Genomic DNA, 111,132 nt, shown 5'->3' with positions numbered 1-111,132 from the left:
AGCGGGCGCCATGCACATGCGCCCATTCGACGAAGGCGCCGGCCAGCACCATCCTGTCGAACTCCTCGTTGGAGGCGAAGAAATATTCCCGCCCGTGCTTTTCCTGGCCACGCGGCGGCCGTGTCGTGTGCGAGACCGAAGGCAGGACGTGCGAATCGAGCTCGAGCAGCGCCTTGACCAGGCTGGATTTGCCCGCCCCGCTCGGGGCTGCGACGACGAAGAGGTTGCCCGGGTAGTCCATGCTCGATTATCGCTTTGTCGCCCGGACTGCTATTCGATGTTCTGCACCTGCTCGCGCATCTGCTCGATCAGCACCTTCATGTCCACCGAGATGCGCGTGAGTTCCAGCGCCGCCGATTTCGATCCGAGCGTGTTGGCCTCGCGGTGCAGCTCCTGGATCAGGAAATCCAGCCGCTTGCCGATCTCGCCGCCCTTTTTCACCAGCGCCTCGATTTCGTCGATGTGGGACGCCAGGCGCGTGAGCTCCTCGGCGACGTCGATGCGGATGGCGAAGGCCGTCGCTTCGGCAAGCGCGCGGTCCTGCGCCGATTCGGGCACGGCCGCGCCTTCGGCGAGCGACATCGCATCCTTCCAGCGCTCGAGAAAGCGCTGGCGCTGCTGCTCGACCAGCTGCGGCACCATGGGCTGTGCCTGTTTGGCCAGCTCGCGCAGCTGCTTCAGGTGGCCGAGCAACATGGCCGCCAGGCGCGCGCCCTCGCGTTCTCGCGCCGACGCGAGGTCCTGCAGGGCCCGCTGCGCCAATTCGGTGACTTGAGGCCCCCAATCGGTGCCGGCCGTCGCCTCGCCGGCGGACAGGCGCACCGCATCGGCGACCGACAGCGCCGGCGCATCCGGCAGCCAGGCACGCACGTTGTCCTGCAAGGTCGCGAGCCGCTGCAGCATGCGCGGCGTCGGCTCGCGCAATCCCTCGCCGCCGCCCGACTCGAGCTGCGCGCGCACTTCCACCTTCCCGCGCTTGAGGCGCGCGGCGATCATCTCGCGCAGCTGCGGCTCGTGCTGGCGCAGCTCCTCGGAGAGGCGGAACGTGATGTCGAGGAATCGGCTGTTCACCGACCGGACCTCGATCCCGAGCCGGCTTGTTGCGCCGGCGCCCGTTTCGCCCGCGGCGCCGCTCGTTTGCGCGCTGGCGTAACCGGTCATGCTGTAAACTGGCATCGAGAGTGCTCTTCGTGGGTGTTGTATTGGGCGACGGTCTCGTGAAGTATGCGCCGCTGCGGGATAACGAGAATCACCGGGTCGCCCGGTCTGACCCTACATTCTGAATCATGTCCAAGGTCAAGCCCGCGCCGCTGCCGCCGGACACCGTCATCGGTGGTTACCGGATCGTGCGCAAGCTCTCGTCGGGCGGCTTCGGCGTGGTGTACCTCGCCGTGGACAACGAGGGGCAGCAGGTCGCGATCAAGGAATACCTCCCCGCATCGCTGGCCACCCGCGCCCCCGGCGAGCTGCTGCCGCAGGTCGCGCCGGAAAAGCTTTCCCTTTATCGCCTCGGCCTGAAAAGCTTCTTCGAGGAAGGCCGCTCGCTCGCGCAGATCTCGCACGCCTCGGTCGTGAGCGTGCTCAATTTCTTCCGCGAGAACGAAACCGTCTACATGGTGATGAATTACCTGGAGGGCGCCACCCTGCAGGATTTCATCATCACCGCCCGCGAGCTGAAGAAGCAGAAGGTGTTCCGCGAATCGACCATCCGGTCGCTGTTCGACGAGATCCTGCGCGGCCTGCGCATCGTGCACCAGCACAAGATGCTGCACCTGGACATCAAGCCCGCCAACATCTTCATCACCGACGACAACAAGGCGGTGATGATCGATTTCGGCGCCGCGCGCGAGGTGCTGTCCAAGGAAGGCAACTTCATCCGCCCGATGTACACGCCGGGTTTCGCCGCGCCGGAGATGTACCGGCGCGATTCGTCGATGGGCCCGTGGACGGACATCTACGCCATCGGCGCGTGCATCTACGCCTGCATGCAGGGCTACCCGCCCAACGACGCACCGCAGCGCCTGGAGAAGGACCGGCTGGCGCTGGCCCTGTCACGCCTGCGCGGAGTCTATTCGGACAACCTGATCGAAGTTGTAGAGTGGTGCATGTCGCTCGATCCGCTGTCGCGCCCGCAATCCGTCTTCGCGCTGCAGAAGGAGCTTTCGCGCGAGGGCGAGCGCCGCTACACGAAGCTGTCCGTCGGGGAGAAGATGCGCCTGCAGTTCGACAACATGGTGTCCGACACCAAGAAGAGCGTGGCGCGGGCGACCAAGTTCGGCGCCAAGGCCAAGTGAAATGAAATTCTCCGTTTTCCAGATCAGCCGCAAGGGCGGTCGCGAGAAGAACGAGGACCGCATGGGCTATTGCTACACGCGGGAATCGGGCCTGTTCGTGCTGGCCGACGGCATGGGCGGCCACCCGGAGGGCGAGGTCGCCGCGCAGCTCGCACTGCAGACCATCTCGGCGCTCTTCCAGAAGGAAGCGCGTCCCGTCGTGCAGGATGTGCCGGAGTTCCTCTCCACCGCACTGATGACGGCCCACCACCAGATCATCCGGTATGCGAGCGAGAAGGGCATGCTCGACACCCCGCGCACCACGCTGGTTGCCTGCATCGTGCAAGGCACGACGGCCACCTGGGTGCATTGCGGCGATTCGCGCCTGTACGTCACGCGCGACGGCGAGTTGCTGACGCGCACGCGCGACCATTCGTACATCGAGCAGCAGAACGCGGGCGTGATCAAGCTGGACCGCATCAACCGCAACATCCTCTTCACGTGCCTGGGCTCGCCCACCAAACCGGTCTTCGACGTGACCGGGCCGGTGACCCTGCAGCAGGGCGACAAGATCCTGCTGTGCTCGGACGGCCTGTGGAGCAGCGTGCAGGACGACGAGATCGTCGCGCAGCTGTCGACCAAGGCGGTGGCCGATGCCGTGCCCGACCTCGTCGAATCGGCGCTGCGCACCGGCGGCGACCACAGCGACAACGTGACCGTGATCGCGTTCGAATGGGAGACGCCCGACGCGTTCGAATCCACGCACGGCGTCTCCACCGACAGCATCAGCGAAGGCGTGTTCGCCTCCACCATCCAGTCGGGCGTGCTCGACACCCTGGTGGATGACCTCGACGATGCCGCGATCGAACGCTCGATCGCGGAGATCAACGAGGCGATCCGGCGCTCCGCGGCCCGAAAGTCCTAAGCTCCCGTCCCATGACCTACATCCGAAGCGGCGGTCGCGCCGCCGACCAGCTGCGTCCCGTGCGCATCACGCGCGGCTACACCATCCATGCCGAAGGCTCGGTGCTGATCGAATTCGGCAACACGCGCGTGCTGTGCACGGCCTCGGTCGAAGAGAAGGTGCCGCCGCACAAGCGCGGCAGCGGCGAGGGCTGGGTCACCGCCGAATACGGCATGCTGCCGCGTTCGACCCACACGCGCTCCGATCGCGAGGCGGCCAGGGGCAAGCAAAGCGGCCGCACGCAGGAAATCCAGCGCCTGATCGGCCGCTCCATGCGCAACGTGTTCGACCTCAAGCTGCTGGGCGAACGCACCCTCCAGCTCGATTGCGACGTGCTGCAGGCCGACGGCGGTACGCGCACGGCGGCGATCACGGGCGCATTCGTCGCGGCGCAGGATGCGGTGACGAAACTCATGGCGGAAGGCAAGCTCGCCGCGTCGCCGATCCTCGCGCCGGTGGCCGCGATTTCGGTCGGCATCGTCGAGGGCACGCCGCTGCTGGACCTCGAATACATCGAGGACGTGAACTGCGACACCGACATGAACGTGGTGATGACCGGCAAGGGCCATTACGTCGAGGTGCAAGGCACGGCCGAAGGCGCGGCGTTCACGCGCGCCGAGATGGACGAGTTGCTGCGGCTCGCCGAGAAGGGCATCGGCGAATTGATCGAGCTGCAAACCAAGGCATTGAAGGCGTGATCCACCGGATCATTCTGGCGTCCAACAATCCCGGCAAGCTCAGGGAGCTGCAGGCCATGTTCGCGCCGCTGGGCATCGAGCTGGTGGCGCAGAAGGACCTGGGCATCGGCGAAGCCGAGGAGCCGCATCGCACTTTCGTCGAGAACGCGCTGGCCAAGGCCCGCCACGCGTCGCGCGAAGGCAAGTTGCCCGCCATCGCCGACGACGCCGGCCTGTGCGTCGATGCGTTCGGCGGTCTGCCGGGCGTCGACACCGCGTTTTACGCCACGCGGTTCGGCTACGCGAAGGGCGACGCGAACAACGTGCGTGCGCTGCTCGATCAGATGAAGGACGTGACGAACCGGCGCGCGGCGCTGGTGAGCACCCTGGTGGCCATGCGCAGCCCCGAGGACCCCGAGCCGCTCATCGCCGTCGGGCGCGCGATCGGCGAGATCACGCGCGAACCGGTCGGCAGCCACGGGTTCGGGTTCGATCCGGTGATGTTCATCCCCGAATTCGGCAAGACCTTCGCGCAGCTGCCGGTCGAGGTGAAGAACGCCAACAGCCATCGCGGGAAGGCGGCCCGGCAGATGGTGGAGCTCATCCGTCAGGCATGGTTGGCCCCCACGTGACGCGGCAGAGCCGTGTCACTGCCCCCCGAGGGGGCGCAATTCTCCTTGGGGCGGCCCGGCGGAGAATTGGGCTGTGACTTCCACGGCCGACCTCGTCCAGACCTACCTGCGCCCCGGCACATTGCACCTCGGCGCGCAGCCACCGCTGTCGCTCTACGTGCACCTGCCGTGGTGCCTGCGCAAGTGCCCGTATTGCGATTTCAACTCGCACGAGATCGTTTCGGGCGAGATGCCGGAGCAGCGCTACCTCGACGCGCTCGTCGCCGACCTGGAAGCCTCGCTGCCGCTGGTGTGGGGCCGCGAGGTGCACAGCATCTTCATCGGCGGCGGCACGCCCAGCCTGTTCTCGCCCAAGGGCATCGACCGGCTGCTGTCGGACATCCGCGCTCGCCTGAAGCTCGCGCCCGACTGCGAGATCACGCTGGAAGCGAATCCCGGAACGTTCGAGAAGGACCGCTTCCGCGCGTTCCGCTCCGCCGGTGTCACGCGCCTGTCGGTGGGCGTGCAAAGCTTCAACGACACGCACCTGAAGGCGCTGGGCCGCGTGCACGATCGCGCCCAGGCGATCGCCGCGGTGGAGGAGGCGCAGCTCGCGTTCGACACCTTCAACATCGACCTGATGTACGCGTTGCCGGGCCAGGCGATGGAGCAGCTCGAAGACGACCTCACGCAGGCGATCGCGCTCATGCCGCCGCACCTGTCGGTCTATCACCTGACCATCGAGCCGAACACGTATTTCGCCAAGTTCCCGCCGAAGGTGCCCGAGGACGACCTCGCCTATTCGATGCTCGACCGCATCACGGAGATGACCAGCGGTGCGGGATTCGAACGCTACGAAGTCTCGGCCTACGCCAAACCAGGTCACCGTTGCTGGCACAACGTGAACTACTGGCAATTCGGCGATTACCTGGGCATAGGCGCGGGCGCGCACGGCAAATTGAGTTTCCCGCACCGCATCGTGCGGCAGGTGCGCAACCGCGAGCCGAGGCTGTACATGGAGAACGCGCTCGCCGGCAACGCCGTCGCGCAATCCGATGAGGTGCCGCGCGACCAGTTGCCCTTCGAGTTCATGCTCAATGCGCTGCGCCTGCGCGAGGGTTTTGCGCTGTCGCTCTTCACCGAGCGCACGGGCCTCCCGATCACGGCGATCGGGAAGCCCCTGCAGGAGGCCGAGCGCCGCGGCCTGATCGAGCGCGACCTCGCGCATGTGAAGCCGACCCAGCGCGGCTTCGATTTCCTGTCGGACCTGCAGCAGCTGTTCCTCTGATTCCCCGCCTTGCGGCGTCCTAATGCATCTTTTGCATAGGGGTCGTCCCAACCGGCATTTGCCCCGGCGGGCGGCGAAGCCTAGAGTTCGGCCACGCGGCGGGGATGTCACGAGCGTCCGCGGCCGTCGGAGACAACACGAAGGGGAAAACAGCCCATGAACGCCGCCACACCGGTCCTGCACAACCGCGTCGATGCCGTGCTCTCGCTCGCCGCATCGAAACTCGACGCCGCGCGCCTGAAGAAGGTGCAGGCGATCGCCCCCGACTACTTCCGCCGCCTGGCGCCCGAGGACATCGGCGACCGCATGCCCGAGGACCTGCTGGGAGCGCTGCTCTCGCACCTGGAACTTGGCGAAACGCGCAAGCGCGGGGAACTCCGGTTGCGGATCTTCAGCCCGACGCCGGGCGAGAACGGCTGGACGTCGAAGCACTCGATCATCCAGGTCGTCAACGACGACATGCCGTTCCTGGTCGACTCCACGACGCTGGAAACCAACCGGCAGGGCCTGACGCTGCACCTGATCGTGCACCCGATTTTCGCGGTGGAGCGCGACGCACAAGGACGCCTGCAGGACATCATGCCGCGCGCGCAATCGCCGCAGGCGCCGCGCGAGTCGTGGATGCACATCGAGGTCGACCGCCTGATCGACGCCGAGGAGCGCGAGGCGCTCGAAGCGGGCCTGCAGCGCGTCCTGGGCGACGTGCGCAGCGCCGTGCACGACTGGAAACCGATGCTCGCGCGCCTGGGCGTGGCGATCGCGGAACTCGCGAACCCGCCGTCCACCGTGCCCGATGCCGCCGTGGAGGAGGCGCGTGCCTTCCTGCAGTGGCTCGCCGATGGCCACATGACCTTGCTCGGGTACCGCCAGAACGAGCTGATCCGGCAAGGCGGCGACGTCGTCCTGAAACCGGTGGCGGGCAGCGGGCTGGGCCTGTTGCGCGAGAGTGCGCAGGAGAAAACCTCGGCCACCTTCTCTGCCTTGCCGCCGCAGGCGCGTGCCGTGGCGGCCTCGACGCTGCCGCTGCTGGTCGTGACGAAGTCGAACACGCGCTCGACGGTGCATCGGTCCGGCTACACCGATTACGTGGGCATCAAGCGCTACAACGACGCAGGCGAGGTGATCGGCGAGCACCGCTTCATCGGGCTCTTCACTTCCACGGCCTACAGCTCGCGCGTCTCGGAGATTCCGCTGCTGCGCGGCAAGGTGCAGCAGGCGATCGACCGCGCCGGCTTCCCGCCCGGCGGTCACCTTTCCAAGGCGCTGGCCCACGTGCTCGAGACGTATCCGCGCGACGACCTGTTCCAGATCCCGGACGATGACCTGTACGAGACGGCGCTGGGCATCGTCTCGCTCGGCGAGCGGCAGCGGCTGCGCCTGTTCGCGTGGACCGACCCGTTCGAGCGCTTCATCTCCTGCCTGGTGTTCGTTCCGCGCGACGCGTATTCGACGGACCTGCGCATCAAGTTCCAGCGCATCCTCCTGCGCGCCTTCAACGCGAGCAGCGCCGAGTTCGACGTCACGCTGACCGAGCAGGTGCTCGCGCGCATCCACTTCACCGTGCGTACGACGCCGGGCAGGCTGCCGGCGGTCGACGTCAAGGACGTGGAGCGCCAGCTCGCCGCGGCGGCGCGACGCTGGGACGACGACCTGCGGGATGCGCTGGTGCGCCTGGAAGGCGAGGGCGCAGGCATCGGGCTCTACAAACGCTGGTCGTCCGCGTTCCCCGCCGGCTACCGCGAGCGCTTCGCGGCCGCGCAAGCCGTGCCCGACGTGCGCAAGCTCGCGTCGCTGTCCAGCGAGCAGCCGTTCGCGCTGGCGCTGTACCACCGTGACGGGGAGGCCGATGCAGGCGCGCTGGGCCTGAAGGTCTATCGCCTGGGCGCCCCGCTCGTCCTGTCCGACAGCCTGCCCATGCTCGAGCACATGGGCCTGCGCGTGCTGGGCGAGTCGAGCTGGCGCATCGACGGCCTGGCGGGCAGTGAAGGCATCGCGCTGCACGATTTCGAGCTGCAAGCGCGCCTGACGGGTGAGATCGAACCCGAAACGCTGGCGCGACTCTTCGAGGAGGCGCTGGCACGCGTGATGCGCGGCGAGGTCGAGAGCGACGACTTCAACCGGCTCGTGCTGCTCGCGGGACTCTCGGCCGAAGAGGTCGTGATCCTGCGCGCCTACGCGAAGTACCTCAAGCAGATCGGTTTCGCGCAATCGCAAGGCACGATCGCCGCGACGCTGGGCACGCATCCGCGCATCGCCCGCATGCTGGTGGGCCTGTTCAAGCTGCGCTTCGATCCCGCCAAGCGCGACGAGGAAGGGGCAGCGTCCCAGGTGCGTGCGATCGAGCAGGCGCTGGAGAAGGTGAGCAACCTCACCGACGATCGCGTGCTGCGCCAGTTGCTCGCGCTGGTGCAGACCACGCTGCGCACGAACTACTGGCGCACGGGCATCGGGCATTCCGGCGCGCCGGGCCCGCGCCGGCAGTTCCTCAGCTTCAAGTTCGATTCGGCGGCCGTTCCCGGCATGCCGCAGCCCCGGCCGCTGTACGAGATCTTCGTGTACTCGCCTCGCTTCGAGGGCGTGCACCTGCGCGGCGGCAAGGTGGCCCGCGGCGGCCTGCGCTGGTCCGACCGGCCGGACGATTTCCGCACCGAGGTGCTGGGGCTGGTGAAGGCCCAGATGGTGAAGAACACCGTCATCGTGCCGGTGGGCTCCAAGGGCGGCTTCGTGCTGAAGAAGGCGCCGCCGGCCAGCGACCGCGATGCGTTCATGAAGGAAGGCATCGCGTGCTATCAGGAGTACCTGCGCGGGTTGCTCGATCTCACCGACAACCTGGTGGGCGGCAAGGTGGTGCCACCGCCGCAAGTCGTGCGCATCGACGGCGACGATCCCTACCTCGTCGTGGCGGCCGACAAGGGCACCGCGACATTCTCCGATTACGCGAACCAGATCAGTGCCGAATACGGCCACTGGCTGGGCGATGCGTTCGCCTCGGGCGGCAGCATCGGCTACGACCACAAGGTCATGGGCATCACGGCGCGCGGCGCCTGGGAATCGGTGAAGCGCCACTTCCGCGAACTCGGCCTGGACACACAGTCGGCGGACTTCACCGTCGTGGGCATCGGCGACATGTCGGGCGACGTGTTCGGCAACGGCATGCTTCTGTCCAGGCACATCAAGCTGGTGGCCGCGTTCGACCACCGCCACATCTTCATCGACCCGGACCCGGACACGGCGAAGTCCTTCGCCGAGCGCGAGCGCATGTTCAAGCTGCCGCGCTCGTCCTGGGCGGATTACGACACGTCGCTCATCTCCGAAGGCGGTGGCGTGTGGGCGCGATCGGAGAAATCGATTCCCGTGTCGCCGCAGGCCCGTGCCGTGCTGGGCATCGAGGCCCAGTCGCTGAACCCGACGGAGCTGATCTCCGCGATCCTGAAGGCGCCGGTCGACCTGCTCTACAACGGCGGCATCGGCACCTACGTGAAGAGCAGCCACGAGTCGAACAGCGACGTCGGCGATCGGGCCAACGACGCGCTGCGCGTGAACGGCAACCAGTTGCGCTGCAAGGTCGTGGGCGAAGGCGGCAACCTCGGGTTCACGCAGCGCGGGCGCGTCGAGGCGGCGCTGGCCGGCGTGCGGCTGTACACAGACGCGATCGACAACTCCGCCGGCGTCGACACCTCGGACCACGAGGTCAACATCAAGATCCTGCTGGGCCTGGTCGAAGCCGGTGGGAAGCTCACGCCCGAAGAGCGCAACGCGTTCCTGCCCACCATGACCGATGAGGTCGCCGCGCTCGTGCTGCGCGACAACTACTTCCAGACGCAGGCGCTGTCGCTGGGCAGGCGTATCGCGCCGGCAATGCTCGAGGAGCACACGCGCTTCATGCGATTCCTGGAGAAGGAGGGCAAGCTGGATCGCGGCATCGAGTTCCTTCCCGCGGACGACGAGATCGCGCAGCGCCGCCTGAAGGGCCTGGGCCTCACGACGCCGGAGCAGGCCGTGCTGCTCGCATACAGCAAGATGTGGCTGTACGAGGAGGTGCTGGCCTCCGACCTGCCCGAGGACGCCTGGGTGGCCACGGCGCTGCACCGCTACTTCCCGGGGGCGCTGTCGAAGAAATTCGGTGCCTACGTCGACAAGCACCCGTTGCGCCGCGAGATCATTTCGACGCACGTGATCAACAGCATGATCAACCGCGTCGGGCCGACATTCGTGGCCCAGCTCGCCGAGCAGACCGGGGCCGCGCCGGCCCAGGTCGTGCGGGCCTACCTGCTCGCACGCGAATCCTTCGGCAGCGTCGAGCTGTGGCAGCGCATCGAGGCCCTGGACAACCAGGTGCCCGACGAGATGCAAGGGGACATGATCCTCGAGTGGCGGCGCCTCCTCGCGCGGGCGACGACATGGTTCCTGCGCTCACGGCGACTGGCCGAGCCGATGGAGAAAGTCATGCAGCGCCTGGCCCCGGCCGTGCAGGCCTTGCGCGCACGGCTGGAGCCGGAAGCCGCGCAGCACCCGCGCGTCGCCGCGTGGACGACCGCCGGCGTGCCCGCGCCGCTCGCGCAGCAGGTCGGCAGTGCCGAGCGGCTGTTCAGCGCGCTCGACGTGGCGGAGATCGCCGAGGGCGCAGGCAGCACGCTGGCCGTCACGGCGGAGGTGCACTTCGGCGTCGGCGAGCGCCTGGGACTGGAGAAGCTGCGCCAGCAGATCGAGCTGCTGCCCGCCGACAGCCACTGGCAGGCGCTCGCGAAGATCGCGCTGGCGGACGACCTCGCGGCCCTGCATCGCTCGATCGCGCTCGACGCCGTCAAGGGCGGCGACGGCACGGCGGCCGACAAGCTGCAAGGCTGGGAGCAGCGCAACCCGATGGCGTTCGCGCGTGCCAGGCGCCTCGTGGGCGAACTGGCCGAACTCACCGCGCCGGACCTGGCGATGCTGTCGGTGGCACTGCGCGAGCTGCGGAACCTGGTCGACTGACTAGAATCGGCAGGCCAGGAGAGTTGGCAGAGCGGTTGAATGCACCGGTCTTGAAAACCGGCGATGTCGAAAGACATCCGTGAGTTCGAATCTCACACTCTCCGCCATCCGCGCACCGCATTCGCCCGCGCCTTCCACGTGATGCGCCCTTGCGCATCCGTGTCCTCGTCGCAGCGCCGGCGCAGCCTGTCCTTCAGCCGGGCCTGCACTTCGGCGGGCTGGGGCAGCACGCGCTGCCGGATGCTCGAGGCGAGGAGGGTGGTCTCCCAGAGGTCCTCGTAGCTGTCGTAGGTGCCGGTCACCTCGATCACCGTCGTCGCGATGTCGACCAGGCCCGCGGCCGACCACAGGCTGCGCATGTTCTCGATAGTCGCGGATTCGACACTGGGCGGATACAGCACGTCGATGCCGAGGGCGCGCATCTCGTCCTGCATCTTCGCGAGGGGAAAGCCGCCGCCGAGGATGTCCCAGGCGTACGCGCTCACGAGGCCGCCCGGCCGCACCACGCGCGCCATCTCGCCGACGCCGCGCGCGGGCTCGGGGACGAAGAACAGCACGAGCGCCATCACGGCCGCATCGAAACCGGCGTCGCCCACGGGAAGCGCCATCGCGTCGCCCTGCAGGTAGGCGGCGCCGCTCGCGCCGGGTCGCGAGCGCGCGTAATCGAGCTGCCCCGCCGACGGATCGACGCCCGTCACGGCCGCGGGCGCGCAGCGCTCCGCCAGCAGTTGGGTGAACGCGCCGTTGCCGCAGCCCACGTCGACCCAGCGCCAGCCGTGCGGCGCGGCGAGCCAGTCGAGGAAACGTGCGCCGGCCCTGCGGCTCCAGATGCCCATCACGCGTTCGTAGCCCGCGCCGTCCTCGAAGCGGATCGTGTCGGCCATGCCATGCTCCTCACGCGACAGGTCGCGTGCTGCGACTATAGGCAGGCGACGCGTCAGCCGCCAGTCGCCGTGCGCCGGCCGTCCGGGTCCGGTGGCGCGACGATCGCCAGCGCCTGGGCCGCATTGGCGAGGTACAGCGGCACCGGCTCCTTCTCGTCCATCGTCGGCTGCGGCTTCGCGAACGCCGCGTTGCTGTCGGCGATCTCGTCGGCCTGCGCGAGCAGCTCGGCGATGCTGCCCGTGACGGCGTCCCATGAACTGCCAGCGGCGATCTCCTTGAGCAGGCGCGCATGCTCGTCCTGCTGCGCCGGCGTGCGGGCCATCAGCATCTCGATGTCGGCGATGAAGCCTTCCGGCGTGTCGGCCACGCGCACGACGTGGCCGTAGGGTTCGACGATGTCGCGGATCGACGTGCTCACCGACGGACGCCCGCAGGCCATGTACTCGAGCGTCTTGGCCGGGCTGATGTACCGGGTGGAGTCGCCCAGCGAGTATGGCAGCAGGCACACGTCCCACCCGCAGATGAGGCGCGGCAGGTCCTCGTAGCCTTGCTGCCCCAGCCAGTGGATGTTGTCGCGGCGGGGCAGGCGCGCCGCATCGACGTTCACCACCGGGCCGACCATCACGAGGTTCCACTCGGGCCGGGCCCTGGCGATCGCATCGAGCAGCTCGAGGTTGATGCGCTCGTCGATCACCCCGCTGTAGCCCAGTCGGGGACGCGGGATGCCGGCGTGAAGCGGATGGTCCGCGCGCGCGCCCGCGAAGTGCTGCGCATCGACGCCGCTCGGGAAACAGTGCACGTCCGGATGGCGCAGGCGCTTGGCGTGGTACAGGCTGCGCCCGGCCGTGAAGACCAGGTCCGCCCTCTTGAACAAGGCGTTCTCGCGTTGCAGGAGCTGCCGTGGCGCGCCCGGTAGGTGCGCGAGTTCGTCCAGGCAGTCGTACGCGATGCCGCGTGGCTGCAGGCACGACGCGAGCGGCACGGCCATCGGCGTGTAGAACCACACCCAGTAGTCGCGCACGTCGTGCTCGCGGATGCCGGTGGCCAGCAGCTGCTGCAGCACCGGAAGGTGGTCGTCGTGGAAGCCGGGGGCATCGCCCGTCACCCGCGGCTGCCATACCTGCACGCCCGGGGCGGCCTCGAACACTTGGAGTTCGTTGCGCCCCGCGCCGGCCATGGGCTCCTCGACGAAGACCACTCGCCAATGCCGCGCGAGCCGGGTGAGCAGGTGCTGGGGCCGCTGGTAGAGGGAATTCCAGCGCAGGTGCGAGAAGACGACGATCGCCTGCATGCGAGTCCTTCAGGTGCGCGTGCGTGCATGCCGGCTGCGCGGGCGCGACAGCAGGTAGCTGCAAGCCAGCAGCGCGCCGGCGCCCGCCACGATGGCGCCCGATCCCATCGAGCGCGCCATGCTGCCGGCGATCTCGCCGGTGCGCGGTGCGGCCAGTTGCAGGCGGCGCTTGGTCATGCGCGCACCCAGCTCGCCGAGCTGGTCGGCCAGTACGCGTTCCGCCGCCGGCAGGAGCAGCGTCTCCTCATCGGCGACGTGATGCATCACGTTGTTCATCAATTGGTAGAAGGTCTCGTCGAAGCCGGCGGCGGTGGGCTCGAGCTTGCGCAGCTGGTTGATGAGGCGCCGCATCTCGTCGTGCTCCGGCACGCTCTTGCGCACGAACTCCGTGTCGGCGACGGCGCGCAATGCCGGGTAGAAGATTTCCTCTTCGAGCTGCGCGTGGATCTCGAGCGCCACGCATACCTGGTCCGCCAGGCCCTTCTTCACGCGCGGCGAGGCGTCGGCCTCGTACTGGTGGAAGGTCGTGAGCACATGGCTGTGGTCCATGCGGATCATGTTGGTGACGCTGGGGGAGATTCGGCTGAGCAACGAGTCCATGGCGGTCCTTGGCAGCAAGTCCGAACGCCATTGGAAAGCCTCAGCGCTCGGGGCCGTGTCGGACGCGGGCTCGTTCGAAATGCGCTGCGCGGCTGTAGGCAGGTGCCTACCGCGCTTCGTGGCGGCGGCGCTCAGGCTGCGGCGGGAGCGCCGCCTAGCCTGAGAAGCATCGACAACTCATGGGAGATCCGAAATGCCTGTCATCCTCTGGCTTCTGGGCGTGCCGCTCGTCGTCGTCATCCTGCTGATGCTGCTGCACGTGATCTGACGACCCCACCCGCAGCGGACGCGGTCAGGGCTTGCGCCTGGCCTCGTCCAGCTGTTCCTGGTTGCGGCCGGACATGTCGCCGCGATTGCCTTCGGGCACTTCATGGTTGTCCGATTCGGTCGTTTCCTGCGCGCCCTGGTTGGCGTAGGGCTGGCGACCCGAACCGCCCTCCCAGTTGACCTCGCTGCGCGGCCCATGCCGCGCGTGGCCCGCTTCCGGGCCCCGACCCGCGCCTTTGCCCGTCCCTTGACTGCTCATGACGGTCTCCTTGCCGTGTAGCCTTGCGGCAGCACGTACGCCACGCTCGGTTGCGTGCGCAGGGCCGCCAGGCGTTCCAACCAGAATCCGGGATCGACCTGCAGGGATGTGCTGTCGGCGGCCGGCGCGCGGTCGCTGGTCACGGAGCGCACCGCGAGCTGGGTGCTGGCGTTCGCCCACACGATGGCGCCGGTGCGTGCGGACGCGAGCGGGTCGGCGACGAGCCGGCCGGAGGCGAGCACGTCCGGGCCGGCCTGCAATGCGCCGTTGCCCGTGGGATGCCCCTGCGGATCGAAAGCGAAGATGCGCGACTGCACCTTGTCGACGACGACGAAGGGCAGGCCCGCAGCATCCTGCGTGGCCACTGCCCACCGCGCGATGCGCCGCACTTCGGGCGACGCAGCTTCGCGGGCCAGCGCGGTGTCGATTGCCGCGCCCTGCTGCTGCTGCGCGGCCAGCGACGACGCGGCCTGGTCGAAGTACAGACCGAACCCCACCATGGCCATCGCGAGGATGGCGGGAAAGGAGCGGGCGGCGAGCGTGTCGCGGATGTTGCGGGTGGACACGGCGTCCTAGCGTATCGGCCGAGACCGGCCCGTCTGTAGGACGGGGCCGATTTCGGATCAGCTGGTCAGTAGCCGAAGTTCACCTGGGCACTGCTGGTCGAGCTCACGTCCGCCGGCTTCGTCAGCGTGGACCGGCCCGGCGCGGAAGCTTCGATCGTGTATTTGCCAGCCACGGTGGAATCGGGCGTCAGCGTGAGCGTGGTCGTGCCGGCCGCATAAGCGCCCTTGACCGGGGCGGCCATGGGCAGGCGGAAGTGGTAGCTGCCGGCGGTCGCGTCGACGGGCTGGCTCGCCACTTCGATCTGCGGTCCGCCCGTGAGCGCCTGCAGCGCGCGCATCGTGGCATCGGTCACCGCGGTGGTCACGGTGCTGCCGTTGGCCAGCGTGCTGGCCGTCACGGTGCCTGTCACGTCGGCCATCGACGAGGTCGGCAGCACGATCGGCGCCGCAGCCGTGCTCACGACGGTGGTCGTGGTGCCCGCGGGCACGCTGGTGACGACGCCGGTGGCGCGCCCATCCGATGTGATGACCAGCGTGTACGTGCCGGCCGACAGGAACGGGATCGAGAAGTTGCCGCTCGAATCGGGCGTGGTCGCCCGGACTACCGCGCCGTTCTGCTGGGCCGAGATCGTCGTGCTGCTGAGCGCGAGCGTGCTCGTCACGACACCCTGGATGCCCGAGACGATGCGCGGCACGACCGAGATCACGGGCTTGAGCTGGTACTGGCCGGAGCTGCCGGATTTCACGACGGAGCGGCAGGCGTCGAAGTCGAGCACGAGGTCGGCCATCTGGCCGGGGGCGACGTCCGTGTGGACCTGCAGCTTCAGGCCGCTTTGCTGGCCGCTGGGCGTGGACAGGGCGACGACCGACCCGCCCGTGGGCTGCACGGCGTTGGCCGGCGGGTTCGCGTTGCCCGTGTTGGACGCCAGCACGAGACGCACTTGCGAGTAATGGCCGGCCGCGAGCGGCACCGTGCCCAGTTCCTCGAGCACGCCGTTGGTGAGCGAGAGGAGGTCGATGCGGCGCGCCGGCGACAGCGTGAGGTCGGTCCAGCCCGCGTCGGTGTCGGAAGCGGTCGCGCTGGTGTGCACGCTGACCTTTTCCACCGTGACCCAGACGTGGTCCCAGCCGCAGGCGGGCGCGTCGGTCAGGGCGAAACGCATCGAGCCCTGCGCCGCACCGCCATCGCCGCCACCGCCGCAGGCGACCACGCCCGCTGCCACGATGCCGCTCCACACGGCCAGTCCGATCCACTGCAGGTTGCTGCTCTTCTTCATGCGTAATGCCTGGCTGAAGTTGTTGGGGTGGGGCGATGCTCAAGGCTGTGGCTGCGCGCGACGTGAGCAAACGTGACGAGGCGGCTCGATTGACACTGTTTGCAACAGAAGACGCAACGAAATCGCGGAAAAGACAACGGTCCAGGGTGCCAAAAAAAGCGGGCCGCGTGGGCCCGCTGTCTCCCTGGCGAAGACTTCCTTCGCGTTCTATTTCTGCGCCGGCACCGGGGCGGCCGGGTCCGAAGTCTTCGGTGCCGCCGTTACGGATCCCTCGCCCGGCGGCGTGACGACGGTCTCGACTTCGCGCAGCAGCCCGCCACCGGCAACGCTGCCCGATACCGTCCCGTATCCCATCATTCGCGCCTCGCACGCCGACTTGTCCTCGCCGGTCAGCACATTGCAGCGCGCGCGGGCGTTGGCTTCGAACTGGCCGTTCGAGTTGTCGAGCACGCCGCGCTTCTTGTCGGCTTGCGCGTTGCGTGCCTCCTTCATGCAGGTTGCCTGGTCCTCGGCGGTCTTGCCGGCCTTGCATGCCTGGATTTCGGCCTGGTAGCTGCCGCTCTTGTCCAGGGGCGCGCCCTCGGGGAACTGGTTGCCGGCCACCTGCGCCGCCATGGCGGTGACCGCGAACACGGTCATGGCGCCGAAGGAAGCCAGGCTCTTGCGTGACAGCGTCTTGTCGAGTGATCTCATCTTGAAAACTCCTGCGGTGACTCGCCTCGATGCATGCAGTCTAGGGAGCCGGCCAGCGCCTCCATGCCGGAAGAAGCAGCGCGTGGACGGCGGAGCACGGCGAAGCGCCAAGTAGGACGTCCGCCTGCGCGCCCTGTCCCTGCGCACAAGCCCAGCCGTGGGTAGGGAGCGTCCGACGCCGCCATGCGGCTTGCCCGCACGATGAGGCTCCAATGGCGACTACGCCCCGGCCACGGGGTGCGGCCGATATTGCCAATCACCGGCCGTCCCATGCGCGGGTGGCAGGTGGTCGGCAACCCAGAGGGCCGGCCAGCTTCAACAACACGCCGTTCGCGGCAAGGAGTCACTGTATGAACTTCATCATCTGGTTGATCGTGGGTGGTATCGTCGGCTGGATCGCCAGCCTCATCATGCGCACCGACGCGCAGCAGGGCATCCTGCTGAACGTCATCGTCGGGATCGTGGGCGCCTTCCTGGGCGGCTGGCTGATCTCCCCGCTGGTGGGCACCGGCACCATCAACGAAGGTTTCTCGATCGGCTCGTTCATCGTCTCGCTGCTCGGCGCGGTGATCCTGCTGGCGATCGTGAACCTGTTCCGCCGCGGCCGCGTGCGCTGAGCGGCGACGACGCACAAGGATTCCGGCCCTCCGGGGCCGCATGCCCATTTCCGCGTCTGGCCTGACAGGCGCGCCGGCCCTCGGCCCTGCGATGCTTCAGCCTCGCAGGGTTTTCCTTTTTTCTACATAAGCAAATCGAAGAGGGCGCGCGCCACGACCTTCGTCGCCCGGCGCAGATCGTCCAGATCGAGGCGCTCGTCGGCGCGCTTGGCGTTGGACTCGAGCACCGTGCGGGGGCCGGCGCCATAGATCACGCCGGGGATGCCGCGCTCGGCATAGAGGCGCACGTCGGTGTACAGGGGGGTGCCCATCGCCGGGATCGGCTCGCCGAAGACCTGGCTGCCGTGTTTCTGCAGGGCTTCGACCAGCGGTGCGTTGCCCGGCGACGGCTTCATCGAGTGCGCGAGCAGCAGGCGCCTGATGTCGACCCGGATGCCCGGCACGAGCGCGGCCGCATCCTCGATCACGCGCCGGATCGTCGTCTCGACGTTCTCCGGCTTCTCTTCGGGAATCATGCGGCGATCGAGCTTGAACACCACCTTGCCGGGCACGACGTTGGTGTTGGTGCCGCCCTCGATGCGCCCGACGTTCAGGTAGGGATGCGTGATGCCGGGCACGTTCGAATTCACGCGCTTGTAGGCCTCGTTCTGCGCGTACAGCGCGTGCAGGATTCGCACCGCGCCCTGCAGCGCGTCCACGCCGGTGTGCGGCACCGCGGCATGGGCCATGCGCCCGTGCACGGTCACTTCCAGCTGCAGGCAGCCGTTGTGCGCGGTGATCACCTCGTAGCTGAAGCCCGCCGCGATCAGCAGGTCCGGGTTCGTCAGGCCGTGGCGCAACAGCCAGCCCGGCCCGAGCTCGCCGCCGAATTCCTCGTCATAGGTGAAATGCAGTTCGACGACGCCGTTCAGCGTGGCCTTGAGCGACTCCAGCGCGCGCACGGCGAAGGTGAAGGTCGCGAAGTCGCTCTTGCTGACGGCCGCGGCGCGCCCATACAGCTTGCCGTCCACGATCTCGCCGCCGTACGGGTCGTGCGTCCAGCCTTCGCCGGGCGGCACGACGTCGCCATGCGCGTTCAGGGCGATGGTCCGGCCCTCGCCGTAACGCCTGCGCACGATCAGGTTCGTGATCGATTGCATGCCCTGCGCGCGGACCTGGGCCTCGGGCACCGGGTGCTTCTCGACCGCGAAGCCGAGATCGCGCAGCAATTGCGCCGTGCGGTTGGCGTGGGGGGCGTTGTTGCCCGGCGGCGTGTCGGTGGGCACGCGCACCAGTTCCTGAAGGAAGCGCACCTCCTCGTCGAAGTGCGCGTCGACCCAGGCGTCGATCCGCTCGTAGTCGTCGTTCATTGTCGTTCTTGCGCGAGGTCCTCGAGCAGCTGGGCGAAGGCTTCGACGGCAAGCTGCATGTCGTGCGCCGTCGTCGATTCCAGCGGGTTGTGGCTGACGCCCGAGTTCTGGCCGCGCACGAACAGCATCGCCTGCGGCATGACCTCGTGCAGTTTCATCGCGTCGTGGCCGGCGCCGCTGGGCATGCGATGCAGCGGCACGCCCAGGACATCGACGGCGCGCTCCCAGCGCGCCTGCCATGCGGGATCGCTCGGTGCGGCGGCCGCGCGCATCGTTTCTTCCCCATCGAAGCGCACGCCGCGGCGCTCGCCGATGGCCTTCATGCGCGCGAGCACGTCGGCCACCAGCGCGTCGCGCTGCGGGTCGGTGGGCGCGCGCAGATCCAGACTGAACCGGCAGCGGCCGGGCACGACGTTGATCGAGCCACCCGGCACGTCGAGCATGCCGATCGTGCCGACCGAATCGCCATCGCGCGCCGCCCGCTGCTCGATAAAGAGCGCGAGTTCCGCCACCGCGACGGCCGCATCGCGCCGGCGGTCCATCGGCGTGGTGCCCGCGTGGCTGGCCATGCCCGTCGCCTCGCACTGGTAACGCACGCCGCCGTTGATGGACGTGACGATGCCCAGCGGCAGGTCGATTTCGTTCAGCACGGGGCCTTGCTCGATGTGCACCTCGACGAAGCCGAGGTACTGCTTCGCGTCGCGCTTCAATGCCGCGATGGCCGCCATCGTCGCCGGCAGGCCGGCATGGCGCATCGCGTCGCGCATCGTGATGCCGTCGGCGTCCTTCTGGTCCAGCCACGCCGGGTTGAACTGGCCGATCAGCGAGCCGGAGCCGAGGAAGGTGGCCTTGTAGCGCTGGCCTTCCTCCTCGGAAAATCCGATGACCTCGATGCCGAAGGGCAGTCGCCTGCGTGCGCGCGCGAGCTCGCGCACGCAGGCGATCGGCACATAGATGCCCAGGCGGCCGTCGTACTTGCCGCCATTGCGCACCGTGTCGTAGTGCGAGCCGGTGAGGAGTCTGCGACTCCTCACCGTGCCGGTGTCATTGTGGCCCGACCCCACCCCGACCCTCCCCTCTCCAGGGGAGGGCTCCACTGCATGGTAGACGCCGACGACATTGCCCACCGCATCGATGCCCACTTCGTCGAAACCGCATTCCTGCATGTCGGCGACGATGCGTGCGGCCGCGGCGCGATGTGCGTCCGTCAGGTACGTGACCGTGAGCTGGCCTTTTTCCTTGAAGCCCGGATCGCTGAACCCGGCCAGCGCTTCGAGCTTGTCCCAGACGAAGTCGCCCAGCGCGGATTCGATGCCCAACTTGTCGGCGAGGCGCAGTTCCGCGATCCGATGCACGTTGCGCAGGGCCTCGGCCAGCTCGAAATCGACCGGGTTGGCCAGGCGCCGCTCGAAGGTCTCGATGATCTCCTGTCGCGTCAGGCCCGTGCCGCGCGGCCCACGCACGGCCAGGATGAACGGGAAGCCGAACTTCGCGTTGTAATCGGCGTTGAGCTGCTGCAGCTTCGCGAATTCCCCGGGCGTGCAGTGCGACAGGCCCGCGCGGCCCTGCTCATTGACCGATTCGGTCGTCATGGTGCCCGCGACCATCGCCTTGCCTGCAAGCTCCGGGTGCGCGCGCAGCAGCTCGAGCTGCTTCTCGCGACCGGCGTCGCGCACCACCTGCGCCAGTGCGTGCTTCAAATGCGCAAGCGAGCGGAACGGGCCGCGCGCCATGGCTGCCTGCGCCACCCAGGGCGAGTGCTCGTAGATGCCTTCCAGCTGGTCCAGCGTGATCGCCATCTCAATCCTTGAACGGGTGCACGGCTTTCCAGTGCCTGGCGATCTCGATGCGGCGGCACACCCAGACACGGTCGTGCTTCGCGACGTGATCGAGGAAGCGTTGCAGCGCGAGGAAGCGCCCGGGCCGGCCGGCCAGCCGGCAGTGCAGGCCGACGCTCATCATCTTCGGCGCCTGCGCCCCTTCCGCGTACAGCGCGTCGAACGTGTCGCGCAGGTAGGTGAAGAAATCGTCGCCCTGCGCGAAGCCCTGCGGCAGCGAAAACCGCATGTCGTTCGCATCGAGCGTGTACGGCACGACCAGGTGCGGCACGACCGTGCCGTCACTCTTGCGCACCTTCATCCAGAACGGCAGGTCGTCGCCGTAGTAATCGCTGTCGTATTCGAAGCCGCCTTCGTCGGCCACCAGGCGGCGCGTGTTCGGGCTGTCGCGCCCGGTGTACCAGCCGAGCGGCCGCGCGCCGGTCGCGCGCGTGATCGCTTCGATCGCCAGGCGCATGTGTTCGCGCTCCGTCGCCTCGTCCACCTGCTGGTAGTGGATCCAGCGCCAGCCGTGCGCCGCCACCTCGTGGCCCAGGTCGCTGAACGCGGCGGCCACCTCCGAGTGGCGCTGCAGGGCCATGCCGATGCCGAAGACCGTGAGCGGCAAGCCGCGCCTTTCGAACTCCCGCAGGATGCGCCAGACGCCCACGCGCGAACCGTACTCGTAGATGCTCTCCATCGACAGGTGGCGGTCCGGGTAGCTCGCCGGGCTGGACATTTCCGAGAGGAACTGCTCGGAGCCGGCGTCGCCGTGCAGCACGCAGTTCTCGCCGCCTTCCTCGTAATTGAGCACGAACTGCACCGCGAGGCGGGCCTGCCCCGGCCAGCGCGGGTCGGGCGGCGTGCGGCCGTAGCCCGCGAGGTCACGCGGGTAGGGCGCGGTGCTGTCATAAGCCATACACTGTTTCCTTCTGAGCGAAGGATGTTACATGGGCCTGAGCACGCACGTCCTCGACACGATGCACGGCTGTCCCGCGGCGGGCATGGCCGTGGAACTCTATTCGACGTCAGGGGCGAACACGGCGCTGGTCAAGCGCTTCGTGCTCGACGCCGACGGCCGCCACGCGGGCGGTCCGGTACTGGAGGGGGCCAACCTGAAGAAGGGCACGTACCGGCTGGTGTTCGATGTCGCCGGTTACTTCCGCTCGCGCGGGGTCGCGCTGCCCGAGCCGAGCTTCCTCGGCAAGGTGAGCGTCGATTTCGGTATCGCCCAGCCGGCGCAGCACTATCACGTGCCGCTGCTCGTGAGCCCTTTCAGTTATTCGACCTACCGGGGCTCGTGAGGCCGACCGATGAGGCCGACTACATCAGAGCTGGCCTTCGCTCAGCGTGTCCAGCTGGAAACGGCCGCTCTTGTGCCACAGCCAGGTGTCGGTGTAGACCACGTGGCCCATGCGCGTCGGTGCCGGGAAAGGTGCGGCGGCGCGGACGGTGCGTTCGATCTCGGCGACCACTTCGGGGGCGTGCGAGGGCGCGCGCATCCAGGTCAGCGAGCGCACGTTGCCGCGGGCATCGACTTCCACCTGCAGCACGCCGACGGCATAGAGCAGCGGCGGCAACTTGCCCTTGTAGATGCGATCGTGGTTCTTGCTGTACAGGTGCGTGGCCGCGTCCGTGCGGTAGGCGCGCGGCGTCGTCGCCTGCGAGATGTGGGCGGGGGGCGGCAGGGGCGCTTCGGCCGCCTTGGGCGCCTGCACCGGGGCGGGCGCCTTCGCGACGGGCGCGGGCGGAGGCGGCGAAGAGCAGGCAGCCAGCAGGGCGGCCACGACGGCAGCGGGGGCGCCGAGGCGCAGGTGGCGAACGAAGTGCATCGATGTCTCCTTCATCAACAAGCGCGCTCGAATTGGCGCATCCATCATGCGGAATCGATTGAACGGGATATTGATCAGCAAGACGACTGCCGTTACCTTTTGAAATCGAGTTTTGTCGCTCAAGCAGCACACCGCGTACTTCCGCATGAAATTCACGAGCAGGCTCGAACATGAGGACGCGGTGCTGGTCACCGTCTTGTCCACACAGGGCTCGGCGCCGCGCGAAGCGGGCGCCTGGATGCTGGTTTTCCCCGATGCGATCGACGGGACGATCGGCGGCGGGCATGTCGAGCTCGAAGCGATCGCCAAGGCGCGCGCCTTGCTGGCCAGTGGGGGCGTGCCGTTCGAGCGCGGGTACACGCTGGGCCCGAGCCTGGGGCAATGCTGCGGCGGCGCGATGCAGTTGCGCTTCGAGCGCGTGACGCGCGCCGATGCCGCGCCGCTTGCGCAGCGGCTCGCCCCCCGGCGCGAACCCCTGGCGCTGTTCGGCGGCGGCCATGTCGGCCGCGCGATCGTGCAGGCGCTCGCGCCGCTGCCCTTCGCCGTGACCTGGATCGACAGCCGCGACGAAGTCTTTCCGCAGGAAGTGCCCGGCAACGTCGAATGCGAGCACTCCGACCCGGTGCAGGCGGCCGTGCCGCTGCTCGTGCCTGGATCGCGCGTGCTCGTCATGAGTTTCAGCCACGCGGAGGACCTCGACGTCATCGCCGCGTGCCTCAAGCGCCTGCGCGAGCGCGACGACCTGCCTTATGTCGGCCTGATCGGCAGCAAGACCAAGTGGGCGACCTTCCGCCATCGCCTGGAGCAGCGCGGCTTCTCGGGCGGCGAACTCGCGCGCATCACCTGCCCGATCGGCATTCCCGGCATCGCCGGCAAGCAACCCGAAGTGATCGCCGCGAGCGTCGTGGCGCAGATCCTGCAACTCCAAGGCTGATGGAAACCTACCTTCTCGACTGGGCCAACCTGCTGCTGCGATGGGCGCACGTGATCACCGCGATCGCGTGGGTCGGCTCCTCGTTCTATTTCGTCTTCCTCGACTCCAGCCTCGTGCCGCCGGCCGACGAACCCATGCGCAGGGAGGGCGCCACCGGCGAGCTGTGGGCCGTGCACGGCGGCGGCTTCTACCACCCGGTGAAGTACGCCGTGGCCCCGCCGAAGCTGCCGGACCACCTGCACTGGTTCTACTGGGAGAGCTACTCGACCTGGCTCACCGGCTTCGGCCTGTTCACGGTGCTGTACCTGTGGAATGCGGGCACGTTCCTGGTCGACAGGAACCTGTTCGACTGGCCGCCATTCCTCGCCGGCGTCCTGGCCGTCGCGTCGCTGTACGTCTTCTGGTCGGCCTACAACCAGGTGTGCAAGCTGTTCGGCGAACGCGAAAGAGGCGACGCGATCGTCGGTGCCATCGTGCTCGTGCTGGTGGGGGCCGCGGCGTGGCTCGCGTGCCGCGTGTTCCCGGGTCGCGCCGCCTTCCTGCTGGTCGGCGCGATGCTCGCCACGGCGATGAGCGCCAACGTCTTTTTCTGGATCATCCCCGGACAGAAGAAGGTGGTGGCCGCGATCCGGGCGGGCGAGCCGGTGGACCCGATCCACGGCTTTCGCGGCAAGCAGCGCAGCGTGCACAACACGTATTTCACGCTGCCGGTGCTGTTCGCGATGCTGAGCAATCACTACAGCTTCACGTGGTCGCATCCGCACAACTGGCTCGTGCTCCTCGCGATGATGGTCGCGGGGGCGGCGATCCGCCAGTTCTTCGTGCTGCGCCACGGCTTCAAGCTCGGCCGCAACGCGAACCCGCTGCCTTACGCGCTGGCGGGCATCGCCGTGATCGCCGGCGTGCTTGTGTGGCTGCGGCCCGCCACGACGACGCCGGCCGCCGCGCCGCAGTCCGTCACGTACGCCGTCGTGCAGAAGGTCATCGCCCAGCGCTGCTACCAGTGCCATGGCGAGCAGCTGCAGATGAAGAACATCCGCCTGGATTCGCCGGAAGCGCTGAAGGCGCTCGCGGCTCAGGTCTACCAGCAGGCCGTGCTGGCCAAGACCATGCCGCTGAACAACGCGACCGGCATCACCGACGCGGAGCGGGCGGTGATCGGCCGCTGGTTCGAGGCGGGCGCCCCGGCGCCCTGATCCCGGTGCCTCAGTTCCTCAGCGCCGAGTAATTGAGCGGCTCGAAGGCATAACCGCCGCCTTCGGCGCGGATGTGCCCCAGCCCCGGGAACGACAGGTGCGCGGCGCCGACCATCCAGCGCTTGCCCGCCGCTTCGGCGAAAGCCTTCTCGCGCTCGACGATCGCGCGCGGGCTGTCGGAATCGAAGCTGATCGCGATCTTCGGGTTCTCGAACTGCACCGCGGCGACATGCATGAGGTCGCCCCAAAGGATCAGTACCTGGTCACGGCTTTCGATGCGGTAGACCGCGTGCCCCGGCGTGTGGCCGTGCGCGGGGATGGCTGTCACGCCCGGCACGAGCTGCGTCACGCCTTCGAAGGGCTTGAACTTGCCTGCCGCGATGTAGGGACCCACCATGGCCTTCGCCGTGGCGAAGCTGTCACGCTGGTCCTGGGGCGCCTTGTCCACCTCGCTGTCGCTCAGCCAGTAATCCGTGTCGGCCTTGTCGATGCGCAGCACGGCGTTCGGAAAGGTGCGCTTGTTGCCCGCGGCAAGGCCGCCGATGTGATCGCCGTGCATGTGGGTGATGTAGACCTCGTCGACCTGCTCGGGGCGATAGCCGGCGGCGCGCAGGTTGCGCAGCAGCATCGGGCTCGAGCCCATGCCGGTGCCCAGGCCGGTGTCGATCAGCACCAGCTTATTGCCGGTGTTGACGAGGAAGGCGTTGACCGACAGCTCGGGGTGGTCGTCGAGGAAATGCTTCGACAGGGCGGCCGAGAGCTGTTCCTTCGGCGCGCCGGTGAGGAACTGCGTCATCGGCAATTTCGCCGTCGTGTCCAGCAGCGCCGTGACTTCGATATCGCCCACCTTCGTGCGATACCAGCCTGGCGCCTGCCTCTTGGCGGCCGGCGCTTCGGCGTGCGCGGTGAACGTGGCGGACAGCGGGACGGCGAAGGCGATGGCCAGCAGCAGCGATCGGATCATGGGTCAGCTCCTCATGGGCGATTTACAGATCGTCGCACATCTGCGAGTCCCGCCATCGGCCATGGAGAAATTCACGAAAACACGGCGCGGGAAGTGGCATGGCCGAGCCGCGGGCCGCTTCAGCGTGACCATGTTCGCGGTCAGGCGACTCGCCAGCCTGCGCGCGAATGGCTGAGCTTCGTAACGCCTGCCTACACTAACACTCTCGAGCTTACCGGGCTCAGCCATTGCGCCAACCACAATCTCAGCCTTTCCACGGATGTAGGACTGGGATTACATGAACAGGCGAAAGGCTCTAGCATTTCTCGGGGTCGGCGCACTCGCAGGGTGTGGTGGTGGCGGCGGCGGTGCAGGCGCCGGCGCTTCGGACAGCGGCGCCGCGGCGTCCGTTCCCCAGGCCACCGGAGTCCAGCAGACCTCGGCGGCAACAGCGGCAGCGGACCCCGCAACGGCGACCACCGTCGCGGCGACCCCTGCCGTCGCTGCGAGCCCGGCGGCCAACAGGAACATCGCGTGCTGGGGCGACTCGATCACCAACCTGTACGCGTCGCACCTGCAGCAGGTCTTCCCGGACCGGCAGGTCTACAACGGGGGCGTGGTCGGACAGACTTCGGCGCAGATCGACGCGCGGGTGCAGGCCGACACCGACCACAAGGACTGGGTCAGCATCTTCTGGTACGGGCACAACGACTGGTACAAGGACCAGGTTGCAGCCAACCTCGCGGCGTCCATCGCGGCGCTCAAGCCGGGCACGAAATTCATCGTGATGTCCATGCTGACGTGGAGCACCGACCTGCCGGGCTCGACCCAGTACAACGGCGCGGTGCAGGCCGACCTGGCACTCTCTCAGAAGTACCCGGACAACTTCCTCGACATCCGCAGCTACCTCGTGAGCCGGTTCGATCCCAACAACCCGCAGGACGTCATCGACCACGCGAACGACCAGACGCCGTCGTCGCTTCGCTTCGACACGATTCACCTGAACGATGCCGGGTGCGACGTCGTCGCGGCCAAGTTGCGCGAGTTCATTTCGGCAAAGGGCTGGTGACGCCCAGGGAGGCCCCGAGTGCCGCCGCCACACCCACTTCCGCCGGGGCCGGCGAAGTCGCAGGGCTCGTGTCGGGCAGTCGCGAGAAGAGGCTCTTGAAGCGCAGCACCGGGCGCTCGAACAGGAAGTAGCTCGCCGTCGCCGCGGCGATGACGATCGGCACCGTGAGCACGAAGATGTCGGTGCCGAAGTCGTGGCCGAGCACCTTCCTCGACACGTTGGCCGCCAGCATGTGCATCAGGTAGATGCCATAGCTGATGGTGCCGACGTAGACGAGCGGGCGATAGCGCAGGACCGTGTGCAGGTACGTGTCCTCCCTCAGGCAGACGCAGGCCACGAGCACGGCCATGCAGAAACTTCCGACGTGCCACGGCGCATCCATCGCGAGGCACGCGAGCATGCCGAGGGCCGCGATCACCGCGGCCCAGCGATTTCCGAGCAAGCGGTAGATGCCGGCGAAGGTGGACTCGTCGTCCATCAGCACCGCGAACAGCACGCCGAACAGGATCGCCGTCTCGATGCTGCCCATCACCGTTCCGGCGAAACTGCTTCGGCCCATCGCGGCCCCTGCCATTTGCACCAGGAGCAGGGCCGTGACCGGTGCGACCAGCGCCAGCGGGCGAGGCGCGTGCTGCAGCACCAGCACCATGATCACTGGCCAGAGCAGGTAGAACTGTTCCTCGGCGGCCAGGGACCATGCGAAGTAGAAGGTGACCCCTTCGCCGCTGGCGCGCTCGCTTTCCACGAACCAGTTGGCCGTGTAACTGAGGAAGGCGGGCAGGTTCCCCCAGAACTCTTCTCCCTTCGGCGTGCCTCGCAACAGCAAGTAGGCCAGCGTGCAGTAGAGGGCGAGCACCGCGTAGTACAGCGGGAAGATGCGCAGCGTGCGCCTGAGATAGAAGTCCCGCAGCGAGATCGAGCCGCGGCGGCGATATTCGCGCAGCAGCAGCGTGGTCACGAGAAATCCGCTGATCGCGAAGAACAGGTCCACGCCGCGGCGGCCCTGATTCAGGAGGCCGATCGTGTGCTGCGGCGTGGTGTGTACCCAGATCACCGCGATGACACTGAAGGCGCGCAAGGCATCGAGGCCGCCGAAATACCGGCCCGTCCGGAACGCCCGGTACGCGCGCGCTGCTTCGGCCGCGCGGTCCGAAGGCAGCATGCTTCCTGCACGCCGCAACAGCGTCACGCTCGCTGCAGTCAATGCGACCAGCAGGCTTTCCGCAACGATGCTCATGGGGCACTCCTTCGGCTGTCCCGGCAGTATGGGTGGATGTCGTCGTCCACGACCGCCGTATGGCTCGACTGAGTAGGCAGAGCAGTTGCGAACCCGCAACTCGCCAAATGTCTTCCGTTTTTCCTTGAGGCCTCCTCGGATTACGCCGCGGCACAAGTTAACAAGTCGGCTTACGCACGACACGGTAATCCGTCACAGAGGAACCCATGGAGCAGGGTATGCGGCTCGACTGTAAGAAGGCACTTTCCATTCTTACGTTTGTAGGAAACAAACTCAGCCGTTTGTAGTCCACGTCCTACTAACATCGCGCGCTGCTGAGCTCGCCATGTCGGCGGCACGAGTTCCGCTCAGCTCGAGAGGCAGTACGCATGAAACGACGTGAGTTTTCCAAGTTCGCCGCGGCTGGTGCGGTGGTGTCCGGTGCCGCATACGCGGGCCGACGCATCAGGTCCACGCCCGCTCCCACGCCGGTGCCTACTCCGGCACCCGCTCCCGCGCCGGCTCCTGCGCCTGCGCCCGCTCCTACTCCTGCACCCGCGCCTGCGCCCGCGCCTGCGCCCGCACCGGCGCCGGCGCCGGCGCCCGCCGCCGGCGGTCTCGGCTACCCCTTTGGTGCGCGCCTGACGGCCTACGTCGCCGGTGCGCGGCCCAGCCAGGCGAATACCACCATGGACGCGCTGCTGACGAAGCAGTACGACGCGTGGAAGGCCGCTCGCGTGGTCAGCACGCCGAACATCGTGTACGGCGGGTACGTGATCCGCTTTTCCGACCCGAACTACATCACTGTGTCCGAGGGCATGGGCTACGGCATGCTGCTGGCTGTCCTGTTCGCGGGCCATGACCCGAACGCGCAGGCGCTGTTCGACGGCCTGCTCGCCGTCGTGCGCGCGCGTCCGGCCTACGGCGAAGCGGCCTACGTGCCGGAAGGCAAGTACCTGATGGACTGGCGCCTGGCCGCCGACGGCAGTTCCGCCGGGCAAGGCTGGAGCGCGTGCGACGGCGACCTGGACATCGCGATGGCGCTCCTGATGGCCGACAAGCAGTGGGGCAGCAGCGGCAAATGGAACTACCACCAGGAAGCGCTGAACCACATCTCCGGCCTGAAGGCCTGGAACATGGATGCGGCCACGGCGTCGGTGGGCGGCCGTGGCGTGTCGCATGCGGGCTCCGCGCGCATCTCCGACTACATGCTGGGGCACTTCCGCGCGTTCAAGGCCGCGACGGGCGACACGTTCTGGGACCAGGCCATCACCAAGAACCAGGCCACGCTGAACTACCTGCAACAGACCTACTCGCCATCGGCGGGCCTGCTGCCCGACTGGGCCGTGAACGTGACGGGGCCGACGCCTTCGCCTTCGCCCGGCTACATCGGCGACGGCATCGCCCAGGAGGGCGACTACTGGTGGAACTCGTGCCGCGACCCGTGGCGCCTGGCCTCCGATTACCTGCTCTCGGGCGACGCCACGACGAAGACCATCTGCGCGCGCATCGTCAACTTCTTCCAGTCGCAGACCAATGCGGCCGGCGGCGACGTGACCGTCATCGGCACCGGTTACGACCTGTCCGGCAACAAGCTCACCGGCGGCAACAGCGCGGCCTATCACGGGCCCATCATGCTGGGCGCCTGCATCGACAAGACATACCAAGGCTTCCTCGATGCCCTGTGGACCTGGAACGCCAACCACCTCACGACGGGCTATTACGACAGCGAGATCCAGCTGCTGACGATGGTGGCTGCCGCGGGGAACTGGTGGGCGCCCGCCGCCACGGCCGGCACTTCGACCGGCACGACGACGGGCAACACCACCACGCCGGCGCCGACCACGGCCAACGTGCTCACCAACGGCGACTTCGCCAGCGGCATGACGGGCTGGGTGGACTGGGGTAACACGGCCATCGTCGGTGGCGCGCTGCAGGTGGGCACCAACGCGGGCGGCTGCGGCCAGGACATCGCGGCGCGGGTCGTCGCGGGCAAGACCTACAGCCTCACGGGCACGGCCAGCATCACGGCAGCGGCCGAGGGCGTCTTCGTCGGCGTGAAACTGATGGACGCGAGCGGCGCGGCGCTGGTCAGCCAGTCGCAACTGGTGAGCGCCACGGCTCCGACCGCGATCGCGATCACCTTCACGGTGCCTGCGGGTGTGACGAGCGGCAACGTGTTCGTCTGGAAGAACGCGAACAGCGCCTGGGGCGTGGTCGACAACCTGTCGCTGGTCGCGGTCGGTTGATCGTCTGTGGGGTGCGTTGCATGCGCGTGCGCGGCATGTGCATGTAACGCACATTGCTTTCGGGCCGGGCGCTGACACAATCGCCGCGATGGTGACCGATCCCGTGGCGTTGGCGTTTGCAAGATGGGTCGAGGCGCACAAGAAGCACGTGGAGGCGCAGAAGCGCCTGGCCATGGCTCAAAAGCTTGCCCGGTCCATGGGCACGCTGCCGCCCCAGGGGCTCTTCGACGAAGTGAAGGCGATCAAGGCCGAAGCCGATCGCCTGCTCGCGCAGGCGGAGCAGGCGATGCGTGACGGCGGGCGCACCGGGCCCTAGTGTCCCAGCGCCGCGCCCAGCATCAGCATCCCCGCCCCCAGCATCACGGCATCCATCAGGTAGCGGAAGCGCGCCGGGTCCAGCTGGCGGACGTAGCGCTTCGCGATGAAGGCGCCGGCCAGCAACGTGCTGCCCACGATCAGCCCCTGCAGGAAGGTCTCCGTCGGCAGCGCGCCGAAGCTGCGGAAGGCCGCCGCCTTGGCGACGTAGACCCCGATCGAGCTCATGGCTTCCGTGCCGAGGAAGGCGCCTTTCACGAGGCCGTGCATCAGGAAGAAGGGCGTGTTCAGCGGGCCCGTGCTCACGACGATGCCCGTGATGTAGCCGATCACGGCGCCGACGCCGGCGAGCTGCGCCCGCGACAGGCGCCATTGCTGCGCCAGCATCCAGCGGCGCGCCGGCACCATCGCGATGAAGAAGGCGCCGAGCACCGCTTCGACCACGCCCGCGGGCAGCACGAGCAAGGTGCGCGCGCCGAGCGCGGCGGCGGGCATGGCGGTGGCCGAATAGGCGAGGGTGGTGCGCCAGTCCACGTCGCGCCACCAGGCGGCCACGCGCGACGCGTTGGCCAGGATCGAGCCCACGGCCATGATGGGTACGGCCTGTTTCGGCCCGTACACCAGGACCAGCGCGGGCATCAGCATGATCGACGTGCCGAAGCCGACGATGCCGCCCAGCGTGCCGGCCACGAGGCCGAGGATCAGGACGAGCGCGTATTCCATTCGCGCCGCTGAACGGGCATGAATCTGTCAGCAGTGACCACGAGCGGCATTATGGTCGCGCGAAGCTCGCATAGCATCGCGGCCCATGAACGACATCCGCCTCACCCGCCGTGCCCTCAATGCCGGACTGGCCACGAGCCTGCTGCTGCCCGCCGCCCTGTCGCGTGCCGCTTCGCCGTCGGCTCCCGCCACCCGCATCGCCCGGCTCGCCGAGTCCTATCTCGACTCGTACTGCCGCCTGTTCCCGGTCGATGCCACGGAGAACACCGGCGACGAGCGATACGAAGGCCTCTTCACGATCGACATCGCTCCCGCCGCGCGGGAGCGCGAGCGCGCCTTGTACGAGCGCACCCTGGCGCAACTGAAGGCCATCCCGCGCGAGCAGCTCGAGGGACAGGCGGCCCTGACGTACGACCTGCTGGAGTACGAGAACAAGGACAGGCTCGCGCGCCTGGCCTATCCCGCACACCTGGCGCCGGTCGGCCACGTCGACGCCATGCCCGTCAAGCTGTCGCAATGGGCCGGCGGCGAAGCGGCGCAGCCGCTGAAGACCGTCGCCAACTACGACCACTTCCTCACCCGCCTGGCCGGCCTGCCGGCCTGGATCGACCAGGCGATCGCGAACATGAAGCAGGGCATGGCCCAGGGCTTCACGCTGCCACGCGCGCTGGTGGAGCGCACCTTGCCGCAGCTCGATGCGGTGCTGCCCGCCAACGTGGCGGCCAGCCCCTACCTGGCGGGCACGAAAAAATTTCCGGACGCCATCCCCGCGCAGCAGCAGGCGCGCATCGCGGCCGCCTACCGGCGCGTGGTCGAGCGTGAGGTCGTGCCCGCCGTCGCCCGGCTGCGCGAGTTCATGACCCGGACCTACCTGCCGGCCGCACGCACGACGGCGGGCCTGGCCAACGTTCCCGGCGGGCGGGAGTGGTATCCGATGCTGGTGCGCTCCAGCACCACCACGTCCATGACGCCTGCCCAGGTCCACGAGCTTGGCCTGCGCGAGGTGGAGCGCATCCGCGGCGAGATGGGCGCGCTGCGTTCGCGCTTCGGTTTCCAGGGCGATGTCGACGCCTTCATCCAGTGGTTCAACCAGCAGCCGGGTCTGCGGCCGTTCAAGAGCGAAGACGAGGTCATCGCCGCCTACCGTGCGATCAACGAGCGCGTGAAGGCGCAGTTGCCGCGCCTGTTCGAGCGCGCGCCGAAGACGGCGCTGCAGATCCGCGCCATCGAGCCGATCCGCCGCGCCACCGCGTCGGACAATTACGTGCCGCCCGCGTCCGACGGCTCGCGTCCCGGTGTCTTCTACGTGGTGGTGCAAGACCCTGCGGAGTACAAGAAGTCGGGCATGACCGCGCTCTTCCTGCACGAAGGCCAGCCGGGCCACCACTACCAGATGGCGCTGCAGCGCGAGACCGCCCAGACGAAGTACCTGCAGTCGACCTGGTACGACGCGTACGGCGAAGGCTGGGCCCTGTATGCGGAAAGCCTGGGCTACGACCTCGGCGTGTACGACGATCCGCTGGCGCTGATGGGGCGGCTGTTCGCCGAGCTGCACCGCGCGCTGCGCCTGGTCGTGGACACCGGCCTGCACGACAAGGGCTGGTCGCGCGAGCAGACCATCGCCTACCTGCGGGCCAAGGAAGGCTCGACCGAGGAGAGTGCGCGCCGCGCCACCGAACGCTACATGGCCTGGGCCGGCCAGGCGCTCGCGTACAAGGTGGGCGAGCTCAAGATCATCGAGCTGCGCGAACGCGCCCGCCAGGCGCTGGGCGAGCGCTTCGACATCCGGCACTTCCACACGCAGGTGCTCGCCGACGGCTGCCTGCCGCTGGCGCTGCTCGAAGCGAAGATCGACCGCTGGATCGCCGTGCAAAAGGGCTGAGTGACACAATGCGCGGATGGTCACCGACCCCCGCGCCTTCCTCGAGCATCTCTATCGCACCGCCGTGCAGCGCGCCCTGCCGCTGCACAACACCGCACCTTATCTCCCGGCGCCGCCGAAGGGCCGCACCCTCGTGCTCGGCGCCGGCAAGGCGGCCGGGGCGATGGCCCACGCCGTCGAGGCGCTGTGGCCCCGGGACGCGCCGCTCGAGGGGCTCGTCGTCACGCGCTACCACCACACGCCCCCGCGCCCGGAAGGCCTGAAGCAACGCATCGAGATCGTCGAGGCCGCCCACCCGGTGCCCGATGCCGCGGGCCTGCAGGCGGCGCAGCGAATCCTGTCGATGGCGCACGGCCTCACGCCCGATGACCTCGTGCTGTGCCTGATCTCGGGCGGCGGCTCGGCGCTGCTCACGCTGCCCGCCGAAGGCCTGACGCTCGAGGACAAGCAGCGCATCAACCGCGAGCTGCTCGAATCGGGCGCCAGCATCGGAGAGATGAACTGCGTGCGCAAGCACCTGTCGCGCATCAAGGGCGGACGGCTCGCGGCAGCCTGCGCGCCCGCGCGGGTCGTCACGCTCACGATCAGCGACGTGCCGGGCGATGATCCCTCGGTGATCGCGAGCGGTCCGACCGTGCCCGATGCGACGACCTGCGCGGAGGCGGTCGCGATCCTGCAGCGCTACGGCATCGGGGTGCCCGGCGCCGTGATGAGCCTGCTGGAGCAAGGCGCTATGGAAACACCCAAGCCCGGCGACGCCGTGTTCGCGAACAACGAAGTGCACCTGATCGCCACGCCCCGCCAATCGCTGCAGGCGGCGGCGCAGGCGGCGCGCGAGGCGGGCATCGCCGCGCACATCCTGTCGGACGAGATGGAAGGGGAATCGCGCGAAGTCGGCAAGGTGCATGCCGCGTTGGCACGCGCCTGCGCCAATACGGGCGAGCCCTTCGTCGCGCCTTGCGTCATCCTCTCCGGCGGCGAGACCACGGTGACCGTGAAGAAGCTGCCCGAAGGCGTCGCCCGCGGGCGCGGCGGGCGTGCCGGCGAGTTCTGCATGGGCCTGGCGCAGGCACTGCAGGGCCAGGGCGGTGTGTGGGGCCTGGCGGCGGACACGGACGGCATCGACGGTGTCGAGGACAACGCGGGCGCATTCGTCGCGCCCGACACGCTGGCGCGCGCCCGGGCGGCAGGCTGCAAGCTCGACGAGCACCAGGCGCGCAACGATGCCTACGGCTATTTCGGCGCGATCGGCGACCTCGTCTTCACCGGGCCGACCCACACCAACGTGAACGACTTCCGCGCGCTGCTCGTGCTGGGCAACTCGGTCCCGCCGCGCTGAGCCGGCACTTCCTACACCGGAAGACCTCGGGGTCCGACCCCGCGCGAACTGCAGCCTGCGACAGTGCAGTCATGCGCTGGCTGGTGCTCGTCCTGGGCGCCTTGCTCGCGGCCCCGCCGGCCTGGTCCGCGCCCGGGCCGCAGGTCGGCAAGGCATCGATCTATGCGAAGAAGTTCGCCCATCGGAAGATGGCCGACGGCCAGCCCATGAATCCCGACAGGGACAACGCCGCGCACAGGACGCTGCCGCTGGGCACCCGGGCGCTGGTGCGCAACCTCGAGACGGGCAAGAGCGCCGTCGTGACCATCCAGGATCGCGGTCCCTACGTGCGCGGGCGCATCGTCGACCTGTCGCCTGCCACCGCCGAGAAGATCGGTCTCGAGAAGAAGGATGGGCTCGCCGTCGTCGAGCTGACGCCGCTGGACGGCCCAGAAGGGAAGTGAGCGGGCAGCGAATCGGCTCTCTCCTACAACGCGCGGCCCTGCTGTCCGACTTGACCCGGCGGCTGGCTCTGCTGTGATGGACCGATGGGCCGACCCACGACTTCCGACCACGCGGTGACCGCCGCCGCGGCGGTCACCTTGCCGACGCCGCGCCGCCGCTGGTCCGACGGTCCCAATTACGCGTGGTCGCCGGGCACCGAGGATGACTGGGCTGTCGATTCCCAATGGCCCGCCCTCGTCGCGGCGATCTGCGAGGAAGTCGCCGGCGGCACCCACGACCTCACGTGCGAGATCGACCGGCTGCGCATGGAAGGCAAGCTCGCGCACCCGGACGTGCTGGCGCTGCGACGCGCGATCGTCTCGATGCGCGCCACGGGCATGGCCCTGCAGCAGATCGTGCGGCTCGGCGGCGGCCTGTTCAACCTTTCGCCCGATCGCATCGACCTGGGCAGCCTCGTGCGCGCCATGGTGCATGAGCGCCATCGCGAACTGCTGCGCCGCCAGGTGGACGCGAGCCTGGACCTGCGGCCGGCCGAGGTCTGGGTGGATGGCGCCATTGCCGCAGGGCTCGTCCAGACGGGCCTCGAATGGGCACTGAGTTTCAGCCGCAAGGTCCGCCTGAAGGTCGTGCCGGGCGAAGGTGGCGAGCCCGCGCGCCTCGTCATCCGCGGCGCGCTGCCGCACCCGGGCGAGGTGCACGGCAACCGGCGCATGAACGACAACCTGCACTGGGTGCTGCTGCGCCAGCTCGCGGTGTGCGCACGGCTGCCGATCAGCCGCTCGTCGTCGGCTGCGACCGAGTCGGCCGTGATCGAGTTCCCCGCGTCGATTGCGAGCGGCGCGCGGCTTGCCTGAGGCTGTCCTCGAGCTCGCCCTCCAGCGTGCGCGACAGGCGATTTTCGAGCAGGGCCAGCACGGCGGCTTCTTCCGGGCGCAGCGACGCGAGGTTCCCGCTCAGCTCCGCATCGACCTCGCGCTTCACTTGCAGCAGGAGCTGGCCCTGCGCGTACGAATCGAGGATCTCCGGGTGCACGTAGCATTTGCGGCAGATCGTCGGCGTGTTGCCCAGGCGCGCGGCCACGCGCTCGATGGCAGCCTTCACGTTCTTCTTCACCGTGGCCTGTGAATCGATCGCTTCGAACTCCTGCAGGGCGAGCGCGGCCATCACCGTGCCGGCCCAGGTGCGGAAGTCCTTCGCGGTCACGTCCTCGCCGCTGATTTCGCGCAGGTACGCGTTGACGTCGGCGGACGTCACTTCGCGCAGCTCGCCCGCTTCGTCGACGTACTGGAAGAGGCGCTGGCCCGGCAGCTCCTGGCAGGCGCGCACGATCTTCGCCACGCGCCGGTCGCGCAGCTGCAAGCTCCAGCTCTTGCCGCTCTTGCCCTTGAAGCGGAACTTCAGCTGCGCGCCCTCGACGCTCACGTGCGGGTCGCGCAGCGTCGTGAGGCCGTAGCTGCGGTTCTCCCGGGTGTATTCGTCGTTGCCCACGCGGATGAGGGTGGTCTCCAGCAGATGGACAACCGTGGCCAGCACCTTCTCGCGCGGCAGGCCCCTGAGGGCCATGTGCCCGGCGATCCGCTGCCGGATCATCGGCAGCCGCCGCGCGAACTCCAGCATGTGTTCGTACTTCGTGCTCTCGCGCACTTCGCGGAACCGGGGGTGGTAGCGGTACTGCTTGCGGCCCCGGGCGTCGCGGCCCGTGGCCTGCAGATGGCCATTGGCCTTCGGGCAGATCCAGACGTCCGTCCACGCCGGCGGGATCGCCAGCTTGCGGATGCGTTCGAGCGTGCGCTCGTCCTCGACGCGTTCGCCGCTGGGCTTGAGATAGACGAAACCCTCGCCGCGCGCCTGGCGCGTCAACCCCGGGTCGTCGTCGTTGACATGGATGAGGCCGGCCTCCTCGGCGGCTTCCTTGGGATCGTCCACCCGGCCGATGGTGGGGCGCCCGCGCGGCCCGGCCTGTAGGACGTCAACGCCGCCAGGTCGGCGCGCGGGGCGCGAAGTTGTCGTTGAACCAGCGATCGAGCAGGCGCCGCTCGTAATAGAAGCCGCCCGCCGCGCCGGGGTTGGCGTAAGCGCGGTCCAGCGTGCCGAGGTCGCTCAACTGGTCTTCGCCGCTGCCCATGCCCTGGCCCCGCGCTTCCAGCGCCCAACGCAGCTTGATCATCGGCGGCTCGCCGCGCCCGCGGATCACGCGCACCGGGATGCCGCGGCTGTCGGGGCGCAGCGAACCCGCGAGATCGACGTCGAGCACGTCGACATGCAGCACCACGTCGGGCGGCAAGCGCTGCGCGAGACGGCCGAGCTCGTCGTTGATGGCCCGGATCGCCGCGCTCTGCTCCACCATGTCCGAGGAAAAGTCGGTGAAGCGATCGAGCTCGATGAAGCGGACGTCGGCCGTGCCGGCGAAAGCGGCACTGCCGGCGAGCGCCAGCGCGGCCACCAGGGTGCGCGGTCCTTGCACGTCCAGCCCTCGTCAGCGGGCGTAGGCCTGCAAGCCGCCGGCGAAGCGATCGCGGAACCAGCGGCTGAGCATGCGCTGCTCGAAGTACAGCGGTTCGGAGTTGCGCGAGGCGTACAGGTTGCCGGCGAAGTCCATGTCCTTGATGCGCTCTTCGCCAGTGGCCACCGGCCGGCCGTCCACCGCGAGCGTATAGCGCAGCTGCATCTGCGGCCAATCGAAGTCCGCGCGCGCGATCCGGATCCATCCCGTGGCCGTGCGGCGCGACGGCCGGGGCCGCCCGGCGAGGTCCACGTCGGTGACCTGGATGCTGAGCTGCTGGTTCGGCGCCAGCCAGCGCTGGCCGAGATTCTCCAGATGGCGCGCGAGCACGGCCAGGTTGGCCTGCCGCTCGCCCGCCGTGACGCCGGCGTCGGTGAAATGGTCCGGTGCCACGAACTGGACCTGGACCGTCCCCGCGAACGCGGCGGAAGCGGCGAAGGCCAAGATGGCGATCAGGATGCGGGATGCTTTCATGAGAGGGCACCTCCTGCCTTCTAGGATAGCTGCGCCCGGCCGCTGGTTCTCAGCTTTACCTCACAGAAGCAATCCGGCGGCGAGATTGATGCTCAACGCCAGCAGTGTCGCGTTGAAGAGGAACGCCACGATGCAGTGCAGCGTTCCGACCGGTCGCAGCGCCGAGCCGTGGAAGCTGATGTCGGCCGTCTGCGCGGCCGTGCCGATGACGCAGGCGAAGTGGAAGAAGTCTCCATAGCCGGGGTCGCGCGTGCCGGGAAAGAGCAGCGGGTCTTCCGCCCCGACCGCGCGCGCCATGTAGAAGTCATGCGCATAGTGCAGCGCGAACAGCACCTGCGTGAACAGCCACGAGGTGAGGACCGTGAGCGCGGCAAGCCCGACGTGCACGGCCTTCGCGGTGCCATGCAAATCCTTCACCCGCGCGAGCTGCGTGCCGACCGCGAGCAGCACCGCGAGCGTCGACAGCACCACCAGCAGCAGGATCGCGATACGTCCTTCGTCCATGCCCGCGGCTCTTTGGCGGATGCCTTGCACGGGTGTCGTCGCCATGGTCCGCCACGCGAGCAGCAGGTACAGCAGCGCCCCCGCGTTCCAGGCGACGAGCGCCATGACCGGCCGTGACCCGGCGAACAACTCGCGGCCGGCGGCATAGACCAGCGCGCCCAGCACCGCGCAGCCGACCAGCCGCGGGCGGGCGCGCAGCGCACGCAGGAGCGAGACGGGATGCATGGACCGGGCGCGGGGCGCGGCCACGATTCACTCGCACAGGCGCCGGATCTCCGGCGGGATGGCCAGGGCGCGGATGCCGCCGTCCTCGCGGCGGCCGGCGAAGATGCGCACCTCCTCGCATTCCATGAGGGTGTCGCCTTCCCTGGCCACGCGGTAGCGCTGCACGAAACTCTTCGTGCGCCATTCGCCGATCGACGTGTGGAAATAGAGCAGGTCGCCGTAGGTGGCCGTGGCGATGAATTTCGCCCGGGTGTCCACCAGGGGCGTTCCGATCACGCCCATCGTCTTCTCGGTCTCGCTCCAGGGCGGCACGCCGCACTGGATGAAGAAGTTGCGCGAGGCCGCGTCGATCCAGCGGAAGAAGTTCGGGAACCACACGATGCGCGCGGGGTCGCAGTCGCCGAACTCGACCTGCACCGTGTAGACGACTTCCTTCATGCGCTACTTGGCAGGCTGCGGCTCGGCCGGCGTCACGGCCGCATCGGACAGGACGCGCGACGTGCCGCTCCAGTCCATCGTGGCGAGCGCGAGCAGCACCATGCCGCCCGCCAGCGGCGCGGCATACAGCAGCACCGTCGCGAGCGCGTGCAGCGCGTCGGGCAGCTTGTCGATCCAGTAGCGGCCGTACATCGCGAGCAGGAAGGGCGCGACCCACAGGGCCGCGCGCCGGCACACGCCGGCCGCCTCGCCCAGCACCTCGCGCCCGGCCAGCAGGAACAGCGCCGCTGCGACCAGCACCAGCGTGTAGAAGGTGCCCATGATCGGCTGGCCCGACCCGAAGACCTGGCGATTGGGCCAGTACAGCAGGAACGAGAGCACCGCGACACCGAGCACGCCGGCGGTGGTGCGCGCGCGCCAGTCGGCGTGCGCGTCGGTGAAGCTCGCCGGCTGCTTCATCGCGGGCAGCAGCAGCACGCACAGCGGGCCGGCGATCGCGTCGATGAGCAGCGTGGTCTGGTACCCCCAGGCCTCGATCGCCACGCCCTGCCAGCTCGCGGCGAAGGCGATCGCGAGGTTCATCATCGCCATGTAGGCGGTGAACTGCGTGGCCGCGACGCGCGGGTTGGTGACGTCCATCATGATCGCCGAACGGGTGCCGTACATGAGGCCCTGGAACACGGCGTAGGCGAGCACGGCGTACCAGAGCTGCGTGATGAGCTCGGCATCGGGTGCGCCGCCCGGCGGGCGCGGCATCACGTAGCCGTGCTGGTGCAGGATCCACATCAGGTACAGCACCGGCAGGCTCATGAGGGCGAGGTACCACGCCAGCGTGATGCGCCGACCCAGCTTGTCCGACAGCCAGCCGCCCACCACCATGCAGGCCGCCGAGATGATCGAGGTCCAGAGGTTCATCGCGCCGACCTGGTCGTCGTTCATGCCCAGTTCCACGGCGAGGTTCGACTGCAGCGCGAGCCCGAGCGACATCGCGCCGGCCGGCAGCAGCGAGAAGAACACGCCGCGGAAGGCGCCGCTGGTGCCGACGAAGGACTGGAACGACTGCACGGCGAAGGTCCGCATCTCGGCCACGGCCGCGCGCCAGGGACTCACGCCCTCGGGCAATGCGAGGCGGTCGGCCAGCTTCTCCTTCATGGGCAGCACGATGAAGCCGGTGACCATCGCGATCGACCCGGCCACGAAGATGAAGCTGGACTGGAAAGGCACGTAGGCCATCAGGAACAGCACGCCGCTGCCGCCGACGGCCTGGCCGACCGACGCGCCCGCGAACATCAGGCCGTTGGCCAGCCCGCGCTCGTCCTCGGTCAGGGTGTTGACGGCCAGCGAGTCGATCGCGACGTCCTGGATGGCGCCGAAGGTGTTGTGGACCAGCAGGATGGCGGTGAAGATGCCCAGGCCGGCGGGCAGCGGCACCACGATGAGTGCGAGCAGGGTGGCGGCCATCATCACCTGCGTGAACAGGATCCAGCCGCGCCGGTGGCCGAAGCGCCGGGAGCGGAACACGTCCACGAACGGCCCGAACGCCCACTTGAAGGCCCAGGGCAGGTAGAACGAGGCGACGAAGGCCCCGATCTCCGCCGGCCCTACACCCTGGCGGCGCAGCTGGGTGGCGACCGCGGTCGCCGCGAATCCCAGCGGGATGCCTTCCGTGATGTACAGGAGGAAGAACGCGGCCAGGCGGCCGCGGCGGGTGGCGAGGAGGTTTGGCAGGCCCATGGGGCCGCATGTTAATCGGAGGCGGCTAGTAGGCCCCGGCCAGCTCCCGCCGCCAGCGGTCGCGCGGCTCGAGCGGGTAGTGCTTGCGCCCGATGGCATAGGGCGAGGGCGACGGACGGTGCGATGCCCGCACGAATCGCAGCTTGTGGGCCGGCGGCGCATGGCGCACGACCTTGCGAGGCTTGGCCTTCGCGCCGGGCGGTGCGGGGGGGTGCGGCGCCGGCTCGCGCACCGCGGGTTCGCGCAGCGCGATGCGGATGCGCACCGGGGCTTCCTGGGCCTCGGGCATGTCGGCGGGTGCGGGCTCCGCCTGCAAGGGCGTCGGCGCGCTCGCGGCGGGAAGCGGCGTCGGCGCGGTCACCATCGGCAGCGCGGGCGCGGTGGGAGAGGCGACGGGATGGGCGGCGGTCGGCTGGGGCTCCTGTCGCGCAACGAACCAGACACCGCAGAACAGCAGCACGAGCACGCCGAACGCGAACTTCCAGACGAGCGCTTCATCCGACATGCGCTCAAGTGTGGCGGTGCGGCCTGCGGTGCGCCAGTCGGTGGGACCTGCGCGCGCGTGTAGGCTGCGACCCCGCCAGAGCTAGCCCCTCGCCACGCGATCCAGCTTACGATCGGGCCTGCATGGACCACGTCATCCCCTTCCTCATCCACTGGGCGATCACGGCGGTGTCGCTGTGGCTGGCGAGCAAGATCTTCAAGGGCCTGAAGTTCGATGGCGCCGGATCGCTCGTCATCTCGGCGCTGCTGCTCGGATTCGCGAACGCCATCGTGCGGCCGCTGCTCATCTTCTTCACCTTGCCGCTCACGCTGGTCACGTTCGGGCTGTTCCTGCTCGTGATCAACGCGCTCATGCTGCTGCTCGTCGCCTGGATGGTGAAGGGCTTCCGCGTGTCCGGCTTCTGGACCGCCTTCTTCGCCAGCATCTTCGTCTCGCTGCTGTCGCTGGTGATCGGCGCGATCGTGAGCACGCACGACCCGGGGGCGGAGATCCAGATGCCCGACCAGGGGACGGTGTGGCTCTGAACCAGGGCCTGTTAACAGGCCCTAATTCAAGTACTCCGCCGCCGGCATCTGGTTCGGGTCGTTGTTGCCCGGCGCCGGCGCGCAAACGAAGTTCTCGGCGCTGTTCGGGTCGCCGCTGCCCGAGTACTTCGCGACTTGCGGGTAGACGCAGATCGGCCGCGTCATCTGCACGCCGGAGTCCGGCAGGTCGTTGACGTACTTCGTCGCGACGATGCGGCTGGGCGCCACGCCCCTTTCCACCCAGTCCTGCAGGGCGATGAAGATGTCGTGCGCAGCGTCCTGCTGGACCGGCGGGGCGGCGTACACCAGGCCGCTGAAGCGGTTGCCGAAGGCGTTCGGCCCCGGGCCGAAGGCGCAGTGGTACATGCCGGGCACCATGAACAGGCGATAGAAACCCTGCGTCTTGTTCACGGCCGCGCTGCCGTTGTTGCCTTGGGCCGCCACCAGGCGCTGGTAGTAATTGAGCGACTCCTGCGGCGAGATCAGCGGATCCGCCCAACCGTGGTACATGATGAATTTGCCGCCGCGCCCGGCGAACTTCGACAGGTCGGTGCTGTTCGCGTTCAGGTTGGGCGCCAGGATCGAATCGAGCGTGGCCATGTCGCTGTCGAAATTGAAGTTCAGGTAGGTGAAAGCCGGCCCGAACACCCACTTGAAGAGCGAGCCGAAGGGCGTTTCGGCCTGCGTGCCTATGCCCACCCAGCCGAACTGGCCGTCGGCCTCGCTGCCGCGCACCGAGCCAGGGAAGATCAGGTGGCCGGTGACCGGATCGCGCGCACCGGCGTACATCGCGCGTGCCGCGGTGACCTGGTCGGGGGTGAGGCAGGTGCCGTCGGGCGCACCGGGGCATTGCATGACGGCCGGGTCCCAGTGGCAGGTGCGCGGGTCGGTGAGGAAAGGGTCGCTGGCCAGCCCGCCGCTTTGCACGGCGCAGGCCGCGAGGATGGACTTCACCATCGCCTGCGTCTGCCCCGTCGAGGTGTAGAGCGATTGCGGCGTCTTGTGCATGGCCGCGTAGTTCCACAGCACTGCCGTGTGGGTGTGCGTGCGGTTGCCGGCCGGGTCGCCGCCGAGGATGCCGTCGTAGTCGTCGGGGAAGCGCTGCGCCTCCATCAGTGCCTGCTCGCCGCCGGTGGAGCAGCCGTGGAAGTACGACCAGCGCGGGTTCTGGCCGTAGTACATCTGGATCAGCTGCTTGGACACCGTGGTCATCAGGTGGGTCGCGCGCCAGCCCCAGTCGATCCATTTCTGCGGATGGCCGATCAGCGCGTCGCCGTCGCTGTTGCCCGAGGGCGCCGTGCCCATGTCGGTGGTCGCCACCGCGAAGCCGGATTGCAGCGCGGCGACCATCGCCGGCACGCCCAGCGCGATGGTGCCGGCGTAGCCGCCGTTGCCGAAACCCGCGAACCGGTTGTTCCAGGTCGAGGTGGGCATCCACAGCTCGACGTTGATGAAGGAATCGGATGTCGGCGTGAGCACCGCGCTCACTTTGCAGAACGACGGCACGTTGGTGTACGTCACGCCGTCCGGCGCGGTGAACGATGGGCCCGGCACGGTGGTGGCCGCAGTGACCGTGGCGCCGGTCAGCGCGAGGTTGACGACGAGGTTTTCGCAGGTGGCGGCGGCAGCCGGCCACGCCATGGCCAGCGATGCGGCCAGCGCAATGACCCAACGCACGAGCATGCTTGTCTCCCTGTTTTCAGGCTGGAAACCCAAGTCTCCAGGAAGGAGCGATGCGGACGGCGTAGTACCAGCGAGGCTTGTGTTACTCGCTGCAACCGCCGAGAAGCCCCTTGCGCTCGATGAACGCGACCACCTCATCCAGCCCCTGCAGCGTGCGCAGGTTCGTCATCACGTACGGCTTGTCGCGGCGCATGCGCTTCGTGTCCTGCTCCATCACCTCGAGGCTGGCGCCCACGTGCGGCGCGAGGTCGGTCTTGTTGATGACGAACAGGTCGCTCTTGGTGATGCCCGGCCCGCCCTTGCGCGGGATCTTCTCGCCGGCCGCCACGTCGATCACGTAGATCGTCAGGTCCGACAGCTCGGGGCTGAAGGTGGCCGCGAGGTTGTCGCCGCCGCTTTCGACGAAGACGATGTCGGCCTGGGGAAACTGCTCGAGCATGCGGTCGATCGCCTCGAGGTTGATCGACGCGTCCTCGCGAATGGCCGTATGCGGGCAACCGCCCGTTTCCACGCCCATGATGCGCTCGGCCGGCAGCGCGCCGCTGACGGTGAGCAGGCGCTGGTCTTCCTTGGTGTAGATGTCGTTGGTGATGGCGACCAGGTCGTATCTGTCGCGCATGGCCTTGCACAGCTTTTCGAGCAGCGTGGTCTTGCCGGAGCCGACGGGGCCGCCGATGCCGACGCGCAGCGGTGGGAGCTTCTTGGTGCGATTCATGAGCGGAAGAGGCGTGAGTACTGGTTTTCGTGGCGCGAAGACAGGATCGCGAGCATCGGCGTGAAGGTTTGCGGCTCGTCCTGCGCCATGGCGTGCGCCACCGCCTCGGGGATCTCCTGCGCCAGCCGCGCGAGGACGCGCTGCCCGGCGCCCTGGCCGAGCGGCACGACGCGCACCGCCGCCTGCACCATGTTCTCGGCCCAGCCGAAGGCGAAGGCGGCGAGCGCGCTGCCCAGTTCGGCGCCGAACGACGCAGCGGCGATCGCCCACGCGACGGGATAGCAGACAGAGACATGGTCCTTGGGCCCGCCGGGTCTCACGTTCCTCAGCCATTCCATCAACGACTTGCCCATCTGCACCGTCTGCTGCCGCAACTCCGAGGTCTCGCGCGTGCGCAGCATCCAGTCGTTCATCGCATCGATCTGCGCCGGATCCGCGATCACTCGCCTGACCACCACCAGGTCCGCGCGCGCGAGCGCCAGCTGCAGTTGCTGCGCGAGCCATTCGGCCGCCTGTCCCTCGTTCGTGACCCAACCTTCTTCCACCGCGGCCTCGAGTCCTTCGGAATACGAGAAGCCGCCCACCGGCAGCGCGGGCGACGCCAGCCACAGCAGCGGCAGCAGCCCGTCAATGGGGGTGGTCGTGGCCGTGATCGTGCGAGTGTCCATGACCGCCGGCGCCGTACGCGCCGCCTTCGGGTTCGAACGGCGCTTCGGTCTGCGCCACGTCGAGATGCATGTGGCGCAGCATCTGCGCGAGCACGTGGTCGGGTTCGATCTTGAGGTGATCGGGCCTGAGTTCGATCGGCACGTGCCGGTTGCCCAGGTGGTACGCCGCGCGAGTCAGGTCGAAGGGCGAGCCGTGCTCCTTGCACGCCGTGATCATGAGCACCGGTTGGTGGGCCGCGATCACACGGATGAACGAGCCGTCCTCGGCCACCAGCACGTCGCCGCCGCGCACCACGGCGCCGCGCGGCAGGAACGCGCCAACGTGCCGGCCGCTGCTGTCGGTGAAATCGAAGCGGCTCTTCTGGCGCGTGTCCCAGTCGAGCGTGACCGTGGGCGCGCGCTGGATCAGGGCCGGCGCGAGGCCTGCGCCCCGCTGAAGGAGTTTGGTCGCCTGCAGCATTCCTGCATTGTCGTCAAAACAGGAAATACCGCTGCGTCATCGGCAACACCTTCGCCGGCTCGCAGGTGAGCAGTTGCCCGTCGGCGCGCACGGCGTAGGTCTGCGGGTCGATCTCCATCTTCGGCGTGACGCCGTTGTGGACCATGTCGCGCTTGGCGACGCGGCGCTGGTTCCTGGACACGCCGATGGTCTTCGCCAGCCCGTACTTGCTCGCCACGCCCGCATCGAAGGCAGCCTGCGACACGAAGGTGAACGAGCCCTTGGCCACCGCACCGCCGAAGCTGCCGAACATCGGCCGGTAATGCACGGGTTGCGGCGTGGGGATCGACGCGTTCGGGTCGCCCATCGCGGCCATCGCGATGAAGCCGCCCTTGAGCACCAGCGAGGGCTTCACGCCGAAGAAGGCCGGCTTCCAGATCACCAGGTCGGCCCACTTGCCCGGCTCGATGCTGCCGACCTCGTGCGAGATGCCGTGCGCGATCGCCGGGTTGATCGTGTACTTCGCGACGTAGCGCTTGATGCGGAAGTTGTCGTGGCGCGCGCCGTCGCCGGGGAGCTGGCCGCGCTGGACCTTCATCTTGTGCGCCGTCTGCCAGCAGCGCAGGATCACTTCGCCCACACGGCCCATCGCCTGCGAGTCGGAGGAGAACATGCTGATCGCGCCGAGGTCGTGCAGGATGTCCTCGGCGGCGATCGTCTCCTTGCGGATGCGGCTTTCGGCGAAGGCCAGGTCTTCCGCGATCGCGGCATCCAGATGGTGGCACACCATCAGCATGTCGACGTGCTCGTCGAGCGTGTTGACGGTGTAGGGCATGGTCGGGTTGGTCGACGACGGCAGGAAGTTCGCTTCGCCCACCACGCGCAGGATGTCCGGCGCATGGCCGCCGCCCGCGCCTTCGGTGTGGAAGGCGCACAGCGTGCGGCCTTTCGTCGCCGCGATCGTGTTCTCCACGAAGCCCGATTCGTTCAAGGTGTCGCTGTGGATCGCCACCTGCGTGTCGGTGTCCTCGGCGACCGAGAGGCATTGGTCGATGGCCGAGGGCGTCGTGCCCCAGTCCTCGTGCAGCTTCAGGCCGATCGCGCCGGCCTCGATCTGTTCGCGCAATGCGGCCGGCCGGCTCGCGTTGCCCTTGCCGAGGAAGCCCAGGTTCATGGCGAAGCCGTCGGCGGCCTGCAGCATGCGCTCGATGTTCCACGCGCCCGGCGTGCAGGTCGTGGCCAGCGTGCCGGTGGCCGGACCGGTGCCGCCGCCGAACATGGTGGTCACGCCGGAGGCCAGCGCTTCCTCGATCTGCTGCGGGCAGATGAAGTGGATGTGCGCGTCGATACCGCCGGCCGTGACGATCGAGCCTTCGCAGGAAATGATTTCGGTGCCGGGGCCGATGATGATGTCGATGCCCGGCTGCGTGTCGGGGTTGCCCGCCTTGCCGATCGCGGCGATGCGGCCGTCCTTCACGCCGATGTCCGCCTTGACGATGCCCCAGTGGTCGACGATCAGCGCGTTGGTCAGCACGCAATCCATCGCGCCTTCGCTTCGCGCACGCTGGCTCTGCGCCATGCCGTCGCGGATCGTCTTGCCGCCGCCGAACTTCACTTCCTCGCCGTAGCCGCCGGCGCGCAAGGTGTAGTCGTCCTCCACTTCGAGCAGGAGCTCGGTGTCGGCGAGGCGCACGCGGTCACCCTTCGTCGGGCCGAACATCTCGGCGTAGGCGCGCCGTCCAATGGTGGCCATGTTCAGAGTTTCCCTTGCACGAGGCCGCGAAAGCCGTAGATCACGCGGTCGCCCGCGAGATCGACCAGCTCCACCGTGCGCTGCTGGCCGGGCTCGAAGCGCACGGCGGTGCCCGACGCGATGTTCAATCGCATGCCGCGCGCCGCGTCGCGGTCGAACTGCAACGCGCCGTTGGTTTCGAAGAAGTGGTAGTGCGAGCCGACCTGGATCGGCCGGTCGGCGCCGTTCTGCACGACCAGCGTCACGGTGCGGCGGCCCGGGTTGAGCGCGTGGTCCGCGCCGTCGACGAAGATTTCGCCGGGGATCATGCGTGCCTCCTCAGGGAATGGGCTGGTGGACCGTGACGAGCTTCGTGCCGTCGGGGAAGGTGGCCTCGACCTGGATGTCCCCGATCATTTCGGCCACGCCTTCCATCACGTCGTCGCGCGTGAGCACGCTGCGGCCCTCGGCCATCAGCTGCGCGACGGTCCTGCCGTCGCGCGCGCCCTCCATCACGGCCGCGGTGATCAGCGCCACGGCTTCCGGGTAATTGAGCTTCAGGCCGCGGGCCTTGCGGCGTTCCGCGAGCAGCGCCGCGGTGAAGATGAGGAGCTTGTCTCGCTCGCGCGGCGTGAGTTCCATGGGACGTTCCTTGCGGGCCATCTTAGTGCAAACCCCGAGCGCGGCCATACGCCCAACGGCGCATGGACAGGCACGGAAGCTGCAACTCCGCGCCGTGAGCTCGGTCATCCCCATCGTCCCCGGCCCCGACGCGCCGCAGCGCGTGGTGAAGGTGCGGCGCGACTACAACAGCTGGGTGGCGCGCGAGACCATGGAGGACTGGGCGCTGCGCTACACCCCGCAGCGCTTTCGCAGGTGGTCGACCTGGCGCGTGGCGAACACCGCGTTCGGCGCGGCCTCGTTCCTGATCCTGGAGGCGGTGGGCGCGACGCTGCTGGTCCAGTACGGCTTCGTCAACGCGCTGTGGGCGATCGTCGCCACCGGCCTGATCATCTTCCTGGCGGGCTTGCCCATCAGCATCTATGCCGCGCGCTACGGCGTGGACATGGACCTGCTGACGCGCGGCGCCGGCTTCGGCTACATCGGCTCCACGCTCACGTCGCTGATCTACGCCTCCTTCACCTTCATCTTCTTCGCGCTCGAGGCGGCCGTGATGGCCTATGCGCTGGAGCTGGCCACCGGCATCCCGGCGGCCTGGGGCTACCTCGTTTGCGCGTTGGTCGTGATCCCGCTGGTGACGCACGGCGTGTCGGCCATCAGCCGGCTGCAGGTCTGGACCCAGCCGCTCTGGCTGGTGATGCTGGTCGTGCCTTTCGGGTACGTGCTGTCGCGCGATCCCGGTGCGTTCGCCGGGGTCGTGCACTACGCCGGTGAAAAGGGCACGCATCCGGGATTCGACCTGCACTTGTTCGGTGCGGCGCTCACGGTGGGCATCGCGCTGATCACGCAGATGGGCGAGCAGGCGGACTACCTGCGCTTCATGCCGGCGCCGACTGCGACCAACCGCAGGGCGTGGTGGGCGGGCGTGCTCGCGGGCGGGCCGGGCTGGGTGATGGTCGGCGTGGCGAAGATGCTGGGCGGCGCGTTGCTCGCCTATCTCGCGATCACGCACATGGTCCCGGTCGAGCGCGCGGTGGACCCGAGCCAGATGTACCTCGCGGCCTACGAGTACGTCTTCCCGAAATACGGCTGGGCCGTGATCGCGACGGCCGTCTTCGTCGTCGTCTCGCAGCTGAAGATCAACGTGACCAACGCGTACGCGGGATCGCTCGCCTGGTCGAACTTCTTCTCGCGCGTGACGCACAGCCATCCCGGCCGCGTGGTCTGGGTGCTGTTCAACACGCTGATCGCCTTCATGCTGATGGAGATGGACGTCTTCCAGGCGCTGGGCGACGTGCTGGGCCTGTACTCCAACGTCGCGATCGCGTGGATGATGGCCGTGGTCGCGGACCTGGTGGTCAACAAGCCGCTGGGGCTGTCGCCGCCCGGCATCGAATTCAAGCGCGCGCACCTGTACGACGTGAACCCGGTGGGTGTCGGTGCGATGGCGCTCGCGTCGGCCCTGTCGATTCCCGCACACCTGGGGCTGTTCGGCGCGACGGCCCAAGCGTTTTCCTCGTTGATCGCGCTGGGCGTAGCGTTCGTTTCGGCGCCGGCGATCGCGTGGGCGACGAAGGGCAAGTACTACATCGCGCGCGAACAACCGCCAACGGCCCCGGCCTCCGCCGGGGCGACGCAGGTGTGCGTCATCTGCGAGCGCGAGTACGAGGGCCCGGACATGGCGCACTGCCCGGCCTACCAGGGCCCGATCTGCTCGCTGTGCTGCACGCTCGATGCGCGCTGTGGCGACCTGTGCAAGCCGCACGCGAGCCTGTCGGCGCAGTGGTCGGGCGTGCTGCGCGCCCTGCTGCCGCGGCGCACCTGGCCGTTCCTCGACACCGGCCTGGGCCACTTCATCCTGCTGATGCTGATCGTCGTGCCGCTGCTCGCCACGGTGTTCGGCCTGCTGTATCACCAGGAGCCGCGCGCGCTCGCGGCCGACGCGGCCATCGATTCCTTGCGCTCGGGCTTCATCAAGGCCTACGTCGCGCTGGTGGTGATCGCCGGCATCGTCGCCTGGTGGCTGGTGCTCGCGCACAAGAGCCGGCAGGTCGCGCAGGAGGAATCGAACCGGCAGGCGCACCTCCTGATGCGCGAGATCGAATCGCACCGCGAGACCGACGCAGCCCTGCAGCTGGCGAAACGGCAGGCGGAGCAGGCCAACCAGGCGAAGAGCCGCTATATCAGCGCGATCAGCCACGAGCTGCGAACGCCGCTCAACTCCATCCTCGGCTACGCGCAGCTGATGGCCGAGGACGCGGGGGTGCCGCCGCACCGCAAGCAGGCCGTCAGCGTGATCCGCCGCGGCGGCGAGCACCTGCTGTCGCTGATCGAAGGCACGCTGGACATCGCGCGCATCGAGGGCGGCAAGCTCGCGCTTCAGGTGGTGCCGATGCGCTTCGCCGACTGCGTGCACGAGATGGCGGCGCTGTTCGAGCTGCAGGCGGCGGGCAAGGGGCTGGCGTTCCGGTTCGAGCCGCAAGGCAACCTGCCCGAAGTCGTGCGCGCCGACGAGAAGCGGGTGCGGCAGATCCTGATCAACCTGCTGGGCAATGCCATCAAGTTCACGGCACAGGGGCAGGTGACCTTCCGCGTGCGGCATGCGCGCGAGATGGCGTGGATCGCGATCGAGGACACCGGCCCGGGCCTGGCGCGCGAGGAGATCGAGCACGTCTTCGAGCCGTTCGCGCGCGGCGCCAGCGCCGCCCGGTCGGCGCCGGGCGCGGGGCTGGGCCTGACGATCGCGAAGATGCTCACGGACCTGATGGGCGGCGAGCTGAAGGTCGAGAGCACGCCGGGCGCGGGTTCGATCTTCCGCATCAAGCTGTTCCTGCCCGAAATGCACGACGCGGCCTTGCCCGCTCCCTCCCGGCCGAAGCCACCGCGCGGCGGCTACGAGGGTGCGCGCCGCTCCATCCTCGTCGTGGACAACGAGGAGGCCGATCGCGAACTGCTGGTGCACCTGCTGGCGCCTTTGGGCTTCGAACTGCGCACGGCGGCCAACGGGCACGATGCGCTCGACCTGGTGGCCGCGGGCCTGCGCCCCGATGCGATCCTGATGGACCTCGCGATGCCGGGCATCGACGGCTGGGAAACGATCCGGCGCCTGAGGAACCAGTTTCACGTCGAATCGCGCATCGCCGTGGTGTCGGCCAACGCGTTCGACAAGTCGCTCGAGAACGACGCCGGCATTCGCGCCGAGGACTTCATCACCAAGCCCGTGCGCCACAGCGAGCTGCTGGACTGGCTCGAGCGCCAGCTCGGGCTGCGCTGGGTAGCGACGGGTGCGTTTGCGCCGCCAAAGGAATCGGACGCGCCTTGGCATTGGCCGCCGGCCGCGGACGTGACTGCGCTGCGCGAAGCCGCCGCGCTTGGCTACTACCGCGGCGTGATCAACCGGCTCGACGCCATCGAGGCGGGCGAGCCTCGATGCGCCGCGTTCGTGGCCACCATGCGCGAGCTCGCGCGCCGGTTCCAGTTCGAAGCGATGGGCCGGCGCCTGGCCGAGTTCCGGCCGGCGCTGAAGGAGGAAACGCCGTGACGATGAATGCCCCCGCGCGCGACTTCGACCGCGCCGCCGGCGAGGTCGTCCTCATCGTCGACGACGTCCCCGACAACCTGGCGGTGCTGCACGACGCGCTGGACGAATCGGGCTACACCGTGCTGGTCGCGACCAGCGGCGAGGCCGCGCTGCAGCGCGCGTCGCAGGCCGTGCCCGACATCGTGCTGCTCGACGCGATGATGCCGGGCATGGACGGCTTCGAGGTCGCCAAGCGGCTGAAGGCGGGGCCGAACACCACGCATATCCCGATCATCTTCATGACGGGCCTGACCGAGACCGAACACCTGGTCGCGGCGCTCGAAGCCGGCGGCGTGGACTACGTGACCAAGCCGATCAAGCCGAAGGAAGTGCTCGCGCGCATGGGCGTGCACATGCAGGGTGCGCGCCTCGCGCGGCAGCAGCGCAACGCGCTCGACGCCTTCGGCTACGCCACGATCACCGTGCGCGCCTGGGACGGCAAGCTGATGTGGCAGACACCGCTGGCGCGCGAACTGCTCGTCACGTATTTCGGCTCGGCACAGCAGACGCCCGAAGCCGTGGTGCACTGGCTGCAGCGCCACCTCGAAGACGCCGAGCGCCAGATCGAGCCGCCGCGCCTGGCGATGGAATCCGGCGCGCGCCGCCTCACATTCCGTCTGCACCAGCAGACCGGCGACGGCGACTGGCTGATCGTCATGCGCGAGGTCTCGGACAGCGCGGTGATCGAGTCCATGAGCCTGGCGCTCAAGCTGACCGCGCGCGAGGCCGAGGTGCTCTATTGGGTGGTCAAGGGCAAGATCAACCGCGACATCGCCGACATCGTGGGCTCCAGCCCCGCGACGGTGAAGAAACACCTGGAGCGCGTGTTCGCCAAGCTGGGGGTGGAGACGCGCACCGCGGCGGCGGCGATGGCGCTGGGGCGCATCCGGCAACTGCAGCCACAGTTCGAGGCGTGACGCACCGTCAGGCAGAACGACGCGGCATGGCAGGCTTCGCCGCCGGCGCTGACTCCTCGATCGTCCTTGATTCGAAAAGCCGGATGATCGCCGAGGTCCGCTTTTGCACAGGACCCCGTACACGCGTGTACCAATTGAGGACAGACTCTTCGGAAATGCCCAGCGCATCGGCTTCCGCCAACAGGGGCATGTACGGCTTTCCCTCCTCCCGGAGCACGGCGGCCTTGCCATAGAGCAACGAGGCGAGCGTCAGCCGCGCCACCCCGTAGTTCATGACCTTCAACGCTTGCCGCTCGTACTCGATCCCCTCATCGTCCAGTCCCGTCTCGGCGACGTACAGGCCGAGGTCGCCGAGCGACCATGCGTCGCGCGGGTCGCGGAAAACGAGCATGCGCTTCGCAAGGCTGCGGACGAGGTCCGCGTTGTCCGGCAGCGAGAAGTAGTAGATCTGCTGCAGCAGCGAGTTGACGCACGCACGGCGGTAATCGGCGTCGGTGTCGCAGCGGGGAGTGATCACCGAATAAAGCGCATCGAGCGCGAGCTTGGCGTTGCGTGTTTTCTTGTGATACGAGGCGAGTTGGAGCTTGAGCCAGGGGTTGTCCGGATCGATCTTCTGGCCGCGCACGATGGTTGCAAGGGCATCGTCGTACGCGCCCGAGAGGAGGTAGGTTTCCGCGCGCAACGCCAGCGCGTCGGCATTGTCCGGATCGAGTTCGAGGGACTTGTTCACCAAGCTCCGGTATGAATCGAGCGTGCCTGGAACAAACTCTTCCGAAACCACGTGCCCACCTTTGATGGTGATCCGCGCCGCTTCCATCCATCCGGGTGCGGACTTCGGGTTGCCGCGCAGCACCTCTGAAACGAGTGTGGCGGCCTTTTGCAGGTCGGACGAGTTGCCGTAGTAGCCGCCGATCAGCTCGTGGGCTTGGGCGAGCTTTTCCTTTTCGATCCGCGCGGCGTCCGCACCGGCCATGGCGGGTTGTGATGACAAGCCCACGAACATCGCGCACGCAGCAGCAAGCAATGCTTTCATGCTTTCCTCCTCGGCGCCCATCTTACTGGCCGGGCGCGAGCCGACCGCGCCTTCGTACGCCATGCGGCGTATATCGCCGCGCGAACCTCCTGCCTAGGATGACCTTCGTCCACTTCGGGCGTCCCATCGCTTACCCAAGGAGCTTCCCCCATGCAACGTCGCTTCACCCTCCAGGCGCTCACCGCGGCCGTCGCTCTCGCGGCCGTGGGCATGCCTGTCTTCGCCGCCGACACCATCAAGGTCGGCATCCTGCACAGCCTGTCGGGCACGATGGCCATCTCCGAGACGGTGCTCAAGGACACCGCGCTCATGGCGATCGACGAGATCAACGCCAAGGGCGGCGTGCTCGGCAAGAAGCTCGAGCCGGTGGTGGTCGACCCGGCCTCCAACTGGCCGCTGTTCGCCGAGAAGACCAAGCAGTTGCTCACGCAGGACAAGGTCGCCGTGATCTTCGGCTGCTGGACGTCGGTCTCGCGCAAGTCGGTGCTGCCGGTCGTCGAGGAACTCAACGGCCTGCTGTTCTACCCGGTGCAGTACGAGGGCGAGGAGCTGTCGAAGAACGTGTTCTACACGGGCGCGGCGCCCAACCAGCAGGCGATTCCCGCCGTCGAATACCTGATGTCCAAGGAAGGTGGCGGCGCCAAGCGCTTCGTGCTGCTGGGCACCGACTACGTCTATCCGCGCACGACCAACAAGATCCTGCGCGCGTTCCTGCACTCCAAGGGCGTGAAGGACAGCGACATCGACGAGAAGTACACGCCCTTCGGCCACAGCGACTACCAGACGATCGTCGCGGACATCAAGAAGTTCGCCGCCGGCGGCAAGACGGCCGTGATCTCCACGATCAATGGCGACTCCAACGTGCCCTTCTACAAGGAGCTGGGCAATGCCGGCCTGAAGGCCAAGGACGTGCCGGTTGTCGCGTTCTCGGTGGGTGAGGAAGAACTGCGCGGCGTCGACACCAAGCCGCTGGTGGGTCACCTGGCCGCGTGGAACTACTTCATGTCGGTGAAGAACCCGACCAACACCGAGTTCACGAAGAAGTGGGCCGAGTACGCCAAGTCGCACAACATCGCGGGCCACAAGGACAAGCCGCTCACCAACGACCCGATGGAGGCCACCTACATCGGCGTGCACATGTGGGCGCAGGCGGTGGAGAAGGCCAAGTCGACCGACACCGACAAGGTGATCGCCGCGATGGCCGGCCAGACCTTCAAGGCACCGAGCGGCTTCGTCGCGACGATGGACGCGAAGAACCACCACCTGCACAAGCCGGTGTTCATCGGCGAAGTGAAGGCCGACGGCCAGTTCAACGTGGTGTGGAAGACCCCCGGCCCGGTCAAGGCCAAGCCCTGGTCGCCCTTCATCGAAGGCAACGACAAGAAGAAGGACGAGCCGGACGGCAAAACGAAGATCTGACCACCTGCCGGGCGCACGCCCGGCATCTGCGCAATGCCTCGCGTGCGGGGCATTCCACAGATGTTCAAGAGATTCCTGTTCCTGTTGGCGGTTTTCTGCGGCGGTCATGCACTCGCGCTGACGCCGGAAGAAGCCCAAGCCATCGCCATCGGCGAATCCGACGCGCGCATCGAGGCGCTCGCCAAGGCCATTCCGACGGCCGACGACAGGACCGCCGCGTTCCTGCAGGCGCTCGCCGACGACGCAGTGAAAGTCTCCGGCGGCAAGCTCTTCATCGTGCGCGATGGCAAGGGCATCGATCCCATCAGCGGCAAGGATGCGGCTGTCCCCGCCGACGCCGAGGACGTCGTCAGCAACAACCGCCTGCGCGGGGAGATCGATTCGGCGCTCGCCGCATTGAAGCTCTTCTCGAAAGACGAAGGCCTGCGCCTGTCCGCCGTGAAGGAATTGCAGAAGGACCCGGATGAATCGCGGCTGCCCATGATCGAGAAGGCGCTGGCTTCGGAGCAGAACGCGGCGATCCGCGAGCAGCTCGCGCTGGTGCGCGCGGCGGCGCTGCTGTCCAGCAGCGACAAGGCCAAGCGGCTGGAGGCGGCGCGCTTGCTCGGTGCGAGCAACATGGCGTCGACCAAGACACTCCTGATCGAGCGTCTGAAGAGCGAAAGCGAACCCGACGTGAAGGCGGCGCTCGAAGGCTCGCTGCGCGCGGTCGACGCCTCGCTCGCCTGGGGCGACCGCGCGGCGGCGATCTTCTCGGGCATCAGCCTCGGCTCGATCCTGCTGCTGGTGGCGCTGGGCCTGGCGATCACTTACGGCCTGATGGGCGTGATCAACATGGCCCACGGCGAGCTGATGATGATCGGTGCCTACGCCACCTACGTCGTGCAAGGGCTGTTCCGCAAGTACCTGCCCGGCTCGTTCGACTGGTACCTGGTCGCGGCCGTCCCGGTGGCGTTCGCGACCTCGGCCATCGTCGGCGCGATCCTCGAGCGCGGCGTGATCCGCTTTCTCTACGGCCGGCCGCTGGAGACCTTGCTCGCCACCTGGGGCATCAGCCTCGCGCTGCAGCAGCTGGTGCGCACGATCTTCGGCGCGCAGAACGTCGGCGTGGAAAACCCGAGCTGGATGAGCGGCGGCATCGCCCTGATGGGCAACCTGCAACTGCCCTGGAACCGCATCGTGATCATCGCCTTCGCGTTCGCGGTGCTGGTCGCGATGTCGCTGCTGATCTCGCGCACGCGGCTGGGCCTGTTCGTGCGCGGCGTCACGCAGAACCGCCCGATCGCCTCCTGCATGGGCGTGAACACGGCGCGCATCGACACCTATGCCTTCGCGCTCGGCTCGGGCATCGCGGGCCTGGCCGGGTGCGCCCTAAGCCAGGTCGGCAACGTCGGCCCCGACCTCGGGCAAGGCTACATCGTCGATGCATTCATGGTCGTGGTGCTGGGCGGCGTCGGCCAGCTCGCCGGCACGGTGTACGCGGCACTGGGGCTGGGCATCCTGAACAAGTTCCTCGAAGGCTGGGCCGGCGCGGTGCTCGCGAAGATCGCCGTGCTGGTGCTGATCATCGTCTTCATCCAGAAGCGGCCGCAGGGCCTCTTCGCGGTCAAGGGCCGGAGCGCGGAGGCCTGATGGACCGCGCACCGAAACTCGTCGAGCAAACGGAAACGGCGCCGCGGGCCGGTTTGGCGCCCTCGCGTTCCCTGTTCTCGAAAACGGGCTGGACTGTCTTCCTCGTCGCGCTGGTCTGCATCGGCGCCGTTGCCCCCGTGCTGAATCTCGCCGTGCCCGCCGACAGCGTCTTCCACATGAGCGATTACGCCGTGGCGCTGGTCGGCAAGATCATGTGCTACGCGATCTGCGCGCTGGCGATGGACCTGATCTGGGGCTACACCGGCATCCTCTCGCTCGGACACGGCCTGTTCTTCGCGCTGGGCGGCTACGCGATGGGCATGTACCTGATGCGGCAGATCGGGCGCGAGGGCCAGTACAAGAGCGACCTGCCGGACTTCATGGTGTTCCTCGACTGGAAGGCCTTGCCCTGGCACTGGACCTTCTCGGACAGCGTGCCGGCGACGCTGCTGCTGATCGTCGCCGTGCCGGGCCTGCTCGCCCTGGTGTTCGGTTTCTTCGCTTTCCGCTCGCGCATCAAAGGCGTGTACTTCTCGATCATCACGCAGGCACTCACCTACGCGGCGATGCTGCTGTTCTTCCGCAACGAGACCGGCTTCGGCGGCAACAACGGCTTCACCGACTTCAAGCGCATCTTCGGCTTCACGATCACCTCCGAATCCACACGCATGGGCCTGTTCGTCGCCACCGGCGTGACGCTGCTCGCGTTCCTGCTGCTGTCGCGCTGGCTGGTGACGAGCAAGTTCGGGCGCGTGCTGCAGGCGATCCGCGACGCCGAGTCGCGCGTGATGTTCTGCGGCTACTCGCCCGCAGGGTACAAACTGGCGATCTGGACGCTTTCCGCGGTGATGTGCGGTGTCGCCGGGGCGCTGTACGTGCCGCAAGTGGGCATCATCAACCCGAGCGAGATGAGCCCGGCCCAGTCGATCGAGATCGCGATCTGGACGGCGGTGGGCGGGCGCGCGACGCTGGTCGGGCCCATCCTGGGTGCCTTCATCGTCAACGGCGCGAAGAGTTGGCTCACCGTGGCCGCCCCCGAGTTCTGGCTGTATTTCCTCGGGGCCTTGTTCATCGCTGTCACGCTGTTCCTGCCCGAAGGGGTGATGGGGCTGGCGAAGAAGTTCAGGAGGAAGGGCGCATGACACCCGACCTCATGGAGGAGGGGGCGCGCCGAGTCGCGGCTCACGCCGCGGCCCCCGGCAACACCGAATCCGGCGGGCGCGCCGCCGGATTCGCCCGTCCCGTGCGCCATCGCGAGGTCGATGTGTCGCACGGCCGCATCCTGTACCTCGAGGACGTCAGCGTCAGCTTCGACGGCTTCAAGGCCATCAACAAGCTCTCGCTCGACATCGCCCCCGGCGAGCTGCGCTGCATCATCGGCCCCAACGGCGCGGGCAAGACGACGATGATGGACATCATCACCGGCAAGACCCGGCCCGACGAGGGCACGGTGTACTTCGGCAGCACGATCGACCTGCTGCGCCACAAGGAAGCCGAGATCGCGCAGATGGGCATCGGCCGCAAGTTCCAGAAGCCCACGGTGTTCGAGCAGCTCACGGTGTTCGAGAACCTGGAGCTCGCGCTCAAGACGGACAAGGACGTCGTCGCGTCGGTGTTCTTCCGCCTGGCCGGCGAGGACGCCGACCGCGTGGCCGAGGTGCTGCGCACGATCCACCTCGCCGATGCCGTCGATCGGCTGGCCGGCACCTTGAGCCACGGCCAGAAGCAATGGCTGGAAATCGGCATGCTGCTGATGCAGGACCCGAAGCTGCTGCTGCTGGACGAACCGGTGGCCGGCATGACGGACGAGGAGACCGAGCGCACGGCCGAGCTGTTCGTCTCGCTCAAGGGCAAGCACTCGCTGATGGTCGTGGAGCACGACATGAACTTCATCCAGTCGATTTCGGAGAAGGTCACCGTGCTGCACGAAGGCTCGGTGCTCGCAGAAGGCACGCTGGAGCAGGTGCAGTCGGACGAGCGGGTGATCGAGGTCTACCTGGGGCGGTGATGCTTTCAGTCAAGGACGTCAACCAGTACTACGGCGGCTCGCACATCCTGCGCGGGTTGTCCTTCGAGGCGAGGCCCGGCAAGGTCACGGTGCTGCTGGGGCGCAACGGCGTGGGCAAGACGACGCTGCTCAAGTCGCTGATGGGCCTGGTGGCCATCAAGTCCGGCAGCATCGAGTTCGAAGGCAAGCCGATCACCCACCGCACGCCGTACGAGCGCGCACGCGCCGGCATCGGCTACGTGCCGCAGGGACGCGAGATCTTCGCGCGCCTCACGGTGGAAGAGAACCTGCGCATGGGCCTGGCGTACAAGGGCGCGAGCGAGCCGGTGCCGCCGGAGCTGTTCGAGCTCTTTCCCGTGCTCGCGCAGATGCTCAAGCGCCGCGGCGGCGACCTCTCGGGTGGCCAGCAGCAGCAGCTGGCGATCGCGCGGGCCCTGGCCGCGAAGCCGCGCCTGCTGATCCTCGATGAGCCCACCGAAGGCATCCAGCCCAGCATCATCAAGGACATCGGCCGCGTGATCCGCACCCTGGCCGACCGCGGCGACATGGCGATCCTGCTGGTCGAGCAGTACTACGACTTCGCGCGCGAGCTGGCCGACGACTTCCTCGTGATGCAGCGCGGCGAGTTCATCGCGCGCGGCGCGGGCAGCGAGATGGAAGCGCAGGGCGTGCGGGAATTGGTCGCGATCTAGAGCGCCCACAGCCGCGGCGTGACCGGCGCGAGCTGCCACAGCGCCGGCCGCCAGGCCGCGTGAATGGCCCTCAGCAGTTGCATCGAAGGTTCGACCACGGCAGACAGCGCGCGCACGACCACGACGTTCGGCCCGGGCGCCGTCGCACCGGCGATCACGTCAGCGCCGCACCTCGCAATCGCCTCGTTCGCCAGCGCCAGCAGCTCTTCACGCCGTGGGCGCGCGATCGCCTCCCCGCACGCGAAGAACAGCGTGGCGATGCAGCGGCGCCCGGCCAGCCCCAGCGGGCCGTTCATCAGGCGCCCGTCGTTCGCGTCGATGCGTCCGCGTTCGAGCCAGTGCCCTTTCAATTCCAGGTGCTGCAGGAACGAGCCTTTCGCGAAAGGCTGCAGCGCCGCGGGCAGCCCGAGGGCCGTGACGTCCCAGCCGATCATCTCCGCGCCCGGCGCCAGGTCGAGCATCAGATGGTTTTCGCCGATGCAGCCGCTATAGCACAGGGCTTCCAGCGGCAGCCATTCGAGTCGCGCACCCGCGTCCAGCACGATGCGCGTGCGCTGCACCGCCGGCTCGCCTTCGCTGCGGTAAAAGCGGGCGGCGCCCGGCGTGGTGACCAGCCCGTGCGCGCCCGCGCCGGCCTTCAGCGCGATGTCCAGCGTGTCGCCGGCCACCAGGCCCGAAGGCGGATGAACCAGCACGTTGTGGGCGATGCCGTCGCCTTCCGGATAGAGCGTCTGCAGCACGCGCAGCGGCCCTTCGTGCTCGTGCCGCACCAGCGTGCGCGCGCCGTCGCGGCGGTAATCGAGATTCAGGCGAGCGTGCCAGGCCATCCGCGGAGCTTAACCGCGCCGCGCATGAGCTGGACGGGATGAAATCAGGGCCGCAGCAGCGACAGGATCACGGTGAGCTTGTCGTTGGCCCGGTCGCGCAACTGGGCGACTTCATCGAGCAGCTGGCGCGAGACCGCGGGGCCGCGGCGCGCCGTCCATTCCTGCAGGACGGACAGCAGAAGGTTCTCGGCTGCGCGCGCCTGCTCTTCCGCTTCCTGCCAGGCCTGCATCGCCGCCGTCACGTTTTCCGCCATGGGCCGATGTTAACGCAGCGCACATCGGCATCGACTCATCCATTGGCGAAATCCCGACGCCGGTCACGCGAACATCTGCCGGGCCTTGTCCTCGAGTTCGCGCCTTCGCAGCATGATGCGCGGCACGTCGGGGTGCAGGGGGTTGATCTCGCGCAGCGCCCACTTGTAGAAGGCCTGCGCGACCATGATGTGGATGAGGTTCAAGATCTTCATACGGCGAATCGTGCTCGCCGGCTGAGCCTCAACCTGTAGGTGGGTGGCTCGTCCGTTTCCGCCGTTGTGCGACAGCGCGTGTCGGAGAACACGGATGCCGGACTAGTCCGGCAGGCGAGCGGCGTCCTCGAAATACTCGGGATGAGCGCGGCGGATCGCGTCGAGGAAGTCCAAGGGCGAATGGATGTGCACGCGCATCGCCTCGCGTGCCGCGCGTGCGTCACCCGCAATGATCGCGTCGACGATGCGACGGTGATGGTCGATGGCGATGCGCGGGCTGCCCGCAGCCGGGATCGCCAGGTGCCGCACGCGGTTCATGCCGGTGCGCGCGAGCCGCAGCGGCGCCCATGCATGCGGATGGCCCGCGAGGGTGAGGATGGCGTGATGGAACTCCTCGTCGGCCGACAGGTGCCCGACGTAATCGCGCCGTGCCGAGGCCGCGGCCTGGTTCCTCACGATGCGCAGCAGGTCCTTGCGCTGCGCGAGCGGGGCCTTCACGGCCAGCTCCGCCGCACGGCACTCGATCGCCTCGCGCACGAAGATCGCGTCGGCGATTTTTTCGGCGTTCAGCAGCGCGACGAAAGTGCCGCGCTGGGGAATGCTTTCCACCAACCCTTCGTTCGCCAGCTGCCGGAAGGCCTCGCGCACCGGCGCGCGGCTCACCTCGAGCTCGTCCGAGACGGCCTGTTCCGACAAGGCCGTGCCGGGCAACAGCGTGCAGTCCAGGACGGCCGTGCGCAGTGTTTCGTACACGTTGCGTCCCATGTGGCCGCGCCCGGCGGCCGGCGCGAGCGCGCGCAGCGGTGCCGGGAGTACGGGTATTTGCGGACGAGAGCGGGCCATCGAAACCTGATACTAGCATACTAGAATGCCAGAAAAGGAGACGAACGCATGCTGACCAAACGCGAGTTCCTCGGTGCCGTCGGTGCCGCCGCCCTGTCGCCGCTGGCCGCCCGGGCGCAGGCCGACTATCCCAGCAAGCCGATCCGCCTGGTCGTGCCGTTTCCCGCCGGCGGGACCAGCGACGTGATGGCCCGCATGCTCAGCGAAGACCTGGGCAAGCGCCTCGGCCAGCCCATCGTGATCGAAAACCTGGGCGGCGCCGGCGGTGTCGTGGGCACGGCGCGCGCACTGCAACAGCCCGCCGACGGCTACACCCTCATCCAGACCGGCGTCGGCCAGAACGCGGTGGCGCACGGCATGATCAAGACCGTGTCCTACGATTCGGTCAGGGACTTCATCCACCTCACGCAGGTGCACTCCGGGCCCAACGTGCTGGTGGTGCACCCGTCCACGCCGTTCCAGAAGTTCCAGGACTTCCTCGACTACGCGCGGGCCAATCCCGGCAAGCTGAGCTACGGCTACACGCCGGCGGCGTCGGGCCACATGGCCATGGAGCTGTTCAAGCAGACCGCGAAGGTCTACATGGTCGGCATCCCCTACCGCGGCGGCGGTCCGATGATGACCGACATCCTCGGCGGGCAGATCCCGCTGATGTTCATCAACCAGGACGTCGCCTACCAGCACGTGAAGGCCGGCAAGCTGCGCGCGCTGGCCGTGACGAGCCTGCAGCGCAACGTGCTGTACCCCGAGGTGCCCACCATCGACGAGCTCGGCTTCAAGGGCTTCGAGGCGCTGTCGTGGTCCGGCATGTCGGTGGCCAAGGGCACGCCCAAGCCGATCGCCGACAGGATCGAGGCGGCGCTGGTCGCCACCATGCAGTCGCCCGCGATCAAGCAGCGCATGGACTCTCAAGGCTTCGTCGTTCCGCCGCAAGGCTCGGCGTATTACACGAAGTTCGTGGCCGGCGAGATGGATCGCTGGGTGAAGGTGATCAAGGCCGCGGGGATCCAGCCGGAATGACCGAACGCAAGACCTACGAGCAGCTGCGATCGGCGCGCTGGTTCGCGCCGGACGACATGCGGGCGTTCGGCCACCGCTCCCGGGCGATGCAGATGGGCTACGACCCTACCGACTGGCAGGGCAAGCCCGTCATCGCGATCGTCAACACCTGGAGCGACATCAACCAGTGCCACTCGCACTTCCGCGAGCGGGCCGAGGAAGTGAAGCGCGGCATCCTGCAGGCGGGCGGCTTTCCGATCGAGCTGCCGGCGATCTCGCTGTCCGAGCCCTTTGTCAAGCCGACGGCGATGCTCTACCGCAACCTGCTCGCGATCGAGACCGAGGAGCTGCTGCGCTCGCACCCGATCGACGGCGCGGTGCTGATGGGCGGCTGCGACAAGACCACGCCGGGCCTGCTGATGGGCGCGTTCAGCATGGGCCTGCCGTGCATCTACCTGCCCGCCGGCCCGATGCTGCGCGGCAACTGGAAGGGGAACGTGCTGGGCTCCGGCTCCGACACCTGGAAGTACTGGGACGAGCGCCGCGCCGGCAACATCACGCAAACGCAGTGGATGGAGATCGAAGGCGGCATCGCGCGCAGCGCCGGCACCTGCATGGTGATGGGCACGGCCGCGACCATGATGGGCATCGCCGAAGCGATGGGCATGACGTTGCCGGGCGCCTCGAGCATTCCCGCCGTCGACTCCAACCACCGGCGCATGGCCACGCAATGCGGGCGCCGCATCGTCGACATGGTGTGGGAAGACCTCACGCCCGCGAAGATGCTCACGCGCAAGAGTTTCGAGAACGCGATCACCGTGGCGATGGCGGAGGGCTGCTCGACCAACGCGATCATCCACCTGGTCGCGATCTCGCGCCGCGCGGGCAAGGAATGCGCAGTCACGCTCGATGATTTCGATGCGTTCTCGCGCAAGGTGCCCGTCATCGCCAACATCCGGCCCAGCGGCGACAAGTACCTGATGGAGGACTTCTATTACGCCGGCGGCATGCGCGGGTTGATGAAGAACCTCGGCGACCTGCTTCACCTCGATGCGATGACGGTGACCGGCGAGACTCTCGCTGAGAACCTGGAAGGCGCGCAGGTCCATGACGACGACGTGATCCGGCCGCTGTCGAACCCGATCTACAAGGAGGGCGCGCTGGCTGTGCTGCGCGGCAACCTCGCGCCCGATGGCTGCGTGATCAAGCCCAGCGCCTGCAGCCCCGGGCTGCTCACGCACACCGGGCCCGCGCTGGTGTTCGACGACTATCCCTCGCTCAAGAAGGCGGTGGAGGATCCGGATCTGGACGTCACCAAGGACCATGTGCTCGTCCTGCGCAACGCCGGCCCGCAGGGCGGTCCCGGCATGCCCGAGTGGGGGATGCTTCCGATTCCCACCAAGCTGGTGAAGCAGGGCGTGCGCGACATGATGCGCATCAGCGATGCGCGCATGAGCGGCACGAGCTACGGCGCCTGCGTGCTGCACGTCGCGCCCGAGGCCTACGTCGGCGGCAACCTCGCGCTGGTGAAGACCGGCGACACCATCACCGTGGACGTGCCCAATCGCTCGATCCACCTGCATGTGAGCGATGAGGAGCTCGCGCGCCGCCGCGCCGCGTGGAAAGCACCGATGCCGCGGTACGAGCGCGGCTACGGCTACATGTTCTCCAAGCACATCCTGCAGGCCGACCAGGGCTGCGACTTCGACTACCTCGAGACTTCCTTCGGCGCGCCCATCGGCGAGCCGGTGATCTACTGAAAGCCGAACTGCAATGACCGTGATCCTGCAAGCCGGGCCGCTGGTGCCCTGGCTGGAAGAGACGCTCGCCCGCGACTACGAGCTGCTGCCCTTGCACAAGCAGGCCGACCGTGCGGCCTATCTCGCGCAGCACGGCACGCGCGTCGAAGGGCTCGTCACGTCGGCGCGCTTCGGCGCCGATCGCGCCTTGCTCGAGCAGCTGCCCCACCTGCGCGTGATCTCCAGCTTCGGCGTGGGCTACGAGACCATCGCCATCGACTACGCGCACCAGCGCGGCATCCCGGTCGGCTACACGCCCGACGTGCTGAACGACTGCGTCGCCGACACGGCCTTCGGGCTCGTGATCGACGCGGCGCGCCGCTTCAGCGCGGCGGACCGCTACGTGCGCGCAGGCGGCTGGCTCAAGGCGCCCTACCCGCTCACGACCCGGGTGAGCGGCAAGCGCCTGGGCATCGTGGGGCTGGGCCGCATCGGGCGCGTGATCGCCAGGCGGGCCAGCGGCTTCGACATGGACGTGCGCTATCACAACCGGCGAGCCGTGGCCGACGTGGCGTACGGCTACGAGCCCACCTTGCTGGGGCTGGCCGAATGGGCGGATTTCCTCGTCGTGGTCAGTGCCGGGGGCGCCGCCACGCGGCACCTGATCGACACGCGCGTGCTCGATGCGCTCGGGCCCCAGGGCTACCTGGTGAACGTCGCGCGCGGCAGCGTCGTCGACGAGCCCGCGCTGGTGAAGGCCCTGCAGGAAAGGCGCATCGCGGGCGCCGGCCTCGACGTGTACGAGGACGAGCCGAAGGTGCCGCCCGCGCTGTTCGACCTGGACAACGTCGTGCTACTGCCCCACATGGCCAGCGCCACGAACGAGACGCGCCAGGCGATGGCCGAACTCGTCGCGCACAACCTCGCCACCTTCCTGGCCACCGGGCGCGTGCCCGTGGCCGTTCCCGCCAACGCCTAGGAGTCAAGATGCCCGGAACCCCCATCGCGCGTGCGCTCGCCGCGGCCGTGATCGCATTGACGGCCACCGTTGCACAAGCGGAGAGCTGGCCCGCCAAGCCGGTCACCATCGTCGTGCCCTTCGCCGCCGGCGGCGGCACCGACATCGCGACGCGCATCGTCGCGCAGAAGCTTTCGCAGCTGTGGGGCCAGAGCGTGCTCGTCGACAACCGCGGCGGGGCCGGTGGCAACGTCGGGCTCGACGTGGTCGCACGCGCCAAGCCCGACGGCTACACGCTGCTGACCGGCAACATCGGCACGCAGTCGATCAACCCGACGCTGTACAAGAAGCTCTCGTACAACCCGGACACGGCCTTCGTGCCGATCGGCGAGTTCGCCGAGCTGCCGTTCGTGCTGGCCGTGACGAACTCGCTGCCGGCGAGGAACGTCAAGGAGCTCATCGCGCTGGCGAAGGCCTCGCCCGACAAACTGACCTATGCGAGCTCGGGCAGCGGCGGCTCGCCGCACCTGTCGGCCGAGACCTTCAAGATCGCCACCGGCACGAAGATCCTGCACGTGCCCTACAAGGGCGGCGGCGCCGCGATGACCGACCTGATCGCCGGCAACGTGCACATGCTGTTCGCCTCGGTGCTCGAGCTGTCGGCCCACATCAAGTCCGGCAAGTTGAGGGCCCTGGCGATCACCAGCAGGGAGCGCGTCGCGGCGCTGCCCGATGTGCCGACGCTGGAGGAGGCGGGCGTCACCGGCGCCGAGTCGGGCTCGTGGCTGGGCCTGCTCGCACCCGCCGGAACGCCCCGGGAGATCGTCGACAGGATCTCGAAAGACCTGCAGCAGGTGCTCGCCACGCCCGAAGTGAAGGACCAGTTGCTCGCACAGGGCGCTGTGGCGAAGGGCGGCACACCGGCCGACTTCGCCAACCTCATCGCCGCGGACCGCAGGAAGTACGCGCGCATCATCATCGACAACCACCTTTCCGCCGACTGAACGCCATGGCCCTGAACCCCGAAACCAGATCCATGCTCATGGGCGTGAGCGCGGCGACGCTGTGCACGGCGCTGTTCAAGCGCGGCCTGCGCAACCAGTTCATCCAGGACGTGCATCCGCTCAACGCCAGCCTGCCGAACATGGTGGGCGAGGCCTTCACGCTGCGCTACATCCCGGCGCGCGAGGACCTGAACCCGATCACCGTGTTCCAGGATCGCGGCCATCCCCAGCGCAAGGCCGTGGAGGAGTGCCCGCCCGGCGCCGTGATGGTGATCGACAGCCGCAAGAACGCACGCGCCGCCTCGGCCGGGTCGATCCTCGTGACGCGCCTGATGGTGCGCGGCTGCGCGGGCGTGGTCACCGACGGGGGCTTTCGCGATTCGCCCGAGATCGGGCAGCTGCCGTTTCCTTCCTATCACCATCGCCCGAGCGCGCCGACCAACCTCACGATGCACCAGGCGCTGGACATCAACGTGCCGATCGGCTGCGGCGATGTCGCCGTCTTCCCGGGCGACGTCGTGGTGGGCGATCGCGAAGGGGTGGTCGTGCTGCCCGCGCACCTCGCCGACGAGCTCGCGCAGGAAGCGGTGGAGATGACGGCCTTCGAGGATTTCGTCACCGAGGAAGTGACGAAGGGCCGCAGCATCCTCGGCCTGTATCCCGCCACCGACCCGAAGACGAAAGACGATTTCGCGGCTTGGCGCAAGGCGAAGGGGCGTTAGGCGAGGGAAATGGCGCAGACCGTTCCCAGCCGTCGCCGATACACTTCGCGCGGGAGGTCTGGGGCATGCATATCGTCCTTGCGCTGCTCGCCGCGGCGCTGATCGTCTACTTCGTTCATCGGTTCATCGCGTCGCGCACGCCTGCCGGCGCCGCCCAGGACGTGGGTCGCACGGCCAGGGGCCTGGCATTCCTGTCGCACGGCCAGCTCTTTTATCGCGAGGCGGGCGGCGATTTCACCGAACTCGAAAGTCCTTATGCGCGCGAAGCGCTCGAGCGGCGGGAACGCGCCAGGCAGCGACACGGGTGGAAGCAGGGGACGAGCTTCAACATCGCGGCGGGCGGCGGCATGCGCAATTTCGAAGCCCCCGACGCGCCGATCCTCGCGACCTGCGCGGCCTTCGAAAGCTCGGACAGCCTGCTGTATTTCCTGAAGGACAGCACGATCGGCGGCCTGTTCAGGCGCGAAGCCGCTTCGGGCCGGGAGCTGCGCCTGCTGCTCAAACCGGGCCTGCACCTCACGGACCTGAGCGTCTCGCCCGACGGCGCCTTGCTCGCCGCGTCGTCGCAAGCCAGTGGCGGCGTGGCCAACATCGTGTTGTGCGACCGCGAAGGCAACGGGCTTCGCGAGGTGACGGGCGGCGACACCGTCGATTCCGCCCCGGGCTGGATCCCGGGCGTGCCCGGCCGCTTGCTGTTCCAGTCGTCGGGCTTCGCGCGCAACGAGCAGGGCTACATCGTCGCGCAGGGGCCGGCCAGCATCCAGAAACTGGACATGGAGACCGGCTCCGTGTCGCCGATCCTCGATGATCCGCGATTCGATTTCCTGCGCCCGCGCGTGTCGCGCGACGGCCATCTGCACTTCATCCGCCGGCCTTACGAGACGCCCCGCTACGGCGCGCCCAACGTCCTGCTGGACCTGCTGCTGTTCCCGTTCCGGCTCCTGCGCGCCGTGTTCCATTTCCTGAACTTCTTCTCGCTGATGTACAGCCGCAAGCCGCTCACCAGCGCCTCCGGCCCGGCGGTGCAGGCGGACCTGAAGAACATCCTGCTGCAGGGCAAGCGCGTCGACGCCGAGAAGGCGCTGCGCAGCGCACGCCCGGTCCACGGCGTGCCGTCACTCGTTCCCGAAAGCTGGGAGCTCGTCAGGCGCAGCCCGCAGGGCGAAGAACGCGTGCTGGCGCGCAGCGTCGCTTCGTTCGACCTGTCTTCGGACGGCAGCGTGGTCTACACGAACGGGCACGGCGTGTTCGCGATCGAGCCCGATGGTTCCACGCGCCTGGCGCTCAGCGGCCCGGTGGTGAGCGAAGTCGCGGCTTCCGCTGCGTAGCCTGCCCACGCCGTGGGGGAGGGCGTTAGCATCGGCGCATGACACGCCTCGTTGCTGCCGTGCTGGCGAGCGCCTGGTGCGCGGCCGCCGCGCACGCCCAGCAGCAAGCTGCGGGCGGTCCGTTGCCGGCGCTCGTCGCCCAGGCGCGCGGCCAAGGCTGCGGCGGCCATGCGGGCATTGCGGCGCCGCTGCGCGAATCGCCGGCACTCGCACGCGCCGCCCAGCGCATCGAGCAGGGAGAGCCCTCCATTGCCGCGGCGGAAAAGGAAGGCTATCGCGCGCGGCGGGTGTTCAGTGCGCGATTCACTGGCTACGAACGGGCAGCCGACGTGGCGGAGGCCCTGGCGCGGCACCATTGTCCGGCGCTCATCGAGCCGCAGTTCACGGATTTCGCCTTCGTGCGGGAGGGTTCGAGCTGGCTGGTCGTGCTGGCCGGCAGCGTGCAGCTTCCGGCCCTCGCCGATCCGAAAGCCGTCGGCGCGAAGGTGCTCGCCCTCACCAACCAGGCCCGCGCGCAGGCCCGTCGTTGCGGCAACGAATCGTTCGGGCCGGCGCCGCCGCTGCGCGCCAACGCGCTGCTCGAGCGCGCGGCGCAATCGCACGCGCAGGACATGGCGGCGCACCAGTTCATCGAGCATGAGGGGCGCGATGGCAGCACGCCGGCGCAGCGCATCAGCCGCGCCGGTTATGCCTGGCGCAGCATCGGCGAGAACGTCGCGGCCGGGCAGGAAACGCCCGAGGACGTCGTGCAAGGCTGGATCGCCAGCCCCGGCCATTGCGCGAACCTGATGAGTCCCGACTTCACCGAGATGGGCGTGGCCTTCGCCATCAACATGGAGGCGAAGGCGATCGTGTACTGGGCGCAGGAGTTCGGGCGGACCCGATGAGCCCTGCCTGGCAGCGGCACGGGGAGCGCCCCGGGTCAGGCCGGCGAAATCTCCGACTCCAGCGCGCGCTTCACGGCCTCCATCGCGCGGCGGCGCACCGCTTCGTCGATCATTCGCGCGGGGCGCTCGCGCATCACGCGCTTGCGTGATGTCGGCTTCTGGAGTGCCGGCGCTGCCGCCTGCATGCTGTCGCTGCCTGCCACCGCCACGAACTGGTGGCCCTGGTGCCAGCCGGGGGGCAACTCGGGGGTGAAGGCCGACGGGTGCGGGCTGATCGCCGCCACCGCCACCAAGGTCAGGGCCAGCCCGGCCTGGGCCCGGCGCCTGTCGTCCCGCAGTGGCTTCGGATGCGTCCAGACGACGGCCAAAGGCGCCGGCGCGGGTTTCAGGTCATGGAACGCGCGGCACTGCGCGGCCTGTACGAGCGGCCGGGGTCGCATGCCCTCTTCGGGTGTGCGCAGCAAACCGAGCCGCCTGGCCAGGCCGCCCGCGCGCGGATGCCCGGTCAGCACGATGAAGGGCACGGCCATCGACAGCGGCAGCCACATAGGCGCGAGTGCGACCGCAGCCGAGCGCTGCAGCAGCCCGAGCCCCGTTGCGATGGGCAGAAGGATGATGCCGCCCAGGCGGCGGGTGACATCGCCCCAGCGGGGCGCCTCGGCAGCACGCGGTGGCGATTTCCACTCCAGCTTCAGGCCGGTGAGGGCGCCGAAGACATAGATGCAATGGGCGAGCATGCGCAGCGGCGCTTGCAACGACGAGAGCAGCAGTTCGAACAGCGCGCTGCCGACGAACTTCGCCGCGCCACCGAAGGCCGCGGCTTCCTTGCGTGCCAATACGACGCCGGCGCTCAACACCCGCGGCAGCAACAACAACGCGAGCGTCAGCAACCACAAGGACATGTCGCCGGCGCTGCGGCCGCTGCCGCTCAGGCCCAGCACCGTGAAACCGAGCCACAGCGGCGCCACGCCGTACGACAGCGCACCGACCGCGAACATCGCGCGGTGTGCGCCACGCCAGCCCGGCTCGGCGACCAAGCGCAGGTTTTGCAGGTTCCCCTGGCACCAGCGACGATCGCGCTGCAATTCGTCGACCAGGTTGGCAGGGGACTGCTCCCAGCTGCCGCCCAGCTCCGGAACCAGCCAGACCTCGTGGCCCATACGGCCCATCAGTGCCGCCTCGACGAAATCGTGCGACAGGATCTCTCCCGACAGGCCACCGCGGCCCGGCAATCTCGCCAGGGCGCAGTGCCGCATGAAGGGCTCGACACGCAGGATCGCGTTGTGCCCCCAGTAATGCGCATCGCCGAGCTGCCACCAGGCCATGCCGCGCGCGAACAACTGGCCCGTGACGCGGCTGGCGAACCGCTGCGCTCGTGCGTGCAAGGTGGTGGGGTTGGCCACCTGCGGCAAGGTCTGCATGATGCCGGCGCGTGGATGCGCTTCCATCAGCCGCACGAGCCGCACCAGCGTGTCGCCGCTCATCGTGCTGTCGGCGTCGAGGACGACCATGTAGCGGTAGTTGCGACCCCAGCGCCGGCAGAAGTCGGCCACGTTGCCGGCCTTGCGCTTGACGCGCCGCTTGCGCCAGCGGTAGAAGAGGCGCCCGCTGCCGTCGGCCGGTTCACCCAGCATCGCGCACAGGCGCTGCCAGGCGCGCTCCTCGGCCGCGCGAAGGGCCGGATCGGCAGTGTCGGACAGCACGAACACGTCGAACAATTGCAGCGCGCCTGTGGCCGCCAGCGACTCGCAAGTCGCACGCAGCCCTGCGAAGACCGGGCTGATGTCTTCGTTGCAGATCGGCATCACGATGGCAGTGCGCGCCGCCGCATCGATGGGCGTGCGCGGCACGCTCGCCGTTGGCGACAACGGGTCGCCGCGCCACGCGGCCCAAGCGCCCATCACCGCCGTAGCGCATCCCACGCCCACCCAGGCGAACAGCAGCGTCATCAGCGCGGTGCTGGCCCACCACAGCGCATCGGGCTGCGCCGGCGCGGCATCGATGCGCAGGGCCGCGGCGCTGCCCGCCATCGCCACCACCAGCACGAGCAGCATCGCCCGGCGGCGGCGTGCGGCGGCATGCCACGGCGCGCTGCCGTGGTCCGACGTGCGGGGCACGGGCCCAGGCCACAACGCAAACAGCAGGCCGCGCCAGAAGCCGAACCACGGCGACGGCGTCATGGCGCCGCGATTCAGCGTCGGGGCACTGCGGGCGCGAGCAGAAGGAGGTGCGCAGTTCATGTCGTCGTTCATTCAGGTGCCAATGCGTGGGACCAGGTTTCGGACAGGACGCGTGAGCCGCGGCGCAGGAATACGCGCAGCTCTGCGGCCTGCCGCGGGTCGATCCGTTCGAAGTCCAGGCTGACCCGCCAGCCCGGCAATGCCGGATTGGGATAGGCGATGGCGCGCAGGCCGCGCACATTGCCGTTGCCGCTGGCGACGGCTTCCACTTCGCCTTCGCCGAGGCCTTCGAGCCCCGGCCCCGCGAAGTCGAGCTGATACTGCTGGTGGCCGGGTGCGAGCGCGCCATCGTGCCAGCCGTGCCCGCGGCGGCTTTGCACCACCCGGGCCCCAGGCGGCAGCGGCTGCTGGTCGGACACCGTCAGGCGCCAGCTGAACTCGACCGGCTCGCCCGGCGCAGGCAGCCGGTCGGGGAACCACCAGGCGCCGATGTTGTCGTGCGTCTCGTCGGCGGTATGGAACTGCAGCAGCTCCACGCGGCCGGGGCCCCAATCGCCGATCGGCTCGATCCATGCGCTCGGCCGCAGGTCGTAACGCGCCTCGAGATCGTGGTAGCTGCTGAACGCGCGATCGCGCTGCATCAGGCCGAAACCGCGCAACGACCGCATCGCAAAACTCGTGGTGAAGACGCCGCCAGGATTGGACAGCGGACGCCAGAGCCATTCGCCGTCGCCGCTGGCCACCTGCAGGCCGTCGGAGTCGTGCACTTCGGGGCGATAGTCGCCGCTCAGGGGTTGGTTCTCGCCGCCGAGGAACATGCTCGTCAGCGGCGCGATGCCCAGTCGCACCACCGGCTCGCGCAACGTCAGCCGCGCCCGGATCTCGACGGTCGTCGCCGAGGCGCCGGGTTTCACCACGAACGCATATGCGCCCGTCACCCGGGGCGATTCGAGCAGGGCGAAGACGCGCACCACGCTGGCCCCGGCCGAGGGGCGCACCACCCAGAAGGTCGTGAAGGCGGGGAACTCCTCGTTGCTCCCGCCCACCGTGTCGACCGCGAGCCCGCGTGCGGATACGCCGTAGCGCAAGGCCGGCGCGACCAGCCGGAAGTAGCTGGCACCGAGAAAGGCGAGCACTTCGTTGCTGCGCCGCGGCTCGCCGATCCAGCGGTTCAGGCGCCAGCCCGCGACACCGCCGCCGGCGCCGTTTTCGAACGCGCCTGCGGGCACGTGGATGGGCTGCACCGCGTCACCCACCACCTCGAACATTTCCACCGGCCGTGTGAAGCTGCGGCCGAGCGGAAAGTATTGCAACTCGAAGGGCGTGCCGCTGCTGCGCCACGTGGAGAACTCCGGGCGAAACCGCTGCTTGCGGTACGCGTCGTAGCTCATGGCGGCCAGCTTTGCGTCCACGGCAGCCGGTTGCCGATACGGCGCACGCGAAAGCCGGTCGGCCTCGCGCGCCACGTCGTCAAATCCGAATGAAAGCGCACGCCCCGGCGCGAGCGCCAATAACGCCAACGCCCAAAGCGCACCGCCCCGGAACGCATTCATTCCGAATGCGAATGGTCGCTGCATCTCAACAATCGAGTTTCTTCCTGAACCAGCAATTGTCGCTGCTGTGCCCGCGTCCAGGAGCTCAGCAACGCGATGGACATGCGGAACCCGCACGCCCGGCTGACGGCCTGTTGCAAATGACGGCACCTTGTTCTCCCATATGCATGGGCACGGGCCTAGAGTTTTGGCGTGCCGACCAACTCCGATTGCAAGAGAGGTGACGCCATGGATCGCAGGGAACTCATCGTCGCGGCCACATTGCTGCCGCTGGCCGCTTGCACCACCACGCGAGGGTCGCCGAACGACGCAGCCGCCAAGAAGCGCGACATCGACGCGGGTGTCGATCGTGCGCTGACCGACCTCACCGCGCAGGTGCCGGGCTCGCGCGAGCTGCTTGCGCGCGCGCAGGGGGTGCTCGTGTTCCCGCGCGTGATCAGCGCGGGCCTCGGCATCGGCGGCTCGCTGGGCGAGGGCGCATTGCGCAAGGGGCGCTCCACTGTTGCCTACTACAGGATGGCGGGCGGCTCCATTGGCCTCATCGCGGGCGCGCAATCGCGCGCGCTGTTCCTCCTGTTCATGACGCAGGAGGCATTGTCGAAATTCGAGAACAGCAGCGGATGGACGGCGGGCGCGGATGCATCCGTCGCATTCCTGGATGCCGGCGCTGACGCGCAGGTCACCACCAAGACCATTCAGCAGCCGGTGATCGGCTACGCGCTGACGAATGCCGGCTTGATGGCGAACCTGAGTATCGACGGCACGAAGATCACGCGCATGGAGCTCTGAGGCGGCTGACGCTCGGCTCGAATTCGCCGGGCGCGGCGTCAGTCGTTTCAACGCGGATCATGTCCGACCAGGGCCTGCACTCGTTGCCAGTGCTCCCCCTCCCAGTACACGCGTCCGCAGAGTTCGCACGTGCCGAATCGCCCGTACAGCTCGCGCACCTGCGGCGGCAAACGGTGTTCCACCTGCGCCTTGTCGATGGCGCGCAGCGCCGCACCGCAGTGCGGGCAGCGCGTGAACGGCCGGGCGCTGCGCGCCAGCTGAAGCCGGTCGAAGACCTCGCGCAGCTGCTGCTGCGGCCGCAGCGCGTGCACGTAGCAGCCATGCGTGATGCTTCGCCGCTTGAGCAGGTCGCGATCGCGCGTCAGCACGATGCGGCCCTGCGACAGCGCGATGCGCTCGATCTCGTCGTCGGCAAAGCCGTTGTCGTGCAGCGTGTCGAAACCCATCACCCGCAGCAGGCGGGCGAGGGCGCCGAGGTGGGTATCCGCCACGAAGCGCGTGTCGCGCAGCGGCTGTTCGCGCAGGCGCAGCAGCGGCGTGACGTCGAACGCTTCGAACTTCGGGTACACGGCCACACGGTCGCCCTCGCGCAGCAGCGCGCCGAAGCCGACCGATGCGCCGTTGAGCAGGATCAGCTCGACCTCGGTGTGCGGCACGCCGAGCGCCTCGATCATGTGCTTGGTGGTGGCCGCGCGGGCGCAGGGCACGGTGAACTCGCGCCGCCGCCGAGCGGGCGCGAGGAAATCGTTCAGCTCCTCGTAGAAGCGGAAAGTCGCCGTCACCATGCCAGCAGATCGCACTGGAGGCGCCCCGGCCCCCAGCGCCGAATGTGGGCCTGCCGCGGTGAAAGATCAACCCCTACCCAGGTCGGGCCTGCAGCTGTCAGGGCTCCGGCGCGGAGGGGAAGGACACGCTGGCGGCCAGACCCACGCCTGAAGGGGCGGATTCCAGCGTGACGCTCGCGCCGTGCGAGCGGGCGATCTCGCGCACGATCGCCAGCCCGAGGCCGCAACCATCCGAAACCGTGTTCTGCAGGCGGTAGAAGCGCTCGAACACGTTTTCCCTTTCCGCTTCGGGAATGCCGGGACCGTCGTCCTCGACACACAGGACCGTGTCGGTTTCGCCGCGGCGCACGTACACCGTCACGGTGCCGCCGCGCGGGGCGTAGCGCAGCGCGTTGTCCACGAGATTGGCCGCCAGCTCGCCCAGCAAATGGCCTTGCCCCATGACGGGCGCCACCTCGCACTGCGCCTCGAACCCCAGGTCGATGCCGCGCTCCTGCGCCAGCCACGCTTCCTTTTCGATGACCGACGTCAACAGCTTGACCAGGTCGACGGGCCGGGCTTCTTCGCGGCTGTCCATCCCGGCTTCGGCGGCGCTGAAGGACAACAGTTGCTGGACCAGCCGCATGCCGTGGTGGACGCTCGCCTGGATCGCACGCAGCGCTTCCTCGCGGGCTGCGGGTTCGCCATGTCGCAGCGCGTACGACACCTGCGTGTTCAGCAGGGTCAGCGGCGTGCGCAGCTGGTGCGACGCATCGGCGATGAAGCGGCTGTGCGCCGACATATGCCGGTCCAGGCGTCGCGCGTAGTCGTTCACCGCCGCGACCAGGGGCTGCAACTCCGCCGGGACCGCCTTTTCGTCCAGCGCCTCCACCGATCCGGGCTCGCGTGCCAGCATGCGGTCGCGCAGGCTGAGGATCGGCCGCATCGCGCGGCGCAGCCCCAGGCCCAGGAGCACGGCCACCAGCAGCACCACCAGGAGGTGGCGGCGCACGGCGGCATACCAGATCTCGCGCGCCATGGCGTCGCGCCCTTCCAGGGTCTGGCCCACTTCGACCAGCACGCTCGAGGGGTGCGAGGCCATGAACAGCGGTTGCGAATACGCGACCACGTGGATCGGGCGGTCGCGCAGTTCCGCATCGAAATAGGCGGCTTCCTCGCTGCGCGGCCGCCGGGGCGGCAGCGGCAGGTCGTAGTAGCCGGTCAGGAGCACGTCGCTGTCCGAGGTGGCGCGATAGAAGACCCGGTCGTGGCTCGGGGACGCGAAGAGTTCCAGCGCCGCCGGCGGCACCACGACCTGCAGCGCGCCATCCTCGACCCGCACCTGCTCGCCGATCACGCGGGCGGCGCCCAGCAACATGCGTTCCTGGACGATGCGCGCGGTTTCCACGGCCGCGTGGTAGGACACCAGCGCGTCCAGGCCGGCCACCAGCACGAGGGGCAGCAGCAGCCAGAGCAGCAGCTGCGTCCTCAGGCTCCTAAATGCCGCCATGCCTCAGCAGGTAACCCAGCCCGCGCAACGTGACGATCGCCGCGTCGCAGCCTTCCATCTTCTTGCGCAGGCGGTGGACGTAGATCTCGATCGCATCGGGCGAGGCCTCGTCCTCCAGCGTGTAGAGCGTTTCGGCCAGCGCGTTCTTGCTCACGGTCTTGCCCAGGTTCATCGTCAGCGCCTCCAGCACCGCGTGTTCGCGCGGCGTCAGCGCCAGCGCGGCGCCGCGCACGGAGAACAGGCGGGTGTTGGTGTCGTACGCCAGCTCGCCGCAGACGATCACCGGGCTCTTGTGGCGCGCCCGCCGGCGCAGCAGCACGCGAATGCGCGCCTCGAGCTCGACGACTTCGAAGGGCTTGACCATGTAGTCGTCGGCACCGCCGTCCAGCGAGCCGACGCGGCCTTCCACGGTGTTCTTCGCCGTCAGCACCAGCACCGGCGTTTCCTCGTCGCGCTTGCGCAGGCGGCGCAGCACCTCCTCGCCCTCCATGCGCGGCAGGGCGAGGTCCAGGATCACCAGGTCGTATTTCTGGCTGCGCAGCCGCTCGTTGGCGTCCTCGCCGTCGTAGGCGCACTCGACGGCGTAGCGGTCGCGCTGCAGGGTGCGCGCGAGCCATTGCGACAACTCTCGGTTGTCTTCGACGAGGAGGATTCGCACGCCGGCAATTATCCGCGCGAGCCGCGGACCGCAGCCTTGCGACCCATCATTCGGCCTGGATGTGCTTGTCTTTCACCACTTTGGACCATCGTGCCGTCTCCGCCGTCACGAACGTGGCGAACTGCTCGGGCGTGCCGCCGCCGACGATGTTTCCGGGACCCTGGATGGCCTCGGCCACGTCGGGCTCCTTCAGCGCACGGTTGGCCGCGTCGTTGAGCTTCGCGATGATGGCCTTGGGCGTCTTCGCCGGTGCGACCAGGCCGAACCAGTTCGACATGCTCAGGTTCTTCATGCCCAGCTCGCCGAGCGTCGGGACGTCGGGAAGCTGCGACAGGCGCTTGTCGTTCGCGACGGCGAGCGCGCGCATCTTGTGCTCCTTGATATGGGGCAGGACGGCGGGCGCCATGTCGAACATGAAGCTCACCTGGCCGCCCAGCAGGTCCGTCGTGGCCGGGCCGCCGCCCTTGTAGGGCACGTGCGTCATGTGCACGCCGGTGGCATCCGAAAGCAGCTCGCCGGCCAGGTGGTAGGCACCGCCCACGCCCGCCGAAGCGAACGTGACCCGGTCCGGATGGGTCTTGCCGTAGCTCACGAGGTCCTGGAAGCTCTTGAAGGGCGAGTTCTCCGGCACCACCATCACGAGCGGGCCGCGCTCGATCAGGACGATCGGTGCCAGGTCCGTGGCCGGATCGAACGGGATCCTGGCCATCATGGCCTTGTTCACCGACAGGGGCGCGAAGTTGCCGATGCCGAAGGTGTAGCCGTCCGGCGCCGCCTTGGCAATCATGTCGGTGCCGATGTTGCCGCCGCCGCCGGCCTTGTTCACGACGACGATCGTCTGGCCCAGGGTTTTCTGCATCTTCGCGGCCAGCATGCGGGCGCGCGTGTCGCTGCTGCCGCCCGGCGCATAAGGCACGACGAAGGTCAGGGTCTTGTTCGGAAAGTTGGCCGCGTCATCGGCGTGCGCGACGGCGCCGGTCAGGGCCAGGCACGCGGTCGCCAACAGGCGGGTCATGGGAAATACTTTCATGGTGCTTTCCTGTTCGAATGATTTCAAAAAAACGGGACGCGCCGCACGGGGCGCGTCCCGAAGACGGTGGGCTCGCCAACCTTGGAATACGCGCGGCCCACGCCGGGGGGAACGTCGTCAGAACTTGTAGCGCATGCCCAGGCCCAGCTCGGTTTGCGACGTGAAGCCGTTCGCCTGCGAGGCCTTGTAGGTGCCGGTCGTGCTCAGGCGGTCGGCCGCCAGGTAGAACTCGGTCTGCTTGTCCAGGTGGTAGAAGATCGAGCCGTACAGCGTCTTGCGCTTGCCGGTCGCGACGCCCTTGATGCCGCTGGTGTCGGCGAACGCGTTCTTCACGTACGTGCCGTTGGTGCCCGCGTTCTTCGCGCTCATGACCTGGTAGCCGAGTTCGTAATCCCACACCTTCGAAGGCGCGAACTTGGCCGACAGCGTCCAGGCGTTGTCGTGGCGATCCCCGAAGCCGCCGCCCTGCTGGGCGGTGTAGTGGTAGTAGCCGGCGTTCAGGCGCACGACCGGCGTCACGCGCACGTTGCCGCCGATCGACTGGCTGCGATGGCGCAGCCCGGCGACGTCGGCCTGGGTGGCGAAGCCGGCGACCGTGAAGTTGGGGCCGTTGTAGGCCAGCGAACCCGTCACCGTGTGATTGGAATTGGTCGGGTCTTCCTGCTTGCCGGCGAACTGGTAGGCCAGGCCGGAAACCACGTTGCCCCATTCCTTCTTCCAGACCACGCCGCGGTCGTAGCGGGTGCCGGTCGCGCTGCCGGCGTAGAAGATCAGCTGCTTGAAGTTGTTGTTGTTGGTGTAGCCGCCTTCGTCCAGGCCCGCCTTGTCCGGGCCGTAGGGATCGCCGTACACGCCGGACGCGGCCGGATCGCGCGCGAGCGCGTTCTGGCGGCCGAACGTGAGCTTGCCCAGCGACTTGCTTTCCAGGCCGAGCCACGCGTCGCGGTTGAACAGCACGCCGTCGGTGTCCATGTTGCCGGTCTGCGATTCGAACTCGCTTTCGAGCTTGAAGATCGCCTTCAGGTCGTCCGGGCCGCCGGTCGAGTGCGAACCGGTCAGGCCCCAGCGGTTGCCGCTGAACCAGGCGACGCCCGGCGAGAATGCCTTGTCACCGGCCTTGTCCGCGTGGTTCTTCGAGAACAGCGTGATGTCGATCAGGCCGTACAGGGTCGCCGTGTTGGCGCCGCTGGAGACCGACAGGCCCTGTCCCGGCGTCGCCTGCGCGGCGACCGTGCTGGTGTTGCTCTGCTTCGCCTGCTCCGCGGCGGCCTGCGCCTGCTCGAGAGCCGCTTGTGCCGCGCGCGCGGCCGCCTGCGCCTGCGCCGCCGCCGCTTGCGCCTGCGCCAGCGCCTGTTGCAGCTCCTGCGTGGTCTGCGCCTGGCCCGCGACGGAGGCGAGCCCCAGGGCGCCCGCCAAGATCAGTTTCTTCCTCGTCATCTGTGCGTCTCCAAGAGAGTTGATTGAGGGCGCGCCCCGCGCGCCCGGGTGTCCCGTGGCCGTCGGCCGACGAGACCCGCGCGAATCTAGGGAAGCCCAGCTTTCGATCCGCTTTCGATGCGCGAATGCGATCGGCCGTGTGATCGCGAGCCCACACCGCACCCGAGGGATTGCCCGCAGACGGCGCGGCTGAAAGCGGGCCGAAAGATTCATTGCTGTACGCTCGGGAGGGACCCACCATCGGCTGCGGGCGCGCGAGACGCCCATCGAAGAGGAGACAACCATGGGCCGCGCTTTTCGAATGCTCGCCGGCGTGCTTGCGGCGGGGGCCGTGCTGCTCGCATGGCCGCTGGCCGCCGTGGCCGCGGAGAAGACCACCCTGATCGTGGCCGGCTCGGACAAGCAGATCTACCTGCCCGCGACGCTGGCCCAGCGCCTGGGCTTCTTTCGCGAGCAGGGCCTGGACGTGGAACTGCAGACCGAAACGTCGGGCGTGAGCGCGACCGACATGTTGCTCGCCGGCGCAGCGCACGGCGTGATCGGGGGCTACGACCACACGATCGACTTGCAGGCCAAGGGCAAGTCGGTGCAGTCGCTGGTGCAGTTCACGATCGCGCCGGGCGAGGTGGAACTGGTGGCTTCGCGCGCGTCGGCCGAGATCCGCTCGCCGGCCGACTGGGCCGGTCGCAACCTGGGCGTGACCGGTCTGGGCTCGTCCACCAGTGTCCTCACGCGGTACCTGGCGTTGCTGCACGGTGTCAGGCCCGCCGACCTCAGGCTGATCCCCGTGGGCGGCGGGGCGACCTTCATCGAGGCGATGCGCCGCGGCCGGATCGACGCCGGCATGACCACGGAGCCCACGGCGTCACGGCTGATCGGCTCGGGCCAGGCGAAGCTGCTGGTGGACCTGCGCACGCCCGAGGCCACGCAGAAGGCACTGGGGGGCCTCTATCCCCTCGCGTGCCTGTACGTGCGCACGGACTGGCTGGTGCAGCATCGGGAACAGGCGCAGAAGCTGGCGAATGCGCTGGTGAAGGCCCTGCGGTTCATCAGCACGCACACGGCGGCGCAGATCGCCGCGGAACTGCCGGTCGAGTACTTCGCCGGCGAGAGGGACGTGTACGTCCAGTCGCTGGCCCAGAGCAAATCGATGTTCACGCCCGACGGCGTGATGCCGCCCGCCGGCCCCGCGTCGGTGCTGCGCGTGCTTTCGGCAGTCAACAGCTACGTGCACTACAGGACCATCGACCTGTCGCAGACCTACACGACGGAGTTCGTCAACGCGGCGCGGTGACCGGGGCAACGCCGCTGACGTATCCTCGGGCCCGTCATGCGCGTTCTCCTGATCGAAGACGATCCCGTGCTGGGCGGCGTGATGGTTCGCAGCCTGGCCGCCGCCGGGCACCGCGTCGACCTGGCGACCAACATCGAAGACGCAGGCCACTGGTGGCGCGTGCAGTCGTTCGACGCCGTCCTGCTGGACCTGAACCTGCCGCAGCGCGATCACGCGCGGGCCAGCATGGGCAGCGGCCTCACGATCCTGCGGGCGGCGCGTGCGCGCGGTGACCGCACGCCGGTCCTGATCCTCACGGCGCGCGACCGGACCGAAGAGCGCATTGCCGGGCTCGACGCGGGCGCCGACGATTACCTGGGCAAGCCCTTCGACCTGGGCGAGGTCGAGGCGCGCCTGCGGGCGCTTGCGCGCCGCGCACACGCGACCGATGACCGCGTCGCGGTCGGCCAGTTGTTGCTCGACCGGCTCGCGCGCCGATTCTTTCTGGCCGGCGAGTCGTGGGACCTGCCGGCGCGCGAGTTCGAGGTCCTGCGGGAACTCATGACGCCCCCCGGGCGCGTGGTCAGCAAGCGCGAGTTGTCCCTCAAGCTCTCCGATGCGCACGACGCGCTGGGCGACAACGCGCTCGAATCGTTCATCTCCCGGCTGCGCCGCAAGCTCGCGGGCTCGGGCGCGGCGATCCGCACCTTGCGGGGCCTGGGCTACGTGCTCGAGGAGGAGGCGTGACGGCCAAGCCGAGCCTGCAGCGCCGCATTGCGCAGCACGTCCTGGTGCCGCTCGTGTTCACCTGGGCGGTGGGCGCGGCCATCGCCTTCGGCATCGCCGAGCATTTCGCGGTGCAGGCGTTCGACCGCGCCCTGCTGGACGACGCCTACGAGCTCGCTTCGCACGTGCGGGCGGACCGCGGCCGGCTCGAGCTCGTGTTGACCGCGCAGGAGATGAACGCGCTGTTGTTCGACCAGACCGAAACGCAGTACTTTGCCGTGCTGCGAACGGACGGCTCGCTCATCGCGGGGCACGCGGGACTGCATCCGGCGCTGCTGGCGAAAGGCGGCGAGCACGAATTCCGGGACTTCCTGCTCGAAGGCAGGCCCGTGCGTGCCGTGAGCCTGCGCGGCGACCAGCCGCAGCCGTTCATCGTCGTCATGGCCCAGACCACGACCAGCCGCACGCACCTGGTGGGTCGCCTTCTGGTGTACTCGGCCCTTCCGCAGGCCATGCTGCTGGTCGTGCTCGCCTGGTGGCTGCGCCGGCGCATCCGCGGCGACCTGGCGCCGCTCACCGGCCTGCAGGAGACGATCGAGCTGCGTCATGCCGCCGACCTCTCGCCACTGCCCCCGGCGGTGCGCGAGGCGAGCTCGAGTGACGTCGAGCGGATCGCGCAGGCGATCGATTCGCTGTTCGCGCGGCTGGCCTCGGCCCTGCGCGGCCAGCGCGAATTCGCCGGAAATGTCGCCCACGAGCTGCGCACGCCGCTCGCCGGCATCCGTGCCCAGGCGGCCTTCGCGCTCGCGCAGCAGGACCCCCAGGTCTGGCGCGAGCAGCTGGCAGGCATCGCCCAGGGCGAGCAGCGCGCCACGCGCCTGGTCGACCAGTTGCTGGCGCTCGCGCGCGCCGGCGAGGACCCGGCCACCGTGGACATGGAGCCGCTGGAGCTGCAGGCGCTCGCGCGCGACGTCCTGCTGCGCTTCATGCCGAAGGCGCGCGCGCAAGGTGTGGATCTCGGCGGTGAAGGCATGGACGAAGTCGTGCTCGTGCGCAGCAACCGGGCGCTGCTCGAAGGCATCCTCAACAACCTGCTGGACAACGCGTTGCGCTACGGCACGAACCGGCCCGAGCCGCGCGTGACGGTCGCGATCGCGCGCACCGCGCAAGGGGTCGAACTGGCCGTCACCGACAACGGCGAGGGCCTGCCGGCGGGTGACGCCGGGCAGCTGACGGCGCGCTGGGCGCAAGGCGAGCAGGGTCACCGTGCCGGCGAAGGCGCCGGCCTCGGCCTGGCGATCGTCGCGCGCTACGCGCAGCTGCTGGGCGCGCATTTCGCATTGCAACCCGCGCCGACCGGCGGATTGCGCGCAAGCCTCGTGCTGCCGGCCAGCGACTGAACGGCGCACCAGCCGGCGCAGGTCAGGCTCCGATCAGGTGACCTGCACTAGTGTTCTGTCGCTCCTGCGGCAATCACGCCCGCCCGCAGCGCGCGCGACTTGAACAACCCCGTCTCCCTCACGATCACCGGCCGGCACGCCGCACGGCACGACACGCATCCGGCTGCCGTCGCGGCGGCCGCGATGGCCGCGTTCGCCGCCTGCTGGCTGGCCATCCTCGCGGCTTCGAGCCTCGTGCCGCCGGTGGACAACATCGAGCAGCTGGTGTGGATGCGCGCCTTGCAGTGGGGCTATTCCAAGCATCCGCCGCTGCCGACTTTCCTGCTCTGGTGCGCCGCCCAGTTCTTCGGCGCGTCCAAGTGGACGACCTACGTGCTGGGCGCGGCCATGACCCTGGGCGGCTTCCTGATCCTGTGGCGATTGCTGCTCGAACTGCGCGGCCCCACCTATGCGGCCATCGCGATCCTCGCCGTCCTGTGCATCACCTTCTACAACGGTCGCCTGTACTACTACAACCACAACACCGTTCTGATGCCGCTGGTCGTTGCCAGCGCCGCCTTGTGCTGGCGCGCGTTCGAGCGACGCGAGTTGCGCTGGTGGATCGCGCTGGGGGTCGTGCTGGGCCTGGGCGCCTTGGCCAAATACCAGATTGCCATTGCCGTCGCGTCCCTGGCGTGCTTCTGGTGCACGCAGCGCGGATGGCGCGACCCGGTGCACCGCACGGGCGCCCTCGCCGCCGCGCTCGTCGCGCTGATCGTCGTCACGCCGCATGTCCTGTGGCTGCGCGAAAACGGTTTCGGCCCGATCGACTACGGCGTTCGGCTCTCCTTGGACGGTGACCTGCCTGCGCCGATGCGCGCATTCGCCGCGTTGAACTGGTTGGCCGACGAGTTGCTCAACCGCGCCGCACCGGCATTCGCGGTGCTGGCTCTGGTGTACGGGCTCTTTCGCGCCCGGCGCACGCGTGCCGTCCCGGCGCTTGCGTCCGCCGCACGAACACGCGATCGAGTGGCTCGGGCGCTGCTGCTGTCCTGGGGCGTCGTTCCCCTGGCCTCGGTCCCGATCCTCACGCTGGCCTGCGGCGTCGATCCGCAGGCGGAGTGGGGCACGGCCTTCCTGGCGTTCGCCGTGCCCTGCGCGATGGAGCTGCGCCCGCAGGCGGCGTGGAATGCCGTTTCCCTGCGCGGCGCGCTGAAGGTCTTCGCGGTCGTGCAGGTGCTGCTGGCCGCGCAGACCGTGCTGACATCGCCGATCGGCGTGCCGGCGCTCATGAACACGCACTGGCGCGCTTTCCCCGTCGACAAGTTGAAGGATGAAGTGGCCGACGCCGCGCGCGCGCGGCTTGGCGGACGCATCACCGTGGTGGCGGGGCCGCTCGGCGAAGCAGGGGCGCTGGCGCTGGAGCTTCCCGAGCACCCCGCCGTGCTGGTCGATGGTCAGTACGACGAGAGTCCGGGCGTGGACGAAGGGCTGGTCGCCGCGTGCGGCGCGCTGGAGCTCTCGCACGAGATGGAAGACGATGCGCGACCCGTCGGGCCGGACTTCCGCGATCTGTACTGGCGCGTCCGGTTGCCCGATCCGGCCGCCGGGATCTGCAATGTCCCGCAACCGATGCGGCAGGACCTGCTGCTTTCGTCGTCGAGGGTCGCCCGGCGCTGACCAGGCGCGCCGGGCCCCTCGAATCATCAGAACACGTACTTCATTCCGACGCTCACGCCTTGCAGGTGGGCGCCCGCCCAGCAGCGCGGTCCATTGCCGTTCGGATCGAAGCCCGAGGTGTCGGGGTTGCTCGCATCGTGACAATCGGTGGTGACGCTACGGCCGCCCGCACCCAGGTCGTAATGGGCATCGGGATGGTTCTTCGTCGTCGCGTAGTCGACGTACCAGCCGAAGTTCCTGTCCACCTGGTGCTTCCAGGCCACCGTGAACATGTTGGCCGAGTTGTCGGGGTTCGCGCCGCCGGCCGTGTTGTGCGTTCCCGGATCGCCCGGCGAGCGGCCGGCGTGGGCCCAGCCGAAGTGCACGCTGTCCTGCGCGCCGATTTCCTGGCTCAGGGCGAACCAGGTGCCTTTGCGCGTGCGCTCGTTCTGGAACATCAGGTAGTCGGGGAGCTTGCGCTTGAGGCTCTCGTAAATCCCGCTGATGGTCGTGCCTGTCGAGCTGAAGCGGTACTGCGCGCCCACTTTCCAGGCCGACTCGTCGGCAACGTCGTTCGCGTCGAACGTGGGCAGGTCGCTCGTGCGGTTCACCTGCCGGTGCATCTCGTACGCCGCGGTCGCGTAGAGGCCGCCCGTGCGGTAGGCCGCGCTCACGCTGTATGCGGTGCCGAACGAGCCGTCGTTGCAGGCCACGGGTGTGCCGCCGCTGCCGGGCACGTTGCCGCCTGCGCAGTCGCCTTCGCCGGCCGCGAGGTTGCTGTTGTCGCTCGCGCGGCTCTGGCCGGGCGAGACGAGCGCGTTGACGGTGAAGCCGCTCCAGTCCGGCGACTCCCACCAGACGGCGTGGTCCAGGCGCGTGCCGAACTCGACGCGGTTGTCGCCGCCCGTGTTGCCCATGATGACCGAGTAGTCGCCCCACATGCCGGAGAACGGGTTCATCGCCGACGTCGAGTTCTTGTAGGGCGCGTCGGTCTTGCCGACCTTGACCGCGCCCCAGGCGGGCGACGCCAAGCCGATGTAGCTGTTGCGCGAGGTGAGCGCGCCTTTCACCGCGCTGCTCTGGTTGCTGTTCGACTGGCTGTAGCCGGATGTCGAGGACACGTCGATCTGCGTTTCGAGCTGCCAGACGAACTGCGCGGGGAACGCGCCCAGCGACTGGTGCCCGCGAAGGCCGACATACGAGCTGTTGCTCGAGATGTCGGCCAGCCAGCCCCGCTTGCCGGCCGGCGTGCTGCCGTCGTCGGCCACGAATCCCGCGAGGCCCTTGGTGGCCGAATCGAGCGACAGGTCCAGGTTGCCGTACAGCTGCACCTCGCCGCCGCGCGTGAGGAACACGACGCCGTTGCCGGCCTTGCGCTCGAGGAAGCTGCCGCCGTCGGAGGGCGACGCTGCCGCCGGAGCCTGCGCCTGGGGCGCCATCGTGTCGACGCGCGCCTTGAGCGCCTCGATCTGCTTTTGCAGCATTTCGATCTGCTGCTTCATGTCCTGCGCGGTCTGCGCGGCCGCCAGGCCCGGAACGACGCCTGCGGCGACGGCACAAGCCGCGGCGATGAGAGTCTTTTTCACCAGTTTCCTTTCGTCGATGTGCCCGCACGCATCGGAGGTGTGCGAAACGCGAGCGCCGCATGTGTAAGTCCGCGCGCGATCTGCTCGACTTGATCGCAATCAAGAACGCGGGATTGCCCTGAGCGACAAAACACTTCGAAAAAAAAGATGCGCGCGAAACATCGAAAACACGATCCGAAGTCAGGTGCAGATCAGGGTCGATGGAAAAAACTCGGGAGCGGCGCGGCAGGTTCCGCATGAACAGGAGAGACCATGAAAGCAGCGATTCGGCTGATGAACCTCCTGGTCAGGCAATGTGGCCGGGCCATCCTGTTCGTCGTCATCAGCGGTGGCGTGCACGCCGCGGGCTCGTGGCTGGACCATCCGGTGAACGACACCGCCACCGGCATCTGGAGCCGGCGCAACCAGCACGTGCTGCAGGAGCTGGCGGTGATCGGGGTCGCCGGTGGCGCGCTCTGGGAAGGTGCGGACACGAGGTGGGGTCGCACGTTCTGGCAGTCGGCCGATTCCATCCTGTTGGGCCAGGCGAGCTATGCCGCCGTGAATGCGGCAACCGGCCGGCTGCGGCCCAGCCAGAGCCCGGACCCGAATGAGTGGTTCAAGCATGGCCACAGCTTTCCCAGCGGCGAGGTGACCCTCGTCAGCTCGGCCGTTGCTCCCTTCGTCTTCGAGTACGGCGCCGAACATCCAGCCGTCTATGTGCTGGAACTGCTTCCCGCGTATGACGCCGTGGCGCGCGTCAAGTCGAGGGCCCACTGGCAAAGCGACGTGATCGCAGGCTGGGCCCTGGGCACCGGCGTGGGCTACTACATGCATGCGCGGGCGATTCCCTTGACCGTGCAGGTGTTGCCGCGCGGGCTCTCGATCGGCTGGCGGCATCGGTTCTGAACGCAACTCGGGGCACATCGCGCATGCGGGACTTCATACAGGCATTCGGCGGCATGGTGGGCGTCGCGCTGATCGTGATCGTCGTCGCGGCCGTGGCACTCGGACTGGATTGGCTGCGGGTGAAGCTGGGCGAAAAGCGACGTGGCGGGGCCAAGGACGGAGCGCCGCGCTGATTGGCGGCGGCTACGATTCGCCGATGCTGAAGCGCATTCGACAGGGCATTCGCCAACTCGGCCCGGGACTCATCACCGGTGCTGCGGACGATGATCCCAGTGGCATCGCCACCTACTCGCAGGCCGGTGCGCAGTTCGGGTTCGGCATGCTGTGGACCGTGGTGTTCACGCTGCCGCTCATGGCGGCGATCCAGGTCGTCAGCGCCCGCATCGGTTACGTGACCGGGCACGGCCTGGCCGCGAACATCAAGCGTGCCTTCCCGCGGCCGGTGTTGCTCGCGGTGGTCGGCCTGCTGGTCGTCGCGAACACGCTGAACATCGCCGCCGACTTCGCCGCGATGGCCGAAGCCCTGGCCCTGATCGCGGGCGGCTCGACGCACGTGTATGCGATCACCTTCGGCCTGGCCAGCCTCGTGCTGCAGGTCTTCCTGCGGTACTCCACGTACGTGCGCTGGCTGAAGTGGCTGACGCTGGCGCTGCTCTCGTACGTGGCGGTCGTGTTCTTCGTGCACCTGGACCCGGCGCAGGTCGCGGTGCTGGTGCTGCATCCGCGCATCGATTGGGGCAAGGATGCGCTGCTCATGATCGTCGCCGTGTTCGGCACCACCATCAGCCCCTACCTGTTCTTCTGGCAGGCGGCGCAGGAGATGGAGGACAGGCGCGAAGGCCCCGGCGAGCCGCACACGCCGCGCGAGGTGCGGCGGCATTTGCGACGCATCAAGTGGGACACCAACATCGGGATGACGTTCTCCAACCTGATCGCCTTCTTCATCATCCTGTCGACCGCGGCGACGCTGCACGCGGCGGGCGTGACGAACATCGAGACCTCCGCGCAGGCGGCGCAGGCGCTGCGGCCCATCGCCGGCGACCACGCGTTCCTGCTGTTCGCGATGGGCATCATCGGCACCGGCATGCTGGCCGTGCCCGTGCTCGCGGGCTCGGCCGCCTACGCCGTGGCCGAGGCCGCCGGGTGGGAGGGCAGCCTGAGCCTGCGCCTCGAAAAGGGCGAAGGGCAGGGCTTCTACGCGGTGGTCGCGGCCGCCATGGTGGGCGGCGTGATCCTCTGCTTCTCGCCGATGAGCGCCGTGCAGGAACTGTTCTGGTCGGCGGTGCTCAACGGCATCGTGGCCGTGCCGATCATGGCCGTGATGATGCTGCTGGCCAGCCGCCCCGACGTCATGGCCGGGCACGCCATCGGCCGGCGCCTGCGCTCGCTGGGTTGGGCCGCCACCGGGGTCATGGCGACCGCCGTGGTCGCCATGCTCGTCACGGCGGTGTGAGCCAACGGGCCGGATCGCCTGCAGAACCGGAACCTGCCGCGCGCAGAAGCCGCCGGAAGGTCGGACACTCGCTGTGGCTCGCGGCCGGGCAGCGGGCGGCATGGCGCAATCCCTTGCTCATCGCGACCAGGCGCCGGACCATCGCGTCGAGCTCGTCGGCCTTGGTCGAGAGCATGCGGCGGTCGATGTTCGGCTTTCCGTCGGGGCAGAACATCGTCCGGATCTCGTCGAGCGTGAAGCCGGCCGTCTTGCCCAGCGCGATGAGCGCGAGCTGGTCGAGCACGCGCGGCTCGAAGCGCCGGCGCAGCCCCTGCCGCCCGACGGAGGCGATCAAGCCCTTCTCCTCGTAGAAGCGCAGCGTCGATGCCGCGAGCCCCGATCTCCTGGCCACTTCCGCGATATCCATCCACAATCCCTTGACTTCAAGTCAACTTGAACTCGTATCCTGCAGAACCCTCAACGAGTCGTCAACCAGGAACGCCATGCCCCACACCCTCGCCTCCTTCGCGGCACAGGTCCGCGACGTCCTGCAGAAGCAGAACTCTCCCGCCGGCCGCGACAAGGTCGCCGCGCTGCTGCGCGACGTCCTGCAGGACCGTGCATTCGTCGACAGCCTCTTCGACGAGGGCTCTCCGGAACGCAAGGTGATGTACGAAGACCCGCAGCTGGGCTTCTGCATCCTCGCGCACCGCTACACCGGCGCGAAGGACGGCCCGCCGCACGACCACGGGGGATCCTGGGCCATTTACGGCCAGGCCGACGGCGAGACCGTGATGAGTGACTGGCAGCCGTTGGAGGCGGCAGTGGCCGGCCAGCCGCGCAAGGTGAAGAAGCTGCGCGAGTACACGATGTCGCCGGGCGACGCGCATGTCTACAACGAGCAGGACGTGCACGCGCCGAGCCGTGCCGGCCCGACCCGCCTGATCCGCATCGAAGGAAGGAACCTCGAGGGCGTGGCGCGCGGCAGGTATCAGGCCGTGCAGGCTTGAGCGGGCGCTCGCGCAGTCCGCTTCCCTGAACCGGTCAGGGCTGCAGCGACAGCGTGTAGCCCCAGGAGTCCAGCCGGTGCGGGATCGCGTTGAAGGCCAGCGTGATGCGCGCTGCGCCGAGGTTACGCGGCACCTCGTGCAACAGGTAGCTCGGGAACAGCAGCAGGTCGCCCGGCTGCGGCGGCGGGGCGACCCACTTGTCGGCGTTGAAGGCACCGGCGCGCGTGCCGGCGTGCGTGTTGCGCAGCGTGAACTCGCTGGCGCCCAGCCCGCGCTGGAAGACGGTGCGGGCCGAGTCGTCGCATTCAGTGAGGTAGACCACGCCCGAGACGAAACTGTTCGCGTGGTTGTGCAGCGCCTGCTGCCCGCCAGGTCCCAGGACATTGACCCACATCTCCTTGACCAGCCAGCGCAGCTCCTCGCCCAGCAGCTGCTCGCCGAAGGCCTGGACATGCGGGCCCAGGCGTTCGACCAGCGTGTCCAGCGCCGGGTGCTCGCCGGGGCCCAGCAGGCGCGAGTGCGCGAGCTGCATGGACTTGTCGTTGCCTACGTCCGCGACCGCCGCCAGTGCCTGCGCGAGCGCACCGGCCTGCGCGGCATCGATGACGCCGCGAACGCGGCCGACGGGGATGGGAAAGAGCCCGAAGATCTCGGTAGCCATGGTGCGCGCTCAGGCCGCCATCGCCGCGAGGCGGGCGATCGTCCAGTACGACGCCACGCCGCCGATCGCATACAGCGCCGCCTGCCGGGCCGGCTCCAGCCGCGGGAGCCGGCGCACGGCCAGCATCACCAGGCCGCAGGCCGCCACGACCAGCAGCTGGCCGCCTTCGACACCGAGGTTGAACGTGAGCAGCGCGATGTTCGCGTGCCGTGCCGGCAGGCCGATCTCGGCCAGCGCGCCGGCGAACCCCAGTCCGTGCACCAGGCCGAAGAGGAAAGCCACCAGCGCGGGCCAGCGGCACGTGAGCGTGTCTTCGCGTTTGAGCGCCTCCACGGCGACCAGCATGATCGACAGCGCAATCGTCGCTTCCACCGGTGGCGGCCGCAGGCTCAACGCCCCCAGCGCGCTCGCGGCCAAAGTGATGCTGTGGGCGAGCGTGAAGGCGGTGATGGTGGCCAGCAGCCGGCGCTGGAAGCCCACGAGGAACAGCAGGCTGATCACGAACAGCAGGTGGTCGAAGCCGCTGAGGATGTGCTCGACCCCCAGCAGCGCGTACGTGACGGCGACGTCCCCGGCGGCGCGCGTGTCCTCGGCCCCGCCGTACAGGCGCACCGTCGGGCGCCGTGAAGTCAAGGTGTAGGCGCGCTCCTCGCCGCTCTTCCAGCGGATCGTGATGATGGCCGCCGAGTAGCTGCGGCCCAGCCCCTGCACTTCGAGCTCGCCCTGCAGGCCCCGGGCGCAATCGAGCGTACGGTTTTCCTCGACGGTGCAGCCCTCGGGCCAATGCACCGTGAGTTCGGCGTCGATCGGCTGGCCTTGCGCGGGCACGCCCCAGGACCAGAGCAATTGCCCGCCGGGCATCTCGCGCATCGTCATCTCGGCCGTGGTCATTTCGTGCGCGCGCGCCACGCCGCCCTGCAGCAACAGGACGAGCGCGAGGCCGGCGGCGGCAAGCCAGCGCGGCACGTTCATGCGCCGCCCCCGTCGCGCACGCGGTACTTGCGCGCCAGCGCCTTCACGGCCTGCGCGGTGAGCTTGCCGGCCGTGTCGTCCTTCCAGTCCTGGTAGACGGCGTCGCGCACCTCGCCGTAGCTGGCCGTGCGGCCGGGCGTGCGTTCCTGCAGGCGCACCGCCCGCAGGCCGGTGGCACTCTCGAGGACCGTCCACGTGCCGGGCGGCAGGGCCTCCAGGGCGCGGGTGAACGGTTCGCCATAGGCATCGATCACCGTCTCGCGCGGGCGTTGCCTGAAGCTGCGCAGGCCGGCTTCGAGCGCCGGTGTGCCCTGGCCATTGAGGGCGGCGGCGAACTTGCGCAGGCTCTCGGGCGGCGTGTCGCCGGCCGGCACGGCCTCCTCGAACGTGAGGCGCGCGGGCACGTCGTAGCGCTTGCGATTGCCCTCGAACCAGGCGGACAGGCGCGCTTCGTCGATGGGGGGCAGCACGATGCCCGCCTGCACCACGTTGAGCGCCTTGAAGATGACGCGCTCGCGCATGGCCGGATCGCCCTTGTCCAGGCCGAGGGCCAGGCCTTCGCGGTACAGGATCTCGTTGTCGAGCCAGCGGCCGATGAACTGCCGCATTTCGGCGGCGGTGGGTTCGCGCCGCGCAGCGGTCACGAAGGTGTCGTGCGCCTCCTTGCGCACCGCGGCGGGCACGACGATGTCGCGCTCACCGCCACGCACCGCCGTGAGCGCGGCGTCGGCCGCGAAGATCGATGCGCCGAGCACGACGAAGTGGAACAGCGGCTCGCGCAGCAGCTTGGCGAGCCAGGGCGGGGTGGGCAGGTGATGCGGCAGGGTCATGGGCGGGAAGCGGTCGAAATAAGCGCAGGCTCGGCTTCGGGCGCGGCGGCGCGCTGCGCCTCGCGTACGCGCGCGAGCACCTGCTGCGCGAGCGGGTAGTTGCTGGCCCGCAGGTCGCGCGCGAGGCCAGCCAGTGCATCGGACGCCGGCTGGAACTCGGGGCTGGCCGTGAGCAGGTCCAGCAGCGGCGGCCCGAGCCGGTCCAGCATCACACGCGGGTCGGGATCGGGGCGCACCTGCAGGCCGAGCGCCAGGTACCTCGCGCGGGCGCGCCAGTACGCGACGAGCCCGTCGCGCGCGGGATCACGCGCGGCCAGCGCGCCCGCGGGCACCTCGGGCAGCAGGTGCAGCAACGCTTGCAGGCGCTCGCGCGGCGCGGCCTCGGGGGCGTAATCGGTGCGCGCGGCGCGGTGGGCGACGATGGGCAGGTCGTCGGTGTTGGCAGGCGCATCCCCCGCGAGCTGACGCAGGCCCGCGGCATCGGCCAGCACGGCGCCCAGCACCGCATAGGCGCTGTCCACGTGCGCGAGCCCGAGCTGCGTGGCGAGGTTCGGGGCCGGGGCCGCGAGGCGTCGGCGCACTTCGTCCAGCCGCCACACCGGCCTATCGGGCCGGGCGACCAGCCCGATCACCGGCGAGTCCAGGCCGTTGCTCGCGAGCACGGCGATCGCGTGCGGGTAGACCTGCAGGTACGCGGCCACGACGCTGCGCAGCGTGCCCAGGTCCATCTGGTGCAGCGCGAGCCACTGGCAGAACACGCCACCGGGCGCGAGCCGCTCGCGGATGGCACGGAAATGTTCCACCGTGTACAGGCTGCCTGCACCGCTGCGCGCCGGATGGAACAGGTCGGACACGATCACGTCGTAGCGCTCGTCGTCGGCCTGGACCCAGCGGCGCGCGTCCGCGGTGACGATGTCCACGGGATGCGCGGCGCGCGGTGCGGCAGGGCGCAGCATGAACAGCTGGGAGGCCCGCACGACTTCCGGCAGCAGTTCGACCGCGCGCACCTGCACGCGCGGGTCGAGCGCCGCGGCATGCGCCGTGTAGCCGGTGCCCAGCCCGAGAAACAGCGCGCGCGACGGTCCCCCGTGCAGCAGCAGCGGCAGCTGCGCCAGGCGCACTTCGACCTGGCCGCCCGCCGTGCTGCCTTCCTGCACGCGGTTGTTGATGTGCGGCCGCGCGACATCGTCGGCATCGGCCACCACGCTGACCGCCGCCATCGGGCCTTCGCGCTCGAACAGCACACGTCCGCCCTCGGGCACATCGACGAAATGCAGCGGCGGACCGAGCAGCGCCAACGCACCGGCGAGGGCGACCAGCACCGCGCCATGCGGGCGTTGCCAGCTGCGCGCAGAGCACAGTGCAACGTATGCGGCGGCTATCAACGCGAGCACCAGCCGCGCACCCAGCAGCGGCACGAGCCCCGCACCGACCAGCGCCGGCGCCAGCGCCGCGCCCAGCGTGTTGAGGCCCACGGCCCGCCCGAGCGGCCAGCCCTCGGCCTGGGCCTGCCGGCACAGGAGCGGGAACAACGCCCCCATCACCAGCGAAGGCGGCACCAGGGCCACGGCGCCGGCGAGCGCTTCACCCAGCAGCGCCGCGCCCAGCCCCGGCCCGAACCACTGCGTGGGCCAGGCCACGAGCCGGTCGGCCCAGAACAGGCCGATGCCGCCGGCCAGTGCCGCCGCGGCGAGCCACAGCAGCAGCCGGTCGATCCACCGCGGCCAGGACCGCGGCGCGGCCGCGGCGCGCCGCCACATCGCCGCCCCCGCTGCCGTGCCGAGAAGGAAGAGGGCGAGGAGCACGGCGTAGGTGTAGACGGTGTTCTCGCACACCTGGGCCAGCACGCGCAAGGCGAGCACCTCGATGCCGATGCCCAGCAACCCGGTCAGCAGCAGGCGCCAGCCCGTGGCGCCCAGGGCGAATCGCGCGGGTGGCGACTGCACCGGCACCTCGATGCGCGAGCGGCCCCACAGCAGCAGCGCGATCAGCGCGCACAGCAGGTTGACGGCGGCGAAGCCGGCGGCGGTGGCGCGCAGCCCCGCACCGGGCAAGGCGACGAACACGGCCAACAGCAGCCCGAGCAGCGCACCGGCCGTGTTGGCGGCGTAAAGCATCGGCAGCGGCACGCCGGTGCCGCGCAGCTGGCGCTCGAGCGCCGGCAGCGTGGCGCCCATGGCCAGCGTCGCCGGCAACAGCAGCACCAGCGGCACGAACAGCGCGCAGGCAGCGTGCAGCCAGGGCGCGGGTTGCGGCCCGATCCAGCGCGCCATGGGGCCCGCCAACGTCGGCAGGAGCAGGACCAGCACGAGGCCCCACACGCCGACCACCGCCTCCAGCGCGGCGTACCAGGTCGCCGGACGCGTGCTGCGCTCGATGCGTGCGGCCAGCCCCCAGGCGCCCCCGGCCAGCCCGGCAAAGAAGGCGCCCAGCACCGCGAGCACCGAAATCATTTCATGGCCGAGCGCGACGCCGAAGCGGGCGGTCCACGCCAGTTGCCAGGTTAGGCCGCAAGCGCCGGAGAGAACGAGCAGCAGCATCGGCGCGGCGAGCCGCGCGCGCGCGGGGCGGGCCATGTCGGGTGCCGGCATGGCGCCCGGATGCAAGACGGAAGAACGATTCAAAAGCAAAGCCCGGACAGCGTCCGGGTCCGACGACAAAGCGGATCCGTCCACGCCCGGGCGGGCGCGGACGGGCTGGCGGCGTTCAGCGTGCGCCGGCGACCGTGGCGCTGCCGTTCACCTGAACGAAGACCGGGTTGCTGTAGAACCACAGATCGGCCCAGGCGGCGACGTCGAAGCTGGAGTACTTCACGCCGTTGACCGTGCGCAGGTGCGACGGGCAGGCCGCGTCCGTGCACGGGATCGTGCCGGCGACGGACTGGTCGTTGGGCGACACCTTGAAGTCGAGGATCGGGTTGCCGTCGGCATCGGTCTCGTTCGGTGTGGCCGGCGGCAGGTTGGTGCCGCGCAGGCGGAAATACTGCGACTGGGTCACGCCCGAGACCTTGTAGCTCATCACCTTCACGCCGCCGTCCAGGGCCGTCCAGCTCGCCGCGTTGAAGACCTTCTTGATCTTCGTGCTGTCGTTGCGCGCGCCGCCGGTGTTGTTGTTCGGCGTGAGCAGGCCCGTGGAGAGGTTGGGCACGACGGTGCCCTTGTAGTTGGCATCGGTGGGCGCGAGGTACCCGGTCACGTTGCCGCCGATCAGGTCGACGTGGTCCAGCACCGGCGCGTTCAGCGGCTGGATCACGTTGATCTGCTGGAGCGACGGGTTGGGGAAGCTGTAGGGCGAGTTGTTGGTGCCCTGCGGGTCGCGCACGGCAATACCCACCATCAGCTCGGCGCCCTGGCGTACGACGAGCTTCTCGCCCATGGTCGCGCAGCCGTCGATGCGCACCTCGCCGCCCTTGGCGACCGCGTTGGCCGCAGCCTTTTCCACCAGCTGCTTGAAGGCGCTGGAGGGCACGGCGGGATTGCGCGTGCACACCACGAAGGCCAGGCGGTCGATCAGGTCGCCGCTGGTCGCCCAGGCGTTGCCCGAGCGCAGGCCGTCGATGATGCCCTCGGCCGCGAGGTTGTTCGTGCCCTTGCGCACCATCACGTGCGTCTTCTGGAACTCGCCGGGCTGGAAGTCCTGGGTGCTCTCGCGCTGGTCCGGGCCGAAGCTGCCGCGGTTGTGGTAGTCGGAGCTGGCGAAGAACCACCAGTTGCGGCCTTCACCCAGCAGCGCATCCCACACGCCGCCGATCTGCGCCGCGTAGATGCCGGTGCCGCCATAGGTGCCGCCGCCCACCGAGTTCGGGAAGCCGCCAGCCACGCCGCCGACGACGGTGGGGCCGTATTCGCCGCGATTCATCGCCGCCTGGTGGCCGGGCATGGACTCGAAGCCGAAGGCGATCTGCGGGCCGGCGTTGTTGAAGTCGCGCAGGTGCTCGATGTTGTAGCCGTTGTTGCCCGTGGCGTTGTACGGGCCCGGGCGCTCCAGGTGCGCCGGCACGAAGTAGGAAGTGGTCGGCGCCTTGGCGGCCATCCACCTGATGCCCTCCAGCGTCTTGGTGTGGCCCAGGTCCGGGGTGGTCGAGCTGTTCGTGCCCTTGATCTTGGCCGCGGTGGGGTCCATCAGGCTGTTGTTGGCGCTGCCCGGCACCGAGCAGTCCCACTGGTTTTCCGCTCCGCGGCTGGTGTCGCTGTCGCTGCGGTCGAAGCAGTACTCGTACTGCGCCATCAGCGAAGCATCGCCGGCGACGCCGGCATTCGGCCAGGGCAGTTGTCCCGTGAGCACGGTGGTCGAGATGTGCTCGTGGCCCGGCGCGTTCTGCTCGACGCCGATCCACACGGGCTTCTGGCGCGCGCGGCCCTCGGCTTCGGCCACCGGGTACTGGAACTCCTTGATCTCCTGCCAGCGCCACATGGCCTTGGAGGAAACGCCGTTGATCGTGGACGACGGATTGTTGTTGCCCTTGATGTCCGCCACGCCGTTCGGCAGGGTGGCTTGCCAGGCCTGGTTCGGGCCTTTGCCGGCCGACGCCGGCTGGCCACCCGTGGGGTACGTGGCGGGCGGCCACGGGCCGGTGCTGCTGGATGTCAGGCCCAGCGCAGGCACGACCGGCTCGATCGGGTCTTCCGCCAGCGTGCAGTTGCGGGCGCTGCTGCCTCCGTGGTCGGCCTGCACGAACCAGTCGAGGTTCCAGGTGCCGACCGACTTGGCGATCAGCTTCTTCATCGACAGCGTGCCGTCCGAGCAGGTCGTGTGGTTGTGGAAGTCGCCGGTCACGTAGGTGCCGGCGGCCTTGTCCCTGGCCTTGTCCGCGGCGGATGCGGGCGAGTGCGGGGCAAGGGCGGCCGCGCCGACCAGGGCGCAGGCGGCCAGGGCGATCTCGCCGCGGGTGAAGTTCTTCGTCATCGTGTTTTCCTTCTTGAGGGTTCGTGGGCGCCGGTCAGCTGGCGAGCTGGTCGCCCAGCAGGCGGTAGGTGCCGTTGACGTTGACCACCTTGGTGCTGAAGGGCACGGAGGTGCTGTCGGCATCCGCATTCACGATCGTGCCGGTCAGCGTGCACACGTTGTTGGCGTCGCAGCCCGTCAGCTGCGCATCGGTGAGCGTCACCTGCGGGAACAGCGAGTGCTGGGCCGACGCGCCCAGCGCCGCGGCCTCCTGATTCAAGGCGTCGATGACCTGGGCCTTCGTCATGCCGCTATCGAGATACGCGTCGTCGAAGGCATCCGCATTGGTGGAGCTGGTGAGGCCGCCCTGGGTGGCGAGTTGCGCGAGCACGGTCGCGTAGGTGGTGGTGCCTGCGTTGCTGGCTGCCGGGGTGCTGCCACCGCCGCCGCAGGCGGTGAGCGCTGCCGCCGTGACGAGACCGGCCAGGGCGCGCAGATCGATGTTCTTCATGGGACTCTTCTCCGTGTCAGTGGGGGTACTTGCGCGGCAGCGGCACCGGAGCGGGCGGCTGCGCGACGGACGGGAGTCTGCGCACGCGCCGTTGCAACGCGATGACAGCCCGGTGACGCTGGAGCGTCACGCGCATGTCACGCCTGCGCCATAGAGTTGTGCACCGTGATCGCCCTTGCCCCGCGACTGGCGACGGTCGCCTGCTTCCTTGTTCTCGTGGCCGGCGGCGACCGCGCCTGTGCCGCCGACGGCGGCACTCCCGTTGCCTGCACGACGCCCCAGGCAGGCTTCGGCGCCGCGCAACTGCGCTGCGAAATCGCGCCATCGGTTCAGGCACAGGTGCTGCGTTTCCGCGCCGCGTTCCAGGGTGTGCACGACGACTCCACCGCCGGATTCGGCGCCAGCCTCGACGGCCGGCCGGTCACGTGCAGCGTGGGCAGCCGGCCCCGCATCGAGGGCGACGGCGACGGCGACACGCTCTCCTGCACATTCGCCGTGCCCGCGGCTGCGGCGGCACGCGAGCTGCGCATCCAGCTCGTGTGGCACCACGCGGAGCCTGTGGCCTACGCGCTGCGGCGCGACTGAACGCACACCGGGACTTCCACGCCTCTTTCCAGCTGAAGCAGAGCTCGGTGGAGCGGAGCTGACAGGGGCCATCGACCCTCGCCGACGGTGCCGACGTCCGTCACTGGCCCAGCATGGGGCGATGCGCGCCGTATTCGTGACCGATCAGAAGCAGGAGTGGTTCGAGATACCGGACGCCGCCGTCGTGACGGCGCGCCACTACCTGGCGCAAACCGACACGGGCCGCGACGCTGGCGTGCGGGTGCTGAACCTGTGCCGCACCGGCCGCTACCAGGGACGCGGCTACTACGTGTCGCTCCTCGCCGAGGCCCGCGGCCAGCGGCCGCTTCCCGAAGTCAAGACCGTGGAGGACCTGAAGTCCGAAGCCCGCGTGCAGGCGCTGTCGCAGCAGCTCGACCCGCTGGTGCAGGAGACGCTGCATCACGACGAGAGCGACCGCTTCGAGCTCGATGTCTACTTCGGGAAGGACCCGGCGCAACGCCACCAGGTCGTGGCGGACAAGCTGTTCGCGAGCGTGCGCGCGCCGCTGCTGCGCGCCCTGTTTGCCCGCGCCGACGGGCGCTGGCGCCTGGACGCCGTCCAGGCCATCGGCCTCGCCGACATTCCGCCGCAGCACCGTGCATTCCTGCTGGAAGCCGCGAAGGCATTCATTGCCGCGGCGCCGGCGCCCCCGCCGAAGCGCACCGGCACGGGCCGGCCGCGGCTGGCCATCCTGTGGGACCCGGACGAGCCGCACAAGCCGTCCAACGAGGAAGCCCTGCGGCGGCTCGTGCGGACTGCGCCGCTGGTGGGACTTGAGGCCGAGCTCATCGGCCCGGATGCGATGGACCGCCTGCCGGAATTCGACGGCCTGTTCAATCGCGCCAGCCCCGAAGTCAACGGCGTCATCTACGAGTTCGTGCGCCGGGCCGAATCGCTGGGCATGCCGGTCGTCGACGATCCCGAGTCCATCCTCAAGTGCCTGAACAAGGTGTACATGCACGAGCTGATGAGCCGGCATCGCATCGCCACGCCCAGGACGCTGACGGTCCACCGCGGGAACCTCGACCAGGTCGTGCCCACGCTGGGCGTGCCGTGCGTGCTCAAGCTGCCGGACAGCGGCTTCGGCCTGGACGTGGTGAAGATCGAATCGGAAGACGACCTGCGGCGCGAGGCCGAGCGCTTCTTCAGGGTGTCGGAACTCATCGTCGCGCAGGAGTGGCTCCCGACCGGCTTCGACTGGCGGGTCGGCGTCTACGACCGGCGCCCGCTGTTCGTCGCCAAGTACTTCATGGCGCCCGGCTACTGGAAGATCATCGAGGTCGCCGAAGGGCAGCCGATGGTCGAGGGCAAGACGGTGGCGATGTCGGTGGGCGAGGCGCCCGAACAGGTGATCAACACGGCCGTGCGCGCCGCCAACCTGATCGGCCGCGGCCTGTATGGGGTGGACCTGAAGCAGGTGGACGACCGCGTCCTGCTCATCGAGGTCAACTGCAATCCGAACATCGACGCGGGCAACGAAGACCAGGTACTGGGCGAGGCGCTCTACCGCGAAATCCTTGGCGTGTTCGCGCGCCGCATCGCGGAGCGAAGAGGCGAATGGAATTCGGCGTAAGCAACGGCAGCCTCCAGCAGCAGCGCACCGGCTGCCTCGTGGTCGGTGTGTACGAGGGGCGCAAGCTTTCGCCGGCGGCGATGGAGCTCGATGCCGCATCGGATCGGGCCTTCACCGAGGCCGTCGGAAGCGGCGACCTCGAGGGCGAGCTCGGCACGACGCTGCTGCTGCGCGACGTTCCGAAGGTGGCCGCCGAACGGGTGCTTCTCGTCGGCCTGGGCCGCGAGCGCGAATTCCGCGAGACCAGTTATCGCACGGCGCTCTCCTCGGCGATGAAGACGCTGCAGACCACGGGCGCCGCGGAGGCGACGGTCTGCCTGAACGAGCTCCCCGTGAAGGGCCGCGACGCCGCATGGAAGATCGAGCAGGCGGTGCTCGCCGTCATGGAGGGGGCATACCGCTTCGACAGGTTGAAGAGCAAGCCGCCGCAAGGCAAGCGCGCCCTGAAGAAGGTGGTCTTCCGCGCCGCGGATCGCCCGCAGGCGAGCGCCGGCGCGGCGGCGATCGATCGCGCCGTGGCGATCGCCGAGGGCATCACGCTCGCCCGGGATCTCGGCAACATGCCCAGCAATATCTGCACCCCGACGTACCTCGCCGGGCAGGCGCGGGAGGTCGGCCAGCGCCACGGCTTCAAGGTCGAGGTCCTCGAGCGGGAAGACATGAGGACGCTGGGCATGGGCGCGTTCCTCGCGGTGGCGCGCGGCAGCCGCGAGCCGCCGAAGTTCATCGTCATGGAGTACCACGGCGGCGCCGGCGAGGCGCCGCCGGTGGTGCTCGTCGGCAAGGGCATCACGTTCGACACCGGGGGCATCTCCATCAAGCCCGCGCCCGAGATGGACGAGATGAAATTCGACATGTGCGGCGCGGCGAGCGTATTCGGCGCGCTGCGCGCCGCCGCGCTCATGAAGCTGCCGCTCAACGTCGTCGGCATCATCCCGGCCACCGAGAACATGCCCGGCGGCGACGCGATCAAGCCGGGTGACATCGTCACCACGATGTCCGGCCTGACCGTGGAAATCCTCGATACGGACGCGGAAGGGCGCCTGGTCCTGGGCGACGCCCTCACCTATGCGGAGAAGTACAAGCCCGCGGTCGTCGTCGACATCGCGACGCTCACCGGCGAGATCGTGAGCGCCCTCGGCGACATCGCCACCGGCCTGTTCTCCAACAGCGACGCGCTGGCGCGCGAAGTCCTCGAAGCGGGCGAAAGCGCGTGGGACCGCGCCTGGCACATGCCGCTCTGGGACGAGTACCAGGAGGCGCTCAAGTCGAACTTCGCGGATTTGCCGAACACCGGCTCCGGCGTCGACTCCGCGGTGACCGCGGCTTGTTTCCTCTCGCGGTTCACCACGCGCTATCCGTGGGCACACCTCGACATCGCGGGAACGGCATCGAGGAGCGGTGCGGACAAGGGCGCGACGGGCAGACCCGTGGCGCTTCTTGCGCATTTCCTCGCGCGGCGGGCGGAACGGATTTCCTCGCGCGGCGATTCCGGGTCTGCCCACGCTGTCGGGACAGCGTGACATGCGTCAGGGTGCGAGGAGGACGACCGGGGCTTCGCCGGCCTGCAGCAGGTCGAGCGCTTCGGCGGCGGCCTTGCTCAGGTCGATGATGCGGCCACGCGTGTGGGGGCCGCGGTCGTTGATGCGAACGAGCACCTCCCGCCCATTCTGCGTGTTGCGCACCAGCACACGAGTGCCGAACGCAAGCGTGCGGTGAGCGGCGGTCAGCGCGTTCATGTCGAAACGCTCACCGCTCGCCGTGCGCTTGCCATCGAAGCCGGGCCCGTACCAGGAGGCCTTCCCGCGGCCGAGCTCGGCGCCGGGCGCCTGCATCGGTGCGCCTGAATCCGGATTCGGTCGAGCGAGATCCGGCCGCGTGGAGCAGCCGGCGAGAACGCTCGCGAGGACGATCAGCAGGCAGCCCGGCAGCCTCACTCGTCCACCCTCGCGCGCCCGGCCTTCACCTGCGAGCGGATCGCCTTGCCCTGCAGGCGCCGCTGCTTCGAGCCGTAAGTCGGCCTGGTCGGCCGCCGCAGGGTGGGCGTCTGCGAAGCCTGCGCGACCAGTTCCTCCAGGCGGGCCATGGCCAGGGCCTTGTTCTGTTCCTGGCTGCGAGCGGACTGCGCCTTCAGGATGAGGACGCCCTCCCTGGTCACGCGCCGGCCGGGCATGGCGAGCAGCCTCTCCTTCACGTCGGCCGGCAGCGACGAGGCGCGGATGTCGTAGCGCAGGTGGACGGCCGTGGACACCTTGTTCACGTTCTGCCCGCCCGGGCCCTGGGCGCGCATGGCAGTGAACTCGACTTCCTCGGGACGGATGAGGGGCGGCATGGGCTGGCGCAAGCCTACCCGATCGGCGTGCCGCCCCGTGCCGAACCCTCCTGCGGAGCATGCCCCGGTCATCCCTGCAAATATCGCATTGCGATACGCGTCGTACGCGGTTCCCCGAATGCGCGCTGCGCCGCCGCTGCCAAAATACATTTGGACAAATTCGACAGGGCGCCACGACCATGGAAGTCACCCACAACCTCGCGTTCGGCTTCTCGCATGCGCTGACGCTCCACAACCTGATGTACTGCGCCATCGGCTGCATGGTCGGCACCTTGGTCGGGCTGTTGCCGGGCCTGGGGCCGCTGGCGACGATCAGCATCCTGCTGCCGCTCACCTACGCGATTCCCACGGGCGGCGCGCTGATCATGCTGGCCGGCATCTACTACGGCGCCCAGTACGGCGACAGCGTCAGCGCGATCACGATGAAGATCCCGCACGCCAGCTCGATCGTGGCCTGCATCGACGGCTACCAGATGACGCTCAAGGGCAAGACGGGCCTGGCCCTGTTCACCGCGGGCATCTCCAGCTTCATCGGCGGCACGGTGGCCATCGTCGTGCTCGCGTGGTTCGCGCCGAAACTGGGGGAAATCGCGTTCCTGTTCGGCCCGGCCGACTACTGCGCGCTGATGGTGGTGGGATTCGTGTGCGTGAGCTTCGTCACGACGGGCTCGCTGCTCAACGGCTTCTCGATGTGCCTGATCGGCGTGCTGCTCGGCCAGATCGGCACCGACGTGAACAGCGGCATGCAGCGCTACACGATGGACATGCCGTTCCTCGCCGACGGCGTGGGCGTGGTGAGCGTCGCGCTCGGCTGCTTCGGCATCGCGGAGATCACCAAGAACCTGGACAACCGGGAAGAGCGCTCGCCGTTCAGCGGCACGATCCACCTGATCCCCACATGGGCCGAATTCAAGCGGATCATTCCCAGTGCGCTGCGCGGCAGCATGGTCGGCTCGTTCATGGGCATCCTGCCGGGCGGCGGGACCGTGATCGCGCAGTTCGCCGCCTATGCCATGGAGCGCAAGGCGAGCAAGTACGCGCACGAGATCGGCCATGGCGCGATCGAGGGCGTGGCCGGGCAGGCCGCGGCCGACGAATCCGCGGCCCGCACCAGCTTCATCCCGCTGATGTCGATCGGCATCCCCGAGAACGCCGTGATGGCGCTGATGATGGCCGCGTTCATCATCAAGGGCATCCAGCCCGGCCCGAACATGATCGCCAGCCACCCGGACCTGTTCTGGGGCCTGGTCGCCTCCATGTGGATCGGCAACTGCTTCCTGGTCGTGCTGAACGTCCCGCTGGTGCGTTACCTGCTGTCGATCTTCAAGGTGCCGTACAACGTCCTGTTCCCCGGCATCCTGTTCTTCTGCTGCATCGGCACCTACAGCGTCAACAACAACATCAACGACGTCTTCATCACCGCCACCTTCGGCCTGCTGGGCTACGTCATGATGCGGCTCGATCTCGAGCCCGCGCCGCTGATGCTGGGATTCATCCTGGGGCCGATGCTGGAAGAGAACTTCCGGCGCGCGCTGCTGCTCAGCCGCGGGAGTTTCGGGACCTTCGTCGAGCGCCCCATCAGCGGCACCCTGATGGGGATCGTCGCGCTGTTCATCGCGTGGCAGTTGACCAAATTCATCCGGACCGTGCGCCGCGGCGCGCCCGTCGCCGCAACCCGCCCGCATTTGAGCGACGCAGGGGGCTGACGTTGGCCGGAGAATCGAGGCATGGCCCTGGACCTGCTGTCGGCGCGGGACGTCGCGATCCTCACGGAAGTGGCGATGATCATCGCGGGCGTCTGGTTCGCGGCGTTCGTGCGCAAGGCCATCCTGGAAATCCTCGCAACCGGCGCCTGGCCGACCTCCGAACCGGATCCACCGGCCCATTCATGACCTGAGTCCCTTGCATACTTCGCGGGATGCAGGCACTCGAACAGATCCTGGCGATGTTCGCCGCCGCCATGCTGCTGGCCGCGGCGGCGCGGCGCGTCGGCGCGCCCTATCCGGTGTTCCTCGCGCTGGGCGGCGCGCTGCTGGCGTTCGTGCCCGGCGTGCCCACCCTCGACTTTCCGGCGGAACTGGTGCTGGCCCTGTTCGTCGCTCCCGTCCTGCTGGATGCGGCGTACGACGCGTCCCTGCGCGACCTGCGCGACAACTGGGCGCCGGTCACCGGGCTCGTCGTGATCGCGGTGGGCCTGACCACGGCTTGCGTCGCGGTGGTGGCCCACGCGCTGATCCCCGACATGCCGTGGGCCGCGGCGGTCGCGCTGGGGGCGATCGTCGCGCCGCCCGATGCGGTCGCCGCGACCGCCGTGTTGCGGGCGCTGCAACCACCGCACCGCATCCTCACCATCCTCGAAGGCGAAAGCCTGTTGAACGATGCGAGTGCGCTGCTGATCTATCGGCTGGCCGTGGGCGCGGTCGCGGCCGGCAGCTTCTCGGTGCGATCCGTCGCGCCGACGTTCCTGCTCGGGGTGCTGGGCAGTCTCGTCGCCGGCCCGGTGCTGGGCTGGCTGATGCAGCGCATGCTGAGCCGGGTGCAGCATGTGCCGACGGCCATCATCCTGCAGTTCGTGGGCACCTTCACCGTGTGGCTGATCGCCGAGCAGGCGGGACTCTCCGGCGTGCTGACCACCGTGTGCTTCGCGGCGACGCTGGCCCGCACCGCGCCGGCCGAGATCCCGGCGCGCATCCGCATTCCCACCAACGCCGTCTGGGCCACGGTGATCTTCGCGCTGAACATCTTCGCGTTCATCTTCATCGGACTGCAGATCCGGCCCATCGTGGTGGACCTGGCCCCTGCCGAACGCGATCGCTACGTCGTCGTGGCCGCCGCCGTGCTGGCCACCGTGATCGTCGTGCGCATCGCCTGGCAGATGTCGTTCAACGCCGTCGTGCGATGGAAGCACCGGCGTTTCGGTTTCCATCCGCCGCGGCCGATGTTGCGGCCCACGGTCGGCAGCGGCCTGGTGATTTCCTGGGCGGGCATGCGCGGCATCGTCACGCTCGCGGCGGCGATCGCGCTGCCGGCGGGTTTTCCGTCGCGCGACCTCATCGTGCTCGTGGCGTTCTCGGTGGTGCTCGGCACCTTGCTGATCCAGGGGCTCACGCTGAAGGCGCTGCTGCGCGCGCTGAACCTGCACGACGGCGACCCGGTCGCCGGCGAGTTGCGCACCGCCCGCGGACGGGTGCTGGAGGCTGCGCTCGATGCGCTGCCCCGCGGCGCGTCAGCCGCAGTCGATCTCGTCCGCAAGGACTTCAAGATCCGCATGGCCGAGGCCAGCGCCACCGCGGGCCGCCTGGAGCCCGCGACCGGCGCCTACGAGGCGGCGTATGGAGCCGCGTTGCAGTCGGCGCGCGGCGCGCTGCTGGCGATGCGAAGCAGCGGCGAGATCGGCGACGATGCCTTTCACGTCATCGAGAACGAGCTGGACGGCATGGAGGTCTCCGATCCGCTGCGCGGCGCCAATGCGGACGAGACCTGAGCGCGCGTGACGGTTGCGGGGCCGGGGCGCACCGTGCATCATCCACCCACTTCACGAAGGACGTCCATGCCGGTCCTCGTTCGTCCCGCCGTCGCTGCCGAGCTGCAGCGAGCGCAAGAGCTCGTCGTGCGCAGCATCAATGACCTGACCGTGCGTCACGGGTTCGGGGCCATGGCCAGCTCGCGGCCGCCGGGGTTTCAGTCGTTCAGCCTGGATGACGATCCAGGCGGCGTGTGGGTGGCCGAGGACGACGGGGAAATCGTCGGCTTCGCCCTCAGCTGGGTGTGCGGTTCGCTGTGGTTCCTGGCCGAGCTTTTCGTCGCGCCGGGCCAGCAGGGGCAGGGGGTGGGCAGCGCGTTGCTCGCCCGGACTTTCGAACACGCGACGAAGGCAGGCGCCACCAACAGGAGCCTCATCACCTTCACCTTCAACGTCGTGTCGCAGGGGCTGTACATCCGCCACGGATTGCAGCCGCGCATGCCGGTCTATTTCTTCAGTGCCCCGCGCGAGGACCTGATGTCCCTTGCAGCGGGGCACGAACTGCGCACCACGCGCCTGGAGCCCACCGAAGCGCATCTTGCGGAACTGGTGCGGCTCGATCACGCCACGTTGGGCGTATCGCGCGAGAAGCATCATCGTTTCCTGCTCGGCGACGCCGGCATGCGCGGCGTCCTCTTTCACGACGCGGGCGAATGCATCGGTTATGGCTACACGTCGGCGACCGGCCATGTGGGTCCGCTCGCGGTTGCCTCGGCGCAGCGCATGGACGATGCGTTCGGAACGGCGCTGGGCCTGGCTGCCGCCAGGGGCGCTGGCCAGGTGTCGGCGTTCGTTCCCGGCGTCAGTGCGGCGGCGCGCATGGCGGCGAGACACCGCATGCGGATCACGTATCCGATGGTGCTCCTGTCGGAGCGGGAATTCGGCGACTGGACCCGCTACCTGCCGCGCAACCCCGGGTTCATGTAGCGTTCGCTTCAGCCCCGGCGCGCCGCCTCGATCGCGGCGATGTCGATCTTTCCCATCCCCATCATGGCCTCGAAGGCGCGCTTGGCCGCGGCGGGATCGGGATCGGTGATCGCCGCCGTGAGCGCGCGTGGCGTGATCTGCCACGACAAGCCCCACTTGTCCTTGCACCAGCCGCAGGCGCTCGCCTGGCCGCCGTTGCCGACGATCGCATTCCACAGGCGATCGGTTTCGGCCTGGTCGTCCGTCGCCACCTGGAACGAGAAAGCCTCGCTGTGCTTGAACGCCGGCCCGCCGTTCAAGGCGAGGCAGGGAATGCCCATCACGGTGAACTCGACCGTCAGCACATCGCCTTGCTTGCCGGAGGGATAGTCGCCGGGCGAGCGATGGACGGCGGTCACGGCGCTGTCGGGAAATGTCTTGGCATAGAACTGCGCGGCTTCCAGGGCCGTGCCGTCGTACCAGAGACAGATCGTGTTCTTGCTGGGCACATTGCTCTCCTGTTCAAGGAACGTGCGGGCATCGTAGCCGACCGCCAGCCCATCAAGTTGACCCGCACTGGCCCGTGCTCGATGATGACCGGGCTCACGGACCAATAGGATGCACCGGCCCAATGACTGAAGTCGAAATCCTCGCGTTCGACGTCTTCGGCACGGTCGTCGACTGGCATGGCAGCATCGCGCGCGAGATCGCGTCGCTGCACCCGCAGGTCGACGCCGACGCCTTCGCCCTCGCGTGGCGTGCCGGCTACCGGCCCGCGATGGCGCGCGTGATGTCGGGCGAGCTGGGCTGGACCTTGATCGACGACCTGCACCGCATGATCCTCGACGGGATCCTGCCGCAGTTCGGGCTGGCGCACCTCGACGAACGGGATCGGCGGCATCTCAATCGCGTGTGGCACCGGCTCGATCCCTGGCCCGATTCCGTCGAAGCCTTGCAGCGGCTGAAGCGGAAGTACATCGTCTGCACCTTGTCCAACGGCAACATCGGCCTGCTCACGCGCATGGCCAGGCGCGCCGGCCTGCCGTGGGACTGTGTGCTCTCCGCCGAAGTGTTCAGGGCGTACAAGCCGGACCCGGCCACCTATCTCGGCGTGGCGCGCGTGTTCGATGTGCCGCCGGAGCGCGTGATGCTGGTGGCGGCCCACCACGACGACCTGGCCGGCGCGCGCGCCTGCGGGCTGCGGACGGCGTACGTGGAGCGGCCCTTGGAGTTCGGGCCGGCGCAGCCGAAGGACGTCAGCCCGCGCGCGGAGAACGACCTGCATGGTCGCGACCTGCTGGAGATCGCCAGCCGGCTGGGTTGTTGAGGGCCCGGCGGCCGGCGCTACTTCGCACCGAACCAGATCACCACCCCGTCGTCCTCCACGGTGATCTTCTGCGGCTGGAAACCGAGCGAATCGGGCACTGCAAGCTCGTTGCGGGAGAACCGGTGCAGGACGACCTCGGCCACCGCGCCGCGCACGACGCTGTCCAGCAGCGCCTGCCACTGCTGGCCGGCTTCCTGCGGAAGGCCGGGCGAGCGCACCCCCAGGATCTCGATCTCGTGGGCGCGCAGCGTCTGGTCGGCCGGCTCATAGCGCACGGCAAACGCCAGATCGATTTCGAAAGCAAGAAGGCGCCTGGTCGAAAGGTCGCTCATCCGGGTGGGAACGGTGGCGCCGAGGCGCTGGCGCGCCGGCAGCAGCTGCAGGCGAGGCGCATCCACCTGCACGTCCAGCAGGCCCGGCAAGGCAAAGCGCACCGGGAACCGGGCCGCCATCGCCTTGCGGAGCTCGTCCGCGGAAATCTTCTGGTGGGGGATGCCGGCTTCGTCGTCGGCCAGCACGCGCGCAGCGGGCCAGCACGCCAGTGCCGCGATCAGGAGGCGTCGATGCATGGCCCATTGTGCGCAGTGGAGGCGGCCAGCTGCACTAGGCCCGCGACAGCCGGCGCCCGCCCTGCGCCTGCGCGCGCGGCAAGCTGGCGCCGACCAGCGCCGCGGCCAAGGTGATGAACCACGAGTAGTACACCCAGAGCAGGAAGGCCAGCAGGGGTGCGAAAGCGCCGTAGACCGTGCGGTAGGTGGGCACGTTGGCGAGGTAGATCGCGAAGCCGCGCTTGCCGAACTCGAAGGCGATGCCGGCGAGCAGGCCGCCTGCGATCGCATTGCGCCAGCGCACGGCGGTGTGCGGCACGAAGCGGAACAGGCAGCTGAAGCCGGCGGCGCCCAGCACCACGGGCCCCAGGTTCAGCGCATGCGGCACCCAGGCGGGTCGCGTCGTCACGAGCGCACCGGACGCCGCCAGCAGATAGGAGGTGGCCCACAGGCTCGCGCCGATGATCATGGGGCCCGCGAGCAGCATCGCAAGGTACAGGGCCAGGCGCCGCAGGACCGGGCGCGGCTTCCTGGCCTGCCAGATCCGGTTGAGCGTGCTCTCCACACCCAGGAGCAGCGCCAGGGCCGACACCAGCAGCGCCGCGAAACCCGCGAGCGTGAGCCCGCTGGCATTGCCCGTGAACTGCGCCAGGTACTTCAGGACGGCCTTGGTGATGTCGGCCGGCAGCAGGCCGCGCAGCAGGTGGTCGCGGATCGCGTCACCGAGAGCGCGCAAGGCCGGGATGCGCGCGAACAGCGCGAAGCTCACCGCCAGCAGCGGCACCAGCGACAGCGCCGTCGTGAAGGCGAGGGCGCCCGCCGACTGCGCGAGGCGTTCTTCCCGGCTGCGCCGGACGATCAGGCTGACCAGGCCGCCCTGGTTCCGGTTGGTATGGGCCACGGCAGGCAATATAGCCGCGCCCCGGCCCCGGCCGGACTTCAGGCGGGGGCGTGCCCGCCGAGCCGGCGAGTCAGGTCGGCCGCCGCCTTGCGCACGGCCTGCACGAACTGGGGCCGCTTGCGGGACGTCGGCATCGTGAGCGTGACCGCCCCCGCGAGTTGCCCGCCGGGGCCGAATACGGGCGCGGAGATCCCGCTCAGGTCCCGCACCCGGTCGCCATCGAGTTCGGCGTAGCCCTGCCGGCGGATCGCTTCGTACGTCGCCCCCTTCGCCCCACCGAACGCGCTGAGCACGCGGCCACCGGCACCGCGGTCCAGGGGCAGCAGGTCGCCTGCCTTGGTGTGGTCGCGCACGAGATGCGGCGAGTCGACGCGGTAGAGGCAAAGGCGATCCTCGCCCTGCCGCACGTGGAATGCGGCGCTTTCCCGCGTCCTGGCCACGAGGTCGCGCAAGACGGGCACGACCTCCGATTCCATCGAGAACGAGCGCGTGTAGACGGCATTGAGCCGGGCCACTTCCGGGCCCAGTGCGTACTGGCCATCCGCCTTGCGCACGACGAGGTGCGCGTGTTCTAGCGAAGCGAGCAGGCGCAGGACCGTGCTCTTGTAGAGCCTGCTGCGATCCGCGAGCTCCCCGAGCGTCAGCGCGGCCTCGCCGGCGCGGAACGCGGCCAGCAGCGACAGCGCCCGGTCCACGGCCGCAACGCCGCCCGGCGCGGAATTCTCGTCGGCGATCGACGGCTCGAGGGCTCTTTTCGGCATGCAGTCTTGACGGCGCCACCGCGCCCACCTATCATTTTCAGAACATCATTCTATTCTACAGAATGATGCCGATCAAGCAAGCCCCGAACCTGGAGACAAACCCATGAATCCGCTCCGCCGCCGCGCGGCCCTGTGCACCCTGGTCGCCTGCGCCGCGGCACCTGTCGCTTCCCTCGCGCAGGCGCGGTATGGCAGCGAACCCATCAAGTTGATCGTTCCCTTCCCGCCGGGCGGCGGCACCGACACGGTGTCGCGCCTGCTGGCCGACAAGATCCGCATCGCGACCGGCTGGAACATCGTGGTCGACAACAAGGCCGGTGCGGGCGGAAATATCGGCATGGATGCCGTGGCGAAGAGCAAGGCCGACGGGTCCACGCTGGGCATGGGCCAGACGGCCAACCTCGCGATCAATCCCGGGCTCTATCCGAAGATGCCGTACGACGCACGCAAGGATTTCGTGCCGGTTGCCGTGGTGGCGACCCAGCCTGTGGTGCTCGTCGTTCGTGCCGATGCGCCCTACAGGACCCTCTCGGAGCTCGTCGCGGCGGCCAGGCTGAAGCCCGGGTCGCTGACCATGGCTTCGGCAGGCAGCGGCACGGTGGGGCACCTGACCGGTGAGCTGTTTGCCAGGCAAGCGGGCTTCCAGCATGTCCATGTCCCCTACAAGGGCGCAGGCCCGGCGACGACCGACCTGCTCGGCGGCCAGGTGACCTACTACTTCGCCACGCCGCAGGCGGTCGCAGGCTTCGTCAAGGCGGGCAAGCTGCGGGCCCTGGCGGTGAGTTCGAATAAGCGCCTTCCGATCCTGCCCGACACCCCCACGATCGCGGAATCGGGGTACAAGGGATTCGAGACCAGCGACTGGAAGATGCTCGTCGCGCCGGCCGGCACACCCGCAGACATCGTGAACCGCCTGGACGCCGAAGTGCAGAAGGTGCTCGCGAAACCCGAAACGATCTCGCAACTGCTCGCCGAAGGCAGCTTGCCCGGCTCCGGCAGCCCCCAGCAGGCCGCCCAGCTCCTGAAGAACGAACAGCAGCGCTGGGCCGCCGTCGTGCGCGAGGCGAAGGTCAAGGTGGACTGATGGGAGCCCCACTGCGCGCCATACGCGTGCTGGACCTCACGAACGTGCTCGCCGGCCCGTTCTGCTGCCATCAGCTGGCGCACATGGGCGCCGACGTCATCAAGGTCGAATCGCTCGCAGGAGGCGACCTCGCGCGCCAGCTGGGCGCCGACGTGGAACTCAGTCGCGCGAACATGGGCGTGTCGTTCCTCGCGCAGAACCCGGGCAAGCGTTCGCTGACGCTGAACCTCAAGAGCGCAGCCGGCAAGGAGGTCTTCCGCCGCCTGGTGCGCACTGCGCACGTGGTGGTGGAGAACTTCCGCCCGGGCGTGATGGACCGGCTGGGCGTGGGCTTCGAAGCCTTGCGTCAGGAGAACCCCACGCTCGTCTACTGCGCGATTTCCGGCTTCGGCCAGGACGGCCCGCTGCGCGACCTGCCCGCCTACGACCAGATCATCCAGGGCATGTCCGGCGTGATGAGCATCACCGGCAGCCCCGAGGCCGCGCCGCTTCGCGTGGGCTATCCCGTCTCGGACACCATCGGCGGCATGACGGCGGCGTTCGCGATCGCCGCTGCCCTGGCCGACCGCGATCGCACCGAGCCGGTGTTCATCGACGTGTCCATGCTCGAAGCGACGATGGCGACCATGGGCTGGGCGGTCTCCAATTTCCTGGTGGCCGGGCGCGAGCCCCAGCCCATGGGCAACGACAACGTCACCGCCAGCCCCTCGGGCGCATTCCGCACCGGCGACGGCCTGATCAACATCGCGGCGAACAAGCAGGAGCAGTTCGAGGAAGTCTGCCGCGTCGTCGGCCGGCCCGAGTGGATTGGCCACCCGCATTTCGCCGACCGCCACTCGCGCCTGCAACATCGCGACGAACTGAAGGCGCTGCTCGAAGAGGCGCTCTCCACCCGCTCCACCGAGGAATGGTGGCAGCACCTGAATGCGGCGGGCGTGCCGGCCGGTCCCGTGTACACGGTGCCGCAGGCCCTGCGGCATCCGCAGGTCGCCGACCGGGGAATGGTCGCCACGTACCGCGACGTGCCGGGCGTCGGGCGCGACGTGCGGATCGTGCGCACGGGATTCAAGCTGAATGGACAGGCACCCGAGGTGCAGCGCCCGCCGCCGCAACTCGGCGAGCACACGGAGGCGATCCTCGAGGAACTGGGCTTCGAGGCGGCGACCGTGCAGTCGCTCAAGGAGCAGAAAGTCGTATGAGCACGCAGAACACCGCAAGCGCCGGGCAGGCCGTGAGCGACTGGTGGCGCACGTCGATCATCGACATGGCACCCGGCGTGATTCGCTACCGCGGATATCCGATCGAGCAACTGATCGGCCGCGTCAGCCTGGCGCACATGATCTGGCTCATGACCCGCGGCGACCTGCCGACCGACGAGCAGGCCTTCCTGCTCGATGCCGCGCTGATGGCGGCCGTCGACCACGGTCCGCAGGCGCCCAGCATCGCGATCTCGCGGATGGCCAGCACCT

At 68.7% G+C, this 111,132-nt stretch carries 107 protein-coding genes, 1 tRNA gene and 1 pseudogene (2 of these 109 running past the window's edge); 53 read left to right on the top strand and 56 right to left on the bottom strand.

Annotated features, from left to right (window positions below; all coding sequences use genetic code 11):
• Both gmk and AC3EF3_RS15950 read right to left on the bottom strand, forming a co-directional pair.
• A protein-coding gene (gene gmk, locus AC3EF3_RS15955; RefSeq protein ID WP_488533126.1) for a guanylate kinase crosses the window boundary here: on the bottom strand, positions 1-241 show its 5' portion. The gene continues 380 nt to the left of window position 1, outside the view; 241 of the gene's 621 nt are visible here — the first part of the coding sequence; its start codon is at positions 239-241; its stop codon lies off the left edge, out of view.
• Between the two features lie 29 nt (positions 242-270).
• On the bottom strand, positions 271-1,176 hold the full coding sequence (locus AC3EF3_RS15950; RefSeq protein WP_488533125.1) for a YicC/YloC family endoribonuclease: 906 nt from the start codon (positions 1,174-1,176) through the stop codon (positions 271-273).
• 110 nt (positions 1,177-1,286) lie between these two features.
• Here AC3EF3_RS15950 and AC3EF3_RS15945 point away from each other — a divergent pair, with 110 nt between their 5' ends.
• From AC3EF3_RS15945 to AC3EF3_RS15915, 7 genes are all read left to right on the top strand, one after another.
• Positions 1,287-2,294 (top strand): serine/threonine protein kinase, encoded by a 1,008-nt coding sequence (locus tag AC3EF3_RS15945; protein ID WP_488533124.1) that lies wholly within the window; start codon positions 1,287-1,289, stop codon positions 2,292-2,294.
• 1 nt (position 2,295) lies between these two features.
• Positions 2,296-3,198: a PP2C family protein-serine/threonine phosphatase gene (locus AC3EF3_RS15940; RefSeq protein WP_488533123.1), complete on the top strand. Its 903-nt coding sequence runs from the start codon at positions 2,296-2,298 to the stop codon at positions 3,196-3,198.
• Positions 3,199-3,209: 11 nt separating this feature from the next.
• Complete coding sequence (gene rph / locus AC3EF3_RS15935; protein ID WP_488533122.1) at positions 3,210-3,935, top strand: ribonuclease PH; 726 nt, start codon at positions 3,210-3,212, stop codon at positions 3,933-3,935.
• On the top strand, positions 3,932-4,546 hold the full coding sequence (gene rdgB, locus AC3EF3_RS15930; protein WP_488533121.1) for an RdgB/HAM1 family non-canonical purine NTP pyrophosphatase: 615 nt from the start codon (positions 3,932-3,934) through the stop codon (positions 4,544-4,546). The genes rph and rdgB overlap by 4 nt, the downstream gene beginning before the upstream one ends.
• A 73-nt stretch (positions 4,547-4,619) precedes the next feature.
• Positions 4,620-5,813, top strand: coding sequence for a radical SAM family heme chaperone HemW (gene hemW / locus AC3EF3_RS15925; RefSeq protein ID WP_488533120.1), 1,194 nt, complete (start codon positions 4,620-4,622; stop codon positions 5,811-5,813).
• 156 nt (positions 5,814-5,969) lie between these two features.
• Positions 5,970-10,787 (top strand): NAD-glutamate dehydrogenase, encoded by a 4,818-nt coding sequence (locus AC3EF3_RS15920; RefSeq protein ID WP_488533119.1) that lies wholly within the window; start codon positions 5,970-5,972, stop codon positions 10,785-10,787.
• Between the two features lie 17 nt (positions 10,788-10,804).
• Positions 10,805-10,894, top strand: a tRNA-Ser gene (locus AC3EF3_RS15915).
• Here AC3EF3_RS15915 and AC3EF3_RS15910 read toward each other — a convergent pair.
• From AC3EF3_RS15910 to AC3EF3_RS15880, 7 genes are all read right to left on the bottom strand, one after another.
• Positions 10,880-11,671, bottom strand: a complete 792-nt coding sequence (locus AC3EF3_RS15910) for a class I SAM-dependent methyltransferase (protein WP_488533118.1) — start codon at positions 11,669-11,671, stop codon at positions 10,880-10,882. The two genes, AC3EF3_RS15915 and AC3EF3_RS15910, sit on opposite strands and share 15 nt — an antisense overlap.
• Positions 11,672-11,724: 53 nt before the next feature.
• Complete coding sequence (locus AC3EF3_RS15905; RefSeq protein ID WP_488533117.1) at positions 11,725-12,963, bottom strand: glycosyltransferase; 1,239 nt, start codon at positions 12,961-12,963, stop codon at positions 11,725-11,727.
• A 9-nt stretch (positions 12,964-12,972) separates the two neighbouring features.
• The gene (locus AC3EF3_RS15900) at positions 12,973-13,563 is read right to left on the bottom strand and encodes a hemerythrin domain-containing protein (protein ID WP_488533116.1); all 591 of its coding nucleotides are present in this window, start codon (positions 13,561-13,563) and stop codon (positions 12,973-12,975) included.
• A gap of 292 nt (positions 13,564-13,855) precedes the next feature.
• Entirely contained in the window at positions 13,856-14,089 is a 234-nt protein-coding gene (locus tag AC3EF3_RS15895) for a hypothetical protein (RefSeq protein ID WP_488533115.1), read from the bottom strand.
• Entirely contained in the window at positions 14,086-14,655 is a 570-nt protein-coding gene (locus AC3EF3_RS15890) for a hypothetical protein (RefSeq protein ID WP_488533114.1), read from the bottom strand. Before AC3EF3_RS15890 ends, AC3EF3_RS15895 begins: the two co-directional genes overlap by 4 nt.
• A gap of 65 nt (positions 14,656-14,720) precedes the next feature.
• The gene (locus tag AC3EF3_RS15885) at positions 14,721-15,932 is read right to left on the bottom strand and encodes a DUF4382 domain-containing protein (RefSeq protein WP_488533113.1); all 1,212 of its coding nucleotides are present in this window, start codon (positions 15,930-15,932) and stop codon (positions 14,721-14,723) included.
• Positions 15,933-16,139: 207 nt separating this feature from the next.
• The gene (locus tag AC3EF3_RS15880) at positions 16,140-16,625 is read right to left on the bottom strand and encodes a hypothetical protein (protein WP_488533112.1); all 486 of its coding nucleotides are present in this window, start codon (positions 16,623-16,625) and stop codon (positions 16,140-16,142) included.
• 350 nt (positions 16,626-16,975) lie between these two features.
• Between AC3EF3_RS15880 and AC3EF3_RS15875 the strand changes: the two genes are divergently transcribed.
• A complete protein-coding gene (locus AC3EF3_RS15875; RefSeq protein WP_488533111.1) occupies positions 16,976-17,242 on the top strand; it encodes a GlsB/YeaQ/YmgE family stress response membrane protein in 267 nt (88 codons plus the stop codon).
• A gap of 122 nt (positions 17,243-17,364) precedes the next feature.
• Here AC3EF3_RS15875 and AC3EF3_RS15870 read toward each other — a convergent pair whose 3' ends face one another.
• Genes AC3EF3_RS15870 through puuE form a run of 3 tightly spaced genes read right to left on the bottom strand, consistent with a single transcriptional unit; the run spans position 17,365 to position 21,327 of the window.
• The gene (locus AC3EF3_RS15870) at positions 17,365-18,591 is read right to left on the bottom strand and encodes a M20 family metallopeptidase (protein WP_488533110.1); all 1,227 of its coding nucleotides are present in this window, start codon (positions 18,589-18,591) and stop codon (positions 17,365-17,367) included.
• Positions 18,588-20,390 carry a 2-oxo-4-hydroxy-4-carboxy-5-ureidoimidazoline decarboxylase gene (gene uraD, locus AC3EF3_RS15865; protein WP_488533109.1) on the bottom strand — a complete coding sequence of 601 codons (1,803 nt, stop codon included), beginning with the start codon at positions 20,388-20,390 and terminating at the stop codon, positions 18,588-18,590. The genes AC3EF3_RS15870 and uraD overlap by 4 nt, the downstream gene beginning before the upstream one ends.
• A 1-nt stretch (position 20,391) precedes the next feature.
• Entirely contained in the window at positions 20,392-21,327 is a 936-nt protein-coding gene (gene puuE / locus AC3EF3_RS15860) for an allantoinase PuuE (RefSeq protein WP_488533108.1), read from the bottom strand.
• A 31-nt stretch (positions 21,328-21,358) separates the two neighbouring features.
• On the opposite strand from puuE, the gene uraH reads away from it, so the two are divergent.
• Complete coding sequence (gene uraH / locus AC3EF3_RS15855; protein ID WP_488533107.1) at positions 21,359-21,712, top strand: hydroxyisourate hydrolase; 354 nt, start codon at positions 21,359-21,361, stop codon at positions 21,710-21,712.
• 24 nt (positions 21,713-21,736) lie between these two features.
• Here the strand turns inward: uraH and AC3EF3_RS15850 are convergent, their stop codons facing one another.
• Positions 21,737-22,240 carry a hypothetical protein gene (locus tag AC3EF3_RS15850; RefSeq protein ID WP_488533106.1) on the bottom strand — a complete coding sequence of 168 codons (504 nt, stop codon included), beginning with the start codon at positions 22,238-22,240 and terminating at the stop codon, positions 21,737-21,739.
• 145 nt (positions 22,241-22,385) lie between these two features.
• Between AC3EF3_RS15850 and xdhC the strand changes: the two genes are divergently transcribed.
• Positions 22,386-23,174, top strand: a complete 789-nt coding sequence (gene xdhC, locus AC3EF3_RS15845; RefSeq protein WP_488533105.1) for a xanthine dehydrogenase accessory protein XdhC — start codon at positions 22,386-22,388, stop codon at positions 23,172-23,174.
• A complete protein-coding gene (locus AC3EF3_RS15840) occupies positions 23,174-24,370 on the top strand; it encodes a urate hydroxylase PuuD (RefSeq protein ID WP_488533104.1) in 1,197 nt (398 codons plus the stop codon). Before xdhC ends, AC3EF3_RS15840 begins: the two co-directional genes overlap by 1 nt.
• 10 nt (positions 24,371-24,380) lie before the next feature.
• Here AC3EF3_RS15840 and AC3EF3_RS15835 read toward each other — a convergent pair whose 3' ends face one another.
• Positions 24,381-25,334, bottom strand: coding sequence for an MBL fold metallo-hydrolase (locus AC3EF3_RS15835; RefSeq protein ID WP_488533103.1), 954 nt, complete (start codon positions 25,332-25,334; stop codon positions 24,381-24,383).
• A 277-nt stretch (positions 25,335-25,611) separates the two neighbouring features.
• Here AC3EF3_RS15835 and AC3EF3_RS15830 point away from each other — a divergent pair, with 277 nt between their 5' ends.
• A complete protein-coding gene (locus AC3EF3_RS15830; protein WP_488533102.1) occupies positions 25,612-26,382 on the top strand; it encodes an SGNH/GDSL hydrolase family protein in 771 nt (256 codons plus the stop codon).
• Here the strand turns inward: AC3EF3_RS15830 and AC3EF3_RS15825 are convergent.
• Positions 26,360-27,619: an acyltransferase family protein gene (locus AC3EF3_RS15825; protein WP_488533101.1), complete on the bottom strand. Its 1,260-nt coding sequence runs from the start codon at positions 27,617-27,619 to the stop codon at positions 26,360-26,362. The two genes, AC3EF3_RS15830 and AC3EF3_RS15825, sit on opposite strands and share 23 nt — an antisense overlap.
• Before the next feature lie 668 nt (positions 27,620-28,287).
• Between AC3EF3_RS15825 and AC3EF3_RS15820 the strand changes: the two genes are divergently transcribed.
• Complete coding sequence (locus AC3EF3_RS15820) at positions 28,288-29,847, top strand: glycosyl hydrolase family 8 (RefSeq protein ID WP_488533100.1); 1,560 nt, start codon at positions 28,288-28,290, stop codon at positions 29,845-29,847.
• Positions 29,848-29,935: 88 nt separating this feature from the next.
• The gene (locus AC3EF3_RS15815; protein ID WP_488533099.1) at positions 29,936-30,163 is read left to right on the top strand and encodes a hypothetical protein; all 228 of its coding nucleotides are present in this window, start codon (positions 29,936-29,938) and stop codon (positions 30,161-30,163) included.
• Here AC3EF3_RS15815 and AC3EF3_RS15810 read toward each other — a convergent pair.
• Positions 30,160-30,885: a sulfite exporter TauE/SafE family protein gene (locus tag AC3EF3_RS15810; protein WP_488533098.1), complete on the bottom strand. Its 726-nt coding sequence runs from the start codon at positions 30,883-30,885 to the stop codon at positions 30,160-30,162. The genes AC3EF3_RS15815 and AC3EF3_RS15810 overlap by 4 nt on opposite strands.
• A gap of 85 nt (positions 30,886-30,970) precedes the next feature.
• Here AC3EF3_RS15810 and AC3EF3_RS15805 point away from each other — a divergent pair, with 85 nt between their 5' ends.
• The 4 genes from AC3EF3_RS15805 to AC3EF3_RS15790 all read left to right on the top strand — a co-directional run bounded on the left by AC3EF3_RS15805 (position 30,971) and on the right by AC3EF3_RS15790 (position 35,404).
• Complete coding sequence (locus tag AC3EF3_RS15805; protein ID WP_488533097.1) at positions 30,971-32,767, top strand: DUF885 domain-containing protein; 1,797 nt, start codon at positions 30,971-30,973, stop codon at positions 32,765-32,767.
• A 16-nt stretch (positions 32,768-32,783) separates the two neighbouring features.
• Positions 32,784-34,106 (top strand): glycerate kinase type-2 family protein, encoded by a 1,323-nt coding sequence (locus AC3EF3_RS15800; RefSeq protein WP_488533096.1) that lies wholly within the window; start codon positions 32,784-32,786, stop codon positions 34,104-34,106.
• A 71-nt stretch (positions 34,107-34,177) separates the two neighbouring features.
• A complete protein-coding gene (locus tag AC3EF3_RS15795) occupies positions 34,178-34,549 on the top strand; it encodes a septal ring lytic transglycosylase RlpA family protein (protein ID WP_488533095.1) in 372 nt (123 codons plus the stop codon).
• Between the two features lie 84 nt (positions 34,550-34,633).
• The gene (locus AC3EF3_RS15790; protein ID WP_488533094.1) at positions 34,634-35,404 is read left to right on the top strand and encodes a hypothetical protein; all 771 of its coding nucleotides are present in this window, start codon (positions 34,634-34,636) and stop codon (positions 35,402-35,404) included.
• On the opposite strand, the gene AC3EF3_RS15785 is transcribed toward AC3EF3_RS15790, so the two are convergent.
• The 7 genes from AC3EF3_RS15785 to AC3EF3_RS15755 are packed head-to-tail and all read right to left on the bottom strand — an operon-like array spanning position 35,322 to position 40,933.
• Positions 35,322-36,476, bottom strand: coding sequence for a DNA topoisomerase IB (locus AC3EF3_RS15785; protein ID WP_488533093.1), 1,155 nt, complete (start codon positions 36,474-36,476; stop codon positions 35,322-35,324). The genes AC3EF3_RS15790 and AC3EF3_RS15785 overlap by 83 nt on opposite strands.
• A gap of 43 nt (positions 36,477-36,519) precedes the next feature.
• Positions 36,520-37,014, bottom strand: coding sequence for a DUF3016 domain-containing protein (locus AC3EF3_RS15780; protein WP_488533092.1), 495 nt, complete (start codon positions 37,012-37,014; stop codon positions 36,520-36,522).
• Positions 37,015-37,026: 12 nt separating this feature from the next.
• Positions 37,027-37,527: a DUF3016 domain-containing protein gene (locus tag AC3EF3_RS15775; RefSeq protein WP_488533091.1), complete on the bottom strand. Its 501-nt coding sequence runs from the start codon at positions 37,525-37,527 to the stop codon at positions 37,027-37,029.
• 60 nt (positions 37,528-37,587) lie between these two features.
• Entirely contained in the window at positions 37,588-38,256 is a 669-nt protein-coding gene (locus AC3EF3_RS15770; protein WP_488533090.1) for a DUF1345 domain-containing protein, read from the bottom strand.
• A gap of 27 nt (positions 38,257-38,283) precedes the next feature.
• Positions 38,284-38,694: an acyl-CoA thioesterase gene (locus AC3EF3_RS15765; RefSeq protein ID WP_488533089.1), complete on the bottom strand. Its 411-nt coding sequence runs from the start codon at positions 38,692-38,694 to the stop codon at positions 38,284-38,286.
• Between the two features lie 3 nt (positions 38,695-38,697).
• Positions 38,698-40,428, bottom strand: coding sequence for an MFS transporter (locus AC3EF3_RS15760; RefSeq protein WP_488533088.1), 1,731 nt, complete (start codon positions 40,426-40,428; stop codon positions 38,698-38,700).
• Positions 40,429-40,453: 25 nt separating this feature from the next.
• The gene (locus AC3EF3_RS15755; protein WP_488533087.1) at positions 40,454-40,933 is read right to left on the bottom strand and encodes a hypothetical protein; all 480 of its coding nucleotides are present in this window, start codon (positions 40,931-40,933) and stop codon (positions 40,454-40,456) included.
• Positions 40,934-41,055: 122 nt separating this feature from the next.
• On the opposite strand from AC3EF3_RS15755, the gene AC3EF3_RS15750 reads away from it, so the two are divergent.
• Complete coding sequence (locus AC3EF3_RS15750; protein WP_488533086.1) at positions 41,056-41,457, top strand: phage holin family protein; 402 nt, start codon at positions 41,056-41,058, stop codon at positions 41,455-41,457.
• A 21-nt stretch (positions 41,458-41,478) separates the two neighbouring features.
• On the opposite strand, the gene AC3EF3_RS15745 is transcribed toward AC3EF3_RS15750, so the two are convergent.
• The 7 genes and pseudogenes from AC3EF3_RS15745 to AC3EF3_RS15715 form a co-directional block, all read right to left on the bottom strand.
• Positions 41,479-43,140 carry a tannase/feruloyl esterase family alpha/beta hydrolase gene (locus AC3EF3_RS15745; RefSeq protein ID WP_488533085.1) on the bottom strand — a complete coding sequence of 554 codons (1,662 nt, stop codon included), beginning with the start codon at positions 43,138-43,140 and terminating at the stop codon, positions 41,479-41,481.
• Between the two features lie 82 nt (positions 43,141-43,222).
• Positions 43,223-43,855: an urease accessory protein UreG gene (gene ureG / locus AC3EF3_RS15740; protein WP_488533084.1), complete on the bottom strand. Its 633-nt coding sequence runs from the start codon at positions 43,853-43,855 to the stop codon at positions 43,223-43,225.
• On the bottom strand, positions 43,852-44,523 hold the full coding sequence (locus AC3EF3_RS15735; RefSeq protein ID WP_488533083.1) for an urease accessory protein UreF: 672 nt from the start codon (positions 44,521-44,523) through the stop codon (positions 43,852-43,854). The genes ureG and AC3EF3_RS15735 overlap by 4 nt, the downstream gene beginning before the upstream one ends.
• Positions 44,486-44,983: pseudogene (ureE, locus tag AC3EF3_RS15730) on the bottom strand (urease accessory protein UreE); the annotation flags it as partial. The gene AC3EF3_RS15735 and the pseudogene ureE, both read right to left, overlap by 38 nt.
• A gap of 13 nt (positions 44,984-44,996) precedes the next feature.
• Positions 44,997-46,715 (bottom strand): urease subunit alpha, encoded by a 1,719-nt coding sequence (ureC, locus tag AC3EF3_RS15725; protein ID WP_488533082.1) that lies wholly within the window; start codon positions 46,713-46,715, stop codon positions 44,997-44,999.
• Positions 46,716-46,717: 2 nt separating this feature from the next.
• Positions 46,718-47,023 carry an urease subunit beta gene (locus tag AC3EF3_RS15720; protein WP_488533081.1) on the bottom strand — a complete coding sequence of 102 codons (306 nt, stop codon included), beginning with the start codon at positions 47,021-47,023 and terminating at the stop codon, positions 46,718-46,720.
• Between the two features lie 10 nt (positions 47,024-47,033).
• Positions 47,034-47,336, bottom strand: a complete 303-nt coding sequence (locus AC3EF3_RS15715; protein ID WP_488533080.1) for an urease subunit gamma — start codon at positions 47,334-47,336, stop codon at positions 47,034-47,036.
• Positions 47,337-47,526: 190 nt separating this feature from the next.
• Between AC3EF3_RS15715 and AC3EF3_RS15710 the strand changes: the two genes are divergently transcribed.
• Both AC3EF3_RS15710 and AC3EF3_RS15705 read left to right on the top strand, forming a co-directional pair.
• On the top strand, positions 47,527-50,856 hold the full coding sequence (locus AC3EF3_RS15710) for a hybrid sensor histidine kinase/response regulator (protein ID WP_488533813.1): 3,330 nt from the start codon (positions 47,527-47,529) through the stop codon (positions 50,854-50,856).
• A gap of 2 nt (positions 50,857-50,858) precedes the next feature.
• Positions 50,859-51,812 carry a response regulator gene (locus AC3EF3_RS15705; RefSeq protein WP_488533812.1) on the top strand — a complete coding sequence of 318 codons (954 nt, stop codon included), beginning with the start codon at positions 50,859-50,861 and terminating at the stop codon, positions 51,810-51,812.
• 7 nt (positions 51,813-51,819) lie between these two features.
• On the opposite strand, the gene AC3EF3_RS15700 is transcribed toward AC3EF3_RS15705, so the two are convergent.
• Complete coding sequence (locus AC3EF3_RS15700) at positions 51,820-52,908, bottom strand: tetratricopeptide repeat protein (protein WP_488533079.1); 1,089 nt, start codon at positions 52,906-52,908, stop codon at positions 51,820-51,822.
• Between the two features lie 87 nt (positions 52,909-52,995).
• Here AC3EF3_RS15700 and urtA point away from each other — a divergent pair, with 87 nt between their 5' ends.
• Genes urtA through urtE form a run of 5 tightly spaced genes read left to right on the top strand, consistent with a single transcriptional unit; the run spans position 52,996 to position 58,596 of the window.
• Positions 52,996-54,264 carry an urea ABC transporter substrate-binding protein gene (gene urtA / locus AC3EF3_RS15695; RefSeq protein ID WP_488533078.1) on the top strand — a complete coding sequence of 423 codons (1,269 nt, stop codon included), beginning with the start codon at positions 52,996-52,998 and terminating at the stop codon, positions 54,262-54,264.
• A 60-nt stretch (positions 54,265-54,324) separates the two neighbouring features.
• Positions 54,325-55,896: an urea ABC transporter permease subunit UrtB gene (gene urtB / locus AC3EF3_RS15690; protein WP_488533077.1), complete on the top strand. Its 1,572-nt coding sequence runs from the start codon at positions 54,325-54,327 to the stop codon at positions 55,894-55,896.
• Positions 55,896-57,038 carry an urea ABC transporter permease subunit UrtC gene (gene urtC, locus AC3EF3_RS15685; protein ID WP_488533076.1) on the top strand — a complete coding sequence of 381 codons (1,143 nt, stop codon included), beginning with the start codon at positions 55,896-55,898 and terminating at the stop codon, positions 57,036-57,038. Before urtB ends, urtC begins: the two co-directional genes overlap by 1 nt.
• Positions 57,035-57,904: an urea ABC transporter ATP-binding protein UrtD gene (gene urtD / locus AC3EF3_RS15680; RefSeq protein ID WP_488533075.1), complete on the top strand. Its 870-nt coding sequence runs from the start codon at positions 57,035-57,037 to the stop codon at positions 57,902-57,904. The genes urtC and urtD overlap by 4 nt, the downstream gene beginning before the upstream one ends.
• Positions 57,904-58,596: an urea ABC transporter ATP-binding subunit UrtE gene (gene urtE, locus AC3EF3_RS15675; RefSeq protein ID WP_488533074.1), complete on the top strand. Its 693-nt coding sequence runs from the start codon at positions 57,904-57,906 to the stop codon at positions 58,594-58,596. Before urtD ends, urtE begins: the two co-directional genes overlap by 1 nt.
• On the opposite strand, the gene AC3EF3_RS15670 is transcribed toward urtE, so the two are convergent.
• From AC3EF3_RS15670 to AC3EF3_RS15655, 4 genes are all read right to left on the bottom strand, one after another.
• The gene (locus tag AC3EF3_RS15670) at positions 58,593-59,423 is read right to left on the bottom strand and encodes an urease accessory protein UreD (RefSeq protein ID WP_488533073.1); all 831 of its coding nucleotides are present in this window, start codon (positions 59,421-59,423) and stop codon (positions 58,593-58,595) included. The two genes, urtE and AC3EF3_RS15670, sit on opposite strands and share 4 nt — an antisense overlap.
• 44 nt (positions 59,424-59,467) lie before the next feature.
• The gene (locus tag AC3EF3_RS15665) at positions 59,468-59,677 is read right to left on the bottom strand and encodes a hypothetical protein (protein WP_488533072.1); all 210 of its coding nucleotides are present in this window, start codon (positions 59,675-59,677) and stop codon (positions 59,468-59,470) included.
• A 63-nt stretch (positions 59,678-59,740) separates the two neighbouring features.
• On the bottom strand, positions 59,741-59,890 hold the full coding sequence (locus AC3EF3_RS15660) for a hypothetical protein (protein ID WP_488533071.1): 150 nt from the start codon (positions 59,888-59,890) through the stop codon (positions 59,741-59,743).
• A 102-nt stretch (positions 59,891-59,992) separates the two neighbouring features.
• Complete coding sequence (locus AC3EF3_RS15655; protein WP_488533070.1) at positions 59,993-60,733, bottom strand: GntR family transcriptional regulator; 741 nt, start codon at positions 60,731-60,733, stop codon at positions 59,993-59,995.
• A gap of 48 nt (positions 60,734-60,781) precedes the next feature.
• Here AC3EF3_RS15655 and AC3EF3_RS15650 point away from each other — a divergent pair, with 48 nt between their 5' ends.
• From AC3EF3_RS15650 to AC3EF3_RS15620, 7 genes are all read left to right on the top strand, one after another.
• On the top strand, positions 60,782-61,753 hold the full coding sequence (locus tag AC3EF3_RS15650; protein WP_488533069.1) for a Bug family tripartite tricarboxylate transporter substrate binding protein: 972 nt from the start codon (positions 60,782-60,784) through the stop codon (positions 61,751-61,753).
• The gene (gene araD, locus AC3EF3_RS15645; protein WP_488533068.1) at positions 61,750-63,492 is read left to right on the top strand and encodes an L-arabinonate dehydratase; all 1,743 of its coding nucleotides are present in this window, start codon (positions 61,750-61,752) and stop codon (positions 63,490-63,492) included. The genes AC3EF3_RS15650 and araD overlap by 4 nt, the downstream gene beginning before the upstream one ends.
• 13 nt (positions 63,493-63,505) lie before the next feature.
• On the top strand, positions 63,506-64,450 hold the full coding sequence (locus AC3EF3_RS15640) for a 2-hydroxyacid dehydrogenase (protein WP_488533067.1): 945 nt from the start codon (positions 63,506-63,508) through the stop codon (positions 64,448-64,450).
• 8 nt (positions 64,451-64,458) lie between these two features.
• A complete protein-coding gene (locus AC3EF3_RS15635; RefSeq protein ID WP_488533066.1) occupies positions 64,459-65,433 on the top strand; it encodes a Bug family tripartite tricarboxylate transporter substrate binding protein in 975 nt (324 codons plus the stop codon).
• Positions 65,434-65,444: 11 nt separating this feature from the next.
• Positions 65,445-66,155 carry a ribonuclease activity regulator RraA gene (locus AC3EF3_RS15630; RefSeq protein WP_488533811.1) on the top strand — a complete coding sequence of 237 codons (711 nt, stop codon included), beginning with the start codon at positions 65,445-65,447 and terminating at the stop codon, positions 66,153-66,155.
• Between the two features lie 65 nt (positions 66,156-66,220).
• Positions 66,221-67,483: a TolB family protein gene (locus AC3EF3_RS15625; protein ID WP_488533065.1), complete on the top strand. Its 1,263-nt coding sequence runs from the start codon at positions 66,221-66,223 to the stop codon at positions 67,481-67,483.
• 38 nt (positions 67,484-67,521) lie between these two features.
• The gene (locus tag AC3EF3_RS15620) at positions 67,522-68,370 is read left to right on the top strand and encodes a CAP domain-containing protein (protein ID WP_488533064.1); all 849 of its coding nucleotides are present in this window, start codon (positions 67,522-67,524) and stop codon (positions 68,368-68,370) included.
• A gap of 35 nt (positions 68,371-68,405) precedes the next feature.
• On the opposite strand, the gene mdoH is transcribed toward AC3EF3_RS15620, so the two are convergent.
• Both mdoH and AC3EF3_RS15610 read right to left on the bottom strand, forming a co-directional pair.
• Positions 68,406-70,550: a glucans biosynthesis glucosyltransferase MdoH gene (mdoH, locus tag AC3EF3_RS15615; RefSeq protein ID WP_488533063.1), complete on the bottom strand. Its 2,145-nt coding sequence runs from the start codon at positions 70,548-70,550 to the stop codon at positions 68,406-68,408.
• Between the two features lie 68 nt (positions 70,551-70,618).
• Positions 70,619-72,103, bottom strand: a complete 1,485-nt coding sequence (locus AC3EF3_RS15610) for an OpgD/OpgG family glucan biosynthesis protein (RefSeq protein ID WP_488533810.1) — start codon at positions 72,101-72,103, stop codon at positions 70,619-70,621.
• 228 nt (positions 72,104-72,331) lie between these two features.
• Here AC3EF3_RS15610 and AC3EF3_RS15605 point away from each other — a divergent pair, with 228 nt between their 5' ends.
• Positions 72,332-72,892 (top strand): BPSL1445 family SYLF domain-containing lipoprotein, encoded by a 561-nt coding sequence (locus AC3EF3_RS15605; protein WP_488533062.1) that lies wholly within the window; start codon positions 72,332-72,334, stop codon positions 72,890-72,892.
• Between the two features lie 47 nt (positions 72,893-72,939).
• On the opposite strand, the gene AC3EF3_RS15600 is transcribed toward AC3EF3_RS15605, so the two are convergent.
• From AC3EF3_RS15600 to AC3EF3_RS15580, 5 genes are all read right to left on the bottom strand, one after another.
• Positions 72,940-73,677, bottom strand: a complete 738-nt coding sequence (locus tag AC3EF3_RS15600) for a Mut7-C RNAse domain-containing protein (RefSeq protein WP_488533061.1) — start codon at positions 73,675-73,677, stop codon at positions 72,940-72,942.
• Between the two features lie 97 nt (positions 73,678-73,774).
• Complete coding sequence (locus tag AC3EF3_RS15595; protein ID WP_488533060.1) at positions 73,775-75,166, bottom strand: sensor histidine kinase; 1,392 nt, start codon at positions 75,164-75,166, stop codon at positions 73,775-73,777.
• Positions 75,153-75,824: a response regulator gene (locus AC3EF3_RS15590; RefSeq protein ID WP_488533059.1), complete on the bottom strand. Its 672-nt coding sequence runs from the start codon at positions 75,822-75,824 to the stop codon at positions 75,153-75,155. The genes AC3EF3_RS15595 and AC3EF3_RS15590 overlap by 14 nt, the downstream gene beginning before the upstream one ends.
• A gap of 46 nt (positions 75,825-75,870) precedes the next feature.
• Positions 75,871-76,839: a Bug family tripartite tricarboxylate transporter substrate binding protein gene (locus tag AC3EF3_RS15585; RefSeq protein WP_488533058.1), complete on the bottom strand. Its 969-nt coding sequence runs from the start codon at positions 76,837-76,839 to the stop codon at positions 75,871-75,873.
• Between the two features lie 132 nt (positions 76,840-76,971).
• The gene (locus tag AC3EF3_RS15580) at positions 76,972-78,291 is read right to left on the bottom strand and encodes a porin (protein ID WP_488533057.1); all 1,320 of its coding nucleotides are present in this window, start codon (positions 78,289-78,291) and stop codon (positions 76,972-76,974) included.
• Between the two features lie 283 nt (positions 78,292-78,574).
• On the opposite strand from AC3EF3_RS15580, the gene AC3EF3_RS15575 reads away from it, so the two are divergent.
• From AC3EF3_RS15575 to AC3EF3_RS15560, 4 genes are all read left to right on the top strand, one after another.
• Complete coding sequence (locus AC3EF3_RS15575) at positions 78,575-79,585, top strand: ABC transporter substrate-binding protein (RefSeq protein WP_488533056.1); 1,011 nt, start codon at positions 78,575-78,577, stop codon at positions 79,583-79,585.
• Between the two features lie 36 nt (positions 79,586-79,621).
• A complete protein-coding gene (locus AC3EF3_RS15570) occupies positions 79,622-80,311 on the top strand; it encodes a response regulator transcription factor (RefSeq protein WP_488533055.1) in 690 nt (229 codons plus the stop codon).
• On the top strand, positions 80,308-81,690 hold the full coding sequence (locus tag AC3EF3_RS15565) for a sensor histidine kinase (protein ID WP_488533054.1): 1,383 nt from the start codon (positions 80,308-80,310) through the stop codon (positions 81,688-81,690). Before AC3EF3_RS15570 ends, AC3EF3_RS15565 begins: the two co-directional genes overlap by 4 nt.
• A 99-nt stretch (positions 81,691-81,789) precedes the next feature.
• On the top strand, positions 81,790-83,349 hold the full coding sequence (locus AC3EF3_RS15560; RefSeq protein ID WP_488533053.1) for an ArnT family glycosyltransferase: 1,560 nt from the start codon (positions 81,790-81,792) through the stop codon (positions 83,347-83,349).
• Between the two features lie 26 nt (positions 83,350-83,375).
• On the opposite strand, the gene AC3EF3_RS15555 is transcribed toward AC3EF3_RS15560, so the two are convergent.
• Positions 83,376-84,914, bottom strand: a complete 1,539-nt coding sequence (locus AC3EF3_RS15555) for a porin (RefSeq protein ID WP_488533052.1) — start codon at positions 84,912-84,914, stop codon at positions 83,376-83,378.
• 252 nt (positions 84,915-85,166) lie between these two features.
• On the opposite strand from AC3EF3_RS15555, the gene AC3EF3_RS15550 reads away from it, so the two are divergent.
• From AC3EF3_RS15550 to AC3EF3_RS15540, 3 genes are read left to right on the top strand one after another with little or no spacing between them, the layout of a single operon-like run.
• Positions 85,167-85,802: a phosphatase PAP2 family protein gene (locus AC3EF3_RS15550; RefSeq protein ID WP_488533051.1), complete on the top strand. Its 636-nt coding sequence runs from the start codon at positions 85,167-85,169 to the stop codon at positions 85,800-85,802.
• Positions 85,803-85,825: 23 nt separating this feature from the next.
• On the top strand, positions 85,826-85,975 hold the full coding sequence (locus tag AC3EF3_RS15545; protein WP_488533050.1) for a hypothetical protein: 150 nt from the start codon (positions 85,826-85,828) through the stop codon (positions 85,973-85,975).
• Positions 85,976-85,998: 23 nt separating this feature from the next.
• Positions 85,999-87,255: an NRAMP family divalent metal transporter gene (locus AC3EF3_RS15540; RefSeq protein WP_488533049.1), complete on the top strand. Its 1,257-nt coding sequence runs from the start codon at positions 85,999-86,001 to the stop codon at positions 87,253-87,255.
• Here the strand turns inward: AC3EF3_RS15540 and AC3EF3_RS15535 are convergent.
• Positions 87,242-87,661 carry a helix-turn-helix domain-containing protein gene (locus tag AC3EF3_RS15535; protein ID WP_488533048.1) on the bottom strand — a complete coding sequence of 140 codons (420 nt, stop codon included), beginning with the start codon at positions 87,659-87,661 and terminating at the stop codon, positions 87,242-87,244. The two genes, AC3EF3_RS15540 and AC3EF3_RS15535, sit on opposite strands and share 14 nt — an antisense overlap.
• Positions 87,662-87,737: 76 nt before the next feature.
• On the opposite strand from AC3EF3_RS15535, the gene AC3EF3_RS15530 reads away from it, so the two are divergent.
• A complete protein-coding gene (locus AC3EF3_RS15530; protein ID WP_488533047.1) occupies positions 87,738-88,244 on the top strand; it encodes a hypothetical protein in 507 nt (168 codons plus the stop codon).
• A gap of 34 nt (positions 88,245-88,278) precedes the next feature.
• Here the strand turns inward: AC3EF3_RS15530 and AC3EF3_RS15525 are convergent, their stop codons facing one another.
• The 6 genes from AC3EF3_RS15525 to AC3EF3_RS15500 form a co-directional block, all read right to left on the bottom strand.
• Positions 88,279-88,905: a TIGR02466 family protein gene (locus AC3EF3_RS15525; protein ID WP_488533046.1), complete on the bottom strand. Its 627-nt coding sequence runs from the start codon at positions 88,903-88,905 to the stop codon at positions 88,279-88,281.
• A 9-nt stretch (positions 88,906-88,914) separates the two neighbouring features.
• Complete coding sequence (locus AC3EF3_RS15520) at positions 88,915-89,877, bottom strand: HupE/UreJ family protein (RefSeq protein ID WP_488533045.1); 963 nt, start codon at positions 89,875-89,877, stop codon at positions 88,915-88,917.
• A complete protein-coding gene (locus tag AC3EF3_RS15515) occupies positions 89,874-90,707 on the bottom strand; it encodes a peptidyl-prolyl cis-trans isomerase (protein WP_488533044.1) in 834 nt (277 codons plus the stop codon). Before AC3EF3_RS15515 ends, AC3EF3_RS15520 begins: the two co-directional genes overlap by 4 nt.
• Positions 90,704-93,298 (bottom strand): fused MFS/spermidine synthase, encoded by a 2,595-nt coding sequence (locus AC3EF3_RS15510; RefSeq protein ID WP_488533043.1) that lies wholly within the window; start codon positions 93,296-93,298, stop codon positions 90,704-90,706. The genes AC3EF3_RS15515 and AC3EF3_RS15510 overlap by 4 nt, the downstream gene beginning before the upstream one ends.
• A 115-nt stretch (positions 93,299-93,413) precedes the next feature.
• Positions 93,414-95,612, bottom strand: coding sequence for a hypothetical protein (locus AC3EF3_RS15505; RefSeq protein ID WP_488533042.1), 2,199 nt, complete (start codon positions 95,610-95,612; stop codon positions 93,414-93,416).
• 34 nt (positions 95,613-95,646) lie between these two features.
• Entirely contained in the window at positions 95,647-96,102 is a 456-nt protein-coding gene (locus tag AC3EF3_RS15500; RefSeq protein WP_488533041.1) for a hypothetical protein, read from the bottom strand.
• A gap of 165 nt (positions 96,103-96,267) precedes the next feature.
• On the opposite strand from AC3EF3_RS15500, the gene AC3EF3_RS15495 reads away from it, so the two are divergent.
• The 3 genes from AC3EF3_RS15495 (at position 96,268) to AC3EF3_RS15485 (ending at position 99,804) form a co-directional block, all read left to right on the top strand.
• Entirely contained in the window at positions 96,268-96,687 is a 420-nt protein-coding gene (locus AC3EF3_RS15495; protein ID WP_488533040.1) for a hypothetical protein, read from the top strand.
• A gap of 121 nt (positions 96,688-96,808) precedes the next feature.
• Positions 96,809-98,281: a RimK family ATP-grasp domain-containing protein gene (locus AC3EF3_RS15490; protein WP_488533039.1), complete on the top strand. Its 1,473-nt coding sequence runs from the start codon at positions 96,809-96,811 to the stop codon at positions 98,279-98,281.
• Positions 98,266-99,804, top strand: a complete 1,539-nt coding sequence (locus AC3EF3_RS15485; RefSeq protein ID WP_488533038.1) for a leucyl aminopeptidase — start codon at positions 98,266-98,268, stop codon at positions 99,802-99,804. Before AC3EF3_RS15490 ends, AC3EF3_RS15485 begins: the two co-directional genes overlap by 16 nt.
• Before the next feature lie 6 nt (positions 99,805-99,810).
• Here the strand turns inward: AC3EF3_RS15485 and AC3EF3_RS15480 are convergent, their stop codons facing one another.
• On the bottom strand, positions 99,811-100,218 hold the full coding sequence (locus AC3EF3_RS15480) for a septal ring lytic transglycosylase RlpA family protein (RefSeq protein ID WP_488533037.1): 408 nt from the start codon (positions 100,216-100,218) through the stop codon (positions 99,811-99,813).
• The gene (arfB, locus tag AC3EF3_RS15475) at positions 100,215-100,613 is read right to left on the bottom strand and encodes an alternative ribosome rescue aminoacyl-tRNA hydrolase ArfB (protein WP_488533036.1); all 399 of its coding nucleotides are present in this window, start codon (positions 100,611-100,613) and stop codon (positions 100,215-100,217) included. The genes AC3EF3_RS15480 and arfB overlap by 4 nt, the downstream gene beginning before the upstream one ends.
• 179 nt (positions 100,614-100,792) lie before the next feature.
• Between arfB and AC3EF3_RS15470 the strand changes: the two genes are divergently transcribed.
• The 4 genes from AC3EF3_RS15470 to AC3EF3_RS15455 all read left to right on the top strand — a co-directional run bounded on the left by AC3EF3_RS15470 (position 100,793) and on the right by AC3EF3_RS15455 (position 105,063).
• Entirely contained in the window at positions 100,793-102,319 is a 1,527-nt protein-coding gene (locus tag AC3EF3_RS15470) for a tripartite tricarboxylate transporter permease (RefSeq protein ID WP_488533035.1), read from the top strand.
• 21 nt (positions 102,320-102,340) lie between these two features.
• Positions 102,341-102,505 (top strand): hypothetical protein, encoded by a 165-nt coding sequence (locus tag AC3EF3_RS15465; RefSeq protein ID WP_488533034.1) that lies wholly within the window; start codon positions 102,341-102,343, stop codon positions 102,503-102,505.
• Positions 102,506-102,531: 26 nt separating this feature from the next.
• Positions 102,532-104,097 (top strand): cation:proton antiporter, encoded by a 1,566-nt coding sequence (locus AC3EF3_RS15460; RefSeq protein ID WP_488533033.1) that lies wholly within the window; start codon positions 102,532-102,534, stop codon positions 104,095-104,097.
• A gap of 66 nt (positions 104,098-104,163) precedes the next feature.
• The gene (locus AC3EF3_RS15455; RefSeq protein WP_488533032.1) at positions 104,164-105,063 is read left to right on the top strand and encodes a GNAT family N-acetyltransferase; all 900 of its coding nucleotides are present in this window, start codon (positions 104,164-104,166) and stop codon (positions 105,061-105,063) included.
• Positions 105,064-105,071: 8 nt separating this feature from the next.
• Here the strand turns inward: AC3EF3_RS15455 and AC3EF3_RS15450 are convergent, their stop codons facing one another.
• The gene (locus tag AC3EF3_RS15450; protein WP_488533031.1) at positions 105,072-105,551 is read right to left on the bottom strand and encodes a VOC family protein; all 480 of its coding nucleotides are present in this window, start codon (positions 105,549-105,551) and stop codon (positions 105,072-105,074) included.
• Positions 105,552-105,673: 122 nt separating this feature from the next.
• Between AC3EF3_RS15450 and AC3EF3_RS15445 the strand changes: the two genes are divergently transcribed.
• On the top strand, positions 105,674-106,369 hold the full coding sequence (locus AC3EF3_RS15445; protein ID WP_488533030.1) for a haloacid dehalogenase type II: 696 nt from the start codon (positions 105,674-105,676) through the stop codon (positions 106,367-106,369).
• A 17-nt stretch (positions 106,370-106,386) separates the two neighbouring features.
• On the opposite strand, the gene AC3EF3_RS15440 is transcribed toward AC3EF3_RS15445, so the two are convergent.
• The 3 genes from AC3EF3_RS15440 to AC3EF3_RS15430 are packed head-to-tail and all read right to left on the bottom strand — an operon-like array spanning position 106,387 to position 108,579.
• The gene (locus tag AC3EF3_RS15440; RefSeq protein WP_488533029.1) at positions 106,387-106,938 is read right to left on the bottom strand and encodes a DUF1439 domain-containing protein; all 552 of its coding nucleotides are present in this window, start codon (positions 106,936-106,938) and stop codon (positions 106,387-106,389) included.
• Between the two features lie 34 nt (positions 106,939-106,972).
• Positions 106,973-107,818, bottom strand: a complete 846-nt coding sequence (locus tag AC3EF3_RS15435; RefSeq protein ID WP_488533028.1) for a YihY family inner membrane protein — start codon at positions 107,816-107,818, stop codon at positions 106,973-106,975.
• Positions 107,819-107,856: 38 nt separating this feature from the next.
• Positions 107,857-108,579 (bottom strand): IclR family transcriptional regulator, encoded by a 723-nt coding sequence (locus AC3EF3_RS15430; protein WP_488533027.1) that lies wholly within the window; start codon positions 108,577-108,579, stop codon positions 107,857-107,859.
• Positions 108,580-108,682: 103 nt separating this feature from the next.
• Between AC3EF3_RS15430 and AC3EF3_RS15425 the strand changes: the two genes are divergently transcribed.
• The 3 genes in view from AC3EF3_RS15425 to AC3EF3_RS15415 are tightly spaced (each overlapping or abutting the next) and all read left to right on the top strand, a layout consistent with a single transcriptional unit that may run on beyond the window.
• Entirely contained in the window at positions 108,683-109,663 is a 981-nt protein-coding gene (locus tag AC3EF3_RS15425; RefSeq protein ID WP_488533026.1) for a Bug family tripartite tricarboxylate transporter substrate binding protein, read from the top strand.
• A complete protein-coding gene (locus AC3EF3_RS15420; protein ID WP_488533025.1) occupies positions 109,663-110,862 on the top strand; it encodes a CaiB/BaiF CoA transferase family protein in 1,200 nt (399 codons plus the stop codon). Before AC3EF3_RS15425 ends, AC3EF3_RS15420 begins: the two co-directional genes overlap by 1 nt.
• Positions 110,859-111,132, top strand: the beginning of a protein-coding gene (locus tag AC3EF3_RS15415) for a citryl-CoA lyase (RefSeq protein WP_488533024.1). Its footprint extends 590 nt past the window's final position; the window shows 274 of its 864 coding nt (coding positions 1-274); it begins with the start codon at positions 110,859-110,861; the stop codon falls past the right edge of the window. The genes AC3EF3_RS15420 and AC3EF3_RS15415 overlap by 4 nt, the downstream gene beginning before the upstream one ends.

The sequence above is a fragment of the Ramlibacter sp. GS1-15 genome, from assembly GCF_057785015.1.
The sequence above is the reverse complement of the archived record's forward strand: the minus strand, read 5'-3'. Positions and strand labels throughout refer to the sequence as shown.

Coding starts and splice junctions, on each gene's coding strand:
- AC3EF3_RS15950 (WP_488533125.1), bottom strand. CDS start 1,176: ATGCCAGTTTACAGCATGACCGGTTACGCCAGCGCGCAAACGAGCGGC.
- AC3EF3_RS15945 (WP_488533124.1), top strand. CDS start 1,287: ATGTCCAAGGTCAAGCCCGCGCCGCTGCCGCCGGACACCGTCATCGGT.
- AC3EF3_RS15940 (WP_488533123.1), top strand. CDS start 2,296: ATGAAATTCTCCGTTTTCCAGATCAGCCGCAAGGGCGGTCGCGAGAAG.
- rph (WP_488533122.1), top strand. CDS start 3,210: ATGACCTACATCCGAAGCGGCGGTCGCGCCGCCGACCAGCTGCGTCCC.
- AC3EF3_RS15920 (WP_488533119.1), top strand. CDS start 5,970: ATGAACGCCGCCACACCGGTCCTGCACAACCGCGTCGATGCCGTGCTC.
- AC3EF3_RS15910 (WP_488533118.1), bottom strand. CDS start 11,671: ATGGCCGACACGATCCGCTTCGAGGACGGCGCGGGCTACGAACGCGTG.
- AC3EF3_RS15905 (WP_488533117.1), bottom strand. CDS start 12,963: ATGCAGGCGATCGTCGTCTTCTCGCACCTGCGCTGGAATTCCCTCTAC.
- AC3EF3_RS15900 (WP_488533116.1), bottom strand. CDS start 13,563: ATGGACTCGTTGCTCAGCCGAATCTCCCCCAGCGTCACCAACATGATC.
- AC3EF3_RS15895 (WP_488533115.1), bottom strand. CDS start 14,089: ATGAGCAGTCAAGGGACGGGCAAAGGCGCGGGTCGGGGCCCGGAAGCG.
- AC3EF3_RS15885 (WP_488533113.1), bottom strand. CDS start 15,932: ATGAAGAAGAGCAGCAACCTGCAGTGGATCGGACTGGCCGTGTGGAGC.
- AC3EF3_RS15880 (WP_488533112.1), bottom strand. CDS start 16,625: ATGAGATCACTCGACAAGACGCTGTCACGCAAGAGCCTGGCTTCCTTC.
- AC3EF3_RS15875 (WP_488533111.1), top strand. CDS start 16,976: ATGAACTTCATCATCTGGTTGATCGTGGGTGGTATCGTCGGCTGGATC.
- AC3EF3_RS15870 (WP_488533110.1), bottom strand. CDS start 18,591: ATGAACGACGACTACGAGCGGATCGACGCCTGGGTCGACGCGCACTTC.
- uraD (WP_488533109.1), bottom strand. CDS start 20,390: ATGGCGATCACGCTGGACCAGCTGGAAGGCATCTACGAGCACTCGCCC.
- puuE (WP_488533108.1), bottom strand. CDS start 21,327: ATGGCTTATGACAGCACCGCGCCCTACCCGCGTGACCTCGCGGGCTAC.
- uraH (WP_488533107.1), top strand. CDS start 21,359: ATGGGCCTGAGCACGCACGTCCTCGACACGATGCACGGCTGTCCCGCG.
- AC3EF3_RS15850 (WP_488533106.1), bottom strand. CDS start 22,240: ATGCACTTCGTTCGCCACCTGCGCCTCGGCGCCCCCGCTGCCGTCGTG.
- xdhC (WP_488533105.1), top strand. CDS start 22,386: ATGAAATTCACGAGCAGGCTCGAACATGAGGACGCGGTGCTGGTCACC.
- AC3EF3_RS15840 (WP_488533104.1), top strand. CDS start 23,174: ATGGAAACCTACCTTCTCGACTGGGCCAACCTGCTGCTGCGATGGGCG.
- AC3EF3_RS15835 (WP_488533103.1), bottom strand. CDS start 25,334: ATGATCCGATCGCTGCTGCTGGCCATCGCCTTCGCCGTCCCGCTGTCC.
- AC3EF3_RS15830 (WP_488533102.1), top strand. CDS start 25,612: ATGAACAGGCGAAAGGCTCTAGCATTTCTCGGGGTCGGCGCACTCGCA.
- AC3EF3_RS15825 (WP_488533101.1), bottom strand. CDS start 27,619: ATGAGCATCGTTGCGGAAAGCCTGCTGGTCGCATTGACTGCAGCGAGC.
- AC3EF3_RS15820 (WP_488533100.1), top strand. CDS start 28,288: ATGGACGCGCTGCTGACGAAGCAGTACGACGCGTGGAAGGCCGCTCGC.
- AC3EF3_RS15815 (WP_488533099.1), top strand. CDS start 29,936: ATGGTGACCGATCCCGTGGCGTTGGCGTTTGCAAGATGGGTCGAGGCG.
- AC3EF3_RS15810 (WP_488533098.1), bottom strand. CDS start 30,885: ATGGAATACGCGCTCGTCCTGATCCTCGGCCTCGTGGCCGGCACGCTG.
- AC3EF3_RS15805 (WP_488533097.1), top strand. CDS start 30,971: ATGAACGACATCCGCCTCACCCGCCGTGCCCTCAATGCCGGACTGGCC.
- AC3EF3_RS15800 (WP_488533096.1), top strand. CDS start 32,784: ATGGTCACCGACCCCCGCGCCTTCCTCGAGCATCTCTATCGCACCGCC.
- AC3EF3_RS15795 (WP_488533095.1), top strand. CDS start 34,178: ATGCGCTGGCTGGTGCTCGTCCTGGGCGCCTTGCTCGCGGCCCCGCCG.
- AC3EF3_RS15790 (WP_488533094.1), top strand. CDS start 34,634: ATGGGCCGACCCACGACTTCCGACCACGCGGTGACCGCCGCCGCGGCG.
- AC3EF3_RS15775 (WP_488533091.1), bottom strand. CDS start 37,527: ATGAAAGCATCCCGCATCCTGATCGCCATCTTGGCCTTCGCCGCTTCC.
- AC3EF3_RS15770 (WP_488533090.1), bottom strand. CDS start 38,256: ATGCATCCCGTCTCGCTCCTGCGTGCGCTGCGCGCCCGCCCGCGGCTG.
- AC3EF3_RS15765 (WP_488533089.1), bottom strand. CDS start 38,694: ATGAAGGAAGTCGTCTACACGGTGCAGGTCGAGTTCGGCGACTGCGAC.
- AC3EF3_RS15760 (WP_488533088.1), bottom strand. CDS start 40,428: ATGGGCCTGCCAAACCTCCTCGCCACCCGCCGCGGCCGCCTGGCCGCG.
- AC3EF3_RS15755 (WP_488533087.1), bottom strand. CDS start 40,933: ATGTCGGATGAAGCGCTCGTCTGGAAGTTCGCGTTCGGCGTGCTCGTG.
- AC3EF3_RS15750 (WP_488533086.1), top strand. CDS start 41,056: ATGGACCACGTCATCCCCTTCCTCATCCACTGGGCGATCACGGCGGTG.
- AC3EF3_RS15745 (WP_488533085.1), bottom strand. CDS start 43,140: ATGCTCGTGCGTTGGGTCATTGCGCTGGCCGCATCGCTGGCCATGGCG.
- ureG (WP_488533084.1), bottom strand. CDS start 43,855: ATGAATCGCACCAAGAAGCTCCCACCGCTGCGCGTCGGCATCGGCGGC.
- AC3EF3_RS15735 (WP_488533083.1), bottom strand. CDS start 44,523: ATGGACACTCGCACGATCACGGCCACGACCACCCCCATTGACGGGCTG.
- ureC (WP_488533082.1), bottom strand. CDS start 46,715: ATGGCCACCATTGGACGGCGCGCCTACGCCGAGATGTTCGGCCCGACG.
- AC3EF3_RS15720 (WP_488533081.1), bottom strand. CDS start 47,023: ATGATCCCCGGCGAAATCTTCGTCGACGGCGCGGACCACGCGCTCAAC.
- AC3EF3_RS15715 (WP_488533080.1), bottom strand. CDS start 47,336: ATGGAACTCACGCCGCGCGAGCGAGACAAGCTCCTCATCTTCACCGCG.
- AC3EF3_RS15710 (WP_488533813.1), top strand. CDS start 47,527: ATGGAGGACTGGGCGCTGCGCTACACCCCGCAGCGCTTTCGCAGGTGG.
- AC3EF3_RS15705 (WP_488533812.1), top strand. CDS start 50,859: ATGAATGCCCCCGCGCGCGACTTCGACCGCGCCGCCGGCGAGGTCGTC.
- AC3EF3_RS15700 (WP_488533079.1), bottom strand. CDS start 52,908: ATGGCGTACGAAGGCGCGGTCGGCTCGCGCCCGGCCAGTAAGATGGGC.
- urtA (WP_488533078.1), top strand. CDS start 52,996: ATGCAACGTCGCTTCACCCTCCAGGCGCTCACCGCGGCCGTCGCTCTC.
- urtB (WP_488533077.1), top strand. CDS start 54,325: ATGTTCAAGAGATTCCTGTTCCTGTTGGCGGTTTTCTGCGGCGGTCAT.
- urtC (WP_488533076.1), top strand. CDS start 55,896: ATGGACCGCGCACCGAAACTCGTCGAGCAAACGGAAACGGCGCCGCGG.
- urtD (WP_488533075.1), top strand. CDS start 57,035: ATGACACCCGACCTCATGGAGGAGGGGGCGCGCCGAGTCGCGGCTCAC.
- urtE (WP_488533074.1), top strand. CDS start 57,904: ATGCTTTCAGTCAAGGACGTCAACCAGTACTACGGCGGCTCGCACATC.
- AC3EF3_RS15670 (WP_488533073.1), bottom strand. CDS start 59,423: ATGGCCTGGCACGCTCGCCTGAATCTCGATTACCGCCGCGACGGCGCG.
- AC3EF3_RS15665 (WP_488533072.1), bottom strand. CDS start 59,677: ATGGCGGAAAACGTGACGGCGGCGATGCAGGCCTGGCAGGAAGCGGAA.
- AC3EF3_RS15660 (WP_488533071.1), bottom strand. CDS start 59,890: ATGAAGATCTTGAACCTCATCCACATCATGGTCGCGCAGGCCTTCTAC.
- AC3EF3_RS15655 (WP_488533070.1), bottom strand. CDS start 60,733: ATGGCCCGCTCTCGTCCGCAAATACCCGTACTCCCGGCACCGCTGCGC.
- AC3EF3_RS15650 (WP_488533069.1), top strand. CDS start 60,782: ATGCTGACCAAACGCGAGTTCCTCGGTGCCGTCGGTGCCGCCGCCCTG.
- araD (WP_488533068.1), top strand. CDS start 61,750: ATGACCGAACGCAAGACCTACGAGCAGCTGCGATCGGCGCGCTGGTTC.
- AC3EF3_RS15640 (WP_488533067.1), top strand. CDS start 63,506: ATGACCGTGATCCTGCAAGCCGGGCCGCTGGTGCCCTGGCTGGAAGAG.
- AC3EF3_RS15635 (WP_488533066.1), top strand. CDS start 64,459: ATGCCCGGAACCCCCATCGCGCGTGCGCTCGCCGCGGCCGTGATCGCA.
- AC3EF3_RS15625 (WP_488533065.1), top strand. CDS start 66,221: ATGCATATCGTCCTTGCGCTGCTCGCCGCGGCGCTGATCGTCTACTTC.
- AC3EF3_RS15620 (WP_488533064.1), top strand. CDS start 67,522: ATGACACGCCTCGTTGCTGCCGTGCTGGCGAGCGCCTGGTGCGCGGCC.
- mdoH (WP_488533063.1), bottom strand. CDS start 70,550: ATGACGCCGTCGCCGTGGTTCGGCTTCTGGCGCGGCCTGCTGTTTGCG.
- AC3EF3_RS15610 (WP_488533810.1), bottom strand. CDS start 72,103: ATGAATGCGTTCCGGGGCGGTGCGCTTTGGGCGTTGGCGTTATTGGCG.
- AC3EF3_RS15605 (WP_488533062.1), top strand. CDS start 72,332: ATGGATCGCAGGGAACTCATCGTCGCGGCCACATTGCTGCCGCTGGCC.
- AC3EF3_RS15600 (WP_488533061.1), bottom strand. CDS start 73,677: ATGGTGACGGCGACTTTCCGCTTCTACGAGGAGCTGAACGATTTCCTC.
- AC3EF3_RS15595 (WP_488533060.1), bottom strand. CDS start 75,166: ATGGCGGCATTTAGGAGCCTGAGGACGCAGCTGCTGCTCTGGCTGCTG.
- AC3EF3_RS15585 (WP_488533058.1), bottom strand. CDS start 76,839: ATGACCCGCCTGTTGGCGACCGCGTGCCTGGCCCTGACCGGCGCCGTC.
- AC3EF3_RS15580 (WP_488533057.1), bottom strand. CDS start 78,291: ATGACGAGGAAGAAACTGATCTTGGCGGGCGCCCTGGGGCTCGCCTCC.
- AC3EF3_RS15575 (WP_488533056.1), top strand. CDS start 78,575: ATGGGCCGCGCTTTTCGAATGCTCGCCGGCGTGCTTGCGGCGGGGGCC.
- AC3EF3_RS15570 (WP_488533055.1), top strand. CDS start 79,622: ATGCGCGTTCTCCTGATCGAAGACGATCCCGTGCTGGGCGGCGTGATG.
- AC3EF3_RS15550 (WP_488533051.1), top strand. CDS start 85,167: ATGAAAGCAGCGATTCGGCTGATGAACCTCCTGGTCAGGCAATGTGGC.
- AC3EF3_RS15545 (WP_488533050.1), top strand. CDS start 85,826: ATGCGGGACTTCATACAGGCATTCGGCGGCATGGTGGGCGTCGCGCTG.
- AC3EF3_RS15540 (WP_488533049.1), top strand. CDS start 85,999: ATGCTGAAGCGCATTCGACAGGGCATTCGCCAACTCGGCCCGGGACTC.
- AC3EF3_RS15535 (WP_488533048.1), bottom strand. CDS start 87,661: ATGGATATCGCGGAAGTGGCCAGGAGATCGGGGCTCGCGGCATCGACG.
- AC3EF3_RS15530 (WP_488533047.1), top strand. CDS start 87,738: ATGCCCCACACCCTCGCCTCCTTCGCGGCACAGGTCCGCGACGTCCTG.
- AC3EF3_RS15525 (WP_488533046.1), bottom strand. CDS start 88,905: ATGGCTACCGAGATCTTCGGGCTCTTTCCCATCCCCGTCGGCCGCGTT.
- AC3EF3_RS15520 (WP_488533045.1), bottom strand. CDS start 89,877: ATGAACGTGCCGCGCTGGCTTGCCGCCGCCGGCCTCGCGCTCGTCCTG.
- AC3EF3_RS15515 (WP_488533044.1), bottom strand. CDS start 90,707: ATGACCCTGCCGCATCACCTGCCCACCCCGCCCTGGCTCGCCAAGCTG.
- AC3EF3_RS15510 (WP_488533043.1), bottom strand. CDS start 93,298: ATGCCGGCACCCGACATGGCCCGCCCCGCGCGCGCGCGGCTCGCCGCG.
- AC3EF3_RS15505 (WP_488533042.1), bottom strand. CDS start 95,612: ATGACGAAGAACTTCACCCGCGGCGAGATCGCCCTGGCCGCCTGCGCC.
- AC3EF3_RS15500 (WP_488533041.1), bottom strand. CDS start 96,102: ATGAAGAACATCGATCTGCGCGCCCTGGCCGGTCTCGTCACGGCGGCA.
- AC3EF3_RS15490 (WP_488533039.1), top strand. CDS start 96,809: ATGCGCGCCGTATTCGTGACCGATCAGAAGCAGGAGTGGTTCGAGATA.
- AC3EF3_RS15485 (WP_488533038.1), top strand. CDS start 98,266: ATGGAATTCGGCGTAAGCAACGGCAGCCTCCAGCAGCAGCGCACCGGC.
- arfB (WP_488533036.1), bottom strand. CDS start 100,613: ATGCCGCCCCTCATCCGTCCCGAGGAAGTCGAGTTCACTGCCATGCGC.
- AC3EF3_RS15470 (WP_488533035.1), top strand. CDS start 100,793: ATGGAAGTCACCCACAACCTCGCGTTCGGCTTCTCGCATGCGCTGACG.
- AC3EF3_RS15465 (WP_488533034.1), top strand. CDS start 102,341: ATGGCCCTGGACCTGCTGTCGGCGCGGGACGTCGCGATCCTCACGGAA.
- AC3EF3_RS15460 (WP_488533033.1), top strand. CDS start 102,532: ATGCAGGCACTCGAACAGATCCTGGCGATGTTCGCCGCCGCCATGCTG.
- AC3EF3_RS15455 (WP_488533032.1), top strand. CDS start 104,164: ATGCCGGTCCTCGTTCGTCCCGCCGTCGCTGCCGAGCTGCAGCGAGCG.
- AC3EF3_RS15445 (WP_488533030.1), top strand. CDS start 105,674: ATGACTGAAGTCGAAATCCTCGCGTTCGACGTCTTCGGCACGGTCGTC.
- AC3EF3_RS15440 (WP_488533029.1), bottom strand. CDS start 106,938: ATGCATCGACGCCTCCTGATCGCGGCACTGGCGTGCTGGCCCGCTGCG.
- AC3EF3_RS15430 (WP_488533027.1), bottom strand. CDS start 108,579: ATGCCGAAAAGAGCCCTCGAGCCGTCGATCGCCGACGAGAATTCCGCG.
- AC3EF3_RS15425 (WP_488533026.1), top strand. CDS start 108,683: ATGAATCCGCTCCGCCGCCGCGCGGCCCTGTGCACCCTGGTCGCCTGC.
- AC3EF3_RS15420 (WP_488533025.1), top strand. CDS start 109,663: ATGGGAGCCCCACTGCGCGCCATACGCGTGCTGGACCTCACGAACGTG.